Below are 112,275 nucleotides of genomic sequence, written 5' to 3'. Positions count from 1 at the left end.
GCGTTGCGGTGAACAGGCCGGCGAACGGCAGGACGCGTCCGTCTTGCAGCCTCACGTCTGCGTGGCCTTCGATCCCTGCGATCGGACTTGCCTCGATGGTGACGCCGCGTGCGGCAAGTTCGGCGCGGGCATCCGCGCCCGGCTCGAAAGCGCCGTTGAGCAGGAGCGTCACGTCTCCCCATTCCGTAAATAGGACTACGTGATGGAGCATGTCCGGGCTTGCGGCAATCAACCCGATCCGTCCCTCATTGAGCTCATATCCATGACAATAAGGGCAGTGAAACACGCTTTTCCCCCAGCGCTCGGCGAGCCCGTCGATAGCGGGAAGTGCATCGCTGACGCCGGTGGCAAGGAGGAGCCTCTTGCCGTGATGGGCTCCGCTATCGGCGGTTGCCACGGCGAAACTGTCTGCCTGCCGCCTGGCATCCGTTGCGGTCCCATCCAGCCATGTGAGCGTCGGATAAGCCTTAAGTTGTCCCCGCGAAGTGCGTGCGATCTGAGCCGGATCGACTCCATCCTGGCCAAGAAAGCCATGGGATTCCGAGGCGAACCGGTTGCGCCGGACACCGGCGTCAATGACGAGCACCTTGCGCCGCGCCCGCAACAACTGAAGGGCCGCGGCCATGCCGGCATAGCTGCCACCTATGACGATCACGTCATGAAGCATTCTTGTTCCTTTCCTTGAGGTGCGCCATATGACGCCGCGAGAATTCCGCGCTGAGATCGGCAAGGGTGATGGCGCCGAAGCGGTCGAGCAGCAGGGCCTCCGCCTCCGCGAAAGCTTCGTCCATGACGGCGTTCACCGATTGCTCGACCAGGCAATGGGGGTTTTCGTTGCGGTTGCCGATCGCGAACACCGCCGGCTCGCCGAGCGCCTCATGCAACTGGCGAAGGGTGACGGCTTTCAAGTCGATGGCAAGCGACCAGCCTCCCGCGTGGCCTCTTGCGGACTGCACCAGGCCAACGTTTCGCAAGAGACCCATTGTCCGGCGCACCACTACTGGATTGGTGCCGATGCAAGTGGCGAGGTGTTCGGAGGTAAGAGGTTCGCCTCGCTCAGCCATGTGCAAAAGAGCATGGAGGACGGACGACAGGCGGCTGTCTCGCTTCATGTAACTTCGTTTATTACGAAATAGTTTGAATTTCAAGGGTGCGCTGGACATTTACTGGCCGAGCGCGAGGCTCGAGATCAAGGTCCGATTGGACGGAATCGGATCATGATCTCATATCTCCGTTTGAACGGCTGTCGGGCGGTGCCGGCTCGCGGTCGCCGCTCACATCAACAGGAAGAGGCGGTGCGCGGTGCCGGTACAAGCTGTCGCGATTGTGATCCACGAGGGCGTCCAGGCGCTGGATGTTGCGGGGCCGGTGGACGTGTTCACGGAGGCGAACAGCTACCTCGATCGCGCGGATCGCTACGAAACGGCACTGGTCGCGGCCGACCGCAATCCGTTGCGCGCTTCAAACGGCATCCGAATGGTGGCGGACCTCACCTTCGAGGAAGCCACCGGCGGCTTCGATATCATTCTGGTGGCTGGCGGGCCCGCGCTACCGGAAGCGGAGCCGGATCCGTGCCTGGTTCGATGGGTCAAGGAGGCGCCGTGGCGCTCCAGCATCTACGGCTCGATCTGCACAGGTGCTTTTGTACTCGGCCACGCTGGCCTCCTGGACGATCGACGGGTCACAACCCACTGGCAGAACGCGCAGAGGCTCGCGGCAAAATTCCCAAGAGCGAAAGTCGAACCGGATTCGATCTACGTCCGCGATGGGCGGCTCATAACCTCGGCCGGGGTGACGGCAGGCATCGACCTTGCGCTGGCGCTCGTCGGACAACGGCATGGCGCGGAGGCCGCCCTCAAAGTCGCGAAGCGATTGGTGGTCGTTGCGCAGCGCCAAGGCGGACAGTCGCAGTTCAGCCCCTATCTCACTGCTCCCGCCGATCCGGCGTCGCCGATCGCCCGCATTCAAGACCATGTCATGGCGAATATCGGGGCTCGCCACACGATGGAGTCGCTGGCCGCTGTGGTTGGGATGAGTCCGCGGAATTTGGCACGACATTTCGTCCAGGAGACGGGGATCACGCCGCACGAATTCATCGAGCGGGCACGCGTCGATGCGGCGCGCATGATGCTCGAGGGAAGCGACCGGCCGCTAAAGGCGGTGGCCTACGACTGCGGCTTCGGCTCGGCAGATCGGATGAGAATCGTCTTCAGCACTCGTCTCGGCGTAACGCCCGCGCAGTATCGCGCGAACTTCCGGCGGTCAGCGGAAATCTAGAAGCGCACGCTGTTGCAAGTGGCGGGCTAGATCCTTGCGACGCCCTCCAAAGAGCTTGCTGTCAGGAAATGATGTGCCGTTGTCCCGATCCGCAGGGTCGTGTTCATTGTCCCCGACAGGCTCCATTGCGAAATAACGAGCAAGCTTCTTGCCCGATGAATCGCCGTGGAGAAATGACCCATGCATCCCTGGTTGCCCCCGTTCGCCGAGCCGAGCGCGATCTCCGCTTCTGACGGCGAGACGCACAGCTATCTCCTTCCATCCGCCTGACAGAATAGGAACCAAACGATGAGCGATTCTCGTCCTCCCATGACACACGCGACCGGCGCGCCGGTGGCGGACAATCTCAACATCATGACCGCAGGCCCGCGCGGGCCGGCGCTGCTGCAGGACATCTGGCTGATCGAGAAGATGGCGCACTTCGATCGCGAGGTGATCCCGGAGCGGCGGATGCACGCGAAGGGCTGGGGCGCCTACGGCACGTTCACGGTCACACGTGACATCACCCGCTACACCAAAGCCAAGATCTTTTCGGAGATCGGCAAGCAGACGCCTATGTTCGCGCGCTTTTCGACAGTCGCCGGGGAGCGCGGTGCCGCCGATGCGGAGCGCGACATCCGCGGCTTCGCCCTCAAGTTCTACACCGAGGAAGGAAATTGGGACATCGTCGGCAACAATACGCCGGTCTTCTTCTTCCGCGATCCGCTGCGCTTTCCTGATCTGAACCATGCGATCAAGCGCGATCCGCGCACCGGGCTGCGCTCGGCCGACAACAATTGGGATTTCTGGTCGCTGCTTCCTGAAGCGTTGCACCAGGTGACAATCGTGATGTCCGACCGCGGAATCCCGAAGACCTTTCGCCATATGCACGGCTTCGGCAGCCATACCTTCTCGATGCTCAATGCCGCCAATGAGCGGGTGTGGGTCAAATTCCACTTCCGCACCCAGCAGGGCATCGAAAACCTTACCGACGAAGATGCTGCTGCTGTGGTCGCAAATGATCGCGAGACGCACGGACGCGATCTGCTCAATGCCATCGAACGCGGTGACTTCCCGCGGTGGAAGCTATTCATCCAGGTGATGACGGACGAGCAGGCCAAGGCCCACAAGCACAATCCCTTCGATCTCACGAAGGTGTGGCCGAAGGCGGACTATCCGCTGATCGAGGTCGGCGTGATGGAGCTCAATCGCTATCCCGACAACTATTTCGCCGAGGTGGAGCAGGCTGCCTTCTCGCCGGCGAACATCGTGCCGGGAATCGGCTTCTCACCCGACAAGATGCTGCAGGCTCGTCTCTTTTCCTACGGTGACACGCAACGCTACCGGCTGGGCGTCAACTTCAACCACATCCCGGTGAACGCGCCGAAGTGCCCATTCCACAGCTACCATCGTGATGGTGCAATGCGTACCGACGGCAATCTCGGTGCGACGCCAAATTATTGGCCGAACAGCAAGGGGACATGGATCGACCACGATCCGCGGTTCGCTGAGCCGCCGCTCGAGCTGTCAGGGGCGGCTGCTCATTGGGACCATCGCGTCGATGACGATCACTATGAGCAGCCCGGCATACTCTTCCGCAAGATGACGCCGGCGCAGCAGCAAATTCTCTTCGAGAATACCGCCCGTGCGATGGGCGACGCGCGCCTCGAGGTGAAGCAGCGTCACATCGCCAACTGCGCGAAAGCCGACCCGGCCTATGGTGCAGGCGTGGCGAAGGCGCTTGGACTTACGCCTGCGAAAGCCGCCGCAGAATAATCTGCGGCGCCTCCCAAACCACCACAACCGCAACGCCTCTGCGCGACGATTCACGCCACTCCGGAGGTTTGCCCAACGATGGAGACTATCCCATGTCCGAGATAATTGCCGGCATTCGAGTGCCCGACAGCGCCATCGCCCGCGCTGCCACCCAGCTCGTCCGCGATACTGAGGATGACCTGCTTTACAACCACAGCCGCCGCGTCTTCTTCTGGGGGGCGCTCACTGCCGAGCGCCGCGGCTTGACGCACGATCCGGAGCTTCTGTATCTCGGCGCCATGTTCCACGACATGGGGCTGACGGAGCGCTACGCGAGCCGCGATCTGCGTTTCGAAGTTGACGGCGCCAATGCGGCCCGCGACTTCTTGAAGAGCTATGGCGTTCCGGAGCGCGACGTTGAGGACGTCTGGACCGCGATCGCGCTCCACACGACGCCCGGTATCCCCGAGCATATGCGTCCGACGATCGCACTGGTGACCGCAGGCGTGGAGATGGATGTGCTCGGCATCGCCTATCATGACTTCACGCATGAGCAACGTGACCATGTCTGTGCCCATCATCCGCGCGAGGTAAACTTCAAGGAAAACATCATTGACCATTTCGCCAACGGTATCATCAAGAAGCCGCTGACGACCTTTGGCAATGTGAAGGCCGATGTCCTGGCGTTGAAGGACATGAATTATGTCCGCCAGAATTTCTGCTCGATCATCCTTGGCTCCGCCTGGCCAATCTGAGGCTGGAGCGTATGGTCCGGCTGTCCCGTTAGCGTTCCTTTATACCGGGACAGCCCGTTGCCCAGCCCCGCGGGCTTTGTCGACCAGAGATTGTCTTGGATTCCTGCGCCTGGGAACTGCGGGACGCCGATCAGCAGGATGTTGAGCGCCTCGCGTACCGAAATGGCTCCCCGGGGTCGGCTAAGATGCGAACTACGAGTTTTCGATTTCCCTGCTCTCAACCACGCCAGAGCAGCCCAAAATACGCAAACGCGATGTTGGCCAAGCTTGGGCTAGGTCGTGAACTCGCTAATTGATGACCAGCGGTAATTGGGCAGTCGTAGTGTGTCGATGATATCCCCGCCCACCGCAAACCTTGCCAATCCCGGAATCGCGAAGGCTCTTATCACCTGATTGCGAAACCAGAGACCCTGTCGGGTCTTTGGTGCAAAGGCGCCAGTAAAGCGCTCCGCACCCTCCTGTTTCGTGTTGATGTAGGCACGCAAGAACGCTTCGTATCTAGCAAAGGCTTGGTCGTGCCGTCCGTCGGCATTGGCGAGCTCACCCGCCAGCACATAGGCGGAAATCATCGCAAGGGCTGAGCCTTGCCCGGCCAACAAGGACACACAAAAGGCGGCATCCCCGACGAGGGCAACGCGACCTTGCGACCAGCCTCCCATCCTGATCTGGCTGACGGGATCGAAATAAAGTTCGTCCGTGCGATCCAGCTCGGCCAGAATGCGCGGACATTCCCACTTCCCGTCGCCATAGCTCTCGCGAAGCAATACTTTCTGCTGGTCGAACGTCGTCGGCAGGGAACCGCGGTCGGCGACAAAAACGAACAAAAAAAGCATTCGATCATCATGCAATGTAAAGCGCCCGACCATCTGTCCGGGCTGTCCATACATCACATAGATATCCTCGTCGCGCGGCCTGTAACCGCGCAACTCGAACGCCGCGACCACGTAGCCAAGATATTTCTCAAACTGGGGCTGCGGCCCAAACGTGAGCCTGCGGACGTCCGAATGCAGACCATCTGCGCCAATCACCAGGTCGAATCGGCGCTCATCACCATGTTTGAACTGAACCCGCACATGATCTGCCGTCTCCTCGATGCCGACAATCTCGTTGTCGAAGATAACTTCCGTCGCGTCTTTGATTTTCTCGAATAGCAATCGTGAGAGGTCGCTGCGTCCGAGCGTCACATAACGCCCCCCAGTCAGCTCACGGAAGACATTGGTCCCAAAGCCGGTGACACGCTTGCCGCGATCGTCCACAATCCGGAGCTCACGCATGTGATAGCCGATGCGATTGATTTCCCGAAGCAGACCCATGCGCTCGGCAATGTCGTATCCAAGCCCCCAGAAGTCGATGACGTAGCCGCCAGTGCGAAGGGCAGGCGCCCGCTCAATCAAAGTCGGCTCAAACCCGGCTGCTCGTAGCCAATAGGCGAGCGTAGGTCCGGCGATCCCTGCACCCGAGATCAATGCAGTCTTACGGATCATAACCTGAAGACCTAGTACCCTTGGCAGTTGATGCAAGGTCATAGCCGCCCATTCGTGGCGATGGGCTGCCCCGGCGGAGATCGCATGGCGGTTGGTCTAGGGGGGAGCGCGCAGATCTAGGCGTAGGGAAAATAGTGCGCTGACGCGCAACGTCGCGCCACGGCGTAGAAAAGGCAGTGGCTCCCCGGGCTGGATTCGAACCAGCGACCATTCGATTAACAGTCGAATGCTCTACCGCTGAGCTACCGAGGAATGGGCGAAACGAGCGTTCGCGCGCGGAGCCGTATAACAAAGCCTTCTCGGCTTGCAAAGGACCAAATGGGCTCCTCATGCGCGACTTCAAGAATCTCGGAAAAGGCTGTGTACCCCAAGGGCTTGCGGCGGTCCCGTACCCGCCATCGCCTTGATTTCAGGCCGGTCGATCACAACTATAGGCCGCCGGTAAGCTGGGTCTCGGGTAGCCGCCAAATCGACTCATTCGCCGCCGATTCTTGGTCCAGGCAGGGTTCGCGAGGTGATTCCATGCCCATCTTCGAAACCGAGGTACCGAAATCCACACCCTCGATCGTTCCGAGCGATATCCCGACCATGAGCGACGACGAATGCGTCCGGCGGCTTGCTCAGATCGTCGAAGAGCACGATTTCGAGCATCTCGATGAGGCAGCCAGGCTGATGGGCCGGCTTGCCGTCGCGATCGAATAGGCGGCGGCGGTTCCCTGCACGAACCCGTATAGCCGGCAGTGCTCATCATTGGGCATGTTGCGTTTTGATCCTGCTTGTTCCAAAAGACGGCGGTCTTACTTCCTTCGCGGCCGCGCGCCGCGCGACTTGCAGGTTTCAGTCCATGTCCGGTTTCTCGACCGCGCGCCAGAAAATGGTCGATGGCCAGGTGCGCACCAGTGACGTCACCGACGCGCGAATCATCGATGCGATGCTTGCCGTGCCGCGCGAGGCTTTCGTCCCCGACAGCAAGCGTGCGCTGGCCTATCTTGACCTCGACCTCGACGTCAGTGAGGGTGGGGTTGTGAAGCGTTACCTGATCAAACCCGCTGTGATGGCCAAGATGCTGCAGGCGGCGGATATCTCGTCGACTGACCGCGTTCTGGTCGTCGGCTGCGCGACCGGCTATGCCGCTGCCGTGGTCGCACGTTTCGCGGGGGAGGTGTTTGCCACCGAAGGCGAGCCCGCGCTCGCCGATCGGGCCAAGGCCGCGCTGGCGGAGCTTGGTGTGGCCAACGTCACGGTCGGTGCCGCGCCGGCGGCCAAGGGCGACGCCGCGGACGCGCCGTTCGACGTCATTGTCCTCAATGGTGCCACCGAGATCCTGCCGCATGAACTGTATGAGCAGCTCCGCGAGGGCGGTCGGCTGGTCGGGGTGTTTGCCTTGTCGCAGCCGCAACGAGCCGCCATCGTGACACGTGCCCATGGGGACTGCGGGCATCGGCCGCTCTTCGATGCCGCGGCGCCGGTCCTGCCGGGCCTGGAGCGCCTCCCCGCGTTCGTGTTCTAGGGCGGATCCTCCGGCGCCCCTTGAGGGGGAGGGCGGCTTCGTCCCCGAGCGCTTCCGGCGAATGCCGATTCACACCAAGGGAGGGATCCCGGCTGCGCTTGAGCGCAGGAACTTGGATCGTGACGGCTTGGTGGCGATTTTAAGCGTTAAAATCCCGTTCTGAATCAGAAGTGTGGCCCGTTTGCCCCATGTGAAGAGTTTCCGCTCGGTTCCATCGCGAGGTAGTTCCGTCCGGCCTAGCTGCGGAATAAGGTGAGGCGGGACTCACTTCGATCGAAGCGACGCCCGGTTCATGTTTTCTTGAGCCGGGCGGTAAATGACAATGGATGGATTTTTGGGGATGCGTGGGGTGAAGGTTGTCACCGGAGCCGCGGCAGCGGTCCTTTTGTTGGCTTGCATGGGGCCGAAGCCGGCCCTTGCCGACACGATCCAGGCTGCACTGGTTCGCGCCTATCAGACCAACCCGCAGCTCAATTCGCAGCGCGCGTTCGTGCGTTCCACTGACGAAAACGTACCGCAGGCTTTGTCGGGATACCGCCCAAGGGTGTCGATCACGGCGAGCGGCGGCTATCAGTACACCGACGCCGTCACGAGTGGACAAGCCGCGCACGGAACACAGATCCCGCGCGCCGTCGGCGCGACGATTTCGCAGACCCTTTTCAATGGATTTCAGACCGGCAACCGAACACGGGCTGCGGAGAGCCAGGTTTCCGGCGCACGTGAAGCGCTGAGGAACATCGAGCAGACCGTGCTGTTCAGCGCCGCCTCGATCTACATGGATTACTTGCGCGATGCGGCGATCGTCGAGGTCCAGCGCAGCAACACGCGCGTGCTCGAGCAGACGCTCAAGCAGACCCAGGATCGATTTAATGTTGGTGAGGTCACCAGAACCGACGTCGCGCAATCGGAAGCTCAGCTTGCAGCCGGCCGCACGCAGCAGCTCACGGCCGAATCCAACCTGACCACGACGCGCTCCAACTTCCGGCGCATCATCGGCACCGAGCCGACAAATCTCGCGCCGGGATCGCCGGTCGATCGTTTCCTGCCGGCGACCCTCAATGCCGCCGTCGAACTCGCGCTGACGCAGAATCCGAACGTGACCGCGGCGATGTTCGGCGTCGACGTCAATTTTCTCAACGTCAAGGTCGCCGAAGGCGCACTCTTCCCGAGCGTGACGGTCCAAGCCACCGCGCAGCAGGCTTACGAACAGTCGCTGATCATCCAGCGCCAGTTCCAAGCGTCGGCGTTGGCACAGATTACGGTCCCGATCTACCAGGGCGGCGGCGAATATTCACTGATCCGCCAGAACAAGGAATCGCTGGCCCAGCAGCGCCTTGTGCTCGAACAGACGCGCGATCAGGCCCGCGCCAATGTCGTTACGGCGTGGGGCCAGTTGTTGGCCGGTAAGGCGCAGGTGTCTTCCGCACAGGCGCAGGTGACGGCATCCGAGATCGCGCTCAACGGTGTGCGCGAGGAAGCCAAGGCCGGACAGCGCACCACGCTCGACGTGCTGAACGCACAGCAAGCGCTGGTCAACGCGCGCAACGCGCTCGTGGTTGCGCAGCATGATCGTGTCGTCGCCTCCTACAGCGTGCTGCAGGCGGTGGGCCGGCTCTCACCTCAGGTGCTCAACCTGCCGACCTCGACCTACGATCCGAGCGTGCACTACCAGCAGGTGCGTGACAGCTGGGCCGGGGTTCGAACGCCCGACGGCCGCTGATCGTCGCTCCCACATCATTGCACTATGAGCAGATAATTGGGCCCGCTTGGCTGGACTAGCGGGCCCAATGCATTTCCGGGGCCCGGCGTTGCCCCGCCCGCGGATGTCGCGTTCATATGTCGCGTGGCGGTCATGAAGACGCCGCAAAACTTCGAAGCGCGCGTTGCTTGCAATCGATTATTGCCCTGACATACCGTTCCCATAGGCAACAGAACGATTCGCAACGCTGTTTTCGCGTCCATCGGTGTGACTCGGTTGCCATGAGGGGAACGGCCCCGTGCGACGCGCCGGGTAACCGTTGATCTGGGGACAAGTCCGGACTCGAGCGATGAAAAATTCCGGCCGCTTCATCCGGAACCGCCGAATCTCATGCGGCTTGGTGTAGGATTAATTTCGATGTGGAGTCGGAAATGACGCAACCTGCAAAGGTCCAAGAGCCCTCGATGGAGGAGATTCTGGCGTCGATCCGTCGCATCATCGCCGACGATGAGGCCAAGCCCGCTTCCACCGACAAGGCCGTAAACGACAGGCCGGCAAGTGTCGCGGCGCCGGAGAAACCGGCGGTCGCCGCCGCGCCGGTTGCCAAGCCGGTGGTGAAGGACATTCCGCCCTCGACGACGACTCCGGCCGCGCAAGCTGCCGCGGCGAAGCCGGCACCACCAGCGCCAAAACCCGCTCCGGCGGCGCCGCCAGCCAAGACCAACAGCCAGGATGACATCGACGCCATGCTGGCGAGCCTCGACGAGGCGACGGAGGAGGCCGAAGTCAGGCCGCCGCAACCTGATGGCGACGTATTCGAACTGACCGACGAAATGGCTTTGCCGGATCCCGCGCCGACGCCCAAGCCGCCGCCACCGACCTTTCAGAAAGTTGAACCGCAGGACGACATCGAGTTCACGGAAGCCACCAGGCCGCCGCCACCACCACCTCCGCGGCAGCCGGCCTATGAGCCGCCGGCGACCGAGAGTTCCTACGCACAGCAACCGATCCTGTCGCACTCGACCATGAACGCGGTCGAAAGCGCGTTCAATTCGCTGGCCAACACCGTGCTCAGCAACAATGCACGGACGCTGGAGGATCTGGTCAAGGAAATGCTGCGGCCGATGCTCAAATCCTGGCTGGACGACAACCTGCCGGGACTGGTCGAGCGGATCGTGAAAGCCGAGATCGAGCGGGTTTCGCGCGGTCGCTAGCCGTCCCGGCGCTGCCGACGCCCCTTAATTCAGCCATCCCGAATGGGTGTTATGGCGTTTTGGACATGCCAGTCCGGTTGACTCGGCGTGTCCCGGCGGCTTTCTAGCCCTCTCAAGCATCCCCATTTGTGTCGCCATGATCGAGAAAAACTACCAGCCCGCCGATATCGAAAGCCGGATGTCCCGCATCTGGGAGCAGAGCGGCGCCTTCAAGGCCGGCCGCCCCGGGCGGCGCGCCGCCGCCCCGTTTACCATTGTGATCCCGCCGCCGAACGTGACGGGCTCGCTGCACATGGGACATGCGCTGAACAACACGCTGCAGGACGTCCTGTGCCGCTTCGAGCGTATGCGTGGGCGCGACGTGCTCTGGCAGCCGGGGACCGACCATGCCGGCATCGCTACCCAGATGGTGGTCGAGCGGCAGTTGGTGGAGCGGCAGGAGCCAGGGCGGCGCGAGATGGGCCGCGCCAAATTCCTCGAGCGGGTCTGGCAATGGAAGGCCGAGAGCGGCGGCACCATCATCAACCAGCTGAAGCGGCTGGGCGCCTCCTGTGACTGGTCGCGCGAGCGCTTCACGATGGACGAGGGCCTCTCGCGCGCCGTTGTGAAGGTGTTCGTCGAACTCCACCGCGAAGGGCTGATCTACAAGGACAAGCGGCTGGTCAACTGGGACCCGAAGCTTTTGACCGCGATCTCCGATCTCGAGGTGCAGCAGGTCGAGGTCAAGGGCCATCTCTGGTACCTGCGCTATCCGATCGAGGGCAGGGCGTTCAGCCCCGACGATCCCGCAAGCTTCATCGTAGTCGCGACCACGCGCCCGGAAACCATGCTCGGCGATACCGCGGTGGCCGTGCATCCGGACGACGAGCGCTACAGCGCGCTGGTCGGCAGCCACGTGATCCTGCCGCTGGTCGGCCGCAGGATTCCGATCGTGGCCGACGATTATTCCGATCCGGAGAAGGGCTCTGGCGCCGTGAAGGTCACGCCGGCGCACGACTTCAACGACTTCGAGATCGGCAAGCGCCACGGGCTGCCGCAGATCAGCGTGCTCGATCAGGAAGGCAAGCTCTCGCTGGTCGGCAACGAGGACTATCTACGCGGCCTGCCCGAGGGCGCGCTGCAGTTCGCCGAGGAATTCCACGGCGTTGAACGCTTTGCCGCGCGAAAACGGATCGTCGCGCGGCTCGAGGATTTCGGCTTCCTCGAGAAGATCGAGCCGAACACGCATATGGTGCCGCATGGCGACCGCTCCGGCGTCGTCATCGAGCCGTTCCTTACCGACCAGTGGTATGTCGATGCCAACACGCTGGCGCAGCCCGCGATTGCGGCCGTGCGCGCGGGTGAAACGACCTTCGTGCCGAAGAACTGGGAAAAGACCTATTTCGAATGGATGGAGAACATCCAACCCTGGTGCATCTCGCGCCAGCTCTGGTGGGGCCACCAGATCCCGGCATGGTATGGACCCGACGGCAAGGTCTTCGTCGCCGAGACCGAAGAAGAGGCCGTCGGCAACGCGCTCGGCTATTACGTCGAGCAGGAAGTCATCACGCCGGAGCAGGGCCACGACATGGCGGAGGATCCCGCCAAGCGCGAGGGCTTCATCACGCGTGATGAAGACGTGCTCGACACCTGGTTCTCGTCCGCGCTGTGGCCGTTCTCGACGCTCGGCTGGCCGGACGAGGCGCCGGAGCTGCAGCGCTACTATCCAACCAACACCCTCGTCACCGGTTTCGACATCATCTTCTTCTGGGTCGCGCGGATGATGATGATGGGCCTTCACTTCATGAACGAGGTCCCGTTCTCGACCGTCTACATCCACGCCCTCGTCCGCGACGAGAAGGGGGCCAAGATGTCGAAATCGAAGGGCAACGTCATCGACCCGCTGCATCTTGTCGACGAATACGGCGCCGACGCGTTGCGCTTTACGCTGGCCGCGATGGCGGCGCAGGGGCGCGACATCAAGCTGTCGACGCAGCGCGTCGAGGGCTACCGGAACTTCGCCACCAAGTTCTGGAACGCCTGCCGCTTCGCCGAGATGAACGGCTGCGTGCTGCCTGAGGGTTTCGAGCCGGCACAGGCCAAGGAGACGCTCAATCGCTGGATCGCGCACGAGACATCCCGCGTCACGCGCGAGGTGACCGAGGGGATCGAGGCTTATCGCTTCAACGACGCGGCGAATGCGATCTACCGCTTCGTCTGGAACGTGTATTGCGATTGGTATCTCGAACTCGCAAAGCCCGTGCTGTTGGGCGAGGAGGGCGCGGCGAAGGCCGAGACCCGCGCCATGGTCGCCTGGGCGCGGGACGAGATCCTGAAGCTGCTGCACCCGTTCATGCCCTTCATCACCGAGGAGCTGTGGGCGGTGACAGCCAAGCGCGATGGCCTGCTGGTGCTCGCGCCATGGCCGCGCAAGACCGCCCCGCTGAGCGCGGAGCAACTGGCCACGATTTCGCTGGCAGGTCCGACCGAACCGATCATCGCGCCAGTCGTCGCCGCGATCGATGCGGACGAGTTCAGCGATCCCGAAGCGGAGGCCGAGATCGGCTGGGTGGTCGACCTTGTCACCGCGATCCGCTCGGTGCGCGCGGAGATGAACATCCCGCCGGCCACGCTGACGCCGCTGGTGCTCGCCGGCGTTTCCGACGAGACGAAACAGCGGGTGCAGCGCTGGAGCGATGTTGCAAAACGGCTGGCGCGGCTCGCGGACATCTCCTTTGCCGATGCCGCCCCCGAAGGCGCCGTGCAGCTATTGGTGCGCGGTGAGGTCGCGGCGTTGCCGCTGAAGGGCGTGATCGATCTTGCCGCCGAGCGCACGCGGCTCGAGAAGGAAATCGCCAAAGCCGACGCCGATATCAAGCGCGTCGACGCTAAGCTTTCCAACGAGAAGTTCGTCGCCAACGCGCCTGAAGAGATCGTCGAGGAAGAAAAGGAAAAGCGCGAGGCGGCGCTGGAGCGGAAGGCAAAGATCCTCGAGGCGCTGGAGCGGCTGAAGAAGGCGTCTTGAAGCCAGATGCCGTAGGGTGGGCAAAGCGCAGCGTGCCCACCGTTTCTTGCACCGGATCTGAATGGTGGCACGCTGCGCTTTGCCCACCCACCCTACAATTCGTTCCGCAACCTCGCTTACACGAAAATAAAATCAGTCGCGTGGAGCTGATCCACAGTCGTGTTCCTGATCTCGACCGAATTGTTGGCGTCGAAGGTGATCACGACGCTCGTGCCGTTCTGCGCCATGTGCGATTGCAGCGCGCTGAAATCGACGAAGACGGTGCGGTCGAACTGAAGCGCGTCGTGCGCGCCATCGGTGTTCTGGAAGTCGACAATCGCGTCCTTGCCGAAGCCGGGGGCGAACACGAAAGTGTCGTTGCCCGCGCCACCTGACAGCGTGTCGTTGCCGCCGCCATTGAGCCTGTCGTCACCGCTGCCGCCATACAGAACCTCGTGGCCGGTTCCGCCCATCAGCGTGTCGTTGCCGTCATCGCCCTGCATCTGGGTCGCACCCGGACCGCCCTTCAACGAGTCATTGCCGGCGCCTCCGTGCAAGGTGTCGGCTCCCCCGCCGCCGGACAGATAGTCGTTGTCGTCACCGCCATTGATGACGTTGGCTAGCCATCCGCCGTAGAGCTGATCCCGGCCGGCGCCGCCGTCGAGCAGGGCACCGGTGTCGCCCTTGCCGGCCTTGATGATGTCGTTGCCATCATCGCCGTAGAGCTGATCCGTCGCAGTGGCGATGCCGGGTCCGCTGTCGAGCGTATCGTCTCCGGCGCCGCCGTGGATCACGTCGGCACCGGCGCCGCCGTTGATCACATCCTTGCCCGGACCGCCATCGATGACATCGTTGTCGGTGGACGAGCCGAAGAACAGGTCCTGGCGACCGCTCATGTCATAGTGGATCGCCTTGTTCTGATAGAGATTCCAGGTTCCCGGCGAGCTCGGATTGACTGCATCGGAAACCGACAGGTGCTCGCCATTGACCGTGATGTCCTTGATGTAGAGGTTGCGGTCGCCACCCGCACCCGCGATGTCGTTGATGAAAGCGAGATCGAGACTGGAGATCGACGCGGGATTGGCGAATGTGAAGGTGAAGGTCTGGAAGCCCGATGCGTCGGTCGCATTGTGGAACTCGACCGTGCTGCCGATCTGCTGGCCATTGACCAGAAGCTGCATCTGGGCGCCGATGCCGCCGACCACGGAGCTGTAGCCGGTCACGGTGACGGTGGTCTCCGTCAGTTTCGGAATCGTGTCGGGACCGCCGGTGATGGCGTCATTGCCGTCGCCGGCCTTGATCGTATCGTTGCCGACCCCGCCCGACAGCACATCATTGCCGCCGCCGGTATCCATCAGATCGGCGGCCGGAGAGCCCGTCAGCGTCTGGCCGGGTGGCTGGTGCTGGCCGCCATACCACTCTGTAATCAGCTGCTGCGCCGGCTTGCCTTGGGGCGAGTAGCCGAGTTCTGAATATTTGTTGTTCGCGTCCCAGTTCCAGATCGATGCGCCCCTGAACCAGCTGCCGCCTTCCGACCCCCACACCTGAAAGAAGGCGTTGAACGCATCGTATTGTTCTTGGACGTCCTCCGTCGTGCTGCCGGCCCAGCCGCCCGGGCTGATATTGGTGCCGTCGACGCTGCGATAGCCGGTCTCGGTGAAGACCACCTGCTTGTCGTACTGAAGGGCGAGGGAATGGAAGAATTCGACCGGCGACTTATGATCCATCACCTTAGCCCAGTAGTCGTCGGTGGACATCGTGTTCCACGCATTGACCATTTCCTGGACGGTCGGATCACGTTCGGTTGTCAGCGGCGGATAGGCGTTGATGCCGATGACATCGACCTTGTCCCAGAAGCTGACATTGATGGCTTCATCGGTGGCCGCCGCGTAAGTGATTTCGCCGTGGTACACCGCGCGCACGGAATCAATGATGTCGGCCCAGTAGTTTCGATATTCGGGACCTGAGAGCTTGCCGAGTTCATTGCCGACCACGAACATGCTGACGCCGGCTTGCTGGGCGAGCTCCGCCAGATGGACGATCTCGGCCTTGTAGGACGCGAAGAAGGCGGAGGGATCGTCCGGAGTTAGCGCGTATGCGAGTGCGCCGTCGAGAGCCGAGACCATTGGTTTCAGCGAGACCGAAAGCCCGAGCGCCTGCGCATTCGCAATGGCCTGAAGGATGTTGGCGTCACTCTCGGTCTTGCCGGGATCGGCGAATACGTCGTCCGAATGCCTCGTGTTCATAAAGAGCCGGGGCGCGAGCTCGATCGAATTTGCATTGGTGTCTGCGATTGCCTGCATGGCATCGCGCGCCGCGCTCGTGACGAATGCACCATTGTAGTTGGATAGAAATCCGAATCCTTCGACCGTAAACGCGCCAGCCATCGGCACAGCTCCTCAGTTTCTATGTTTTCTATTTTCGCTGTTTCGGTGGCCCAGCGTCTTGCGCAGAACTCTTTCGCCTGCGTTGTGTTCCGTCTTTCAGCAGAGCACAATTCATTGAGCAACTCACACGCGTGCAGCGAAGCGACGCGAGCTTAAATCTGCACGCGCAACGTGGGCGTGTCATGACAGGATTGCGTCGATGTTGCGATTGTTGATGCGTACCGCGTTACGATGGCAATGCAAGTTCGAGTCAAACTGGAAACGGCTTGCTCAGGAATTTCGAACCCTTCACACCGTAACGCCAAGGCAGATCGATTGCCTTGGTGATTCCGATTCGAATCCCTGTGACAATATCGACGCTGCCGATGCGGGCGTGCACCGAGAACGGTGCCTGATCGAGCGGCAGCGCGTTGTGCTCAATCGTTATGCCGAGTGCTTCGGTCAGCTTGCCGGGACCGGAACATAATGCGGGCGCTTCCTTGAGATGCCGCCGCCGCCGCATTGTCGCGATGCCGTGCGTGGGCTCCAGCGCGCGGATCAGCACGGCGCTGGCTGAGCCTTCTTCTTCACAGACGAAATTCACGCACCAATGGATGCCATAGGAGCGATAGACATAGGCAAAACCGGGCGGCCCGAACATCACCCGGTTGCGCGCCGTCGGCCCACGGTAGGAATGAGCGGCCGGATCGGTGTGGTGATAGGCCTCCACCTCCACGATGAGGCCGCCGACGCCATTGAAGAGCAGGGTCGCGCCGATCAGGTCGGGCGCGACCTCGTGCACGCTGCGGCCAAAGAATGAGCGCTTCAGCGGCTTACCGAGGCGGGTCGCTGTTTCGCCCGGCAGTCTGGGATTTTGAACCATTTCGGTGGGAATCGGAGGGAAACGCTCGAGATTGCTGCGCATATGTTGCACGTTCTGCTAGCGTGGGCGAGCCGGGTTGCGGGTTCGGGCAATACGGATTAGCTAACAGTCTCGAATATCCGCAGATTTTCCCATGGTCACCCTGATCGATACCATTTCGTCCAATCCGGTGCGTCCGCGCCATCCCGAAAAGGCGAATCGGCCCGACGCGCTGTCGCCGCCGAAGCCGGACTGGATCCGGGTGCGGGCGCCGAATACGCGCGGCTATGCCGATACCCGCAAGATCGTGAAGGAGAACGGCCTCGTCACGGTCTGCGAGGAGGCGGGCTGCCCGAACATCGGCGAGTGCTGGGACAAGAAGCACGCCACCTTCATGATCATGGGGGACACCTGCACCCGGGCGTGCGCGTTCTGCAACGTCAAGACCGGGATGCCCGGGGCACTCGATGCCGCTGAGCCGGAGCACGTGGCGGAGGCGACGTTCAAGCTCGGGCTGTCCCATGTCGTCATCACCTCGGTCGACCGCGACGACCTTGCCGACGGTGGCGCCGAGCATTTTGCCCAGACCGTCCGCGCCATCCGCGCGCGCTGCCCGAATACCACGATCGAACTTCTCACCCCCGACTTCCTGCGCAAGGACGGCGCGCTTGAGGTCGTGGTGGCGGCAAAGCCCGACGTGTTCAACCACAATCTTGAGACGGTGCCCTCGCGCTATCTGTCCGTGCGGCCCGGCGCGCGTTATTTCCACTCGATCCGCCTGCTGCAGCAGGTGAAAGAGATCGACCCGACGATCTTCACCAAGTCCGGCATCATGGTGGGCCTTGGCGAGGAGCGACACGAAGTGCTGCAGGTGATGGACGACCTGCGCTCGGCCGATGTCGATTTCCTCACCATTGGCCAATATCTGCAACCGACACGGAAGCATCACGCCGTGATGAGCTATGTCACGCCGGACGAGTTCGCAGGCTACGAGAAGGTCGCCTATACCAAGGGCTTCCTGATGGTGTCGGCAAGCCCGTTGACGCGCTCGTCCCATCATGCGGGCGACGATTTCGCCAAACTGCAAGCGGCGCGGGCCGCGTTGTCCCGCTGAGCCAGACATGCCGAGATTTTCCAGCAAGCGGCGGGTCCGTCACTCCGCGTCGCAGATGTTCGATCTGGTCGCTGATGTCGAGCGCTATCCCGAATTCGTGCCGCTATGCCAGGCGCTGAAGATCCGGCAACGCACACCGAACGAGGACGGCACCGAGGTCCTTGTGGCTGACATGACGGTTTCGTTCAAGGTGGTGCGCGAGAGCTTTACCAGCCGGGTCACGCTTGACCGGCCCAACCTGAAGATCATGGTCGAATATCTGCGCGGCCCCTTCAGCAATCTCGAGAACCGCTGGAGCTTTGAGGCGAAATCCGAGACCGAATGCGACGTCGGCTTCTTCATCTCGTACGAGTTCAGAAGCCGGATGCTGGCGATGCTGATGGGATCGATGTTCGATGCCGCATTCCAACGCTTCGCCGCCGCGTTCGAGAAACGCGCGGACAGAGTTTACGGCAAGCCGGCCACGACTATTTAAGTGCGCGGCGGCCGCCGGCGTTTGACGGCGCTGCGGCGCGGGGACCGCGCGACGCGGGGGCGCAGGCGGCTGGCGGCTTCGCGGCGTGGCTTGACCGCGGCCTGCGGGCCGCGCGCCAGTTCCATCAGCATGCGCAGGGCTTCCACCACGGAGCGTTGCCGCACCGCGCTGCGTCCGATCGCGCCGAAGCGGTGCTCACGATGCATGATCCGACCATCGCGAGCCGCAACCGCGAAGTGCACCAGGCCCACCGGCTTGCCTGGCGTGGCGCCACCGGGGCCGGCGATACCCGTGATCGCGACCGCGAGATCGACGCCTGCGCGCTCCAGGGCACCGACCGCCATGGCGGTTGCGGTCTCCTTGCTGACCGCGCCGAATGTCGAAAGCGTCAGCGCATTGACGCCAAGCATCGCTCGCTTGGCCTCGTTGGAATAGGTGACGAAGCCGCGATCGATGACGTCCGATGAGCCGGGGATATCGGTGAGGGCGCCGGCGACCAATCCACCGGTACAGGACTCCGCCGTCGCGATGGTCAATTTCCGCATCCGGCACAGGTCGAGCAGCGAGCGGGAGAGGGCGCGCGCGTCGCTGCCGCTCATGTTACTCGCTCCAACCTTTGTCGTTCCAAGGCAGGCGAATGGTGGCGCTCGCGGTGGCCGCGATGCCCTCCTCACGACCGGTGAAGCCCAGTTTCTCGCTGGTGGTCGCTTTCACGGCGATGCGCGAGATGTTCACGCCCGATATTTCGGCGATCTTCGCACGCATGGTGTCTCGCAGCGGGCCGATCTTCGGCCGCTCGCAGATCAGCGTCACCTCGAGATTGGCGATGCGGCCGCCGCGCGCGGTGACGCGATCGACCGCATATTTCAGGAACCGGTCGGACGAGGCGCCTTTCCACTGCGGATCGCTCGGCGGAAAATGCGAGCCGATGTCGCCGTCCGCGAGCGCGCCGAGGATGGCGTCGACCAGCGCATGCAGGCCGACATCGCCGTCGGAATGAGCGAGAAAACCCTTCGTGTGCGGCACCCGCACGCCGCAGATCATCACATGGTCGCCTTCACCGAAGGCATGAACGTCATAGCCGGTGCCCGTCCTGATGTCGCCGAGCAGGCTTGCGAGGCGGGCTTCCTCGCGGACGAAATCTTCGGGTGTGGTGAGCTTCATGTTCGCAGGATCGCCTTCAAAGGTCGCCACCGTCAATTCCGCCCATTCGGCAATCGCGGCATCGTCGGTGAAGTCGCTCAAGCCCTCGCGCGCGGCGCGGCGGTGTGCCTCCAGGATCGCGTCAAAACGAAAGACTTGTGGCGTCTGTGCGATTCGCAGCCGCGCGCGATCCGGCGTCGCTTCGACATCGCCGTTCGCATCGGTCAGCTTGATGGTGTCGGTGACCGCGGCAACGGGAATGGCGGCGCCAGTACGGCCGGCCGCGTCGATCGCGCGCGAGATCAGCGCCTGCGTCACGAAGGGCCGCGCCGCATCGTGGATCAGCACGATGTCGGGCTTCTCGCTGGCAAGCGCCTCAAGCCCCGCATGGACGGACGCCTGCCTGGTCGCACCACCACTTGCCGGCGACCGGTGGCGAAGGCCCACAACTGCTTCGTTGAAGAGGACGGCATCATCAGGATTGACGACAGGCTGCACCGCGAAAACATCGGGATGGCGGCTGAACGGCTCCATCGCCCGGAAGATCACCGTCTGCCCGCCGATCGCCCGGTATTGCTTCGGCCCACCCGCGCCGGCGCGAAGCCCGCGGCCGGCTGCGACAAGGATGGCGGCGGTACGCTCAGGTCTGGGCATTGGACGAAACTGTATACGAGTCCGGTTGAGGAGGGGGGCCGGCCTTTTCGCCAGCGCACAGCCCTTACCACGCTGGATGCGCAATGACAGGGCTATTCCCATTCCCTGTGGGAAAAGCGGTTGTTGTTGCAGTGCACTTGCGCAAATGGTAGGAATGTCTAAACCGTAGGCATAAGGCTTGACTGCACAAGAATTGTGCTCACAATATAAGGCAGCGGCGCGATGAGGCTGCCGCCAGCAACACGAGAAGTCCGTGACCGGCCTCACAGGAACACGTTGTAAACCGTTGAAAATAGGCGACATTGCCGTCGCCAACCCGGTGCTTCTCGCCCCCATGTCCGGCGTCACCGATGCGCCGTTTCGGCGTCTGGCGGCGAGTCTCGGCGCGGGGCTTGTGATCTCCGAGATGACAGCCAGCGATGATCTTGCGCGAGGCAGGCCCATCTCGCTTTTGCGCTGCGAGGCGGCCGGGATCGGACCGCATGTAGTCCAACTGGCAGGCTGCGAGACCCGCTGGATGGCCGAGGGCGCGAGGATCGCGGAAGCGGCGGGCGCCAACATCATCGATATCAATATGGGCTGCCCTGCGCGCCAGGTGACCGGCGGCCAGTCCGGCTCCGCTTTGATGCGCGACCTCGACCATGCCACAAGCCTGATCGAGGCGACGATCGCGGCGGTCAAGGTGCCGGTGACGCTGAAGATGCGGCTGGGCTGGGACGACCGCTCGCGCAACGCGCCGGAACTGGCGCGCCGTGCGCAAGCGGCCGGCGTGCGGATGGTGACGGTGCATGGCCGCACCCGCTGTCAGTTCTACAAGGGCGAGGCGGATTGGGCGGCCGTGCGCGAAGTCAGCGACGCCGTCTCCATCCCGCTCGTCGTCAATGGCGACATCACTTCTTTCGAGACGGCGGTGACCGCGCTCGAGCAGTCCGGCGCCGCCGCGGTCATGATCGGACGCGGCGCGCAGGGCCAGCCCTGGCTGCCGGGGCAGATCGCCCGCCGGCTCGAGACCGGCATTGTGGAAAATACGCCGCCGCTGGCCGAGCAACTCAACCATATCCGTGAACTCTACGATGCCGTCCTGGGCCATTACGGGGTCCGTGTCGGGCTCAAGCACGCGCGAAAGCATGTCGGGTGGGCGCTGGAGATCGCCGCCCACTATAGCCGCGCTCCGGCAGCGACGCTAAAGGGCTGGCGGCAAAGGATCCTGACCTCCGACGAACCCTTAAGCGTGCATCAATCGCTTCAGAATGCTTACGACGATTTTGCATGGAGTGCTGCTGCATGACATCACTCGCAGACACTCGCCGGCGCATGCCCTCCGACAGCGAGGCCATCCTCAACGCGCTGCCGAACCCGGTGCTGCTGGTTGCGCCGGATGGCCGCATCGTCGACGCCAATATCGCCGCTGAATCATTCTTCGAAATCTCCACACAGTTCCTGCAGCGGCAGTCGCTGAAGGAGCTGGTGCCGTTCGGCAGTCCGCTGCTCGCGCTGATCGACCAGGTGCGTGCCAGCGGCTCGCCGGTCAACGAATACAAGGTTGATCTCGGCACGCCACGGATCGGCGGCGACCGCCAGGTCGACCTGCATGTGGCGCCGGTCACGGAGCGGGCTGGGCATATCGTCGTGATGCTGCAGGAGCGCACCATCGCCGACAAGATGGACCGGCAGCTCACCCACCGCAGCGCCGCGCGCTCGGTGATTGCGCTGGCGGCGATGCTGGCGCATGAAATCAAGAATCCGCTGTCGGGCATCCGCGGCGCGGCGCAACTCTTGGAGCAGCAGGCCTCCTCGGACGACCGCATGCTGACCCGGCTGATCTGCGACGAGGCCGACCGCATCGTCACTTTGGTCGACCGCATGGAAGTGTTCGGCGACGACCGTCCGGTTGCCCGCGGCCCGGTCAACATCCATTCGGTGCTCGACCACGTCAAACGGCTGGCGCAGTCGGGCTTCGCGCGCAACGTCCGCTTCATCGAGGACTACGACCCGTCGCTGCCGCCGGTGCTCGCCAACCAGGATCAGCTGATCCAGGTGTTCCTCAATCTCGTGAAGAACGCCGCCGAGGCGGTGGCCGATCTCGGCACTGATGCCGAAATCCAGCTCACCACCGCGTTCCGTCCGGGCGTCCGCCTGTCGGTGCCCGGCATGAAATCGCGGGTGTCGCTGCCGCTGGAATTCTGCGTCAAGGACAACGGCTCCGGCGTGCCGGAAGACCTGTTGCCCAATCTGTTCGACCCCTTCGTCACCACAAAACAGACTGGCAGTGGCCTCGGGCTTGCGCTTGTGGCCAAAATCGTCGGCGATCATGGTGGCATCATCGAATGCGAATCCCAGCCGCGGAAGACCACCTTCCGCGTGCTGATGCCGATGTACAACCCCGCCAAACAAATCGACCAAAGCAGCCGCGAGGACGTTCCGGGTACGCCATCGCATGCCTCACAGGACTCAAGATGAGGAAAGACAATGCCCGCAGGTAGCATTCTCGTTGCTGATGACGACACCGCCATCCGCACCGTTCTCAACCAGGCCCTGTCACGCGCCGGGTACGAGGTGCGGTTGACCGGCAACGCCGCGACGCTGTGGCGCTGGGTCAGCCAGGGCGAGGGCGATCTCGTGATCACCGACGTGGTGATGCCCGACGAGAACGCGTTCGACCTGTTGCCGCGCATCAAGAAGATGCGGCCGAACCTGCCCGTCATCGTCATGAGCGCGCAAAACACCTTCATGACGGCCATCAGGGCCTCCGAGCGCGGCGCCTACGAATATCTGCCGAAGCCCTTCGACCTGAAGGAATTGATCACCATCGTCGGTCGTGCGCTCGCTGAGCCGAAGGAGAGGGTGACGAGCGCCGCCGACGACTCCGAGTTCGACTCGATCCCGCTCGTCGGCCGCTCGCCGGCGATGCAGGAAATCTACCGCGTGCTGGCGCGGTTGATGCAGACCGACCTCACCGTGATGATCTCGGGTGAATCCGGCACCGGCAAGGAACTGGTCGCCCGCGCGCTGCACGACTACGGCAAGCGGCGGAACGGCCCCTTCGTTGCCGTCAACATGGCGGCGATCCCGCGCGACCTGATCGAGTCGGAATTGTTCGGTCATGAGCGCGGCGCGTTCACCGGCGCCAATACCCGCGCTTCCGGCCGGTTCGAGCAGGCGGAAGGCGGTACGCTCTTCCTCGACGAGATCGGCGACATGCCGATGGAGGCGCAGACCCGGCTGCTGCGCGTGCTGCAGCAGGGCGAATACACCACCGTCGGCGGACGCACCCCGATCAAGACCGACGTGCGCATCGTCGCCGCCAGCAACAAGGATCTGCGGATCCTGATCCAGCAAGGTTTGTTCCGCGAAGACCTGTTCTTCCGCCTGAACGTTGTGCCGCTGCGGCTGCCGCCGCTGCGCGAGCGGATCGAGGATCTGCCCGACCTCATCAGGCACTTCTTCGCGCTCGCCGAGAAGGACGGCCTGCCGCCAAAGAAGCTCGACGCACAGGCCTTGGAGCGACTGAAGCAGCACCGCTGGCCCGGCAACGTTCGTGAGCTGGAAAACCTCGCACGCCGGCTGGCGGCCCTTTATCCACAGGACGTGATCACCTCGTCCGTGATCGACGGCGAGCTGGCTCCGCCGGCCGTCAACTCCGGCGGCAACACGCAGCACGGCGTCGACAATCTCGGCGGCGCGGTCGAGGCCTATCTATCGTCGCACTTCTCCGGCTTCCCGAACGGCGTGCCGCCGCCGGGGCTCTACCACCGGATCCTCAAGGAGATCGAGGTACCGCTACTGACGGCCGCGCTTGCGGCGACCCGCGGCAACCAGATCCGCGCCGCCGACCTGCTCGGTCTCAACCGCAATACGCTGCGCAAAAAGATCAGGGACCTCGATATTCAGGTTTACCGGAGCGGCGGCTAGCTGCGCATGTCTCATTGGGCTTCGGTGCACTGCACCAGCCCCGAAAGGCAGGCCTTCCGAGAGCGCCTGTGGACCCTGTTCATTCTTAAGCCGGCGCCGTGGAAATGTCGCAATTCGGCAACATTGTGATATGATTGCATCAGTTCGCTCAACCGGCGGACGTTGAGGCCTTCAGTTCATCCTTGCCGGGAATGACCAGCCCAGAGACCACGGCTCAGCCGTACGAACCTTCGCGTACCGAAAAAAGGGGGCTGCCGCTCGCGAAGTGGCTGGCGTCCTTCGCCGTGGCCATTGCGCTGCTGTCGGCACTCCTGACATTCGTGGTGCTCGCCGGGCTGACCCCGATCGAGCCGACTAAGAACGTTGTCTATTCGTTCCTGCTGATCAATGCAGCCACCATCCTGCTGCTCGTGGGTATCATCCTCCGCGAGGTCTGGCAGGTCGTGCAGGCGAGGCGCCGCGGCCGCGCCGCCGCTCGGCTGCATGTCCAGATCGTCAGCCTGTTCTCGATCATCGCGGTGCTCCCGGCGGTCCTGGTGGCGATTGTCGCCAATGTCACCATCGACCGCGGCCTCGACCGCCTGTTCTCGGGGCCGACCCGGGAGGTGATCCAGAATTCGTTGATCATCGCCCGCGCCTACACCTACGAGCACGCCCAGCTGATCAATAGCGACATCCTGGGGATGGCGAACGACATAGCGAGCGCGCGGCCGCTGTTCGATCAAGATCGGCGGACGTTCAAGGAATTGCTGTCGTCGAGCGCCGCCGCGCGCAATCTGCCGGGCGCCATGTTGATAGACAAGGAAGGCAACATTCTCGAGAGCGCAGAGACCGGCCTTCAGCTGGTCTTTACCACTCCACCTGCGGAGCTGCTCAACAGCGTGGGCGAAAACAAGCCGGAGATTTCCGTCTTCCCGGAAGAGAATTATGTCGCCGCGGTCGTCCGCCTGCGCGCCTTCAACGATACCTTCCTTTACGTCGCGCGTCTGCTCGATCCGCGGGTGGTCGGCCAGCTAAAGCAAACCCAGGCCAGTGTCGCCGAATATGCCGAGATCGAGTCCCGCAGGCTCGGTATCCAGGTCGCGTTCGCGCTGATGTTTGCCGTGATCGCGCTGACGATCCTGATGGCATCGGTGCTGCTTGGGCTGAATTTCGCCAACTGGCTGGTCGAGCCGGTCCGCCACTTGATGAGTGCCGCCAATCAGGTCTCCACAGGCGATCTCAGCATCCAGGTTCCCGTCCACAAGTCCGAGGGCGATCTCGCCCAGCTCGGGCAAACCTTCAACAAGATGACGCAGGAGTTGCGGACCCAGCGCGACGAACTCGTCAATGCCAGCGAACTGATCGACAGCCGCCGCCGCTTCATCGAGGCGGTGTTGTCGTCGGCGAGCGCCGGCATCATAGGTGTCGATGCGTCCGGCAGCGTCGGCATCCTCAATCGCTCGGCGGAGAAGCTGATCGGCCATGCCGAGTCGGAGACCCTGGGCCATCCGCTTTCGGACGTGCTTCCCGAGCTCGACGAAATGATGAAAACGGCGCGGGAGGGCAGCCAGCGCCTGGTCCAGGGCCAGATCACCATCACCCGCGACGGCCACGAGCGCAATCTGTCGGTCCGCATCTCCGCCGAGAAGACCAGCCATTCGTGGGACAATTACATCATCACCCTCGACGACATCACCGAGCTGGTCTCGGCCCAGCGCACCTCCGCCTGGGGCGACGTCGCGCGTCGTATCGCGCACGAGATCAAAAATCCGCTGACGCCGATCCAGCTTTCGGCCGAACGCATCCGCCGCAAATTCGGCAAGACCATCACCGAGCCGAAGGACAAGTCCATCTTCGACCAATGCACCGACACCATCGTGCGCCAGGTCGACGACATCAGGCGCATGGTCGACGAATTCTCGCGCTTTGCCCGCATGCCGAAGCCGGTGATGGAAGGTGAGGATGTCGCCGACACCGTGCGGCAGGCGGTGTTCCTGATGAAGGTCGCGCACCCCGAGCTCGATATCGAGGCCGACATCAAGCAGGACCCGATGCGGGCGCAGTTCGATCGCCGGCTGATCTCGCAGGCGTTGACCAACATCATCAAGAACGCGACCGAAGCGATCGAGCAGGTGCCGGCGGAAGAACTAGGCAAGGGGCGGATCGACGTCATCGCGCAGCGCGAAGGCGAGGAGATCATCATCGACGTGGTCGACAATGGCATCGGCCTGCCGAAGGTCGCACGCGCACGGCTGCTCGAGCCCTACGTCACGACGCGCCAGAAGGGCACCGGGCTCGGGCTCGCGATCGTCGGCCGCGTGCTCGAGGACCATGGCGGCCGCATCGAGCTGAAGGATGCCTCCGACTTCCGTCCCGGGCAGCGCGGTGCCTGGATGCGGCTTCGATTCGCCGTCTCCGGCCAGCCGCCAAAGGCAGAGGCGAAGGAGCCGCCTCCGACGACCGGCCCGGAGTCGCAGCAGTCAGGCGCGCCCGACCAAGAAAAAAATCCGCCGGAGTCCGCGACCAGCGACCCGGCATCCACGACCAATATCCAACCAATAATCAAAGCCGCGACAGGCGACTGACAGGCAGGTGTAACCCATGGCCAGTGACATTCTGATTGTCGACGATGAAGCAGACATTCGCGACCTCGTTGCGGGAATTCTGGAAGACGAAGGTTTTTCCACGCGCACCGCGCGCGACAGCGATTCGGCGCTGGCGGAGATCGCCAGCCGCCGCCCGCATCTGGTCTTCCTCGACATCTGGCTGCAGGGCTCCAAGCTCGACGGATTGCAGCTTCTGGAGCAGATCAAGAAGGAAAATGCCGACCTGCCGGTGGTGATGATCTCCGGCCACGGCAACATCGAAACCGCGGTCGCCGCGATCAAGCGCGGCGCGTACGACTTCATCGAAAAGCCGTTCAAGTCGGATCGGCTGATCCTGGTTGCCAACCGCGCGCTGGAGAATTCACGCCTCAAGCGCGAAGTGAAAGAACTCAAACAACAGGCTCCAACTGCAAGTATTTTGACCGGCCGCTCTGCCTGCATGAACCAGCTTCGTCAGACCATCGAGCGCGCCGCCAAGGCCAACAGCCGCATCCTGATCGTGGGGCCGGCAGGCTCGGGCAAGGAGCTGGTGGCCCGTACGCTGCACCAGGCGTCAAGCCGTGTCGACGGCCCGTTCGTCGTCATCAATGCGGCCGCCATCACGCCGGAGCGGATGGAGGTCGAGCTGTTCGGCATCGAGGCATCCAATGGCGAGCAGCCGCGGAAGCCGGGCGCCCTGGAAGAGGCCCATGGCGGCACGCTGTTCATCGACGAGATCGCCGATATGCCGCGCGAAACCCAGAACAAGATCCTGCGCGTGCTGGTCGACCAGACCTTTCAGCGCTCCGGCGGCACCGCAAAGATCCATGTCGACGTCCGCATCATCTCCTCCACGGCCCGCAACCTGGAGGAGGAGATCGCGGCCGGCCACTTCCGCGAGGATCTCTACCATCGCCTGTCGGTGGTGCCGATCCGGGTGCCACCGCTGTCCGAGCGGCGTGAGGATATCCCTGAATTGATCGACTATTTCATGGAGCAGATCTCTGCGGCGACTGGCCTGCCGAAGCGGCAGATCGGCCAGGACGCGATGGCGGTGCTGCAGTCCCATGTGTGGCCCGGCAACGTCCGCCAGCTCCGCAACAATGTCGAGCGGGTGATGATTCTGGCTGGCGGCGGCCCGGAGGCGATCATCACGGCGGACATGTTGCCGCAGGACGTCGGCTCGATGGTGCCGGCGATGCCGACCAGCAGCAATGGGGAGCACATCATGGGACTGCCGCTGCGCGAGGCGCGCGAGGTGTTCGAGCGCGACTATCTGATTGCCCAGATCAGTCGGTTTTCTGGCAATATCTCGCGCACGGCGGAGTTCGTGGGCATGGAGCGTTCGGCGCTCCATCGCAAACTCAAGGCGCTGGGGGTAGGCTGAGCCATCCGGTCGCACATCCATGCAATCGACTGGGAACGATCGCTTTTTTCCCCATGCTTTTGCGGCAATTGCCGATTCTTGTTCATCGGCGGCGCGTCAACTGGCTTGCCTAATGGGCGGGCCTGCCCTCTAATCCTACCGCCGAGCCTGTCAGAGGGGGAACTCAGGGCGGGCCGGCGACCGGGGAGGGGCTCCGTCAGAGGGCTCCAACCGGTTCCAACAATCCAATAAGAAGAACCACAAGACGGCGGGACAACAAAAATGGCGGCAGACCGCGCTCAAAATCTACAAGACACCTTCCTAAATCACGTTCGTAAGACCAAGACGCCACTGACGATCTTTCTGGTGAATGGCGTGAAACTGCAGGGTATTGTCACATGGTTTGACAATTTCTGCCTTTTACTCCGGCGCGACGGTCATTCGCAGCTTGTCTACAAGCACGCGATCTCGACCATCATGCCGGGCGCACCGATCCAGTTGTTTGAAGGCGGTGAGGATACACAGGGTTGAGAGTGAACTGATTGGAGCCCCGTAATCGTGAAGGGGCCGCCGACCGGCCACGGTCGGCGGAGGGAGTTAAGACGGGCCGGGTCGTTGTCATCGGCCCCTATATGCGGATGCGCCGCGGCGACGCCGCGGCGCAAACGGAAGCGTCTGTGCGCGACTTCGAGGGGCGGATCGAGGAAGCGACGGGCCTCGCGCGCGCCATCGACCTCACGGTGATCGACAGCGTGATCGCGCCGGTCGGCCAGATCAGGCCGGCGACCTATCTCGGCAAGGGCAAGGTCGAGGAGATCTCCGGCCTCGTCGGCGGCCACAACATCGAGCTCGTGGTGATGGATTGCGCGCTGTCGCCGATCCAGCAACGCAACCTGGAAAAGGCCTGGAACACGAAGGTGCTCGATCGCACCGGCCTGATCCTGGAGATCTTCGGCCGGCGCGCCAAGACTAGGGAAGGTGCGCTGCAGGTCGAGCTCGCGCATCTCAATTACCAGCGCAGCCGGCTGGTGCGGTCGTGGACCCATCTTGAGCGCCAGCGCGGCGGCTTCGGCTTCATGGGCGGTCCCGGCGAAACCCAGATCGAGGCTGACCGCCGGCTGATCAGCGAGCGCATCACCAGGCTCGAAAGCGACCTGAAGAAGGTGCAGGCGACGCGGCGATTGCACCGCGCCGGGCGCCAGCGCGTGCCATACCGTGTGGTGGCGCTGGTCGGCTACACCAACGCGGGCAAGTCGACGCTGTTCAACCGCCTGACCCGTGCCGATGTCCAGGCCGCCGACATGTTGTTCGCGACGCTCGATCCGACGCTCCGCGCGCTGCATCTGCCGCATGGTGGCAAGGCGATGCTGTCGGACACCGTCGGCTTCATCTCCAACCTGCCGACACAGCTTGTCGCAGCATTCCGCGCCACTCTGGAAGAGGTGCTGGAAGCCGACCTCATCCTCCACGTCCGCGACATCTCGCACGAGGATGCGGACGCTCAGGAGCGCGACGTCGAGGCTGTGCTGCGCCAGCTCGGCATCGATCCGGATGTCGACGGTGGCCAGCGGATCATCGAAGTCTGGAACAAGATCGACTGCTTCGATCCCGAGGAGCGTGCGAATTTGCGCAACATCGCCGCCCGCCGTCCGCCGGAGCGGCCGGCCTTCCTGGTCTCTGCCTGGAACGGGGAGGGCGTCGACGAACTCTTGGCCGCCATCGAGAACCGGCTGGCAACCAAGCGGATGACGCTGGATCTGTCGATCGATGCCGCTGACGGCGCCGGCATCAGCTGGCTGCACCGCAATTCCGAGGTGCTCGACAAGAAGCTGCACGACGGCCGCTTCGACATGACGGTCCGCGTCGACGAGACCAAGCGCGATATCGTCGTGTCACGCTTCGACGCCGTGCCGCATGTGATGTAGGCGGGAAGCGGCCGTAGCCCGGATGGAGCGCAGCGCAATCCAAGACTGCTGGAGCCAAACGCAAGAATCCCGGATTTCGCTTACGCTCCATCCCGGCTAGGAGCTCCCTTCGCCTCGTTCCACAGCGCGTCCATCTCTTCGAGCGAGGCGTCCTGCAGCGAACGTCCCTTCGCCTCTAGCGCGCGCTCGATATAGGCAAAGCGGCGCTCGAATTTGGCGTTGGTGCCACGGAGGACGGTTTCCGGATCGGCGCCGACGTGCCGCGCTAGGTTGACCACCGCGAACAGGAGGTCGCCGGTTTCTTCCGCCAGCTCATCGGCATCGGCGCCGTCGAGCGCCGCCTCGATCTCGTCGGCCTCCTCGCGGATCTTCTTCAACACGGCGCGCGGATCGTTCCAGTCGAAGCCGACCGTCGACGCCTTGCGCTGCAATTCCATGGCGCGCGTCAACGCGGGCTGGCCGGCCTTGACGCCAGACAGCAGCGATTTGTGCCCCGCTTCTTCCGGCGGCCGGCGCGCCGCACGCTCGGCCTTCTCCTCAGCCTTGATGCGGTCCCAGACTTCCTTGACGTGGGAGGGGGCGAGATTGCCGTCCTTGTCCGCGAACACATGCGGATGCCGCCGGATCATCTTCCTGGTGATCGCCTCCACGACATCGCCGAACGCAAAGGCGTTCTCTTCCTCCGCCATGCGAGCGTGGAACACGACCTGGAGCAGGAGATCGCCGAGTTCTTCCCGGAGATCGTCGAGGTCACCGCGGGTGATGGCGTCCACCACCTCATAGGCTTCCTCGATCGTGTAAGGGGCAATGGTCGCAAAATTCTGCTCGAGATCCCAGGGGCAGCCGGTCACCGGCGTGCGCAGCGCCGCCATGATCTCAAGAAGGCGTGAAATGTCGCGGGAAGGGGTCATGCGGGCACCAGAAATTCTGCTTGTCTTGCTTTATGCCGCAAGCGACGGCCCGATCCCAGCGGAACGCGCCAAAATGTGCCGCTTTCCACCGGTTGGTCGCCATGTCAGGCGGTGCTAAAGCGCGCGCCATGAGCGAAGATTTCTCATCCGAAACGGCGCTGGTGCTGTTCTCCGGCGGACAGGATTCCACCACCTGTCTTGCCTGGGCGCTCAAGCATTTCGCGCGCGTCGAGATGCTTGGCTTTGCCTATGGCCAGCGCCACGCAATCGAGCTCGAATGCCGGGACCGGCTGGTTTCTGGCATCAAGGCGCTGCGGCCGGACTGGGCCTCAAAGCTGGGTGAGGGCCACACGCTGGAAATCCCGACGCTGGCCGAAATCTCCGACACCGCGCTGACGCGTGACGTCACGATCGCAATGGGCGCGGACGGCCTGCCCAATACCTTCGTGCCCGGACGCAACCTGGTGTTCCTCACCTTCGCGGCCGCGCTGGCCTATCGCCGCGGCATCCGCCACATCGTCGGCGGCATGTGCGAGACCGATTATTCCGGTTATCCCGATTGCCGCAACGACACCATCAAGGCGCTGCAGTCCGCGCTCAGCCTCGGCATGGCCAAGGATTTCGAATTGCACACGCCGCTGATGTGGCTCAACAAGGCTGAAACTTGGGAGCTCGCTCATGAACTTGGCGGCACAGGTCTGGTCGACCTGATCCGCGAGCACTCCCATACCTGCTATCTCGGCGAACGCGGCGCGTCCCACGATTGGGGCTACGGCTGCGGCGAATGCCCGGCATGCACGCTGCGGGAGAGGGGATGGCGGGAATATGCGGAGCGTCGCTAGCCAGAAAAATCCTCCGGTCGCAGTTCGATCGGTTTGCCGTGCGGGGTGCGGTCGGCGGCGTGGTCCCAGGCGTCGCGGTAGCGGTGCAGGTTCTCGGTGGTGGCGACGCCTTTTTCGGCGATGAGGCGTTCCAGTGTTGCGAGCCAATGGCGATAGTAGGTCTCGCCGGTGTCGGGATCACCTTCTGCCTGGGCGCGCTTGATCTGGTCGGCGAGGGCTGCGGCCCATTCGCTCCAGGTGAACAGGCCGCGCTCGTGCAGCGTCAACGCCATCGCGAAGGCCTGCGCTTCCCAGGGTTCGCGGAACACCGGGCCCTCATCATCGCGCGGGATGCTCGGCACGGCGGCCGTGGCGCGCGCGGCTGCACCGGTATCCATCAGGCGGGCTCCAGATATGGCTCGAAGGCGTCGACCGAGATCTTGATGGTCGGATCGGAATCCGGCCCCCACAGTTCGGTCCCGTCGAACACCACGGTGTAGAGCCACTGCGGATTCTCGCCGGCCTCCATCGCGGCCGAGTCCGGGAACACGTGACAGCCATGGTCGCGCTCGACCACGCCGACATGGCCGCGCACGTAGCGGGGCAGCCGCGTGTGCGTGAGGGGATGAATGTTCTTCGCGCGCACCTTGTCGCCGGGCTTGAACTTTGCGGGCGCGGGCGCCGTACGGCCGAACTTGCCGCGCACCATCACACGCTCGACGTCATCGAGCTCGAATTTGCCATGCTTGAGCGGCTTCGGCGGCTGCACCGCATGGCCCGTCGCGACTTCTTCCTTTCCGATGAATCCCTTGTCCAGCAACAGGTCCTCGAGCCCGAGCAGCCATTTCTTGTAGTAGGAGCTCGCGAGATAGACGGGCGGCGGCAAGGTTTCGCGGTAATAGCGCGAGGTGTCGATGTTGAAGGCACCAGTGGCGCCCATCGCGCGCACCATCGCCATCACCCGCGCTTCCCACGCAGCGTGGAACATCGGCTCGTTCGGCTCGGGCTCGACCTTGCCGAACCCGTCCATGCCGCCCATGTCGTGCACGCCATTCATGACGGCGCTCCCGGCCGCTTCGGAAATCCGGTGCCGATCATGGAATCGCGCGTCACGAGCTCGGCAAGCTGCGCCTCGCTCCAGCCTTCGGTGCCGTCGGGCCGCATCGGTAGCACCAGGAAGCGGGTCTCGGCGGTCGAGTCCCAGACGCGGATTTCGGTCTCCTTCGGCAGCGTCACGCCGAAATCGGCGAGCACACCACGCGGGTCCTTCACCGCGCGGGAGCGATAGGGTGCGGCCTTGTACCAGACCGGCGGCAGGCCGAGCATTTCCCAGGGGTAGCAGGAGCACAAGGTGCAAACGACCATGTTGTGGCGATCAGGCGTGTTCTCGACCACGACGAGGTGGTCGCCGACGCGGCTGACATGACCGAGCGTGCCGACGGCCTGCGTGCCGTCTTCGAGCAGGGCCTGCTTGAACGCGGGATTCGTCCACGCCTTGGCGACGACCCGCGCGCCGTTATGCGGGCCGATCCGGGTCTCATAGGCCTGTATGATGGCGTCGAGCGCGGCCGGCTCGACATAACCCTTCTCGGTCAGGATCGTCTCGAGCGCGCGCACGCGCAGCTCGGTCTCGGACAGTTCCGAATGGTCGTGGTCGTGATGATGTTCGCTCATGGCGGCGAAGATAGGCGAAAAATCCAGGGTATGTCGAGGCGTCGAGTCTGCTAGCATTTCCGCCATGACAGGGAGGCAATCGTGGCGGAATACATAAGAATCGAAAAAGGCCTGGGTCCGGAAGGCCGGATCGCGGTCGTGCGCTTTGACCGCGGCGACGGCATCAATGCGCTGTCGCCGGAGGCGCTTCGCCAGCTCACCGATGCCGCGCGCAGTTTCGAGGATGATGGCGCGACCTCCGTGGTCGTGCTGACCGGCGGCGCCAAATCCTTCAGCGCCGGATTCGACCTCAAGGACGCCGAAGGCCGTTCGCGCCGCACCATGGACATCGGCACGCTGCGCCGCCACCTGAAACTGGGGCCGCGGCTGTCGCGGGCCTGGCAGGACATGGAACAGGTCACGATCGGCGCGATCGAGGGGTTCTGCATTGGCGGCGGCGTGGCGCTGGCGGTCGCGCTCGACTTCCGCGTGATGGCGCGCGATGCCCATATGCGCGTGCCCGAGATCGGGCTTGGCATGAACATGAGCTGGCAGAGCGTGCCACGCATGCTGCACCTGATAGGGCCGGCACGGACCAAGCAGGCCGTGATCCTCGCCGACGACCGCATCTCCGCCGCGGACGCCTACGAATGGGGATTGGTGGAGCAGGTGGCCGAGCCGGGCAAGGCGTTTGACGCCGCCATGGCACTCGCGACAAAAGTCGCAGCGCAGCCGCCGATCTCGGTTGCCATGACAAAGCTCACGGTCAACCGCCTGGCACATGCGCTCGATGATCTGGCTGCCCATATGGATGTCGACCAGTTCGCGCTGGCAAGCATGACCGAAGACCACAAGGAAGGCGTCGCGGCATTCCTGGAACGGCGGAAGCCGCGGTTCAAGGGACGATAGTGCGATCCGTCGATGCTGGACTCGCTGGTGCAAACCGCTTTGCGTCCGCCGCGAACTTGCTTCATTGCCCGGCCAGTTGCGTTCTGGCTCGTTCGATGTTGACGAAGATCAAGCGGCCGGCAGAGCACGCGAACGTGATTGTCCGCAGTCGCTAATTCGACGCCGAACTGAGTGTGGACCGGAAGCGCAGGATCGACAGGAAAAGAAACAGCGAGGCGATGCCGGCGACGGCGAGGAATTGCGGCCACACGACATCAAGACCGGCGCCGCGATAAAGGATCGCCTGCGCGAAGGAGACGAAGTGGGTCGAGGGCGAAGCCTGCATCACGGTCGCGAGCCAGGGCGGCATGCTCTCCAGCGGCGTGGCGCCGCCGGACAGGACGTTCATGGGAACGGCGACGAGCATGTAGAGGAGGCCAAGCTGCGGCATGGATCGCGCGACCGTGCCCAGGAACAGCCCGATCGCGGTCGCGAAGAAAAGGTAGAGGATGGTCCCAAGCGTGAACAGTGGGATCGAGCCGGCGATCGGGATCTTCAGGAGCAGGCGGACCACCAGATAGAGCGACAGGCCGACTGCGACCGCGATGACGAACCCATTGGCCCAGATCTTCGACATCGCGATCTCGAACGGGCTCAGCGGCATTACCAGCAGATGATCCATCGTGCCGTGCTCGCGCTCGCGCACCAGCGCGGCGCCGGCGAGGATGATCGCAAGCATGGTGACGCTCGAGATGATGCCCATGACACTGGAGAACCAGGCGGTTGTCACGTTGGGATTGAATGCGATCCGGACCGCCAGATTGACGGGCGATTCCGGCACACGTTCCACCTGCGAGACAAACTGGGCGATTTCGGTATTGATGATCTGTTGCGCGTAGCCCGATCCGAGGCCGGCCTGAATCATCGCAGTGGCGTCGACATTGATCTGCAGTCCGGGCTGGCGGCCCGCCAGAACGTCGCGCTGGAAGTTGGGCGGAATATCGATGACGAAGGTGTATTTGCCGGTATCCATTAGATGCTCGATATCGGCCTGCGCGATTGCCACCGGCTCCTTGAAATAGGGCATCAGGAATGCATGCGTGATCCGGCGGGACAATTCCGAGTGATCTTCATCGACCACCCCAATTGAGGCATGGAACACCTCCTGGGCATTGCTTTGCGCCTGGCTGATGACGGCAAGCGAGAACGAGTAGATCACGAACCCAAGCAGCACCCAGTCGCTGAAGAAGCTGCGCAGTTCCTTGGTGCCGAGCCAGAAGATGTTGGAGAGAGAGCGCATCGTCTCAGCGCTCCTGCTTTGGAAGCAGCATCATGCTGAGCGACGTCAGCACGGGGACGAACACCAGGAGCATGAGAATGCTCGAACCGAGATCGGTAAGCCCCAGTCCCTTGGTGAAGGTGCCGACGCTGATCGGGCGATAATAACTCATCGGGAAGCAAAGGCCGATGAGTTGCGCCGAGCCGGAAAGCGAAGAGACCGGCGTCATCATGCCCGAAAACTGCTGCGCCGGCAGGATGGTGAGGATCGCGGTGCCGAACAGCGCCGCGATCTGGGTCGTGCAGAAGGTCGAGATCAGCATGCCGTAGCCGGTCGTCGTGAAGACGTAGATGATCGTGCCGGCAAGCAGCGCCACGAAGCTGCCCTTCAGCGGCACGTTGAAAATGAACACCGCCATCGCGAACATGATGATGAAATTGATCAGCGCGACCGCAACGTAGGGGAGCTGCTTGCCGACGAGAAATTCCAGCCGCGTCACCGGGGTGACGTAGAGGTTGGTGATCGAGCCAAGCTCCTTCTCGCGAACGACCGCGAGCGCCATCAGGATGGCCGGAAACAGCGCGAGCATCATCGCAAGGGTCGATGGCACCATGGCGTAGATGCTGTCAAAGTCCTGGTTATATTTGAACCGGACTTCGATATTGGCCGGCAGGGGCGCTGCCGCCTTCGTCGTGTCCAGCACGGGATCGCTCAGATAGAGCTGGTGCATGCCCTGCAGGTAGCCCCGAATGGTCGAGGCGCGGAACGGCATGGCGCCGTCGATCCATGCGGAGACATAGGCGGGTCGTCCGCGCTTGATATCGAGGCCGAAGTTCGGCGGAATCTCGATGCTGACCGAGATGTCGCCGTTCTTCAGGCGGCGATCGAGCTCCGCATAGTCCGTCAGCGGAGGCTTTTCGAGAAAGTAGGGCGATCCTCTCAGCTCCGACAGATAGGCGCGGCTTTCGGGCGTCTGATCGCGGTCCAGCACGGCAAAGCTGAGATTGTTGACGTCGGCTGAAATGCCGAAGCCGAACACGATCATCAGCAGCGCGGTTCCGAACAGAGCGAACATCAGCCGGATGCGATCGCGCACCAGCTCAAGGCCCTCGCGGATCGTATAGGCGAACAGCCGCCGAAAGCTGAAAAAGCTGCGCCTGCTGTCGCGGCTGGTTGTCTTGTCGGGCTCGGAGGCAATTGCTTCGGGCTGTTCGAGGGTTAGAACGGATGGCGCGCTTGGCTTTTCCTGCTCGAGAAAACCGATGAACGCGTCTTCGAGGCTGTTGGCGTTCCTCGCCTTGACCAGTCCGGCCGGCGTGTCGGTGGCCAGCACGCGCCCTTCGTGCATCAGCGACAGCCGATCGCAGCGCGCCGCCTCGTTCATGAAATGCGTCGAGACGAAAATGGTCATTCCCTGATTGCGCGACAGGTCGATCAGAAGCTGCCAGAACTGGTCGCGCGCCAGCGGGTCGACGCCGGAGGTCGGTTCGTCCAGGATCAAGAGGTCCGGCGTGTGGACGACGGCGACCGCAAGCGACAGCCGCTGCCTGATCCCGAGCGGGAGCGAGGAGGCGAGATCGTCGAGATAGTCGGCGAGGCCGCACTTCTCGATCAGCTCCGCGATGCGCGCCTCGGCAAACGTCGGAGGCAGGTGAAACAGGCGCGCGTGCAGGACCAAGTTTTGCCGGACCGTGAGTTCCCCGTAAAGGGAAAAGGATTGCGACATATAGCCGACACGGCGGCGCGCTTCGAGATCGCCGGCGCGCAGCACTTCGCCGAAGATCAGCGCCTCGCCCTCGGACGGCGGCAACAGCCCGGTGAGCATCTTCATCGTCGTCGTCTTGCCTGATCCGTTCGAGCCGACGAAGCCAAAGATCTCGCCGCGGCGGATCGTGAAATTCACGCGGTCAACGGCGGTGAAGTCGCCGAACCGGCAGGTCAGGTCCTTGGCGAGAATGACGGGCTCGGCATGACCGTCGAGCGGTGGACCGATCGGCTTTTCGTTGCCGGTAAGTTGTCGATGCGGGAGCAGGGTGACGAAGGCGTCCTCGATCGATTGGGTGCCGGTTTGCTGTTTGAGATCGGAGGGCGATCCGGTCGCGAGAATCTTTCCCTCGTTCATCGCGAACAGCCAATCGAAACGCTCGGCCTCCTCCATGTAGGCGGTGGCGACCACCACGCTCATTTTCGCCGTGCGACCTCGTATGCGGTCGATAAGATCCCAGAATTGGCGGCGCGACAGCGGATCGACGCCCGTCGTCGGCTCGTCGAGGATCAGGAGATCCGGATCATGGATCAGCGAGCAGCAGAGCCCGAGCTTCTGCCGCATTCCGCCCGACAGCTTGCTGGCCGGCCGGTCGGCGAATGGCGCAAGCCCGGTGCTTTCCAGGAGTTCCTTGATGCGCCACTCACGCTCCCTGCGCGACTGCTCGAACAGCCGGCCGAAAAATTCGACATTCTCCCTGACGCTCAGGTCGGGATAGAGATTCTTGCCGAGTCCCTGCGGCATGTAGGCGATGCGCGGACAGATCAAGGCGCGCTCGGCGGCCTTGGAGATGTCGGTGCCGAGAACGGCGACCGCGCCCTCCTGGATCTTCCGCGCGCCCGCCAGGATCGCGAGCAGGGAGGATTTGCCGACGCCGTCAGGTCCGATCAGGCCGACCAGGCGTCCGGCGGGAATGTCGGCCGAGATGCAATCGAGCGCCGTCACCGAGCGGTAGCGATGAGAGAAGGCTCGAACGATTGCGACCGGTTCGTCGCTGCCGTTCATGGAGCACCCTGCAGCTTCGCCGGCCATGCAATCGCGGGATCCCAGCGGACATAGCCGACACCGGGCAGGCCACTTCTGACCGCATCCGCGCGCGCAAGCAGACGTTCCGGGTCGATGCGCACCCGGATGCGAAACATCAGCTTGTCCCGCTCGGTCTTGGTCTCGACGGTCTTGGGCGTGAACTGCGCCTGGCTCGCGACAAAGGTGACCTTCGCCGGGATCGGGTGATCGGGGTAGGCGTCCAGAACGATCCGCGCATCAGCGCCGACCTTCACCTTGCCGGCCTCGGTCGTCGGCAGGTAGATGTCCATGTAGACATAGGTCAGATCCAACATCGTGAAGACCTTGCCGCCCGCCGCAAGGACCTCGCCGATATTGGTGAGACGGTACTGAATCCGGCCCTGCTTCGGCGCCACCAGCGTATTGTCCGCGATCTGCACCTTGTAGAGCCCTGCGTCATGCTGAGCGGCTTCCAGCGCGTGCTGAGTTTCGAGCACCCTGGCCTGCGCCGCGGCAAGCGCACCATTGGCGGCGTCGAGCTGTTGCTTGCGCTGGTCCATCAATTCCTTGGTCGCCCAGCCATTCTTGTGGAGGTAGTCTGTCCGCTGGTTTTCCTGCTCGGCCAGGGTCTTCTGTGCCTGCTGCTGGCTGAGCACGGCCTCGGCTTCCTCGATCGCGCGCTGTGCCTGCCGGCCTTGAGCCAACGATTTAGAAAGCGACTGCTCGAGATCGCGCGCATCCATTCGCGCCGCGACCTGTCCGGGCGCAACCATGTCGCCGATATCGGCGAGCAGTTCGTACACGCGTCCGGCATATTTCGTGCTGATGTCGATTTCGTCGGCTTCGATGCGGCCGTTGCCGACGCTGATACCGACAGGCAGCGGCGGATGCGCTTGCTTCCAGATGTAATAGCCGCCGCCACCGGCGCCGAGCGCAATGAGGAGGAGCGCTGCCGTGATCCGCAAACCGCGCCGTTTACCGTTTCGACGGACCGGCACGGGCAGATGCTGGGGGACGGGGGCAGGCGAAGGCGACTGAGACGCATCGGCGGCTGGCGCGCCTCCTTTGATCTCTTCGATTTGATCTTGCATCGGTCGGTGCCTTGAGTTGCAGAACCACTTTGCAATCTTGCACCGCCGCATCCGCAGCCTGTTGACGTAACGCAAGTTCCGGCGCCGAGGGTCTCATTGATCGCGTTCCGGCGCTGGTTCGACGCAATCGACTTGCTGACGCGCGCCACGAAGTTGATTTCGCTCAACCCGCGCCGCGTCAAATGCTTCATTCTTTGTTGAGTTGCGCAGCGAGACGGCGCGTCTTTCAATCACCGAGGACAAGTCATGGTCGACAGGAAAAACGTGGTGGTTGCCACCGAACGCGGGACAGGCACCGACGATGGCCTCCAGGCCAAAGACAGGCAGGCAAAGGAAGAGGGCTGGGTCCTCGATTGTCTGGAAGATGACGAAGTTCGAGAAGCCCTACACCGTCTCCATGCACGCGACACGACCACCGCCGCCTCGCAAGGTTGAGACGGAATGAGCGTCGAACCGCCAGCTTGTGGGGTGAGGGGCTGGCAAGCCGCGATTGATCCACGTCAACCGCTGTTGTCTTGTCGCGCGCTACGTGTTTTCATCAATTCGCTGGGGAGTGTTTCGTGCCGCTGAGAACGATAGCCGTGTTCTTCGATTCGTCGCCTGCCGGCGAGGCGCGTGCCGACTATGCCGTCAAACTCGCATTCCGTCACCGTGCGCATCTGGTCGGAATCTTCGTGGTACCGTTCGGCTGGGACGGCAATCCTTCCGAGTCGTTCGTTCGAGGGCAGGCCGCGGTTCGCGAACTCATTCAACGCCATACGGCGAGCGAACTGGCCGCGACGAAAGCCGCCAATCAAAGCTTTGCGACCGTCTCCACCCGCGAGGACATCAGTTGCGAGTTTCGTTGCATCCGGCCCGGTGAAGCCAATGAAGGGGCGGCGCTGAATGCGCTGCATTCCGATCTCGTGATCGTCGGCAGTCCGCGGGCAGACGGCCTGCCGCAAGAATGGTCGGCGGAGTCGCTGCTGCTTGCGACTGGTGTACCGGTCCTCCTGTTGCCCGAGCATTGGAGTGGGTCCGCGGCCGAACATATCGTGGTCGCCTGGAATGCCAGCCGTGAGGCGCGCCGCGCCATCACTGATGCGCTTCCGCTGCTTGCGGCCGCGCAGTCGGTGACCGTCCTCCTGGTGGACCCCCATAAGAATGACCGCCATGGCGAGGAACCCGGCGCCGATGTGGGGCTGTATCTGTCCCGCCATGGCGTAAACGTGGCGGTCGAGCGGATTTGGTCCAATGGCGCTTCGGTCGCCGACGCCATCCTTGGTTTTGCTGGGCGACACACTGGCGATCTGATCGTGGTCGGCGCTTACAGCCATGCGCGAACGAGCCAGATGATCTTTGGCGGCGTGACCCGAGCCTTGCTGCGCGACGCGATCGTTCCATTGCTGATCGCACATTGAGAGGGCACGAACAGGGTCGTCGGTCAGGACCGAATTAGGTCGGGCGCAGCAGGCCCGCGACAGCCCGCCGGGCGATCGCGTTTTCCTCGGGCAGGCCAATCGAAATGCGCACCCAGGTATCGAGCGGCGGATAGCTGCGGCCGATGTCGATGCCTTGTGCCGCCAACGCGGTCGCAATGGCTTGTTGTGGCTGACTGGCGTCGAAGAACACGAAGTTGCCCTGCGAGTCCGTGAAGCGAACCTTCCGTTTCCGGAACAGCTCGTGCCACGCATCGCGCTCGGCCGCGACCTTCGCGCGAACAGACGGAATATAGTCCGTATCTTTCAGACTTGCGTTTGCCGCGATCAGGCTGAGCCGATTGAGTCCGAAGAACGCACCGATGCCGAGCTGCTTTACCGATTTGGCCAGTTCGGCGGGCGCCAGCGTGCAGCCGATGGCCAGGCTCGCAAGCCCGTAGATTTTTGCGAATGTCCTGAAGACAGCGACGTGGTCACCGGCGCGGACGAGGCCGGCGACGGTTCGCTTCTCGAAATCCGGCGTGAATTCAAGATAGGCCTCGTCGACGATCACGAGGGTGCGTTTGGAGAGCTCGTGCACGAATTCGATGAACTGCGCTGCCTCGCTCACCGTGCCGCTTGGGTTGTGCGGATTGACAAGATAGACCGCGCGCGTCCGTCCGTTGACCTTGGCGGCGATGGCGGGAAGATCGTTCTGAAGCTGATCGTTGAGGGGAACACCGACGACGATGCCGCCGGCGGGCGAGACGGCATCCACCAGCGCAGTGTAGCCTGGCTCGGAATAGACGAACTCGCCGCCTGGACCGCCGCGGGCGGACAGATACAGGCCGAGCACGTCGAGGACCTCGCCAAGCACGACCTGCTCGGCAGCAACTTTTTCGCGCGCGGCAATCGTCTGCGTCAGCTCGGTGAGTTCGTCGCCGGTATAGCGGCTGAGGCCGGCGAGGTGCGCCTTGATCGCCTGCAACGCCCGAGGCGAGGGACCGAATGGATTTTCATTCAAGGAGAGACGAATTCGGTCGTGTTTCGATGCATCGGCCATGGCTGGATACAAAAGACTGCTGGCTGCGGCGGTACTGATCAACAGCCAATTGCGTCGAGAAAGCTCCGTCAGGGTGCTGCTCCTTCCGATCGATAGCAATTGCAGGAGTTGCGCCGGTCACCCCAACTATAAGCGACCATTGGCACGATCGGGAACGCATCAGGCGGCATCGTCGCGCGATTGTTACGCTCGGTGAAGAGAGTCGGCGGCTGGGCGCAAGTCTGGTGTCATGCCAGGTTGCCGTCATCACCAGCGCCGGAGCGAGGGCGGAGGCGCAGGAGGCGAGAGCCGCGCCTCCTATGCGTCGAGCCCATGGAGCACTGCGGCGCGTTGAGTTTCTCCAGCCAGCGACGCGGAGATGCATCCAAGCGCGAACGGAACAGCGACGATCAACGAAAAGAGAGATGTGAAACATCTCACATCGCAGCTTTGAGTCGCGGATTAATCAGGGGTCTTCGACTGTCGCAGAACCAATGGAGGTTCGCATGAAGATCCTGGTGATCTCTGGGCTGGCAGCCCTCGCAGCCTTAACGGTCGCAACCAGCACCGGCGTGCTACGACCACACCGATCAACAGAAAGTAGCGCTGCAGGAACGCAGATGCCTGTAACGCAGCTTCAACACGCGGTGCGGCCAAACGAACTACCCGTTCAGGAGTTCGAGGACCGGTCCTTGGTCTTTCCAAAGGAACCGCAACGCTAATCAGAATGCTGGCAGCGCAGCCTTAGCTGATTGAACTTCGGCTGCGCGCCGGCATCTGTCGGAACAGCTTGATGCGTCAATCGCCTCGAGCTGACCTCCGTGTCCGCGACGTCTCAAGGGCCCATGAAAATGGGATTGATCTGAGGATCGCCCAGCAGGCCCAAGGATTGGAGTTGTCCGCTGTGTAGGTCGACTTCCAAGGTAATTAATAGCAGCGCGAGCACGGTGGCGATGTAGATGAGCAGGGGTGATGCCTCTTGGGCTGTCGCATCGTCACTCTGCCGAAGGCGAACGCGGAGGGCTCGCAACCGCGCAATTACCTGCAGATACGCTCTGGATCGTATTTGCATGGCTGTCGTCCTTGTCGCCACCCACAGTTTAGAACGGAGTGTTCAGCGACTCAATTGCCGCTAACAGCACCGTGGAACCGAACAGCGCTCCCTTCGTTGAGCTGGATCAAACGAATGGAGGGTTCGAGTGCGGACGCTTGTGCCCGTTCTATGCTTGACCGCCTGTATCAGTTGCGGCCATGCCGTCGCCCAGACGGATCAAGGCAAAACAAGCTCGCCCACCATCGGCGCCGGGCGAACCCCTCCAGAGGAGAAAGGCCAGTTGCAGCCACAGGGCTGGACGGGGCCAATCAACACAGAAACAGGCGGCGCGCCTCCCGAAAGTCCGCAAGGCCAGAGCCCGCCAGGAATGCAAGCGGCCCCGGAAGGATCAAACAAGAGGACCGTGGCTCCGGAAAAGTAGCTTACTGAGAGCGCGGAAGAGCTTTCGTCTCGCTTGAGAAAAACGGGCAGAATGGGGAGGGGTGTTGTCCCATCGCCCGGGAAGACTGGATGAGTGTGACCGTGCGTCTCATTGCCGCGCTTCTCGCCATTTCGCTGCTTCTGGTTCCGCAAGCTGTATCCGCCCAATTGATAGGACACGGCGGACCTGTACGAGCGATTGCTGTTTCGAGCGACGGTGAGACAGTCCTGTCGGGAAGCTTTGACACCGCCGCGATCCGCTGGTCGCTCCCGACCGAATCCGCAGAGCAGGTGCTTCGGTTTCATTCGGACGCGGTGAACGCCGCTACCTTTCTCAAGGACGCGAGAATGGCGACGGCCGGCGCGGATGGACGCATCGCGATTTGGACGCAAGGCCGGCAGCAACCTGACAAAGTCTTTGAAGGCCATGCGGGACCGATCGTTGCCATGGCCGTGTCGCCGGATGGCTCAACAATCGCATCCGCCTCCTGGGACCGTACGGTGCGGCTTTGGTCGCTGTCGGACGGCATATCGCGCGTGCTCGAGGGGCATTCGCAGAACGTCAACGGCGTTGCCTTCACGCCTGACGGACAGTCGCTCGTCAGTGTAGGCTACGACCTGACGGCGCGGGTCTGGCGCCTTGCGGATGGTACGTCCAGGATTGTTACGTCGCCGGCGCCGCTGAACGCGGTTGCGATCGCGCCAGATGGCGAAATCGTCACAGGCGCGGCGGACGGTAGGCTGCGCATGCTGACCTCCGGTGGCAAGGAGAGCGGCGACGTCGCGGCGAGCACCACGCCGATCGTGGCCTTGGCGATTTCGCGTGACGGCGCCTTGATCGCCGCGGCCGGCGTTGGTGGCACCGTGGCGATCGTCGATCGCAAGGCGCGCAGCACGCTGCGTACGCTCGTCGGTCCCAACATGCCGGTCTGGTCGGTCGCGTTCCTGCCTGATGGCGCGACACTCCTGACCGGTGGCGCTGACGGCAAGATCAGGCGATGGAATGCACTAAGCGGCGATGCCGTCGGCTCGAACCTGCTCGGCACGCCGGCCGATCCGCTCGCCGCCTATGCCGGCGATCACGGCGCCGAAATCTTCAGGGCCTGCGTCGCCTGCCACACGCTGTCGGAAACCGAAGTCCAGCGTGCCGGGCCAACGCTTGCCGGGCTTTACGGCCGAAAAATCGCTTCGCTGCCCGGCTACCGCTTCTCCGATGCGCTCAAGACGATGGACATCGTCTGGACGCCGGAGACCGTCTCAAAGCTGTTCGAGATCGGACCGAATGCCTATACGCCCGGCACGAAGATGCCGGAGCAGCATATCGGCTCAGCCGAGGATCGCCGCGCGCTCACGGACTTTCTGGCGCGTGCGACATCGAAGTAGCAAGTTCCCGCCGGCTCAGATCGAAGTCGTCGGATGATCCTCGATGCGCGCGGCTAACCCTTGCTCTCCCGTTGACGCAAATAATCATCCGTCGTTCGTGGCGGCGCGCGTTCCGGGATGCCTCGGAACGGATCGAATTGCTGTTCACTCATGACGATGACGCGGCAATCGGCGCACATCCGCACGGCGTCGAGGCGCTTGTCGCCGGCGGGATACATCCAATGCCGGCCCTCGAGCTTTGCCGCGATCCGCTCGATCGTGCTCTTGACGCCGAAGGGCGTGCCGCAGCGGACACAAAGAGCAGGTTCTTCCTCCTTGATGACTTGCGCCGGTGCGCGGCTGGCGCTGAAGTCGATCTGCGGTCTGAGCGTGATGACTTTTTCCGGGCAGGTGCTCTGGCACAAGCCGCATTGCACACACGCATCTTCAACGAATTTGAGCATTGGGCGGTCGGGATCATCGCGAAGGGCGCCGGTCGGGCAGACTGACACGCAAGACAGGCACAGCGTGCATCCATCCGTGTTGACGCTGATCGCGCCGATCGGTGCGCCTTGGGGCAGAGCAATGACGTCCACTGGCTTGGGGGCCAGTCGATGCAATTCGCTCAGGCCGAAGCGAAGCACGTCGCGTCGCTTGCCGACTGCCTTGAACGTCGCGGGCTGCGCGACGCAGGTGAGCGTCTCGATCCCGCTCAACTGCTCACCGAGGCTGTCGGGATCGTCCGTTTCGATGGTCGCAACACGGCATCCGTCAAACCCGAGGCCAGCCAGAACGGCGTCGGCCATGGCGATCGTCTGCGATAGTCCGGTCGTAGCGTGTCGCGGCTTGGCGCGCAGCAGAAACCGCACCGCGGACGCCCCATAGGCGAATGCGCCGATGACCGCTTCCAGCCCGACCTGCGTCAGCTCGTTGACGGCAAGGGGCAGCACGTTGGCCGGCAGCCCGTCCCCATGACGCGCGAGTGCATCGATCAGCGGCGTGCCGTGCTGGCGGTCATGGAGCAGCAGCACCGGACGCGCGCCGCCGGCGTCATGATAGGCGAGCAGCATGGCGCGAATAGTTTGCAACTGGGTGTCGGCGGGTGGCAGCGCATAGGACGCAGCTCCCGTGGGGCAAGCGGCCGCGCACTGCCCGCAACCGGCGCAGATTTCCGCGTTGACTGCGACATGGTCGCCAGCGGGCGTGATCGCGCCGGTCGGGCACAGATCGAGGCAGCGATGGCATCCGGTGAGCTTCGAGCGCGAATGGGCGCAGAGGCTGGGCGTGAAGTCGACATATTTCGGCTTGTCAAAGCTGCCGACGAGATCGCGCGCGGAAAGCACCGCCCGTAGCACAGCCGCGGGATCCCTGGGATCCGCGCGCAGATAGCCGTCGCGCAGGTCGTGCGCGGGAAACAGCGGCATCTCGCCGGAGAGGTCGAGCACAAGATTGCAGCGCGAGGTCGCGCCGTTGCGCGGCGCTTCGAACTCCAGGCGCTCGCGCGAAGATGGGCGTGGGCGGGCGCAGTCGTCGATCGTGAGCTCGAAGGCGCCAAAATGCCCCCGTGCGTTGCGGATCGTTCCTTTCACGATCGGGAAGACCGCCGCGGCCGGCGGCGTGACGTCTCCCGGTTGCTTGAGCATGACCGTGACGTCGAGGTGCTGCGCGAGCAGGCAGCCCGCTTCGATCGCAGCCTCGTCGCGCCCATAGATCAGGATGACGCCCTCGCTCGACAGCGTGACCAGCGGATAGTCGGGTGAGGGAATTGCAGCTGCCGCAAGCAGGGCCGCCATTTTCGCGCCGGCAGTCGCGCCGTCGCGCGACCAGCCTGCCGTCTCGCGGATATTGGTGAAGGTGATCCGGTCAGAGCGTTCGCCGGCCTCGTCGGTGAACTGCGCCGCCTGCTGCGTGCAGGCAACGGTCAGCGCGCCGTCCGCCTTTGCGGCGCTGCGGAAATGATCAAGCTCCGCGCCGCAGAGGTGACGAAAGGTCCTGATCTCGCTGTTCGCGCATCCACGCCGGATCGCGGCCGTGTCGAGCCGCATCGTGTCTTCACACGAGCAAATCAGGATGGTCTTCGCTGGCTGCTCCAGATTCATCCCTCCCGAGAAGGCGGCATACGACGGACTCGCGCCGATCCCTCGCCTCGTATAGATATTCTAAATCGGGAAGAAAAGGAAAGGAAGGACGGCCTGCGGTCGACCCCAACCAGCCATGTTTCCCTGGCGGAACCGATCCTTCTGCCGCCGCCGTTCGCGCTGGTGCGGTTGCGCGAAAGCGGAGACGCTTTTGCCCATGCCTGCCGCGTCGCACCCGACAGCGGCGCTGGCACGCTGGTCTATGTCGGGCGGTTCGATCTTGCCGAGTTCGCCGTGGTGCTCGAGCCAAGCGAGCCCTTGAGCACGGCACGGCGCGCCTTCTATGTCGCCATGGTCGCGCTCACTGATGCTCTTCGCGCCTATGCGCCGCCGAACAAGACGGTCGCGATCGAGTGGCCCGATGCGGTCAGGATCGATGGCGGGCTGGTCGGCGGGGGGCGGATGGGATGGCCGCCGCCCGCGAGCGAGGACGAGCCGCCGCCGTGGCTTGTGTTTGGCGCCATGATCCGGACCGTTGCAATGACCGACCCGGGGCCCGGTGCCCATCCGCTGGCCTCTGCGCTGGACGAAGAGGGGTTTGGCGAAGCGGGGGCCGTGCAGGTGACCGAGAGCTTTGCACGGCACCTGATGCGGGCGATCGATGGTTGGCAGGTCGATGGATTTGGCCGCGTCGCGCAGGACTATCTCAGCCGAATGCCGCGCGAGCGGCAAGCGCTGCAGCGGATCGACGATCGCGGCGATCTCCTCACGCGCCGTATCGGTAGCGACCGAACGAAGCGGAAGGAACTCGTGAAGGCGCTCGCTGCGCCATCCTGGCTCGATCCGAAGCTCGGGGGACCGCGGCTGTGAAATTGCTGCGCACCATCGCGCTTGATCCCTCCGACACCTTCGTGTTCGAGGTGCCGGCCGAACCCGGCGAATGGGCCGTCTCCGGCGCTTTCCGTTTCTGTGATCAGGATCCGGCGCAGCTCAGCAGAAAGGAACGTGCAGCCTTCCGTAGCGGCTTCCTCGGCGTGCAATCCTGGGGATGGTCAACGCTGGCGCAGATTGTTCCGGCGACGGAGGACGATTGCCAGGCGCTGATCGAACGCCTTGCCCGGCAACTGGTCGATCGGTTCGGCGCCCCAGACATTGTGGCGGCGAGGGCCGCGGCGGAAGAGGAAGTCGCCTTTGCGCAATCGCTTTGCACGCATCCGATCAGCTCGCTCATTGCAGTCCACCGCTCGTTGAGTGGCGATGCTGTCCACGAGTCGTTCCGCAGACTGCAACTGCGGGAAGGGCAAAGACCAGGGCACGGGCACGGCAAGGCATTCTCGTTCATGGCGGTAGAGGATGATGTCGAACCCGACAGCGATCTCAGGATTGCCGATATGGGCCGGGAGCCGCGCCTTCGATGAATGATTTCTGGATCGCGTGCGGCCACCATCTGCTTGACCGGGACGAGGGCGGTGGGCTTTGCGTCACCGGTGAGTTCCTGAAAGCCTATTTTGCCCGTCCCGAGCTGTTGCCGCCGGACGATGCCTGCCTGGTCGAACGAAGATTGTACCGCTCGCTGCTCGCCGATCCGCGCCAGCCGGTCAGCGCTGAGGAGATCGCCGTAATCGCAGATCACGACGCCCGGGAGAACTGGCGGTTCGTGCTCGTCTTTCGCGATCTCCTGCTGCGGCATCCGACGCTGGAGGCTGCCTACCTCGCAACCGTGCGGTCGCGGGCCAACAATCTGCCACCGCTGTTCGTCAATCACCTCGTGCACGTGATCCTGCGCAACGCTCTCGACGGCTGCGACGACCCGTTCGTGCTGCGCGCCGCCGAACTGTTCTTCCGCCCGCAGTGCATCCTGCCGCACGAGCAGGCGCTGCTGCTCGGCGATGAAGAGGTCGTCGGCGGCCGCAGCCCGACCCCGGTGCTGTCGCTGATGTCGATGCTGGGAGCAACGACCGATGCAGTCGTCGATGTGTTGAGCGACGAGAACGCCAACGCATATTGGCAGCGGAGCGACCATTTCGATATGGCGTTCGACCTCACTGCAGGTGGCCGCGGTCCGCATGCGCTGGCACAGGCGATGGGACGCTGGATCTCCCATCTGCTTGGGATCGAGGTCGTCATCGAGCCGTTGCGCGAGCTGCGTGATGCGCGGCTCACCTGGTATGTTGGGCTCGACGCCGACGCCACTGGAATCGGCGACCGTCTTTGGCATGGCGAGCCGCTGGACGAACGCGACGCCGGACGCGTGCTCGCGTTGTTTCGCCTGACATTTGCGGATGCGAGCCAGGCGATAGAAGATATGCAGGGCGAGCCGGCCTATCTCATTCTGGCGATGACGCCGGACCACAAGCTCCGGATGAAGCCACAAAATCTGCTGACGGGGCTGCCGGTCAAACGCCTGGAGATGGTGACATGAGCCCCGCCGCGCTGCCACTCCTGCGCATCCCCGTTGGCGTCGTGGTCGAGCGGCGCAAGGCGGACTCGCCATGGGCTGACTTCGTCTGGCGCAGCGTCGCCGTGCTGCCGGACGAGCCGGAGACAAAGCCTTGGACCGTGCTTCGCGAAGAGGAGGGGGCGGCTCTCTTCTATGCCGGCAGCGCCACGGTCGATCTTTATCCCTCCGAGACGGCGCGCTATCGCGACAATCTCGCCTCGGGGAGTCCAAGCATCTGGACCGTGTTGTCGCCTGCGGAAGACGCCTGGCCCTATTCGGTGGCTGCCGCGACCGCCGATCCCGCGGAAGGCGAGGCCTTCACCGAGGCCGGTGCCAATCTCGTCGAGGCGGTGCCAATGCCCGAGATGCTGCGCGAGACGATTGAAGGTTTCATCGCCGAGCACCACGTCGAACGGGAGTTCTTCAAGCGCAGGCGGCGGCAGGTCGACTCGGAGGCGCTCGCGCGCCGTCACCATGAAGGCGGACACGAATGAGTGAGGACAAGTTCCTGGCACGCTGGTCCCGCCGCAAGCAGGAGGCCAAGCAGGAGGGAAGGGCGAATGCCACGCTGCCCGACGCGGCAAGGCATCACGCGGTGCAGCCCGCGTCGCCGCCAGCGGTCAAAGACAGCGAGGTGGAATTCGATTTGTCGAGTCTGCCTCCAATCGACTCGATCACAAGCGTAACCGACGTCACTGCATTCCTGCGCAAAGGGATTCCGCCGGAGTTGACACGTGCGGCCCTTCGTCGCGCCTGGAGCGCCGATCCCACCATTCGCGACTTCGTGGGGTTGGCGGAGAACGCCTGGGACTTCAACGATCCGACCGCGATGCCGGGCTTCGGACCGCTAGACTGTCCCGAGGGAGAGCTGGCCGCGCTGGTTGACCGGATCGTCGGTGGCCTGCGCAAGTCGGCCGAGGCGCGGCCTGAGACGTCGGTTGAAATCGCGGATTCTTCGCAGGACCTGCATCAAGCGGAGACCGCGAGCGCTGTGGTCGCTGCCGAAGATGCGGCTACCACCCAAGTCATTTCCGCTCCTGCTGCAGCGCAACCGACGGTGACCGAAAATGCCGAGAGCGAACGCGAGCCCATTCGGCGCCATACGCATGGCGGCGCGCTGCCGCGCTAGAGGCTCGACGAAAGACTATAGCCGAAGGCTATGGGCAGGCGATTGACCCCTTGCGGAACGGGGACTACGATTCCCTACTGCTTTGTAAGAAAAGCAATAATCAAGCAGACGGGACTTGGATGGGAGGTCCACGTGCGTGATGATGGGCTCGATCGCGCCATTGCCGCCGCCGGCGGAGTTGCCGAGCTTGCGCGTAAAATTGGCGTCAGCCAGCCCTCTATTTCGAACGGGAACACGCTGCCCGCACAGCGGGTGATGGCAGTCGAAGCCGCAACCGGCGTACCACGCAAAGAATTGCGACCTGATCTTTACGGCGAGCCGCCGTTGTCCGCGCAGCCGATCGATCCTATCGATGCCGCGCGTGCGCAGGAATATCTGCTGCTCGCAACGCTTCTGTCCGCAGCGCCGTCAAGAAGGCTGCTCGATCAACTGGCTGCATTGAGCGGCGATGCGACGCCGCTTGGGCGCGCACATGCTGCGCTCGCCGAAGCTGCGGCCGGCGCGGTCGCAGCGAAGGTCGAGCGCGAATATTTCGATCTGTTCGTCGGTCTCGGACGCGGCGAGTTCTTGCCCTATGCATCCTATTACCTGACGGGGTTTCTCAACGAGCGGCCGCTGTCGCGCCTGCGTGCCGACCTCGCAGCGCTTGGCATCGAGCGCGTTGCGAGCAATTCCGAGCCGGAGGATCACGCGGCCATCCTGTGCGAGATCATGGCGGGCTTTGCGGGAGGGCGCTTCGAGGCGTCCTCCGACGCGCAGCGCACCTTCTTCGAGAAACACATCGCGTCCTGGATGGGGCGCCTGTTCGCCGACATCGAGCGCGCGGAGAACGCCACCTTCTATCGTGCGGTCGGCGCGCTCGGTCGTGCCTTTATCGAGATTGAGACGGAAGCATTCACATTCGCCAACTGACCGGCATACGCCGGTCCGGGGAGACATGCGATGAGTGAAGAGAAGAAAGCCACAGTCGGACGCCGCGACTTCCTGCGCAAGGTCGGCATCGGCACGGTCGGCGCCGGCGCGACGCTCGCGACGCCACTGGTCGGATCCGCGCAGGCCGACAGCGAAACCAACGATGAGAAGCGAAAGGCGCGCTACAAGGAATCCGATCACGTGAAGGCCTTTTACCGCGTCAATCGTTATCCGGCTTGAAGGAGGCTGACCGTGCTGATCAAGCGAACACACGGGCGTTCCGAGCGCCACGGCTCGATCGCCGAGTCCCTTGCAGGTCAGGCCGGCGGTCTCGACCGCCGCACCTTCCTGCGCAAATCCGGTCTGGCCGGCGGCGCGCTCGCCGCGCTCGGCACCATGCCGATCGGAAGCGTGCGCAAGGCGGAAGCAGCGACGACGGGTCCGCTCACTGCGGGCGCGACCGTCCGCAAGAGCATCTGCACGCACTGCTCGGTCGGATGCACGGTGACGGCGGAGGTCTTGAACGGGGTATGGATCGGTCAGGAGCCAAGCTGGGAATCCCCGATCAATCGCGGCTCGCATTGCGCCAAGGGCGCTTCCGTGCGCGAACTCGTGCACAGCGAGCGACGGTTGCGCTATCCGATGAAGCTGGTGGACGGGCAGTGGACCCGCGTCTCCTGGGACGCCGCAATCAACGAGATCGGCGACAAGCTCCTGGGCGTGCGCGAGAAGTCCGGTCCCGAGTCCGTCTATTGGCTCGGTTCGGCCAAGATGACCAATGAAGGAGCCTATCTGTTCCGCAAGCTCGGCGCATTCTGGGGAACCAACAACACCGATCACCAGGCGCGCATCTGCCATTCCACGACCGTCACCGGCGTCGCCAACACCTGGGGCTATGGTGCGATGACCAACAGCTACAATGACATCCGCAACGCGAAGACGCAGGTCGTGTTGGGCGGCAATCCGGCCGAGGCGCATCCGGTCTCATTGCAGCATTTGCTTGAGGGCAAGGAGCTGCAAAAGGCCAACTTCATCGTCATCGACCCGCGCCTGACGCGCACGGCCGCACACGCGACCGAATATGTGCGCATGCGGCCGGGCACCGATATCCCGGTGCTCTACGGCATGATGTGGCACATCCTCCAGAACGGTTGGGAGGACAAGGAGTTCATCCGGCAGCGCGTCTACGGGTTCGACGATCTGCGGAAGGAAGTGGAGAAGTGGACCCCGGACGAAGTCGAGCGTGTCACCGGCATTCCCGGCGAGCAGCTCAAGCGCGTCGCCAAGATGTTTGCTACCGAGAAGCCGGCAACACTGATCTGGGCGATGGGCCAAACCCAGAAGACCGTCGGCACCGCCAACGTGCGGGCAAGCTGCATCGCGCTGCTGATGACCGGCAACGTCGGCAAGGCCGGCGCCGGCGCCAACATCTTCCGCGGCCATGACAACGTGCAGGGCGCGACCGATGTCGGACTCGATATCGTCACGCTGCCGTTCTACTACGGACTCGCCGAGGGCGCCTGGAAGCACTGGTCGCGGGTTTGGGAGGTCGATTACGAGTACCTGAAGTCGCGCTTCGACTCCAAGCAGATGATGGAAACTCCCGGCATTCCGCTGACCCGCTGGTTCGAAGCGGTGACGCTGCCGAAAGACCAGGTCGCGCAGAAAGACAATGTGCGGGCGGTGTTCGTGCAGGGGCACGCCTCCAACAGCATCACCCGCATTCCCGAATCCCTGAATGGCCTGAAGGCGCTCGAGCTCCTCGTCATCGCCGACCCGCATCCGACGACCTGGGCCTCGCTCGCCGTCGAGGCGGGACGCAAGGACGGCGTCTACATTCTCCCAGTCGCCACCCAGTTCGAGTGCAAGGGGTCGCGCGTTGCCTCGAACCGCTCGCTGCAATGGGGCGAGCAGATCGTGAAACCGATCTTCGAATCGAAGGACGATCTCGAGGTGATCTATCTAATGGCGAAGAAATTCGGTTTCGCCGACCAGATGTTCAAGAATATCAAGGTCGAGAACAATCTGCCTGAAGCAGAGGATGTGCTGCGCGAGATGAACCGCGGCAGTTGGTCGACCGGCTATTGCGGCCAATCGCCCGAACGCCTCAAGGCGCACATGAAGAACCAGGCGAAGTTCGACATGCTGACGATGCGGGCGCCCAAGGACGACCCCGAGGTTGGCGGCGACTATTACGGTCTGCCCTGGCCGTGCTGGGGATCACCGGAGGTCAAGCATCCGGGCACGCCGCTGCTCTACAACACCAATCTGCACGTGATGGATGGCGGCGGCACCTTCCGGCCGCGTTTCGGCCTCGAGCGCGAGGAGAAACTACCGGACGGCACGACGCGGAAGGTGAGCCTGCTCGCCGACGGCTCGTACTCGCTGGGGTCGGCTATCCAGGACGGCTATCCGGAGTTCACGCTGGCGAGCCTGAAGAAGCTTGGCTGGAATACGGAACTCACCGAAGCGGAAATGGCAACGATCAACAAGATCAACCCGGCCAATCCGGACGCGGTGTCATGGTCGCTCGATCTGTCCGGCGGCATCCAGCGCGTGGCGCTGGCGCATGGCTGCGTGCCCTACGGCAACGGCAAGGCGCGCATGAATGCCTTCGGCTTGCCCGATCCCATTCCGGTTCACCGCGAGCCGATCTACACGCCGCGCGTCGACCTCATCGCCAAATATCCGACGCTGCCCGACGCCAAGCAGTTCCGCGTGCCCAATATCGGCTTCTCCGTGCAAAAGACGGCGGTGGAGAAGGGGATCGCCAAACAATTTCCGCTCATCCTGTCGTCCGGCCGTCTGGTCGAATATGAGGGCGGAGGCGAGGAGACCCGCACCAACCCGTGGCTCGCCGAATTGCAGCAGGACATGTTCATCGAGATCAACCCGGCCGATGCCGCCGAGCGTGGTGTCAAAGACGGCGGCTGGGTCTGGGTCACGGGCGCCGAGAACAATTCCAGGGCAAGGATGAAGGCGCTCGTCACCGAGCGTATCGGCAAGGGCGTTGCCTGGATGCCCTTCCACTTCGGCGGTTGGTTCGCAGGCAAGGACCTTCGCGGCAATTACCCGAAGGGTACCGATCCGATCGTGCTCGGCGAAAGCGCGAACACGATCACCAGTTACGGATACGATCCCGCGACGGGCATGCAGGAGGCCAAAGTCACTCTCTGCCAGATCGCGGCGGCCTAAGGAGCAACGACGATGGCACGTATGAAATTTCTCTGCGACGCCGACCGCTGCATCGAGTGCAACGCCTGCGTGACAGCCTGCAAGAACGAGCACGAGGTGCCTTGGGGCATCAACCGGCGCCGTGTCGTCACCATCAACGACGGCAAGCCGGGCGAACGCTCGGTGTCGATGGCCTGCATGCACTGCACCGATGCGCCCTGTGCGGCGGTCTGCCCGGTGAACTGCTTCTACACCACCGCCGACGGCGTGGTGCTGCACTCCAAGGATCTCTGCATCGGTTGCGGCTATTGCTTCTACGCCTGCCCGTTCGGCGCGCCGCAATATCCGAAAGTCGGCAATTTCGGCTCCCGCGGCAAGATGGACAAGTGCACCTATTGCGCGGGCGGCCCCGAGGCCGATGGCAGCAAGGAGGAATACGAGAAGTACGGCGCGAACCGGCTCGCCGAAGGCAAGCTGCCGCTCTGCGCCGAGATGTGCTCGACGAAATCGCTGCTCGCGGGCGATGGCGAGATCATCGCCCAGATCTACAAGGAGCGCGTCATGAAGCGCGGTTACGGCTCTGGCGCCTGGGGCTGGAAGACGGCCTATCGCGAGACGATCGAGTCCTGACGCGGCCAAGATTTACGGCGGGCGAACATCGAGGAGGAGTTCATGGCGTCGTTTGCAAGGTTCGTTCGGCTGGCCGTCGGCGCCTGGGCACTGCTCCTGCTTATCGGGGCTGCGCCGGTTCCGGTGAGCGCGCAGCAGGTCAACCCGACCGCGAGTTCAGTGCATGAACAGCAGCTCTTGCAGGAGCTCGACCGGATCCAGGGCCGCGTGAGCATCCCCGATCAAAGATCCAGTGTTCTGGTCCAGCCGCAGGGCCGCGAATGGCGCGAATTCCACAATGTGACGCTGCGCTGGATCGGCGGCGTTGCCATCATCGGCATGCTCGCGGTGATCGTGATCTACTATCTGGCGCGCGGCATGGTTCGCCTCGAAAGCGGACGGTCGGGCCGCACCATCGTGCGCTTTAACGTCTTTGAGCGTTTCGTGCACTGGATGACCGCCGTCTGTTTCATCATTCTGGCGCTCTCCGGGCTGAACATCACCTTCGGTCGGCCGCTGCTCTTGCCGCTGATCGGCCTCGAAGCGTTCTCCGAATGGTCGCAGTGGGCGAAGTATGCCCACAATTATCTGAGCTTCCCGTTCACCATCGGCGTCGTGCTGATCTTCCTGATGTGGATCGCCGGCAATATCCCGAACAAGGCGGATGTCGAGTGGGCGAGACGGGGAGGCGGCCTGATCGGCCATGACCATCCGCCGGCCTATCGGTTCAACGCTGGGCAGAAGGCGATCTACTGGATCGTCGTGATCGGCGGCGGGCTGGTCGCCGCGAGCGGCTATGTCCTCATGTTCCCATTCTACACCACGGGCATCGAGGGCATGCAAATCGCCCAGATCGTTCACGCCATCGTTGCCGTGCTCTTTATCGCGGTGATGCTGGCGCACATCTATATTGGCACGATCGGGATGGAGGGAGCCTTCGAGGCGATGGGCTCCGGGGAGGTGGACGTCAATTGGGCGCGCGAGCACCACAGTTTGTGGCTGGACGAGGAGATGGCGCGAACCGGCCCGAATGACACACAACCGCAGCCTCGCCACGCGGCGTCCGCGGCGCAGTAGGGCCATCGAAACCTGTTCTGCAAGTCGGTTAGAGCCGTACACCCGTCGTTGCAAAGGCCTGCTCGACGGGCTCCTGGACATGGCTAAGCCCCACAACTGCGGCAGCCGCGATCACCAGGGTTGCCGCGCACGCAAGTAAAAACGCTTTCATCGCGATCCCTCCAGCCGAATAGACGCGCGGAAAATCATACAAATGTCCGGCCGCGAAGCAAAATGCGTCTTGCGGCAGCAGTACCTGGCGCTTCGGGTGCGCCCGGAATCGCGATGGGCATGTAGGCGTTGGTCCGAGGCGACCGGGATGTTGCCTGCAGCAAGCGGTGCGCTCCAGGGATGTCAGAGAAGGGCACGACTGACTCAGATGCAAACGCAGACGACAACACGCCCAATGCTTTTGATACAGAATTCGCATAAGGTATATTATGGAATATTTTTATCTACAATCAGATCAAAGATTTAGGCGAAATTCCTCACAGAAATGCCGATCCGAAGCGTCAACGCAAAGCCTGAGGTCACGCAATCCAGCGCGACCGCATCGGCCCGTCTGCATGTGGGCATCCAGCCGTATGCAGCCCTGTCTGAAAGCCCATATTGCCGCGGGCGCCAGACGCTGCAATAAGCGCCGGCGAGATCGCTTGCCGACCCCTCGGCATGGACAACAACAAGCCTCATAAAGGGAGCAAACCAGATGAGCTTTTCACGACGCGCGCTACTGAAGGTATCGGCTGCCTCGGCCGTCCTGGGCGGCCTTGGCGCGCCATTGGTGGCCCGCGCGCAGACGGCCGAGTTCACTTACAAATACGCCAACAATCTCCCGGACAGCCATCCCATGAACGTCCGCGCCCGCGAGATGGCGGCGGCGATCAAGACCGAGACCAATGGCCGGTTCGACCTGCAGGTTTTCCCCAACAACCAGCTCGGTTCCGACACCGACATGCTCAGCCAGATCCGGTCCGGCGGCGTCGAGTTCTTCACGCTGTCCGGCCTGATCCTGTCGACGCTGGTGCCGGCGGCCTCCATCAACGGCATTGGATTTGCGTTTCCGGACTACGACACGGTCTGGAAGGCCATGGACGGCGGGCTCGGCGCCCATGTCCGCGGCGAGATCAAGAAGGCCGGCCTCGAGGTGATGGAAAAGATCTGGGACAACGGGTTCCGGCAGACCACGTCCTCGACCAAGTCGATCAATGGTCCGGAGGATTATAAAGGCTTCAAGATCCGTGTGCCGGTCTCGCCATTGTGGACCTCGATGTTCAAGGCGTTCGACGCCGCCCCCGCCTCGATCAATTTCAGCGAGGTCTATTCGGCGCTGCAGACCAAGATCGTCGAGGGCCAGGAGAACCCGCTGGCGATCATCTCGACCGCCAAGCTCTACGAGGTGCAGAAGTTCTGCTCGCTGACCAACCACATGTGGGACGGCTTCTGGTTCCTGGCCAACCGCCGGGCTTGGTCGCAGCTGCCGGAGGACGTCCAGACCATCGTCGCCAAGAACGTCAACGCGGCCGCCGTCAACGAGCGCGCCGACGTCGCCAAGCTCAACGCCAACCTGCAACAGGAACTGGCCGGCAAGGGCCTCGCCTTCAACCAGCCGAGCATCACGCCGTTCCGCGAGAAGCTGCGCGCGGCGGGCTTCTATGCCGAATGGAAGGGCAAGTATGGCGACCAGGCCTGGGAGCTCCTGGAGAAATCCGTCGGGAAGCTGTCGTAAGCGGACGGCGCGCCGTCTCAATAATCTCTAGTGCAGGGGGCCGTCATGGCTCATGCCGAACTGAGCGAGATCATGGCCGGCGAGGCGGATCACTCCCCTCGCCGCCGTTCGTTCACGGAGTCGGTCGAGCACGCGCTCGGATGGTTGGTCGAGATCCCGGCGGCGCTGCTGGTCGTTGCCGAGATCGTGATCCTGTTCGCCGGCGTGGTCGCGCGGTACGGGCTGCACAGCCCGCTGATCTGGTCCGACGAACTGGCCTCGATCCTGTTCCTGTGGCTGGCGATGCTGGGCGCCGCCGTTGCGTTCCGCCGCGCCGAGCACATGCGCATGACGGCAGTGGTCGCCAATGCGCGTCCGGCGCTGCGGGCCTATCTCGATCTGGTCGCGACTGCCGCTGCGCTGGCGTTCCTGCTTCTGATCGCCTGGCCGGCCTACGAATATGCCTACGAGGAAAGCTACATCACGACACCGGCGCTGCAGATCCTCAATAGCTGGCGGGCGGCGGCGCTGCCGACCGGGATCGGCCTGATGGCGCTGTTCGCGCTGCTGCGGCTCGCCCGCGCGGCCAATGCGCGGACAGTGCTGGCCGCAATCGCATCGGTGGCGGTGGCGATCGCCGTGTTCTGGCTGCTCAAGGGCGCCCTGCGGCCACTCGGCAATCTCAATCTCATCATCTTCTTTGTCGGCGTCACCGGCTTCTCGGTCTTCGCCGGCGTGCCGATCGCGTTTGCGTTCGGGCTCGCGACCTACGGCTACCTGGCGCTGACCACCTCTACGCCGCTGATGGTGCTGGTCGGCCGCATGGACGAGGGTATGAGCCACCTGATCCTCTTGTCGGTGCCGCTGTTCGTCTTCCTGGGGCTTCTCATTGAGATGACCGGCATGGCGCGGGCGATGGTCGCCTTCCTCGCAAGCCTGCTCGGCCACGTCCGCGGCGGCCTGCATTACGTGCTGGTCGGCGCGATGTACCTGGTCTCAGGCATTTCCGGCTCCAAGGCCGCCGACATGGCCGCCGTCGCGCCGGTGCTGTTTCCGGAGATGAAGGCGCGCGGCGCCCGCCCCGGCGATCTCGTCGCCCTGCTCGCGGCGACCGGCGCCCAGACCGAGACCATCCCGCCGAGCCTGGTGCTGATCACCATCGGATCGGTCACCGGCGTCTCGATCGCCGCGCTGTTCACCGGCGGCCTGCTGCCCGGCGTGGTGCTGGCGATCACGCTGTCCGCGCTGGTCTGGTGGCGCTACCGCAAGGAAGACTTGCAGCATGTGAAGCGGGCAAGCGGCGCGGAGATTGGGCGGGCGCTCGTCATCGCCCTGCCCGCGCTGGCGCTGCCGTTCGTGATCCGCTACGCCGTGGTCGAGGGTATCGCGACGGCGACGGAAGTCTCCACGATCGGCATCGTCTATGCCTTCATCGTCGGTTTCTTCATCTACGGCCTCTTGATCTACCGCAATTTCGACTGGCGGCGACTCGTGCCAATGCTGGTCGAGACGGCGTGCCTGTCCGGCGCGATCCTCCTGATCATCGGCACGGCGACCGGGATGGCGTGGGGGCTCACCCAGTCCGGCTTCTCCCGGGCGCTCGCCGCGGCTATGACCGGCCTGCCCGGCGGCTCGGCGAGCTTCATCGCGGTGTCGATCCTGGCGTTCGTGATCCTCGGCAGCGTGCTCGAGGGCATACCGGCGATTGTGCTGTTCGGGCCGTTGTTGTTTCCGATCGCGCGCGCCGTCGGCGTGCACGAGGTGCACTATGCCATGATCATCATCCTTGCGATGGGCGTCGGATTGTTCGCACCGCCCTTCGGCGTCGGCTATTATGCGGCCTGCGCCATAGGGCGCGTCGATCCGGCGCAAGGCGTCAGGCCGATCTGGGGTTATCTTCTGGCGCTGATGGTCGGCCTGATCATCGTCGCGATCTTCCCGTGGATTTCCATCGGGTTCCTGTGAGACTTTAATCTTTAATGGGATCGAGCCATGAGCGCAGCCCAGAACCAGTACGATATCGGATTGGACAAGACGCCGGCCAACTACGTGCCGCTGACGCCGCTCAGCTTCCTCGGGCGTTCGGCTGCGATTTATCCGGACCATGTCAGCACGGTCTATGAAGGCCGCAGCTTCACCTGGGCCGAGACCTATGAGCGCTGCCGGCGGTTTGCGTCCTATCTCGCCGGCCGCGGCATCGGGGTCGGCGATACCGTTGCGGCGATGCTGCCCAACATCCCGGCAATGAACGAGCTGCATTTCGCCGTGCCCATGACCGGCGCCGTGCTGAACACGTTGAACATCCGGCTCGACGCGCCGTCGATCGCGTTCCAGCTCGATCATGGCGGCGCCAGGATCATCCTGGTCGACCCCGAATTCGTCGGCGTCATTGCCGACGCGCTCGTGCAGATGAAAGGGCCAAAACCCTTTGTCATCGACGTCGATGATGCGTCATTCGGCAGCGGCCGGCGCATCGGCGAGATCGAATATGAAGCGGCGCTCGCGCTGGGCGATCCCGATTTTGTCGAACGTCGGCCCGACGACGAATGGGAAGCCATCGCGCTCAGCTATACGTCGGGCACCACGGGCAATCCCAAAGGCGTGGTGACGCATCACCGCGGCGCCTATCTGAACGCGGTCAGCAACATCCTGGCCGGCAATCTCAGCCAGCATCCGGTCTATCTGTGGACGCTGCCGATGTTCCACTGCAACGGCTGGTGCTTCCCCTGGACCATGGCGGCCGCGGCCGGCGTCAACGTCTGTCTCCGCAAAGTCGAGCCCACCAAGATCTTCGAGCTGATCGCCAGGCATGGCGTCACCCATATGTGCGGCGCGCCGATCGTCTACAACGTGCTGATCAATGCGCCCGACGCGCCGAAGGGTGGGCGCGCAAAGCCCGTGATTGGATTGATCGCCGGCGCCGCGCCGCCGGTTGCCGTGCTCGAAGGCGCCGAGCGGATCGGCATCAAGCTCACCCATGTCTATGGCCTGACCGAGGTCTATGGCCCGGCCTCCGTCTGCGCCGAGCAGCCTGGCTGGGACGAGTTGCCGCCCGCGCAGCGCGCGCAGATGAAGCGGCGGCAGGGCGTGTCCTACCCGCTCGAAGAGGCCGTCACCGTGCTCGATCCCAAGACGATGCAGCCCGTGCCGCGCGACGGCCAGACCATCGGCGAAGTGATGTTCCGCGGCAACATCGTGATGAAGGGTTATCTGAAGAACGAGAAGGCGACCCAGGAAGCTTTCGCCGGGGGCTGGTTCCACACCGGCGATCTCGGCGTGCTCGACGAGCACGGCTACGTCATCATCAAGGACCGCTCCAAGGACATCATTATCTCAGGCGGCGAGAACGTCTCCTCGGTCGAGGTCGAGGATATCCTCTACAAGCATCCCGCCGTGCTGTTTGCGGCCGTGGTCGCAAAGCCCGATCCGAAATGGGGCGAGGTGCCCTGCGCGTTCATCGAATTGAAGGAAGGCGCGCAGGCGACGGAGGCAGAGATTATCGCCTTCTGCCGCGAGCACATGTCCGGCTTCAAGGCGCCGAAGGCGGTCGTGTTCGGACCGATTCCGAAGACCTCGACCGGCAAGATCCAGAAATTCATGCTGCGCGACCAGGTCGGATCGGCAAAGGCGATTTCGGCGTAGTCCGTTGTCGTCCCGGCCCTGAGTCGGGTGGGCAAAGCGAAGCGTGCCCACCATCCGCACTCCGCAAGAAGTGGTGGGCACGCTTCGCTTTGCCCACCCTACGGCAGCTTATCCAACACCAGCCGCATGCCGTCATATCCCGGCACCACGCCGGCGGGCAGGCTCTGGCGGAGCACCTCGTAGTCGAGATCGGCGTGCATGTTGGTGATGACGGCGCGCTTCGGCTTGAAGCGGTCAATCCAGGATAGCGCATCGGCCACGCTGAAATGGCTGGAATGCGTCGTATAGCGCAGGCCGTCAACGATCCAGAGATCGAGATTCTCCAGCGCCGGCCAGCTTGCCTCGGGAATGTCGTGCAGATCGGGCGTGTAGGCGGCGCTGCCGACGCGAAAACCGAGCGCGGGAATCTTGCCGTGCAGGACCAGAAAGGCGGAAAGTTTGACCGGACCGCCCTTCCCTTCGGTGGTGTGGTGCTCGCCCGCCTCGATCGAATGACGCGTCAGGATCGGCGGATAGTCGCTGCCCTCCGGCGAGATGAAGCAATAGGAGAACCGCGCCATGATGTCTTTGGCGGTCGACTGGTTGAAGTAGACCGGAATGCGGCGGCGCTGATGCATCACGACCGAGCGGAGATCGTCGATGCCATGGGTCTGGTCGGCATGCTCATGCGTCAGGAACACCGCGTCGATATGATCGACATTGGCATCGATCAGTTGCTCGCGCAGGTCGGGCGACGTGTCGATCACGATCCGCGTGGTGCCGTGCGCGCCGTTGCGCTCGACCAGCAGCGAGCAGCGGCGGCGGCGGTTCTTCGGATTATTCGGATCGCAGGCGCCCCAGCCGAGCGCCGGGCGCGGCACGCCGGCGGAAGAGCCGCAGCCCAGAATCGTCAGGGTTATCGCCATGCCGCCTCTTTCGGAGCCGGCACTTTCGAGAACAGCCGGAAGAAGTTTTCGGTGGTCTGCCGCGAGATCTCTTCCAGCGAAACGCCGCGCGTTTCGGCGAGGACCTTGGCGACCTCGACGACGTAGGAAGGCTCGTTGCGCTTGCCGCGGAACTTGCCGGGCGCGAGATACGGCGAGTCGGTCTCGACCATGATGCGATCGCCCGGCAACTCGGCGGCCAGCTCCCGCAACGCTTCAGATTTCTTGAAGGTCAGGATGCCCGTGAACGAGATCGACAGCCCAAGCGAGATCGCCTTCATCGCCAGTTCGCGGCCACCGGTGTAACAATGCAGCACCGCCTTGAACGGCCCCTTTGCCACCTCGTCTTCCAGGATCCGGCCGCAATCCTCGTCCGCCTCGCGGGTATGGATCACGAGCGGCAAGCCGGTCGAGCGCGCAGCGGCGATATGCGTGCGGAAGCCCCGCTTCTGCGCCTCGCGCGAACCATGCTGGTAGAAATAATCGAGCCCGGCTTCGCCGAGCGCCACCACCTTTGGGTGCCTGGTCAGCTCGATCAGTTCATCCGGCGCAATGCCGTCTTCCTTGTCAGCCTCATGCGGATGGGTGCCGACCGAGCAATAGACGTTTGGAAAGCGCTCGGCGATCTTAAGCAGCGCATCCAGCCGCCGAACCCGGGTCGAGATCGTGACCATGCGCCCGACGCCCGCGCTCTCGGCGCGCGCGACGATGGCGTCGAGATCCTCGGCGAAATCCGGAAAATCCAGGTGGCAATGGCTGTCGACCAGCATGTCCTTGCAACCGCTCAATCGGCCTTTGGTTCTACGTAGCGCGGGAACACGCCGACCGGCGGCGGCAGCGAAGTACCGGGCGCCATGCGAGTCGTGCCGCCGAGCGCCGCGAAATTTCGTGCGTCCGCCGGGATGCTCAGACTGTCGAGCAGCTTGGCCGAGGCTTCCGGCATTACCGGCTGCGTCAGGATCGCGATCTGGCGCACGATTTCCGCGGTCACATAGAGCACCGTCTTCTGCCTGGCAGGATCGGTCTTGGCCAGCGCCCACGGCGCCTCGCCCGCGAAGTAGCGGTTGGCCTCGGCAACCACGGCCCACACCATGTTGAGCCATTGATGGATCTGCTGGGTCGCCATCGCATTTCGCGACGCTTCCAGCATGGCGTCGGCCTGCGCCAGGATCGCGTTGTCGTTGTCCGAGAACTCGCCGGGCTCCGGCAGCACACCGTCGAGCTGCTTTGCGATCATCGACAGCGAACGCTGCGCCAGATTGCCGAGATCGTTGGCGAGGTCGGCGTTGGTGCGCGCGACGATGGCCTCGTGGCTGTAGTTGCCGTCCTGCCCGAACGGCACCTCGCGCAGGAAGAAATAGCGCATCTGATCGACGCCATACTGATCCGCGAGGTTGAAGGGATCGACGACATTGCCGACCGACTTCGACATCTTCTCGCCCCTGCTGAACAGGAAGCCGTGGGCATAGACGCGCTTCTGCACGGGGATGCCGGCCGACATCAGGAAGGCCGGCCAGTACACCGCGTGGAAGCGGATGATGTCCTTGCCGATGATGTGCACATCGGCCGGCCAGTAGCGCCAGTTCGGATCGTTGTCGTCGGGATAGCCGACACCGGTGATGTAGTTGGTGAGTGCATCGACCCAGACATACATCACGTGCTCGGGATCGTTGGGAACCTTGACGCCCCAATCGAAGGTGGTGCGCGAGATCGAGAGATCCTTCAGCCCGCTCCGGACGAAACTCATGACTTCATTGCGGCGCGAGTCCGGCCCGATGAAATCGGGCTGGCCCGGAATAGCTGTCGAGATAGATGTCGCCATTCGCCTGCATGCGATCCCAGATCGCCTGCACCGAGCGGTGATGCGCTGGTTCGGAGGTGCGGATGAAGCGGTCGAACGAGATGTTCAGCCGCTCGTCCATTTCCTTGAACCGCGCGGCGTTGCGGGTAGCGAGTTCGTGCGGCGTCAGCCCCTCGCCTTGCGCGGTCTGGATCATCTTCTGGCCGTGCTCGTCGGTGCCGGTCAGGAAGAACACGTCCCTGCCGTCGAGCCGCTGAAAGCGCGCCAGTGCATCGGTCGCGATCGCCTCATAGGCATGGCCGATATGCGGCTGCCCGTTTGGATAGGCGATCGCGGTCGTGATGTAGAACAGGTTGCCGCGAGCGGTCGTCGTTGCAGGCGCGGGATTGGCGACGGAAACGGGTTGCGCCGGTTTTGGCTTTGGCTTTGTAGCCACCTTCTTCGCCACCGGTGCGGCGACGGACGCGGGTATGCTGGCCTCCTCCGAAGGAGAGACCGGCTTTTTCAGCGCAGCCTTTTTCGCGGCTTTCTCCGTCGATTTTTTCGCGATCTTCTTGGTCTTCGCAGTCGTCTTCTTGACCGTCTTGCCCGCAGCTTTCTTAGCAGCCGATTTCTTCCTGGCAGCTTTCTTCACGGACTTCTTGACCGTCTTTTTCGTCTTCTTTGCAGCAGCCTTCTTCTTTTTCGCACGCGTCTTCACCGCGGTCTTGGCGGCGCGGCGTGCTACCTTCTTCGTCTTTTTCTTCTTCGAAGCTTTCCGGGCCACAACGAATTCCTTAGATACATTCTAGCGAAGATGATCGGGATTGGTGAAACGGCGGATTATCGCACGGCGTCCGCGAGCATCGAAAACACTGAGAACACCAGTGGCTTGCGTTCCAGATTGTACGATTCGGTATCGCGCGCGGCGAGGACGATCTTTTCCCATACCTCCGCCAGCCGTGCAAGGCGCGGCAGGTTGGCGTTGGGATCGCCGGTGCGCAGCTTTTCGCTGATCCAGCGCTCGACGCCCTCGATGAAAGCCGCAAGCGCGACGCGATCGCTAAGGCCCAGCGCATCGCCGAGCGCATGCAGTTCGCGCGGATCGACCTGCGGCAGTGTCGCGAGCAGCGCCGCGGTCTTCTGCTGCAGCTTCAGCGCGTCGCCGCCAAGCAGGTTCAGCGCCCGCGCCACGCTGCCCTCCGCCGCCGCAGCGGCCTCGAGCAGCGCCGGATCGTCGGACGTCATTTCGGCGGCGGCGGAAGCGGCGCGGATCACATCGTCGGTATCGAGCGGCCTGAGCAGCAATTTGCGACAGCGGGACAGGATCGTCGGCAGCGCCCGCGACGGCGCGTGGCTCACCAGCAGGAACAGCGATTGTTGCGGCGGCTCTTCGAGAATTTTCAGAAGCGCGTTGGCCGCGTTCGGATTGAGCTCGTCGACGGTATCGACGATGCAAACGCGCCAGCCCTCGACCGCCGCGGTCGAGCCGAAGAACGAGATGGTCTCGCGGGTTTCATCGACGGTGATCACCGTCCGCAGCACGCCACGGTCATTGAGCCCGCGCTCCAGCACAAGCAACCCGCCATGGGCGCCAGTCGCGACCTGCCTTGCTACCGGGTCTTGCGGATCGATCGCCAGCGTCTGTGCCTGCTGCACGGAAGGCGCGAGCGGATCGCGGTGCGCCAGCACGAAACGCGCCATGCGATAGGCCAGCGTCGCCTTGCCGATGCCACCAGCGCCGCCGATCAGCCAGGCATGCGGAATCCGGCCCGAGCGATAGGCGGCAAGCAGCGCCGCCTCCGCCTCGCGATGTCCGAACAGATCAGGCGTCTCCCGCGGATGCCGGACCGCTATCTCCTGTTCGACCTTGCGCGCGCTCATGCGGTACTCGCGACGGCAAAGGCGGCGTGGAGGTGCTTGCGCAGCGCCGTCCAGATGCGTTTGGCCACCCTGTCGGCATCGGCATTGGCGTCGATCAGCACGCAGCGCTCCGGGTCTTCGGCCGCGAGCTGCCTGTAGGCTTCGCGCAAATCCTGATGAAACTGGATGTCTTCCGACTCGAAACGGTCGGGCGCCGCGCTGCCGCGGCGCGCCGCGGCCCGCTTCAAGCCCACTTCCACGGGCACGTCGAGGATGAAAGTGAGATCCGGCTTGAGCTCGCCGATGGTGACGCGCTGCATGGCGCTGACGAGGCCGGGCGGCACCTGCCCGAGCCGGCCCTGATAGACCCGCGTGGAATCGAAGAAGCGATCACAGAGCACCCAGGTGCCCTGGTCCAGCGCCGGCAGGATCACGGTGCGGACATGGTCGTCGCGCGCGGCCGCAAACAGCAGCGTCTCGGCATCGGGGCCAAGCAGCTTACCCATGCCCGACAACAGGAGATGGCGGATGATCTCGGCGCCCGGCGAGCCGCCGGGTTCGCGGGTGACGATGGCGCGCAGCTTGGCCGCGTCCAGTCGCTCGGCGAGCCTTCGGATCTGGGTGGATTTTCCGGACCCCTCGCCGCCTTCGAACGTGATGAAGCGTCCGCGCAAGGATGGTCGCTTGACCGCAGCCTTAGCCATGTCAGAGCTTCTCGATGCCCGCGCGGAACATGCCGATGACCAGCTCCTGGGCGCCATCGAGCGCCCGCCGCATGGTCGATCCCGTGCCGATCGCTTCCGCAGCGTAGACCGGCGTTTCCACGGCAAGATTGCCGCTCCGCCAGACCCTGACGACGCCGATCTGCTGCCCCGCCTCGATCGGCGCCTGCACCGGCCCGTTGTAGACCACGCGCGCGAGCAGCCGCTCGTTACCGTTCTTCGACACCATCACTTTGATCGGTTCGGGGCTCGTCAGCTTCAACGAGCGGCTTTCCCCGCCGAACACCCTGGCGTAGCCGATGGTCTGGTTGGCGGCGATCAGCGTGCGGGTCTCGAAATTGCGGAAACCCCATTCCAGCATTTTCTTGGCCTCACTCGCGCGGTCGTCGGCGTCCTCAAGCCCGTTGATCGCTACGATCAGCCGCGTGTCGTTCTGCACGGCGGAGCCGACCATGCCGTAGCCGCCTTCCTTGGTGTAACCGGTCTTCAGGCCATCGGCGCCGCTCAGCGAGTTCAGCAGCGGATTCCGGTTGAGCTGGCGGATCTTGTTCCAGGTGAACTCCTTCTCGCCGAACAGTTTATACATGTCGGGATAGGTCAGGATGATGTGGCGCGAGAGTTTCGCCAGTTCGCGAACCGTCATCTTGTTGCCGGGGTCGGGCAGGCCGTTGGAATTGGCGAAGGTCGATTTGGTCAGCCCGAGCTCGCGGGCGCGCTTGGTCATGACGTTGGCCGCAAACTCGCGCTCGTTGCCGGCGATGCCTTCGGCGAGCGCGATGCAGGAGTCGTTGCCGCTCTGGATGATCGCCCCGTGCAGGAGGTCGTCGACCGAGACCTTGCTGTTGATGGCGGCGAACATCGTCGAGCTGCCGGAGGGCGCCCCGCCCCGTCGCCACGCATACTCGCTGATCTTGTATTCGTCGGTCAGCTTGATCTCGCCCTTCCTAAGGGCGTTGAAGACGACTTCCACCGTCATCAGCTTCATCATGCTGGAGGGCGCGCGGAGTTCGTCGGCATTTTTCTCGAACAATACGCTGCCCGAGGACGCCTCGATCAGGATCGCGGTCGGCGCGTCGCCGTCAAAGCCGCCCTCCTCTTTCTTGGCGCCCTGCACGCTGTTGTTGGCGGCATAGACGGCGGTGCCAAAGCCGATCGCAAGGGCGACCGCAGCCACCGTCAGCGCGCGCCAAGGCAAGCACGAAGGCGAACACCAAGGCCAGCGCGCCAGGAAAGCGGATCGAGAAACAGCGATCATCGGCGATGTCCTGAAACGGGGCCTTCTACCAGTTGGAAGTATCGCAAACAACTGAGGTTTTGGCCGCAAGGCCTGAGCCGGCGCGCCCCTTCCGCAGTGAAAATGATCCTATCGCGGAACCGTGCCGGTTTCTTGGAGCAAATCCGGCAAAGACGGCATAAACGCGTACGCGTTAAGGGCTCGAAGCTGCAGCCCGGCGCTGATCAGGCTTCTTAAGATCAGCGCGTGAAGTCGTTGATTCAGTACAGCCCGCGGCCGCTCAGCACTTCCGCGGGGCCGCGCGGATCGATTGGAACGTAGGCCGAGCTGCCACCAGTCGCGGTGCCGCCGTCGGCATCATACGACACCTGCCGCAAATTCTCGCTGCCTCGCCTTCGCCCGCGGCCGGAGGCCGACATCTCCGAGGTGGCATTGGTCGAGGCGTAATCGGCTGACGTATTGCCCAGCGAATAAGGCCGCCCCTCCGGCATTGGAACTTCGCCTCGGATCCGGCCCGACGAGGACGACATATCGGGCACGAACGGCCTGGCTGAGGCGATCCGGACCGCGGAAGGCGATGGCGCGGGAACGCCGGTCCGCAGCGTCGCCATCAACTGGCGGTCGTCGGAGCCTTCGAGCGGTGCCCGCCCGACATATTCGACACGGACGCGGGCGACGCCATTGCCTTTGAATTCAAGCAGTTCGGCCGCCTTGTTCGAGACGTCGATGAGGCGGTTGGCGTGATAGGGGCCGCGGTCGTTGACGCGCACGATCAGCGACTTGCCGTTCCGCAAATTCGTCACCCGTGCATAGCAGGGCATGGGCAGCGTCGGATGAGCGGCGGTCAGCGAAGCCATGTCGAATACTTCGCCATTGGCGGTCAGCCGGCCATGGAAGTCGTCGCCATACCAGGAGGCGAGCCCCTCCGCGCGGTAGTTGGCGTCCTCCTCGGGCACATACATGCGCCCGGCCACCATGTAGGGTTTGCCGACCCGGTAGGTCCCGCCGCCCTTCGGCACCGGTTCGCCGAAGGCGACCATGCGCGGACTTGCGGAAACGCCGTATTTCGGATCAACGCGGCTCGCGAACTTGTTCGAGGCGGCGCAGTTGGCGAGCACCAGACAGGTTGCGACCGCAGCCGCGCTCCGCGCCATCGCCCGAATCGGATATTGCCGCCGCTTCCCCATCGACCCCAACTACCATGCTGCCGGACGCGTGCCCACTTACGAGGCCATCTTCGCGTCACTGATCCCCACGATGCGGCCCACCTCCGCATCAGAACGTGAAGATATCGCAACTGGAACACGGCGGAAATGGGGAGAGCCGCGCCGTGGTGAACGATCGGTTGCGATCTCCCCGTCGTTCTACGGGCGAAAGCTGTCCCGCTTTCAAACATCTGTTGCAGCAAATCATCACTTCACGGCCGATCGCAACTCTGGGGGCAGGATTCTTTTGACTGTGCAAGGCCGCAGTCGTTCTCTCCTCGTGCGCAGGGGGCGCAAAGGAAGTTCTGCAATGATCGAGACGGTTACGGCGGTGATGGGCCTGGTGAGCGCGGGGATCTTTCTGGCCCATGCCTATGAGGGTTTTCGCACCCGGGCGTAAGCCCAACACGGAACGGAAAGACGCATCACCTCTTTCCCGAAAGGCGTGTTCGTAAAGCTTTAATAGATTCGGACGAGCATCGGAGTGTAGCAGGTGCATCATGCGCAAACACGACTTGGTCTCCGACGGATTCCTGACGCTCACAGCAGCAAGCTTCGTGCTGCTGTGCTCAAGCTTGCTGGCCTTCGCGCTGAGCTAGGCTGAGCCAGCCGGCCCCTGCGGGGCCCTCCCTCCGCGCGCCGAGGCCACTATTTCGGGCCTCGACATTCCGACGGCTCGCGTCACGCCTTGCGCGATTGTGGCGAAACGTTCGGCCGATATCTCCATCACCTTCGCCAAGCCGGGCTTCGAGACGGAGGTGGTCACCCTCACGAAGGAGATCCCAACAACCGGCGCTGCAGGGTTCGCGGGCAACGTTTTGCTGGGCGGCCTGATCGGCATGGGCGTCGACGCCGCCACCGGTGCCGCACAGGACCACAAGCCGAATCCGGTCATCGTGACACTGAAGCCGATCGCGCCTGGGAGGCCCGGCCCTACCCGTCGGCCGCGGGCAAGGCCGGCAGGGCCCTACCCGTCGGCCGCGGGCAAGGCCGGCAGGGCCCGCGCCCGCGCTGGGACGTGATCTGCGCGCCGATGCTTTGCTCGTCCGGCAGGTTTCGGCCTTTCGCGATCTCGCCCGCTTTGCTAAGCCGTGGCGCGTAGAGGAAGGGTGGCCGAGTGGTTTAAGGCACCGGTCTTGAAAACCGGCGTGCCCGCAAGGGTACCGTGGGTTCGAATCCCACCCCTTCCGCCAGCGGCCCTTCCCAGCCAATCCCAAACCATCCAAAAACCCTTGTAAATCACCCGCTTATCGGATTTTATCTTCCCGATCGGTCCCAGCCACTCCCATGCAATCCAGCGATTTTCGGGGTATGATCTGGGGTATCGGATTCGAGAAACGGGGTATTTTCGATGCTGACTGACACCGCCATCAGGAAGGCCAAGGCCGGCGACAAGCCGTACAAGCTGGCCGATTCAGGCGGCCTCCACCTGTTCGTCACGCCCGCGGGCGGCAAGCTCTGGCGGTTCCGCTACGCATTCGGCGGCAAAGAGAAACTACTCAGCATAGGTCCGTATGACGCCGTCAGCCTTGTGGATGCCCGCACGGCCCGTGATGCTGCCAAGGCAACCCTGCGGGAGGGTCGCGATCCTGGCATCCAGAAAAAGCTCCTCAAGCTGGCCCGCACTACCAGTAACGCCAACACCTTCGAGGCGATTGCGCGCGAGTGGCACGAGCTGAACAAGTCTCAATGGGTCAAGCGCCATGCCGATGACGTGCTCAACAGCCTGGAGCGCGAGGTTTTCCCTGTGCTCGGCAACGTGCCCACTGCTGATATCAAACCGCCCGAGGTGATCGCCCTACTCCGCGGCGTCGAGAAGCACGCCAAGGAAACCGCCCGCCGCATCCGGCAACGTATGTCGGCCGTATTCGTCTACGCCATCAGCACGGGCCGCGCTGAGGCCGACCCGGCCGCCGTTGTGCAGGAGGCAATGGCACCGATCAAGCGCGGCAAATTCCCCGCGATCACTGATCTGGCCAAGGCCCGCGAAATGCTGGCAAAGGCCGAGGCCGAGAAGGCGCACCCGGTCACCAAACTTGCAAACCGGATTCTCGCACTAACCGCCGTCCGTCCCGGTGTGCTGATCACAGCGCCGTGGTCAGAGTGGACCGACCTGGAGGACGACGTCTGGCGCATTCCCGCCGAACGCATGAAGCTGCTGCTGCAGCACAAGGATGACGAAGCACGCGACCACTGGGCGCCGCTATCAAGGCAAGCCCTAGAGGCGATCGAAGTGCTCCGAACCGTAACTGGACGCGGCCCTATCGCGTTTCCAAACACGCGTCACGCCCACAAGACCATGTCCGAGAATGCAATAGGCTACCTGCTCAACCGCGCCGGATATCATGGCCACCATGTGCCGCACGGGTGGCGCTCTACGTTCTCAACAGTGATGAACGAAACCCATCCGCTGGAATTCCGCATCATCGATCTGATGCTGGCGCACAAGAATAAGAACAAGGGCAAGACAGAGGGCGCTTACAACCGCGCTGAGTTCTTAGATCGACGGCGCGAACTGGCTCAGGAATGGGCCGATCTGATTCTAGAAGGTGCGCGGCCTGTAAGGGATCTGCTCGTCGGGCCGAGAAGGTAACAGCCCGCCCCATCGCTGAGGCGGGCCATGGTGACGCGCGATAAGCCGCGACGTCATGCCCCCAGCGGCACAAGCTGACATTCACTAGCCGGACGATTGTCCCAAACGGAGAAGGCGTAGGCCTTCCTGATGGACCAATCCGGATCTGCCGTCATAGCCCAGCGCGCAAGCTTGGACACATCGCCGACCTCGTGGCCCACCGCGCTAAATTCGGCAAAGCCGCCGTCTGACTTCTGACGAATGCATGGATTGACGTTGAGGGCTCGAAGGCCGGCGTAATACGTCCGCGCGCAAAAAGGCGTGGACGGGTCGATAGAGATGTTGGCGTTGATGGTGAGATTGTCCATTGATTATACCCCTGCCCCTTGTTCTGCGACCGTTCACAGAATGTGATTTCGTGGTATCATGATTCCATGAACAAAACAACGATCGATCACGCGAATTCACAGAAGCGGTCTGCCGTTACCGGGGAGCCGGTCATGGTCCGCATTCAGCCCGATATGGCGAAGGCGCTCGACGACTGGCGTCGTAAGCAAGACGACCTACCGGGCCGGCCTGAAGCTATTCGCAGGCTGGTTGAGATCGGGCTGAATGCGAAGAAATAGGAAACGAGACCGATGGCTGCCCGTTTAGGCGATGTTCTTTATTGGCTTGGGAGCATCCTGGCCGTTCTGGCAATTCTCGGCGGTGCGACGGTCACCGTAATCATGATCAGGACTGGCAATCCAAACGATATCAACGCCGCCCCCTATGTAGGAGCCGGAATAGCCATCACTGGCTTCATCCCCTACCTTCTGGGACGTGCCCTTCGATACGTTCTCGCCGGCCGCTTCTAGGCACCCCCCTTGCGCCCGCCCACCAGTTGCGCGAAACCCCCCTTCGGCGCGTCCACACCTTTGCGCTTCTCGCGCCGAGCATCCATCTCAGCTCTCAGCGCATCGAGCTTGGACGTGGCCGCCTCCTCTGCCGCCCCCGCATCTACGGTCCAAGAGGCGCCCGACCGCTTCACCGAGAACGCGCCGTAGGGAAAACCAGGTGTTTCCTTACGCTCGACGCGACATGCCTTCCGCATCTCGGCAATCGCCTGAAATGACGTGAAGTCCTTCCCGGCAATGCGCTCGATGACTAATCGGCCGCGCTCAGCTTCTCGACGCAAGCTGCTTGCCGTCATACCGCCCTCAGGGAAAGCGAGTTCGGCAATCACCGATAGGCGGCGTGGCGTATCGTCTGTCCAATCGATCGAATCAGCCATGGGGCTAGGTTAGCGCAACAGGAGCGACTCCATCACCGTCCCCCCCCCGTGAATTGCGTGGGTAAGGCGCGGCCGGCAATTGCGACCCGTGCGGCCTGGCCTAGTCTGACGCGATGAGCAACACGGCTGACCGACCCGGCATAAAGAAGCGTCGTCCTAACGCGCTGAAGCCAGGCGAACCCATCGGCGTCGCCGAAATCGAATGGTGCCTTGACCGGCTGGCGCTAGAGATGGAGCGCGTGGGCAAGAGGGGGATAGCGTACCTGCCGATTTATGAGCGCCTGGAGACAGAGCTTGCTGCGGCTAAGGCGAAGGAAGACAGGCTGGTCCGAGCCCGCGTTCGGGCCGCACGCTTTATGCAAGAGCACTCGATTGAGGAGTAGTCGGCCTAAAGTCCAAGCCCAAGTAGGTTGCCACTCCCGATTGTCGCCGTTAGAAGTTGCGGCGGGTCTTGGTATGAAAAAACGTTTGCACAATAACGGCGAATACATCTGCGATTTTGAATGCACCGGAGATTATATCCAGGACGCTATTCTGGTTGATCGGCTGCTCACCGAGCGCGGTTTGAAGCAAGTTGTGACACCGCAGCAAACGATATTTCGTCAGGCGAATTCTTTCATGACGACATCGGCTTTGCTCTACGAAAAAATCATCGCACGTCCGCCGGATGCCGGGGCCGTGGCCCCCTTCGTTGTGAACGCTGCCTTCGCTCTTGAGCTCTATCTTAAGACACTCGCGCTCCAACACGGCAAAACTCTGCGCGGGCATGAGCTGGAGAAACTATTTAAAAAGCTGCCCGCCAATGCAAAGCAGATCTTGGAACAGGAGTTATCCGTCCTGACTAAGAAGAGCGATTGGGCAGACGGTCAGAGCACGTTGGACGACCTTCGACGAACGGCGGTTCATCTGAATTCAGCATTCATTGACTGGCGCTACTTGCACGAGAAGCCTCAGATTGGCCTCAAGATCGATTTTAGGCCTACCATCTTTCTTGGTGAAGTTCTGCACGCAGCTTGTCAGCCAAAGACTGCCGTACACACATGAAAAAGACCAAACTTCAGTTGGTCAAAGCGACCCGGCATTGCCGGGCCGAAAGACCAGACCAGCCTTTTCCGCCTTCAGTCATCGCTCCTCCTCCGGCCGCACCCATTTGTAAGGCGTGTTCCTCTGCGTCTCGGTCAGCTTGATCATGCGGACCGGCGGCGCGTAGCGGCCCTTCCGGCAGGAGCGGCATTTCAGCCAGGCCTCGATCGCGCTTGATTGAAAGGACGTGATGAAAAGGTTCGCGCCAGGCGGTCGATGACTCCCCACATCTCGTGTGAAGTACAACTAAAAGGAGACATCCATGAAACTCGCCACAATCGTATTGGCAACTACACTCGCTCTACCGAGCACGGCCGCGCTGGCGGCGCAACCAGCCGGAACCGGTGGATACGGTTCAGTCGTCGGCCCGTCGGTGGGATCGTACTATTGGCCTTCGGTAGGCTCGACAAACGCAGTCCCAACGTGGCGGAACACTACAAACGCCGGACCTCTACCTGGTGCATCTAGTGTCGGTAGCGCACCGTTCGGTGTGCATTCCACGATTCGCAGGTAGGCCAATCCAGGTCGTGTTGATTGTTGGGACGCTACCCATCGCGACCCTATGATCCTGCAGCGGCCCAAACCACCTCACGCGATTTCGTGCCCATAGCCGGGCGATTACAGCGCCACCGCGGCCGGTTCGCAATCCACGAGGGTTAGGGCGCGTTGGCGTTCCGTCACCATCTCTCGGTCAAGCAGGAAGTTTGTCGAACTCTTGCGCCCCCAGCGCCCCGTCCCTGATCGTACCATCATTGCCCGCCGACCACTTGCGCCCTCGCGGTCGCGGGATATTGTTTTGCTCAGAGGTGAAGAGGATGAGCGCGAACGCGCGAGAGTTTATCGACTTTTGGGTGCAGAATAGCGTTCACGCTGCCGAGCAATTCGGTGAGCCCGGCGCCTCGCAAGACGTGGCCGAGCTAACGCGACGCTGCATCGAAATGGCCAAAAACGAAGGAATTACTGAGAAGGCCATGCGTGACGAGGTCGGAGACATGGCTGAATATATTCGGGACAAACTGAAGGCCGCGAACAAAGCCGAGTCGGATCGACAGAAGTAGGACTGTTGGTCAAACGCATTTCAGGCTGGAGCTGCAAGTTCGACGAGCCGATCATACTGCCCGACGGTCGGCGCCTGGTCGTTCTCCGCGACGCCGCGAACTACATCACCAAGCTACGGAAGAAGGAAGCCACCGCCCCCGAATGGCAGGCAGCCAGCATCGTAGGCTCGGGGTCGAAATGACGGAAAGAAGCGAGCGGCTCCGACGGGACGCGGCAACCGAAGGGCTACTATTGACCACTGGAATGTTGACCGTCAACGGCGCATACACAGTGGATGGCAAAATCACTTAGGACGCGCCTGCTGGAAGTGAAACTAATCGCCCTGCTCCCAACGAAATGGGAGTGGCAGGTCTGCGAAGGCGCGGTACCCGTAATGTCAGGTTATGAGACTTCGCGGGAAACGGCTCAGATCGAAGGGAATAGCGCCTTATTTTACTTGCTTCGGTGTCCGACCTGACCATTCGAAGCGCCCGGCTCGAATTATGTCGACTCCCGGATAAAAAGGGCGTCTAGTCGTTTGCATCATCGCGCTGCCCCCCGGCTCACATCGGTGACTGAGAGTTCGGTAACGCTCCCGCCAAATCGAATAGGGAGTACCGGTATGTCGCATCGTCGACCTTCCAAGCTATCATCATGCACATTCGAATTCCGCTTAGCGCAAGAGGCGATCAGCCTGCGCAAACAAGCCGGAGGCATGCCCCACGGCATTCGTCGCGACGAGCTTCTGCGGAAGGCCAGCCAGATAGATGATGCCTCTCGAGTCAATAAGTGGCTGACTTCGCCAGGAATGCGGGCTCCGACATAATTTTCCAGGGCTCAACAGCATCCGCGATCTTCATCAGGCGGCGCACGGCTTTCTCGGGATCGGCATAGAGGCTGTCAGCGACGTACTTTATCGCATGTCGCCACGCCTTCGGCGATGTGGGCATCGGCGCCAGCCGACCCAGGGAAATTGTCAGCGGATAGCACTAGGCCATTCGTGCACGCGCTGCCATGAATGCGCCCCAGGAGAATCGACATGAAATGGAACAGCACTGTTCTCCGTTCCTACAACCACAAACTCGAATATGCTTTGCTTGGTATGGTGCTGGTTGCGATGGCTCTATGGCTCGCCCTCTGATCCAATGCCGATGCCGCGCTGCCACTCGGGAGATTTTGCTCATTCTGTCCGGAGAGTGCCCTGTGAAGCTCATCTGTGCTTGCTTACTGCTGGCAGCAGCATTCTGCCTATCAGGCAATGGCTGCCGCGCCCAGCAACCCTCATTGGACACCACCGATTTGGACGGCCTCTATCAGCTTCCAACCGAAGCCGCTCCTTCTGTGCAGAAGCATCAGAGGGTCCACAAGCGAGCCAAGACCGAAGCGGCCGAGCAAAGACCAGCCTCGGAATCCAAACCGACTAGCTGGCAGGAAGAAGAGGCTCGGCAGCAGGCGGATGAGATTCGGTTGAGGCGAAAGCTGAATATATGTCAGAACTGTACTGCTCCGGAAAGGTCATCGGATCAAGCGCCTAAGCGGTAAAAAAGAGCCTGAGCACCGCTGCCTTTAGCTGGAGGCGTACAACTATGGTTGGGCTCAGCTCGAAAGGCTCTCTTGCGAGAGTTTTATTTTCAATCGTCGTAACAGCGTTTATGGTAATCAGCACGATCGCAGTTATCAGATACCTCGCCGGAAACTGATGGGGTGGTGTCGCCGCCCCCGCGACAAGCACGGAGCAGAAGCGGCGCAACGCCACCGCACCAGCTCGGTGATCACCCCATAATCTCCACCTGAAGCTCGGTTCGCCCTTCCCACGATGCCGTGGACACCGCGCGACCGAGCATGGTGGCAACCTAGAACCAACGCCCGATTGCCATCAACCCCGCACTAACGTTACCTGCGGCGCGCTGAATATAACTCCACACAACTATCTGAGTTGACGCTGGACCTGCACCGATCGTTAACCAGCGGCCGAGACCAACCACGCCATTTATGCCACCGCTTACAGCTGGTTGAGCCACGAAGGTTGCAGGATATGTCCAATTTCCTGAAGCACCACTAAAAACATTCAGGGCGCTATCTGTTGCGTCGGATGCTGAAGCGTTTGGGTTCCAACAGATCATTGTGCCATCAGCGTACTTCACATACTGACCGTTGGTGTTCGAACCACGCTCGATAATCGCGCCGGTTGGGACGCCGCCGCTCTGGCTGACCGTACCGACAATATCGGCCTTTTTTACATAGCGCGCATCGGCGCCTAGATTCACGAGCGCGGTTGCAGCGTTCGCCACATCAGAGAGGTTGTTGGTCGAGAGCAAATCACCGCTGCCCGGTGCTCCGGAGATCGCGAAATTCCAATCCGCGACAGTGCCAGAGCCGCCCGCCTTGGTAACGTTGATCGTGATGTTGCCGCCGCTATAGGCAGTAACTGTTCCCTCCATGAAATTCGCGCCGTTCGCCGCCGAGCTGGCGCGAATGTAGTTGCCGACCTGATAGGCGTAGCCTGTGCCGATGGCGAACGTCTTTGAGCCCGTCCCAATCGCAAGTGACGTTGACGACGAGCCGCCGTAGCCTTTTCCGGCGGGAATGGTGAAATCGAAGACCGCATCCGACGATGTCCCTGAATTGGTGACGGATGCACCCGAACCGGGCGCGCCGGTCGTGGTAGTGCCAACAGAGACCGTAGCGCCATCCCCCTTCGCCGCCAGCACTTGCCAATAGGTGGCGTTGGGCGGCGCGTGGCCAGATCCGGGCTCATCATGGAGCCAGACATAGGACGTGCCGCCAGAGCTGGCGACGTCGCCAATGCTGTACGTGCGATCGTTGTCGTACGGGCCGGTTGGGTTGAACCCTCTATAGACACCCTGAAACACCCACACGCCGCCGGTCTTGAGCCAGAACTTATAGGCGCCCGGCTGGATCGCATACTGATCCTCTTCGCCAAGCGAGGGGTCCGGCTCGGTCTCGGTCGGAGGAACGATGACCGGAATGCCGTTGGTGTTCAGCGCGGCGACCATCTTGTTGACCGACTCCATCGCCGTAGCACCGGCAAAACGCAGGGCCGACTCGTCGCGATACCTGACATCGTAAGGTAAGATGCGGATTTCACTCATCTCGATCCGTTGTTAACTTCTTTGGTCAACGTCTGCATTGTTTTGGAAAGTTGCCATTTGTGTCCCGAAAAGCCCGAAATCCGCGATAGTCGCAGAAATAGGGATTTTCGCGACGGATTGCACCCGCTAGATTCGAGCGGGTGAGCACCTCGCAGCTGGGAATACCGACCTTGAGGCGGCTGCAAGCATGGCACGATCAGTATTCGCCGGCTGCATCGTGAATTCGCGACGATGTAGCTGCTAGTTCTGCTGCACAAAGGTATCGCGCCCGAGAGGGCTATGACGTGTAAACGTAGTGATTATCGCTATCGGTCGCGGTCCGCCATCAAAGTCTAGCGTAGTATAGCGTGCCGAGGGTAGCAGTAGCGCAGAATCGGCGTTCTCTGTGCTGCATGTCCGGGCTTCAGCAGCGTTACGCTCGCGGGCGCTATTCGGTCTGGCGGAATTGTTCTTCCAGAGCGGACATCCCGCCAATCAACCCCAAACGGGGCACGACTGGTGAATGGCTGCCTGACAGTCTTCGCTTGTGTTCCGCCAAAACGGACAGCATTGCCGATCCTGCTTTCGATTACCGACGTAAATGGATACTATGCTGCCGCCATGATCAACCTTGTCGCGGTGAACCCATGGGCCTCAGCCGATGTTATCAAGAGTCCTTTCACGATGACGGTGTCAACGCGTGGAGCATGGCCCGCATCGCACCCCCTTCCGATCTTGTCGGCTTAATTCATGGCTATAGCGATTATCGGGAGCGCACGGCGGGATTTGCGACCCGTCGCGAATTGCCCCACGCGGAAGGCGTGTTCATCGTCAATCTCGGCGATCCCATATCGATCACCGGTGGCAATGGGGAGTGGCTGACGCTGAAGGCCGGCGAAGCCTTCGTGGCCGGAGCGCATCTGAAGCCGGCCTTGTCGCACTCGTCCGGGGCGCAGGCGGGCGTGCATATATTCCTGCCGCTTGCCACGCTTCGCCTGCTGCTCGGGACGCCGATGCACGAGCTGGCCGATCGCGTCGTCTCGCTTGATGCCCTGCTCGGGCGCGCAGCTCGCGAATTGGGCAGCTCGCTTCAGGCGGCGAACGGTCGCGATCATCGCGTGCTCCTGCTGGACCAGGCCCTTCGCCGGCACCTTCTGGGGGTCGAGCCTCTGAACAGGCAGCAACGCCACGCGCTCTACCTGCTGCGAACCCGGTCGGACCTGGATATTTCAGCCATCGCCGCAGAGATCGGGTGGAGCCGCAAACACATGGCCGAACGGGTGCGTGATGCGGTTGGCGTCGGCCCCCGCTCGTTCCGTCGACTGTTGCGCTTCCAGACGCTGACACGCCTGATCGCAAGAGAGGCGGATCGGCCGGATTGGGCCGGTCTGGCCGCAGAGGCGGGCTATTATGACCAATCCCACATGATAAAGGAATTTGGCGAATTCAGCGGCCTTACCCCGACCGCGTTTCTTGCGCGCTCGTTGCCCGATGGCGGCGGACTCGTGGAAGCCTGAGGTGCGTTTTGTCCAATCCAGGGCTGGGCATTTCGTCTATCCCTGTGTCGGACAGCAACGAGGTATCCCATGCGACACGAGATCATCCCCAATCTGCGCTATGCCGATGCGCCGCGTGCCATCGAGTTTCTGTGCGCCGCCTTCGGCTTCGAGCGCCGCGCGGTCTATCTAAGCGAATCCGATCCCAATATCGTTCAGCATGCGCAACTCGTCTGGTCCGATCGCATGGTGATGATCTCCACCGCCATCGACTCGCCCCATGTGCGGGCCGCTCGGATGAAGACGGTTGCCGAGGCCGGCGGCCCGACCATGGGCCTCTATCTGATCGTCGAGGACGTGGACGCTCATGCGGAGCGCGCACGCGTCGCCGGCGCGGAGATTATCCGCGATCCAAGGGATGAAGACTATGGAGGGCGGGGCTATTCCGCGCGGGATCCGGAAGGCAATGTCTGGAGCTTTGGGAGCTACGATCCTTGGGCGGACCAATGATGTCCGGCCTTCGGGTGCAAGGCAGCCCGCCGACAGCGGAGAGCCTAGCGTGCCTATGGCGTAGACATAGTTCCCATCTTCATTGTTCTCGGCCCGCCACGAATGTGCCCCTGTATCAGAGGCAGATGCTCAGAATTTTCAAACGACAAGCTTCCACAGCGTGAGATTTGCGCTTGGCAACCGTTGCCTGCTTTGAGCTTTTCGACGCGGTCTTCGACGGCTTGCGACGCTCATAGTCGCCTGCGATCACCATGGCCCAATAGGTGCGCCCGGTCGTCGAACTTTTGACGCTGGCGATGCCGACACGCGAGGCGTTGTGCAGCAGGAGGTTTCGTCGGTGTCCCGATGAATTGACCCACTGGTCAAGTGTCTTGGGGAAGCTGTCGTAGCCGTACGCGATGTTTTCCGCCGCTCGGCCGGCTCCCGCCGGGCTGACGCGCGCGTTGAATCCACCGATGACGTCGTGGTCGAGCCGGTCCTTTGCTGCCATCCCCGCAGCTTGCGCGTGCGCAATTCGCGTGAGTGTCGCATCCAGGACGACGCGCCCCTCCCTATGCTGAGCGCGATAGCGCGAGATCATATCCGCAGGAGATTCGGCGCGAGCAAGCACTGGATAGCAGCAAGCGGCGACCCAAAGGCAGAGGGAGACCAGCGATTTCATCCGTGTTTCCAAATCAGCTTTCCGGGGCGGTAAAGAGACCAGATAAACCCGGAAGTCATTGGTTTTGTTATGCCAGGCTGCGCGATGTCCGGACCGACCATGGCACCGCCGCGACGTCGAATAAATCGCAGTTTCAATCCTGTCGATACCCCCTTCGCCGGTAATAAATCAACGCATTATTAGGAAGATTATCCTGAAACCTTACGGATAATTCTCCGCCGGTACATTTGCGGCAGGATGCCCCGCGCAAACAACTCATTAACAAAAATGGAACCATATTTTGCTCAATTGTGTTGGGCTGCATTAACCACTTCCGGAGGCGACTAGAATGACGGATGAGCAGCTAGCTCTTCAGGCCGTTCGTGAAGCCCAAGGCATACTTGAAGAATACTTGCAGCCGCGACCGCGCAACAACGAGCGGGTCATCCTTGACAGGTTGGTGGAAGTGTTGGAGCGGCCCGAGCTCCTTGTGGCCATCAACCGGATGCAGCGCGGCCTGTAGGTGCGTCGTCGCGGGCCTTTTTAGCGATACACCGGACAATCCCGGGCCTATTTCCGCGCCGGGATAAATGAGTCCCATGGCGTCACACTGTTGTGGCATGCGTGTTGCACTTCAGTGCCTGCTGGGGATTTCGAGGGCCCAGTATGACACAGGGCGCCGCCGGGACAGCGTATTTTGAGCCCGGCGGCGTATCTTTCCGAGGCACGTTGGACGCGGTCGCGTATCGACTTACGGTCCACCGGAGCCGGCCGATTCAAGCACACGCGCCGGCCAGGGATTGCGGCCGGGAAAGTAGCCGCAGAGTGCGGTCATGATGGGCATGGCGACATGCCATTTGACGAACAGGCCGGCCCGCCGGCGCGGCGCATAGTCGCCCCACCAGGCATATTGCGCACCGACCGTCAGCATCCGCTCGATCAAACCAGCGCTTGCGGCCAGGCCCGGCAGGAAACCGCCGATGCTGTGGCCGACAACGATGAGCCGCGCCGACGGCGAACGCACGCGCATGAAGCAAAGTGCCGCCTCGAAATCGAGTTCTCCCCAGAGCCTGAAAGCGTCGACCGCTGGCGGACAATCACTTCCGTGGCTTGGTCGGCCTTTGGACCAATCCTATCCTCGGTTGGGATAGCCGATTTCGGAGGAGATCCGATGCGATTTGTTGTTGGCTTCAGCGTACTGATCGTGTTGTGCGCCTCAGCCGAATCTGCGCCGATCCGTCGTGCCAGGCATCCCGAGCGACACTTCCGTCTCGAACGGCCCGTTGTCCCGCCCTCCGCTATCCCACCCAAGGGAATTGCCGTTCCCGGCTGGACCGACGAAGAGACGCGGCAATGGCTCAACAGTGCCTCAGGGCCCAAAGGTTAGTGAACGCGCACCTGGCGCGCCGCAGTAGCCAAGCCGGGGGCGGAATGTTACGCGACAATGATGGCGGCAGTCCCGGATGCGCAGGTAGGCAAAGGCAAGGCAGGAAAACTCGGCTTCCTGCCTCGCCTTGAATCGCTGCGCGGCATCGCGGCCGTCTCGGTCGTCGGCTATCACATCACCGGCCAATTCACCGACACCTACGTCACCGGCATGGCGCCGGTCGTGATGTTCTTCGTGCTCAGCGGCTTCGTGCTGGCGCGCTCGCTGCAGAACAATCCGAACCCGATCACGTTTCTGCGACATCGCCTGTTCCGGCTCTTCCCCGCGGCAATCGCGGTGGTGGCGCTGCTGACCTTGCTGCACCAGCAATACGGCTTCTATGTCGGCTACGAAGCGAAATTCGATCCGCTCAACGTCGTGCTCAATGCAATCATGGTCCGCCATGACATCAACGGCGTGATGTGGTCGATGACCGTCGAGTGCTTTGCGACGCCACTGATCCTGCTGTCGGTCTACATCTTCCAGCGCGTTGGCCCGCAGCCGCTGATCATGTCGATCGCAGTCCTGTTTGGCCTCTCCTTCTGGGGCGCCTATGTGCATCTGCTCGGCGGCGTTGCGAACCTCGCGCCGCTCTACGCCTTCGTCGCCGGCGTGCTTCTGCAGATGCAGGGCGAGCGGACCGCCGAGCGGCTGCGCACGGCTGCCGCCTGGATCTTCTCGATCGCGGCCATCGCCCTGCTCTGCTTCTGCGGATCGCAGAAACAGACCGCGCCGATCATCGCGCTGGAAACATTGAGTTCCTCGCTGCTCGTACTGCTGGTCGCCTTTCGAAGCTCGATCGGCCTCTTTGCCGCTTTCGATCTCCGCCCGGTCCGCTTCTACGGCCGCATCTCCTACAGCTTCTATCTGCTTCACCCGATCGGCATGTCGCTTGCCGTCCGGCTGCTCGACGCGAGGGGACTGCCGGTCCTGCTCGCGATATCAGTGACGACGATCGCGGCGGTGGCGTTGACGACGCCGATGGCCTGGCTCTCCTGGCGCTATATCGAGAAGCCCTTCATGGCTATGGGCCGGCGGCTGACTGCGAAATAGCCCTCGCCGGTGAGCGCGCTCGAAGCTGGGCAGCAGCAATTGCTGTCCATCGCTCCGACCGCAGGGAATGATCGCCACTAGATACCGTTTGAGATGAATGAAGAGATCTGGACTGCCCGCAGCAGAACACCCCAATTGTTCGGATGCACTCCGTCGTGAGTGAGAGCTCGATAGTTGGCCTTGTTGACGCCGCTTGAATTGAAAAGATCAAGGCATGGCACGCGGTTTATTTCGGCTACGCGCAGCATGGCGGTGACGTAGTCGCGGAGAAAAAATCCCAGCTCGTTCGGATATACGTCGCTGTCACGATCGTCGCTCCATTAGTCGGGCTCTCTATCATCGCCGACCGGTTCCGAGCAACCACACTGCTCACTCTTCGTCATTCCGGGGCGCGCCTCTTGGCGCGAGCCCGGAATCCATTGGGCCGCATGTCCTGGTGGTGAAATGGATTCCGGGCTCGATGCTTCGCATCGCCCCGGAATGACGGAGAGAAAATTCGCCAGTGCTTCCAAAGTGATTTGGTCTGTCCACCCCCCGCGCAAAAAACATTCCGCTTCCGCCGTCGGGCAAATCACCGCTATGACTCCGCGCGTCTCACCCGAAATGAGGGGCGGGTCGCGATCGTCACGAACGTTGCGGTGAGATGCGGTGGACGCGGGTGTTGCGACTGACGAGCGTGACTATCCGTGGACGGCGAAGTCGTGTGGTTCTGGCGCCCCGACGCTGGCGCTAAGTTCGCGAGTAGCAAGAGCTGCCGCGGGCGACGGTGGCAAGAAAGCCCGGTCACCGGGAAGAGCACGAAGTAAGCCGTAAACCACTGCGCAGGGAAAGCCGGTGTTGCTCCGGTTGACCTGTGGTCCTACCCCCGTGCTTTTTGTTGCACGGGGCCCACGGGTGCGACCGGCACCCGGCTTTCCCTGCGCCCTCACTTCAATGAGAGGGCGGAAAGTGACGCAAAGCTCGGGCGAAAGCTGCCGCGAGAACGCGGACGCACATCCTGTCCCCAGACTGCACCGTCATGCCCGCGAAGGCGGGCATCCAGTATCCGGCAGCCTCTCGGCTTAAGCTCAGCCGTCTCTGGAATACTGGATCGCCCGGTCAAGCCGGACGATGACAGCGGAGAGCTGTTTGACAATTGAATCACCCATCCCCGTCATAGCAATGAGCGTCGTCCCGGACCTGCGTTTGCAGGAGCGACGGAATCGCAGGGGCATCCCTACCCCGCCAGCCGTTCCGCATATTCGATCGCTTCGACCAGGCTGCGTTCAGTGGGCCGAGCACGCCTACAAATTCAGCAGATTTATCGAGCGCATCGGTGAGATTGTCGGCCAGAAGCCTTAATTGCTGCATGATGCTGTGCCGGAAATGGTGTGCACGTCCTAGGCGTCTGCCTCGCCGGATGCAATCCGATAATGGCGCTGCGCCTTGGCTTTACGCTAGAATGGGCCTTGCTCCAATGTGGGAGGTGTGGCGATGCCGAGAAAGGGAATCACCGGCCACGACGAATGGGTCATCACCGAAGCGCTGGCGACGGCGCTTGTCGCCCTCGAGCAGCTTCCCCCAAAACATCAGCCGCGTCCGCACATGGAGGACATCCGAAAGCTGCTTGCCGCCGGCTGCGATTCCGGAACCGTCGCCCTGCATCTGGCGCAGGCGAAGTGCCGGCTATTTCCTGACGCCGATCCGCTGGCGATCTACGAGGAATACGGCCTCAGCGACGGACAAGGCTGATGTCCTAGCGGCTGATCCGCCAGATCGTGCCGTTGCCATCCTCGGAGATCAGCAGCGCGCCGTCGCGGGCGACGGTGACGCCGACCGGGCGTCCCCACACTTCGGAATCGCTGATCACGAAGCCGGTCGCAAAGTCCTCATATTCGCCGGTCGGCACGCCATCCTTCAGCCGGATGCGGACCACCTTGTAGCCCGTGCGCCTCGACCGATTCCACGAGCCGTGCAAGGCCGCGAATATGTCGCCGCGATACTCGGCGGGAAAGTTTTGGCCGTCATAGAACGCCAGGCCGAGCGAAGCGGAATGCGCCTGCAGCAGCACGTCGGGAACCGTGACCTTGTCTTTCAGCTCAGGCCGTACCCCGACATGCCGCGGATCCTCGTTGGCACCGATGTAGAACCAGGGCCAGCCATAGAACGCATTCTCGCGGATCCGGGTCACGTAATCGGGCACGAGGTTATCGCCGAGACCATCGCGCTCATTGGTCGAGCACCAGGGCACGCCCGTTTGTGGCTGGATCGCAAGCCCGACGCAATTCCGGAGGCCGGTGGCAAAAATGCGCTGGTTCTTGCCGTCTGGATCGAAGGCAAGCACCGCGCCGCGGTTGGCCTCATTGCCCCAGGCGGCACCGAGCGGGCGCTCGCGGCTCCAGGCTTGCAGGCCGCCCGGCGGAGTGCCCATGCCCTCCCCCGAATTTCCGGCCGACCCGACCGAGACCAGCATCCGTGCATTGTCCAGCGTGAAGACGATGTCGCGGGTCGAGTGGCCCCAGCCGTGCGGCAGATTCGCGACGATTGTTTCCGGCTTGCCGGAAGCCTTGAGATCGCCATTGCGATAGGCAAAGCGCACCACGCTCCCGGTGTTGGCGACATAGAGCCATTGCGGGTTGTCGCCATTCGGAAAGAAGGCGATGCCGAACGGACGATCGAGGCCAGTGGCGTAAACTTCGTTGATCGTGGGTTTGGCCGCTCCATCGGCGGCGCGCAGCACCCGGATGCGCCCGGCACGCGTCTCGGCGACGAAGATGTCGCCGTTCGGCGCGGTCTTGATGATGCGCGGCCCGTTCAAGCCGTCGGCGAACAGTTCGGCCTTGAACCCCGATCGCACTTGCGGAATTGTGGAGGCCGATCGCGGCGCGACGCGCGACATGTTCGCGGTCGATGGCGTCGCGCCGGGTTTGGGCAGGTCCTGTGGCGTGATCAGGCGCAAGGTGCCGGGCTTGTCGCGCCGCCAATCGCCATAGGCCTCCTGTCCCTTCAGGACAGTCGGCTCCGCGCTTCCATCAGCCGGGATCATCAACACAAGCAAGGTCGCAACCGTGGCGCTTGCTGCAATTGGCTTCCAGGGCATTGCATATCCTCACGCGAGACGACGATCTCGCGAACACGCATCCATAGCGCAGAACCTGGGCAGGCTCATTTCACAATCTCGTCTGTGGTTGCGACGATTTGGGCGTCAGTGCCCCCGTGCTGGTGCGTTGAGATCGATCGAGCGCATGCTCAGCGCGAGCGGGATCATCAGGGCGCCGATGACGGCGAGCGTCCAGAACACATCGATATAGGCCAGGAAATCAATCTGGCGCTGCAATGTCTGGCCGACCCAGGCGATCGCCTGCGAGGCCGCATCGGAAGCATTGGAGCCCTGCGCCTGGAAATAGCGCGTCATCGCATCGATGGTCTGCTGGTAACCGATGTCGGACGGCGCGACATGCTCGACCAGCCGGCTCTGATGGAATTGCTGGCGCTGCGCCAGCACGGTCTGCGCCAACGCGACTCCCATCGAGCCGCCGACGTTGCGGGCGACATTGATCAGCGCCGAGGCCTGGTTGGTCTTCTCTGGCGGCACACCGTCATAGGACGCGGTTGTCACCGGCAGGAACAGGAACGGCAGGCCAATGCCGAGGAAGATGCGCGACCACGCCGCGTAGCCATAGGTGATGTCCTGGTTCAGCCCGGTGAGATGCCACATCGTGATCATCACGATCGTCGCGCCAACCATGATCAGATATTTCGGCTGCACGATGCTCACGAGCCTGCCCACGATTGGCATCATCACCATCGTGAAGAGGCCGCCCGGCGACAGCGCAAGGCCTGCGAGCATTGCGGTGTAGCCCAGCTCGGCCTGCAGCAGCTGCGGGAGTATCTGGGTGGTCGAGATCAAGACCGCGCCGGTGCCGAGCATGACCAGGAAGCAGGCCGCGAACTGCCGCTGGCCGAGCAGGCGAAGCTCGATGATCGGGTCCTTGCGCGTCAATTCCCAGGGGATCAGCGCCAGCAGGCAGAAGGCGGACATCAGCGCAAAGCCCAGGATCATGCTCGATCCGAACCAGTCGTTGCGCTGGCCTTCGTCGAGCACGAATTCGAGCGAGCCCAGCCCGATCGCGACCAGGATGAAGCCGATATAGTCGATGCGGAGTCCATTGCGGAGCAATTCCCTTCGCTCCTCCTCCGCACCCGAGGGTTCGCTGACCAGCGTCCCCACCAGGACCAGCGACAGCAGTCCCATCGGCACGTTGATCAGAAACACCCAGTGCCACGAATAGGTGTCCGTGATCCAGCCGCCGAGCGTCGGCCCGATCACCGGCGCCACCACGACCGCGATGCCGTAGATCGCGAAGGCCTGGCCGCGCTTGGCCGGCGGAAAGGAGTCGGCCAGGATGGCCTGCTCGGAGGTCGCCATCCCTCCGCCGCCAAGCCCCTGCAGGATGCGGAACAGCACCAGCGCTTCCAGGCTCCAGGCAAATCCGCACAGCAGCGACGCCACGCTGAAGATGCCGACGCAGATCATGTAGAAGCGCTTGCGGCCGAGCACGGTCGCGAGCCAGCCGGAGATCGACAGCACGATCGCGTTGGCGACGAGATAGCTGGTGATGACGTAAGTGCTCTCGTCGATTCCGACCGCCAGCCCACCCGCGATGTGGCGCAGCGAGACATTGGCGATGGTCGTATCGAGCACCTCCATGAAGGTCGCGATCGAAACGACGAAGGCGATGAGGTAGGGATTGTGTCCGCCGGCTGCCGAGCGCTCCGGCGACCAGCCGCCGGCCTGCGTGGTATCAGTCATCGCACCTTCGTCCAGGGCACGACCGACATGCCGGGGCCGACGGGCACGTCGGGCGGCCAATGATCGACCACGATCTTGACCGGCATACGCTGCACCACCTTCACGTAGTTGCCGGTGGCGTTCTCTGCCGGCAGCAGGCTGAACGCCGTGCCCGAGCCGGGCTGCACCGAGTCCACGCGTCCGATCAGTTTGCGGTCCGGATAGGCGTCGATCGTGAACTCGACGGGCTGGCCCGGACGCATGTCGCGAAGCTGGGTCTCCTTGTAGTTCGCCACGATCCAGACCTCGTCAGGCACGAACATCATGATGCTCTGCCCGGCCATCGCATACGTCCCCTTGGCGCCGGTCAGCTTGACGACGCGCCCGGACTGCGCCGCTGTGACCTTGGTGTATTCGAGATTGAGCTTGGCCTGATCGCGCTGCGCCTCTGCCTGCTGCAGCGAGGCCTTGGCGCTCTCACGCTGGGCCTGCAGCGGCTTGATCCCAAGCTCGGCCACGGTTACCGCCGTCCTCGCGCGAGTGGTGTTGGCCTGCTGCGCTTCGAGATCGGACTTGGTCTGTTGCTGACGTTGCAGCGTGCCGGCCCCCTTCTGCAGGAGATCGTCGGCGCGCGCGGCCTCCTGCTGCGCGAATTGCAGTTGCGCTTCGGCTTGCGAGAGCTGTGCTCTGGCCTGGTCGATCTGCGCCTGCTGGCTATCGATCTGGGCCTCGATGTTGGCGATGTTGGCCCGTGCCGCGGCAACCTGCCCTTCGGCCTGGTCCACCGCGATCTTGTAGTCGCGATCATCGATACGGGCGAGCAGATCGCCCGCATTGACATGCTGGTTATCCGTGACGCGTACCTCGACCAGGTAGCCGCCGACCTTCGGAGCAACCGAGAAGCTGCGCGCTGCGATGAAGGCGTCGTCGGTAGATTCGTAATCACGGACAGCGAGCCAATAGATGACGCCGCCAGCGATCGCAGCCAGGAGAACGCAAGCGCCCATGATCGCCAAGACCCAGTGCTCGCGGAGCCGATCGAGCATCGATGGCTTCTTGGGCGCGGTTGGCGGACTGTCCGGCGTTTCGCTGACGTCCCTGAATTCAGGCTTCTGCTCGGGAGCGCGTTCCGGAGGCCGTTTTTCTTCCGCGGACGGCCCACGCTCTCGGGTCGTGGCATCCACGGCAGCACCTCAAGCGAAGGAGATCATTTGCAATCGATTTGGCTAACCGCGCAATCAGAGCATGGTTCCCACGGACCATTGATCGGGGCGCCGATTGGAACCCTCACGCGGAGTACCGGTTCTCAGTGCTTGATTGCACTCCAACGTACCGCGGAGTTCACGATGTCTCAGACCGTCGGCGATTTCGTCGTTCAACGGCTTCACGATTGGGGCGTGGAGCACATCTTTGGTTATCCGGGCGACGGTATCAACGGCGTCTTCGGTGCGCTCAATCGCGCGGATGGAAAGATCAAGTTCATCCAGGCGCGGCATGAGGAGATGGCGGCATTCATGGCCTCGGCCTACGCGAAATTCTCCGGCCGACTCGGCGTCTGCATCGCAACGTCTGGTCCGGGAGCCTCGCATCTCGTCACTGGGCTTTACGACGCGCTATTGGACCATCAGCCCGTGCTCGCGATCGTCGGGCAGCAGGCGCGCAACGCACTCGGCGGACAGTACCAGCAGGAACTCGATCTGGTTTCGATGTTCAAGGATGTCGCCGGCGCCTATGTTGCGCAGGCTTCCTCACCGGCGCAGGTACGACACCTGGTTGATCGCGCTGCGCGCATCGCACTCGCACGCCGAACCGTGACCGCGATCATCCTGCCGAACGATCTGCAGGATCTGTCCTATGAAGATCCGCCGCGCGCCCATGGCACCTTGCATTCCGGAATCGGCTATCGCGCGCCGAAGACATTGCCGCACGATACCGATCTCGATCGCGCTGCCGAAGTGCTCAATGCTGGAAGCAAAGTTGCAATGCTGATCGGCGCCGGCGCCCTTGGCGCTGCGGATGAGGTGATCGCAGTCGCCAACAGATTATCCGCCGGTTGTGCCAAGGCTCTGCTCGGCAAGGCCGCCCTTCCCGACGACCTGCCCTGGGTTACGGGCTCGACCGGACTATTGGGGACCGAGCCGAGCTATCGGCTGATGACGGACTGCGACACGTTGTTGATGGTCGGGTCCGCGTTTCCCTATTCCGAATTCCTGCCAAAGGAAGGCGGCGCGCGCGGCGTCCAGATCGACATCGATGCGAGCATGCTGTCGATCCGCTTCCCCATGGAGGTCGGCCTCGTAGGCGATGCCGCGGAAACATTGCGGGCGCTGCTGCCGCGGCTCCACCAGAAGCCGGCCGATGGCTGGCGCAGCGAGGTCGAGGAGAATGTCAGGAACTGGTGGAAGACGCTCGAGGAGCGGGCGAAACAACCCGCCAATCCCATCAACCCGCAGCGGGTGACCTGGGAATTGTCACCGCGGCTGCCGGAGCGCGCGATCATCACCAGCGATTCCGGCTCCTGCGCCAACTGGTATGCGCGTGACCTGAAGATGCGCCAGGGTATGAAGGCGTCATTGTCAGGCGGGCTGGCATCGATGGGTGCTGCCGTCCCCTATGCGATCGCCGCCAAATATGCGCATCCGGACCGCCCGGTGATCGCGCTGGTCGGCGACGGCGCGATGCAGATGAACAACATGGCCGAACTGATCACCGTCGCCAAATACTGGCGCGAGTGGAAGGATCCGCGCTGGATCGTCTGCGTGTTCAACAACGAGGACCTGAACCAGGTGACGTGGGAGCAGCGGATCATCAACGGTGATCCGAAGTTCGAGGCGTCGCAGCGGATTCCCAACGTCTCCTATTCCAGTTTTGCCGATCTGATCGGGCTGTACGGTATCTACGCCGACCATCCCGACCAGGTTGGATCAGCCTGGGACCAGGCGCTGGCGAGCAAAATTCCGGTCGTGCTGGAAGTGAAGACGGATCCCGAAGTGCCGCCGCTGCCGCCGCACATCACGTTCGAGCAGGCGAAGAACTTCTCGATCGCTCTCGCCAAGGGAGATCCCGACGAGGTCGGCGTAATCAGAGGCACGGCAAGGCAGGTGCTGGAGAGCGTCCTGCCTGGAAAGAAGTAACGTCCGGGAGACAATGGCGCGTATTCTGATTGGGACATCAGGTTGGCACTATGATTCCTGGCGCGGGCCTTTCTTCCCGAAGGGCCTGCCCCTCAAGAATCAGCTCCGCTACTACGCCGGCCGGTTTCCGACCACGGAATTGAATGGCGTGTTCTATCGCACGCCGACACCGGAAGCGGTGAAAGGCTGGCGCGAGCAGACGGACAACGATTTTATCTTTGCCTGGAAGGCATCCAAGTTCATCACGCATTGGAAACGCCTGTCGGAGAACTCGGTGAACAGCCTCGAGCTGCTCGAGAACCGCCTGTCGCTGCTGGGCAACAAGGCCGGCCCCATCCTGTTTCAGCTGCCGCCGCAGTTCGAGGTCAACCCGGATCGCCTCGCCTCCTTCCTCAAGCTGCTGTCGAGGAAGCGCCGTTACTGTTTCGAATTCCGGCACCCGAGCTGGTATGCCCCAAAGATTACGCGGCTGCTGTCGGATGCGAACATTTCGCTGTGCATTTCGGATCATCACGACGCGCCAGCACCGTGGAGGCGCACCGCCGATTTCGTCTATGTCAGGGGCCACGGTCCTGGCGGCCGCTACAAAGGTCATTATCGTAGCGCGACACTGACCGAGTGGGCCAAGCGCATCCGCTCCTGGAAGAAGCAAGGCTGCGATGTCTACGTCTATTTCGACAACGACCAGAAGAGCGCCGCGCCTGCCGATGCGGCAAAGCTGCGACAATTGATCGAACGGAGAAAGTAGGAACCACGCGAACCGCGTGATGTTGATTGCCGGGAGACGCGTGTGCGGCTTCGGATAATTTGAGGAGGCTAAAGTGGGATTGCTTTCGAAAGACATCAAGACGATGGACGACCTGCTCCTGCATGGCTTGCAGGATATCTATTATGCCGAACAACAAATCACCAAGGCGCTGCCGAAGATGATCGAGCTCGCTACCAACCGGGATCTGACGCAGGGCCTCAAGAATCATCTTGAAGAGACCAACAAGCAGATCGAGCGCCTTGATCAGGTATTCAAGAAGCTCGGCAAACAGCCGTCCGGCACCGACTGTCCGGCGATCGACGGGCTGATCAAGGAAGCCAATGAGATTGCCGGTGAGATCGAGGACAAGTCCGTGCTCGACGCCGCGATCGTGGCGAGCGCGCAGGCGGTCGAGCACTACGAGATTTCCCGCTACGGCACGCTGATTGCCTGGGCGGAAGAGCTTGGCCACGACGACATCGTTCGCTTCCTCACCACCAACCTGAATGAGGAAAAGGCGGCCAACACCAAGCTCAACACGATTGCTCTACGCAAGGGCGTCAATCGAAAAGCGGCCAGCTGATCGTCTGAAGGCTAAGCCAAAAAATGCCGGCTCATGGCCGGCATTTTTCTTGATCGCATCGGTCGGTTATCGGCCGCCGGGCTGCTTGCCCATGTTGTTATTGGTGCCGGGGCCGACATTGCCTTCGCTGGAAGGATTTGCCGCGCGGCCCGAGCCGCTGCCAGCGCCGGTCGTCATGCCCTTCTTGCTCGGGTGCGTATTCGTATGCGGCGTCGCGCCAGGCCCGACATTGCCCTGACTCGACGCACCCGGCGCGGGCTGCGCCTGCTGAGCAAGCGCGCCGCCGGCCGACAATGCCAGAACGCATGCCGAGGCCAGAATGATCTTCTTCATCGGTATCTCCTTGGGTTGAGGTAACGTCTCAACCCAGCGCCGCCCGAACCGGTTCCTATCGCGACGAAGGCAAGTTCGCGCGCTTCAGCATCCATGCTCAATAAATAAAAGTACCCCGCCAGTTATTTTCATAACTGACGGGGTACTTTTCAGAGCTTTCCCTTCTTCCAGATCTCTCTTTCCGAAGTGACTTGCTCCATCCCACCAACGTGCGTGTGCTGCGGTCGTTCCTAAATTTCTTTTAGGACCGTTCGTCTAGTGAACGATGTCGAGCGGCAATCTGCAGATCTCGTCGCCGTCTTCGTTGGTAACGAGAATCGAGTAGTGTCGATTCTTCAGGTCCGGGTGCTCGCCGAGCAGCCGCCGTGCAATGTCGTCGGCTGAATCCATGGCGGCGATGTCATCAGCGAGCTCTGCACCGCCCTGATCGGCGACCGTTTTGGTATTAACGAGATCGAAATGGTAGAGCGGCATTTTTCTTCGCTCCGGCCTGCATCGTCTGCTCCCAGAATACGCACGACAGCCCGATTTGGTTCCAGCTCGCCGCCCTCTGTCCCGTCCGCTCAAAAAACCCTGTGGCCCGAAGGAACGCCGGTCCGCAACGTCGGTTAGGCGCTAAACAACGACAGTGAGGTCTGCCATGAGAGTTTGCGATGCGATGACCCCCGACGTTCAGCTCTGTACCCCCGAAGACAGCTTGAAGGATGCGGCAGAGGCCATGGGCGCGCTTGGCGTCGGACTGCTGCCGGTCGCCGAGAATGACCGCCTGGTCGGCATGGTATCCGATCGCGATATTGCAATTCGCGGCATCGGTATGGGCCGCGGACCGGAAGCGCGGATCAGGGACGTCATGACCGCCGAGGTGAAGTACTGTTTCGAAGACCAGGATCTCGACGAGGTCACGGCAAATATGGGCGAGATCCAGGTCCGCCGCCTGCCCGTGCTCAGTCGCGAAAAGCGGCTAGTCGGCATCATTGCGCTCGGCGATATTGCGCAGGCCAAGAGCGGTGACGGTGCGGGCGTGGCGCTAAGCGAGATTTCTCGTCCCAGCGCCCAGCATGCGCAGCTATAGCGATGCGCGAGCACCAACATCACAAGGTCGGCCTGAACCTTGATCTGCTTTGCGCGACATTGGCAATTGTCAGCGCAGCGCTGCTCACGGGGATGCTGAGATATATGTTGGGATGAACCGCCGAATGGTGCGCGGCGGACCGCTGGCCCGCTGCCGACGTCCCCCTAAATGCCGGCTTCCTGGGAGCCTTCGCCTGTTCGCGGTGGCTTGCGTGGACTCCGACGAGGTCGCGTCGGTTTCGGATCATGCTCTGGAACGCCAGACTTCACGGCCCCGAAGACACGGTCGGGGGGATAGCACCGTCTGCCGCGAGCTGCTGCTCGTCCTTCGTCTCGAAAGTCACCGATAGGCCGCCGGTTGGATCGATGGCGCGCTCAAGCCATTTGATTGATTCTTCGATCCAGTAACCGCTATTCGCGGGATCGGCTTGCGCCCTCGCCCGGCAGGCATCGGCCTGCACCAGGCAGGCAGTCTTGCGATCCATCGTCATCTCAGCGCGGCGATTGCAGGCCGGGTGACGTCAACCACTCGTTCAGATGAGCGGCGGTCTCCGCTTGTCTTGCCTTCTTCAGCAATGCGTCGCGCGCTTCACCTTGCGGCAACTGCTCGGCTGCCGCGCGCGCTTCATCTGCCGCCCTCTGGAGCCGCTCGTCGAACGGCACGCTGTTCCTTGTTCGATTGCGTTTTGCCGTCATGGAAGTCTCCTGCTTCGCAAGTACAGATACAGAATCGCGCTTCCAACAACCTATCGTCGCTAACTCAGGTTACTTCGCGCGAACAAAATAAAATGGCCGTGCAGGAACGAACCATCTCCAAAAACACCGCAACATGCCTACGCTGACCACCGTGATTTCCTCCCCTGACTAAGGTTTGGCCTGCATGGCGGCCTCACCCTGCTCTCGCGCCGGCACGCTTACATGCACCTCATGGCCCTGCCGGATTGCCAGCGATGCGGCAGCAACGGCCGACTCGAATGCTGACTCCTTCGTCGCATATTCACCGTTCACAACGCCGTCGTGCAGCACTCCCCATTGATCGCGAATTGGAACGATGGCGTATTGCGCAAGTCCCATCTTCCTCTCCGTTGCAAACGTACTCGATCACTTCTTGTCGGGATTGTTCGGGCGAACGATCATGTTGTTCTGGGGCATCTTGTCCCTGCCCTGGTCGTCATTGTAGTCCCGCCCACCCGAAGTCGATGTTCCGCTACCGCTCCGGCTCGGTCTCGTTGCGCTGCCTGTTGTCGGCGCAGAGCCAGGCGTGGCTGAGCTCGCGGCCGGGTCTCCCGTAGTCGATCCGCGTCCGCTCGGGCCGCCACCGGTTTGCGCCAGTGCAAGCGCGGAGCACAGCGTGAATCCGAAAACCAATGCAGTTCGTGTCAGTTTCATCGCAATCATCCCTAGGACGTACACGAAACCAATCAGGCAGGGACGAGAACGTTCCTACCCGGTTCCCGATTCCTGGTCTGTCGCGGCTATGCGGTGCGTGAGCTGAGCGCCGGCTCCGGCGCATTTATATCCCGATAGAGAGTCGCCTCCGTGCGCAGCTTTCCCTGCAGCGGCACTGTGAGCAGGCATAACAAGCCTTCGGGACGCCAGTCGAAATCGGCCTTGCCGCCGAGCTGGGTCTCGATGCTGGCGATCACGCTTCTCGTACCGAATCCCTTGGAGGTCGGCTTCGTCACCCGCGGGCCGCCAGTTTCGACCCACGCCAGGATCAGCTTGTCGCTCTGCACCTCCCAGGTAATGGCGAGCCGTCCCGACAACGAGGAGAGGCTGCCATATTTCGCGGAGTTGGTGACGAGCTCATGCAGCGCCAGCGCCAGTGTTTGCGCCGTAGCTGGCTCGAGTTGGACTTCCGCGCCCTCGTACTGGATCTGTCCGGCCTCTGAATAGGGCGCAACCTCCTCGGCGACGAGTCGGCGGATTTCGGCGCCCTGCCAGCTCGACAGCGACAGCACGGTGTGAACCCGCGCCAGCGCGGTGATGCGCCCCTCGACCGCCTGCACATAGGCGTTGACATTCTGCGCGCGCGTCAACCGCACGATCGATTGCGCCAGCGCGAGAGCATTCTTGGCACGATGATCGACTTCCCGCGTAAGCAGACTCTGTCGTTCTTCGGCGCGCTTGCGGTCCGTAATATCGACGGTAACGCCGCTGACCCGAACCACGCGGCCGTTCTTGTCGGTGGTTGCTGCCGCCGTGCCGACGCACCAGCGCACTTCCCCATCAGGGCGGATGATGCGGAATTCAGCCTCGTATGATTTCACGCCCTTCGCGAATTCGGTCCAGGCCTCGCGCAAGCCATCGAAATCCTCGGGATGAAACAGCGCTTGAATGTTCGCGGACGTCAGCTCGAAGGTCTTGGAATCGACGCCGAAGATCTTGTACTGGCCCTCGTCCCACATCCAATCGCCGTTGACCCAATCCCAGTCCCAGGAACCCATCTTGCCGGCGGCAATCGCCATGCTGCGGCGCTGTTCGCTTTCGACCAGCTGTGCCGTTGATTGCTCGAGCTCCGCGGTGCGCGCGCGGACGCGGTCCTCAAGCTCGGCATTGAGTCGTTCCAACTGCCGGGTCTTGCGGTAGAGCTCGGCGAACACGCGGATCTTGGCGCGCAGCACCTCCGGCACCACCGGCACCGGAACGTAGTCGACCGCGCCCATCTCATAGCCACGCAGCCGGTCGATATCGCTGACCTGGATCGCCGAGATGAAGATCATCGCGGTCTTCTGGAAACGTGGATGTTCGCGGATCATGGCCGCGAGCTCGAAACCATCGAGCTCGGGCATACAGACGTCGACCAGGATGATCGCGACCTCGTTCTTGAGCAGAAACTCTAGCGCTTCCCGCCCCGAGGCAGCCACCACCAAGTTCTCGCCGAGCTCCTTCAGGATCACTTCATAGGCCAGCAGCTTCGCCGGCTGATCGTCGACCAGAAGGATGTTTACCTTTTCGTGGTCTATCATCTTCATGCCGCTTCAGCGATGCAGCCACATGCGGATGGCCAGCAGCAATTGCTCGGTATTCACCGGCTTGGCCAGATAATCCGACGCGCCCGCTTCCAGGCATTTTTCGCGGTCGCCCTTCATCGCCTTCGCGGTCAACGCGATGATGGGAAGACGCACGAGCGCCGCATTCTGCCTGATTACGCCGATGGTCTGGTAGCCGTCCATCTGCGGCATCATGATGTCCATCAGGACGATGGCAATCTTGGGATTGGATTCGACCAGCGCGATTGCCTCGTGGCCGGTCGTCGCGGTGAGTACCTTCATACCACGTCGTTCGAGCACGCTGGAAAGCGCGAAGATATTTCGCGCGTCGTCGTCGACGAGAAGCGCCGTCTTGCCAACCAGATCCTCATCGGAACTGTTAAGTTTCTCAAGCATCCTCTGCTTTTCAATCGGCAATTCCGTGATTACACGGTGCAAGAACAGTGACGTTTCGTCGAGCAGACGCTCCGGCGATTCGACGCCTTTTACGACAATGCTGCGCGCCATCGTGTGAAGTTCGGCATCCTCCTCAGCAGAGAGTTCCCGGCCGGTGAAGACCACGATCGGAACATTGGACAGCCGTTCGTCGCTGCGAATCTCGTCGAGCACCTCAAAGCCACTCATGTCCGGCAGCCGCAAATCGAGCACGACGCAATCGCAAGGATTGCTCCGCAAGGTCGAGAGGGCCCCGGCTCCAGTGCTGGCGGTGATGATCTCGACATCGTTGTGATCCAGCAGTTCCTTGATGCTGCGCTGTTCGGCGGGATTGTCTTCCACGATCAGAAGCCGCTTGCGTCGGGGCTTTGCGTATTCCTTGATCTGCGCGAGCGCCGCGCTGACGCCCTCGGTCGTGGTGGGCTTGTTGACGAAGGAGAAGGCGCCACGCGCCAGCGCATGCTGCCGGTCTTCATCGAGCGTTAGGACCTGCACTGGAATGTGCCGGGTCAGCGGATTGTGCTTTAGCTGATTCAGCACGGTCCAGCCGAGCATGTCGGGCAGGAACACGTCGAGCGAAACCGCAGTCGGCTGGAACTGTTTGGCAAGTTCCAATGCCGCGGCGCCGCGGTCCGCGACCAGGACCTTGAATCCCTTGCCTCGGGCGAGATCAACGAGCACCCGTGCGTAATGCGGGTCGTCTTCGACGATCAGGAGGATCATGTCTCCGGGCTCGAGATTGAGCCGGTCGTCCGGAACCTCCGCCACACGCTCCTGCGTTGCGGGCGCTTGTGCCACCGGCGCCCCGCCTTGCGATAAGGGCAGCGCGGGCGGCACGCGAAGCGCAACGCGCGGTCCGGAATATTTCAGCGGGAGATAGAGCGTGAACGTACTGCCTTTGCCGGGCGCACTTCGCAGATGGATCTCGCCGCCAAGCAGGTTCGCCAGTTCGCGGCTGATGGCGAGGCCAAGGCCGGTGCCGCCATATTTGCGGCTCGTGCCCGCGTCCGCCTGCTGGAACGCTTCAAAGATCAGCTTCTGCTTGTCCAGGGGGATGCCAATGCCGGTATCGCTCACCTCGAAGGCGACGACTACGGGCGCGGTGTTGAGGATCGGATGCTCGGCGCCCCAGCCGCCGACTGCGGCCGAGACGATCAGCTTGACGCCGCCTTCGGCCGTGAACTTGAACGCGTTGGACAACAGGTTCTTTAGCACCTGCTGCAGGCGCTTGGAATCGGTGACCATGCTGCGAGAAAGCGTCTCGTCGACTTCGATGCTGAACGACAGATGTCGGTTTTCAGCCTCATGCCGGAACGGCCGGCCGACGGTTTCGAGCAGGCTCGACGTCAGGATTTCCTCGGGTTCCACCGTCACGGTGCCGGATTCGATCTTCGAGAGGTCGAGGATGTCGCTGATCAGGTTGAGCAGGTCAGTGCCGGCGCCGTGGATGGTACGGGCGAATTCGACCTGCTTCGGCGACAGATTGCCTTCCGGATTATCCGAAAGCTGCTGGCCGAGGATCAGGATGCTGTTCAGCGGCGTGCGCAGCTCGTGCGACATGTTGGCGAGAAATTCGGACTTGTATTTCGAGGTCAGCGCAAGCTCGCTCGCCTTTTCTTCCAGCGCGCGGCGGGCCTGCTCGATTTCCTGGTTCTTGCGCTCGACCTCGACGTTGCGTTCGGCGAGCTGCTGTGCCTTCAGTTCGAGCTGCTCGTTGGTCTGCTGCAATTCCCGCTGCTGCGCTTGAAGCTCGCCGGCAAGCTGCTGCGACTGCTTCAGCAGACCTTCGGTCTGCATCGTCGCCTCGATGCTGTTGAGCAGGATGCCGACGCTGTCGGTCAGTTGCTCCACAAAGGCGATCTGCGAAGCAGTAAACGACGCGAGCGAGGATAACTCGATCACCGCCTTGACCTGGTTTTCGAACAGGACCGGGAATACGACCACATTTTTCGGGAGCACGCGCATCAGCGCGGAATTGACCGGCACCACATCCCCCGGAATATCCGAGAGCAGCCGCTGGCGCTTGTCTAGTGCGCACTGGCCAATCAGTCCCTCGCCCATTCGTACAACTGACGGATGCGGATTGACGCCATCATCGGCATAAGCGGACAACAGACGTAGCTGCGGGTTGTCCGCGCTCTCGACCTGGTAGATCACGCCCATATGCACGTTGATCACGGGTGCCAATTCCGTGAGCAGCAGCCGCCCTACAGTCGACAGATCGCGCTGGCCCTGCAGCATGTTGGTGAACCTGGCGAGATTGGTCTTCAGCCAGTCCTGTTCGGTGTTCCGCTCGGTCGTCAGACGGAGGTTGCCGATCATGGTGTTGATGTTGTCCTTGAGCTCAGCCACCTCGCCACGGACATCGACCTGGATGGTGCGGGTCAGGTCGCCTTTTGTCACCGCGGTCGCGACTTCGGCGATGGCGCGGACCTGGGAAGTCAAGTTGGCGGCGAGCAGGTTGACGTTGCCCGTCAGATCCTTCCAGGTGCCGGCGGCGCCAGGCACATTGGCCTGGCCGCCGAGCCGCCCCTCGACACCGACTTCGCGCGCCACGGTCGTGACCTGATCGGCAAACGTCGCCAGGGTCTCCGTCATGTTGTTGATGGTGTCGGCGAGTGCGGCCACCTCGCCTTTTGATTTCACGGTCAGGTTCTGCTTCAGGTCGCCATTGGCCACCGCCGTCACGACCTTGACGATCCCGCGCACCTGTTCGGTCAGGTTGGCAGCCATCACGTTCACGGTATCGGTCAGGTCCTTCCAGGTGCCGGCGACACCGGGCACCTCGGCCTGGCCACCGAGCTTGCCTTCAGTGCCGACTTCACGCGCCACGCGCGTCACCTCGCCCGCAAAGGCATTGAGCTGGTCCACCATGGTATTAATGGTGTTTTTCAGCTCGAGGATTTCGCCCTTCACGTCGACGGTGATCTTGCGCGAGAGATCGCCGCGCGCCACGGCGGTTGTGACTTCGGCGATGTTGCGCACCTGCGTGGTGAGGTTCGCCGCCAGCAGGTTGACGTTGTCGGTCAAGTCCTTCCAGGTGCCGGCGACGCCGGGCACTACCGCCTGGCCCCCCAGCCTGCCCTCGGTACCGACCTCGCGCGCCACACGCGTCACTTCCGCCGCGAAGGAGCGCAGCTGCTCCACCATCGTGTTCAGCGTCTCCTTCAGCAGCAAGATCTCGCCGCGGACGTCGACGGTGATCTTCTTCGAGAGATCGCCGCCGGCGATGGCGGTCGCGACCTCGGCGATGTTGCGCACCTGGGCCGTCAGGTTCGACGCCATGAAGTTGACGTTGTCAGTCAGGTCCTTCCAGGTGCCGGCAACACCGGGCACCTCGGCTTGGCCGCCGAGCTTGCCTTCGGTGCCGACTTCACGCGCCACGCGCGTCACTTCGCCGGCGAAGGCATTGAGCTGATCCACCATGGTATTGATGGTGTTCTTCAGCTCGAGGATCTCACCTTTCACATCCACAGTGATCTTGCGCGAGAGGTCGCCACGCGCCACGGCGGTCGTGACTTCCGCGATGTTGCGCACCTGGGCGGTCAGATTGCCGGCCATCGAGTTCACGCTGTCGGTGAGATCCTTCCAGGTGCCGGCAACGCCGGGCACGTTGGCCTGACCAGCCAGACGGCCCTCGGTGCCGACCTCGCGTGCCACGCGCGTCACCTCGCCCGCAAAGCGGTTGAGCTGGTCGACCATCGTGTTCAACGTTTCCTTGAGCTGCAGGATCTCACCGCGCACGTCGACGGTAATCTTCCGCGACAGGTCACCGCCGGCGATCGCGGTCGCCACCTCCGCAATGTTGCGGACCTGGGCGGTCAGATTGCCGGCCATCGAGTTCACGCTGTCGGTGAGATCCTTCCAGGTGCCGGCGACGCCGGGCACCTCGGCCTGGCCGCCGAGCTTGCCGTCGGTCCCCACCTCGCGCGCGACGCGCGTGACTTCGCCTGCGAACGCGTTGAGCTGGTCGACCATCGTATTCAGCGTCTCCTTCAACTGAAGGATCTCGCCCGACACGTTCACGGTGATCTTCTTCGACAGGTCGCCCTCTGCCACGGCGGTTGCGACTTCCGCGATGTTGCGGACCTGACCGGTCAGGTTCGATGCCATCGAGTTGACGCTGTCGGTGAGGTCCTTCCAGGTGCCAGCAACGCCGCGCACCAACGCTTGTCCGCCGAGCTTGCCTTCGGTGCCGACCTCGCGCGCCACGCGGGTCACTTCACCGGCGAAAGCGTTGAGCTGGTCGACCATCGTGTTGATGGTGTCCTTCAGCTCCAGGATTTCACCGCGCACGTCCACCGTGATCTTCTTCGAGAGGTCGCCGTTGGCGACGGCCGTCGTCACTTCCGCGATGTTGCGGACCTGCGCCGTCAGGTTGGACGCCATGAAGTTGACGTTGTCGGTCAGGTCCTTCCAGGTGCCGGCAACACCGAGCACGTTGGCCTGGCCGCCGAGCTTGCCTTCGGTGCCGACCTCGCGCGCAACGCGTGTCACTTCGGACGCGAAAGCGTTGAGCTGGTCGACCATGGTGTTCAGCGTCTCCTTCAACTGAAGGATCTCGCCCGACACATTCACCGTGATCTTCTTGGAGAGGTCGCCGCCGGCGATCGCGGTGGCGACGTCGGCGATGTTGCGCACCTGGGCGGTCAGGTTGGACGCCATGAAGTTGACGTTGTCGGTCAGGTCCTTCCAGATACCGCCGACGCCGGGCACCTGGGCCTGGCCGCCGAGCTTGCCTTCGGTGCCGACCTCACGCGCCACGCGCGTCACTTCGGACGCGAAAGCGTTGAGCTGGTCCACCATCGTGTTGATGGTGTCCTTCAGCTCCAGGATTTCTCCGCGGACGTCGACGGTGATTTTCCGTGACAGGTCGCCCCGCGCCACCGCGGTCGTCACGTTGGCGATGTTGCGCACCTGTGCGGTCAGATTGCCGCACATCGCGTTGACGGAATCGGTCAGGTCCTTCCAGGTGCCGGCCACACCAGGCACGATCGCCTGGCCGCCGAGCTTGCCGTCGGTCCCCACCTCGCGGGCGACGCGCGTCACTTCGGACGCAAACGAGCGCAACTGGTCGACCATGGTGTTGATCGCTTCCTTCAGTTGCAGGATCTCGCCGCGGACGTCGACCGTGATCTTTTTCGACAGATCGCCATTGGCGACGGCGATTGTCACCTCCGCGATGTTGCGAACCTGACCGGTCAGGTTGTTGGCCATCGAGTTGACGCTCTCGGTCAGGTCTTTCCAGACACCGGTCACCTCCGGCACCTGAGCCTGCCCGCCGAGCCGACCCTCGACGCCGACTTCACGGGCCACGCGCGTCACTTCCGACGTGAATACGCCGAGCTGCTTGATCATCGTGTTGACGATGTTCGCTGACTGCAGGAATTCGCCGCGCAGCGGCCGCCCCTCAACGTCAAGCTGCACGGTCTGCAACAGGTCGCCTTGTGCGACTGCAGCGACCGCGCGCGTAACTTCCCGCGTCGGCCACAAGAGGTCATCGATCAGCATGTTGATCGAGCCTTCCATATCGGCCCAGGAGCCGCTTGACAGGCCGAGATTCACACGTTGGCGGGTTTGTCCCTCGCGGCCTACGACCTGGCCAACGCGCTCGAGCTGCTGGGCCATACGCTCGTTCGCCGCGGCGATCTCATTGAAGGCGTCCGCGATCTTGCCTTCTATCCCGAGATAGTCGCCGCGCATGCGCACGGTGAAATCGCCGGACCGCATCGCCTGGAGGGACTGCAACAGGTCTTGGGCGGGATCGATCTTGCCGTCTTGTCTGTTACGACGAGGTTCGCCACGACTACGAGGAGCGGGACCAAAATCGGTCATAAAATTCCCCCTGCACGCTGGCCGGTTTTCGATTTTCGAAGTTCCGAACCATCGGACGCATAAGAAGGGTAGCTCGCGATCTAATCAAGCCAGAAAAATGAACGGGTACTCTTGGGGAAAGGCCGAACGGTATCAATGAGAGATCTGACGAAAGGTTCCCGACCCATCCGGAACTTTTTTTGCGACCGATCAGCGACTTGGTACGCTCAAGCGTAATGGGAACGAAAGTCTCGCCTTGGTGTTGCCGTTTGCCGGGCAGGATCTCAGATGACCAAGAAGACCAAACAGCTCGAAGGGGACTACTTCGAGAGTGAGCGAAATTTCCGCCTTCTGGTCAAGGCTGTCACGGACTACGCGCTCTACATGATGAGCCCACAGGGCATCGTCGCGAACTGGAATGCCGGCGGCGAGCGAATCAAGGGCTACGCGTCCGAAGAGATCATCGGCCAACACTTCTCGCGCTTTTACACTCCGGCGGATCAGGCGGCGGGCAAGCCGGCGCGGGCGTTGAAGATCGCCGAGGAGACCGGCCACTACGAGGAAGAAGGCTGGCGCGTCCGCAAGGATGGCTCGTTGTTCTGGGCGAGCGTTGTGATCGACCCGATTCGCGACCTCTCCGGCCGCCTGATCGGCTTTGCCAAGATCACCCGCGACATCACGGAGCGACGCGAAGCGCAGCTTAAGCTGGAGCAGGTGCAGCGGCAGCTTGCCGAATCCCAGAAGATGGATGCGCTGGGGCAACTGACCGGCGGTGTCGCGCACGACTTCAACAATCTCTTGATGATCGTCTCGGGCAATTTGCACAAGATCGAGAAGGAGCTGACAAGCCCGCGGGCGCTGCGCGCGCTGAACGCGATCGAGACCGCTACTCAGCGCGCGGCGTCGCTGACCAGCCAGCTCCTCAGCTTCGCCCGACGACAGAGCGTCAATCCGCGAACCATCGACGTCGATCGCCAGATCACGTCGGTGCGGGAGGTGTTGGCTAGCGCGCTTGGCAGCATGATGGCGTTGCAGATCGACGTTCAGCCCAACGTTTGGCCGGTCTTCATCGATCCAACCGAGTTTGAAACCGCCCTCCTCAACCTTGTCATTAACGCCCGGGACGCGATGCCGGACGGCGGCACCATAACCGTCGCGGCACGCAATGATCCGGACAAGGGCCAGGTTCTGATTTCAGTCGAGGACACCGGCACGGGCATTCCACAAGATGTGCTCAGCAGGGTGTTCGATCCCTTCTTCACCACCAAACCCATCGGCAAGGGAACCGGCCTCGGCCTCTCCCAAGTGCATGGCTTCGTCCATCAGGCCGGCGGGACGATTGAGATCGACAGCGAGCTTGGCAAGGGCACGGCGGTCTGCCTCCACCTGCCGCGGAGCGGCGCGATCGAACATCAGGAACAGGAGAGCTTGAACAAGCAAGCCTTCGCAACCATCCTGCTGGTCGAGGACAATCCCGCCGTGGCCGACGCGAGTGCCGGACTGCTCGAGCAACTCGGCTACACGGTTCGCTGGGTGCCGAACGCGGAAACGGCGCTGCAAGAGATTGAGGCTGATGATGTCGACCTCGTGTTCAGCGACATCATCATGCCCGGCAAGATGGACGGACTGAAGCTGGCCCGCGCGATCAGGGAACGAAACCCGAGACTGCCGGTCCTGCTCACGACCGGATATTCCGATACCGCCAAGCACGCCAGGGCGGATTTTCCCGTCCTTCGCAAACCCTACCAGCTTCACGAGCTCAGCCGTGAGCTATCCAAGCTGACCGGGCACAACTGATCCCGCCATGGGTGGGCCATTTCTTCCAGCTCGCAGGAACCTGGCCGCCGCCGGATCTGTTGTTGTGACAGCCACGGGAAATGCCGCGGGAGCATCGATGGCCAATGACGACCCGCAGGAGACCGCCGAAACGCAGCAAGCTCGCGGATAGGAGGGATCTGACGCCGTGTCGTCCGCTCGTGCTCGACGATTGCGGCTACGATGAATTGCTGGACGATTGGATGTTCGCCTATCCGGCCCCTGAGCTGGCGCTGCCGGCCTAAGAGCCATCGTCCTACCTCCTGCGAATTGCAGGGATCGAGGAACGACCATGGTCAAGCTCAAAGACAAAGTGGCAGGCAAGCTGAAGCAGGTCGTGGCGGAGGTCATCGGCGACGGCAAGCTGCAGCAAGAAGGCAAGGCGCAGGAAGAGAAAGCCAAGGAGAAGCCTAGCGAACTGAACCCGCTCGGCGACCTCAATCAATTGACCTAGTCTGCGGACGGCCAATTTCCCCGCACGAGCCGGACCCGCTCGATGCGCCCGCATTGCTCGCAGCGGTATTGAATGACGTCCTTGCCGTCTTCGCCCGGGGTGCTCCTCTCGAGCCGCATCGTCTTCCTGCAGATAACGCAGGAGATCAGTGTGAGCAGCGGGTTGCGATCGTCATTCATCGTTCCCGTCCGACACAAAACTCCCTGAAGTTAACCTATGTGACGGCTGCAGCGGCTGAAATGAGCCATGTTGTCGGTATTCCATGTCGTTAGGTATTGATGGCCGCGGGGGCCGGACCTATGGAGCGTGAGCGATCTCGATTGGAGCAACAGGCGGCTGATGCGCTGCGCCGCGCACGCCGGCTTCCCGTCGGCGCAAACCGCAACGATCTTCGCCAGCTTGCAGTCGGGCTGCTATGGTTGCACCGCCGTGGCATGGACGCCCTGCTGGAACGTCGCCTCCAAGGGTTTTCCGCGCTGAACCGCCCTCTTTCCGAAACGATCGTCGATTGACGCTCCATCGACGGAACTATCGGACGACATGGCGCAAGATCTCGCGCTGTATCATCCCGGTTGCCAGAGATCGGTCAACTGCTCGGCCTTGACGAGGTCAATCTGCTCGGTGAAGCGCAATCGGTACATCGTCATCAGGGCGTCATGACCGGTGTCAGAGGAGCTGCACAGCGCATCCTCGACAATGATCACGCGGAAGCCGAGGTTAACAGCATCCAGCACTGTCGAGAGCACGCAGACGTCGGTCTCGGCTCCCGTGACGATCACGGTATGGACCTGCTTGTCGAGCAGGAGGCTGGCGAGCGGCGAACGAAACAACGCCGAATAGGTCGATTTGTCGACGACCATTGCAGGCGGCACGTAGCGCGCGAGTTCAGGTACGACGTCTAGCTGCGTTCCGCCCAGCGATTGCCGCGTCGCGATCTTCCAGCGCTCGAAATAGGGCCGCCACTGGCCCCGCGCCTCCTCCGGCGAGTTCGGCGTGATGAAGCGGGTGAAGATCGTCCAGGCTGCGTAGCGTGCCGAGATGTCGGAGATGGTTGGCAGCACTCGCTCCATCCACGGCGTTTCCCAGATGCCGCCCTTGGCGAAGATCGCCTGCATATCGACGCAGAGATGGATGGCGCCTTCGATCGGCCTCATCGCGAAATGCTCCGCCGACGGCTCGGCGCCGGGAGACAGGCGACCGACAAAAAAGTCCGGCTGAAGCTGGCTCCGCCGGACAGTTCTAGGGAGGAGCCCTCACGGGGCGTTGGTATACCCTTGGTCATGGAGCTGGTTGCATCGTGTAGCAGGCGCCGGTCGCTTATGTTTCGTTGTGCTCGTAGCGCCGCCGCACGACCTCCTCGCCGGAGCGCGTCGCCTGCCGATTGCGGAAGTGATATTGCAGCGTGCCATAGATCAGGGCCGTGAGAAGAACCAGCGCCCCGATGCCGTAAGTAATTTCAAGGCCCATGCGAACCTCCAGATTTCACCAAAAGCAGAGTCGTTAGCGTTCAAGTCAAAGCGTGAACGCTACGTAGACAAGGAGCGCGATCAAGAGTGCGAAGCCAATGCTGATCGTCGTGAGCATTGCCTTCGCCATTGCGCTCTCCTGCGGCTTCGCGGGCGTCTCCCGCCGACGATCATCGTCTGACGCTCGCAGCAAACGCATAGAAGTGGCGAAGGTTGCCTGGAAAACTTCAGCCGCTCTTCTCGGCGCTGTCGATGCTTTCACGATGGATTTCGGTTCCGGCATCATTGAGCACCGCAACCGCATAACCCTTGCCGAGAAACTCCTGCCTGCTCTCAGCAATATCGATCGCAAGTCGCTTGGCGAGCGCGAACGCCTGGTCGCGGTCGTCCACCGGTCGCCCGGTGACACTGAGCGCCCGATCATGATCCACAAGCCTGAAGTGATAGTGGCTCATCGGCATGCTCGCGGTTGCTACCGGCTTCAACTGGTATTGCTCTCGTGCCACTTTTCCAGGTCAGGTTTCGGGCCGCCAGATCGCTGCTCCTTTTCCGGATTCCCCTTCCACGGCTTATCGGTCTGCTTGTGCGAACCCCAGTCGGTCTGCTGCCGGGGATCATCGCGTGGTGTTTCCTTGCTCATGCCACACCTCCTCACGAGGCAAGCGCGAGAGCCAGATCGGTTCCTAGCGCGGACGTTCCGTCGCAGTCCCGCCTGGCCCTACGGACCTCCTGCCACCGAACCTGCGATGACCATCACAAGCGCGTCGAGGTCGATCTTGCCTTTGACGACGAGATCGGAGGACCGTTCAATGTGCAGCGCCTGCGGGTTGTTATCCGCCTGACGCTGCAGCTCGCCTACGATTGCTTCCTTCAGCTTCTCTTCGAGCATCCTGGCTTCCCCGCAACCATGTACTCACGTCGCAGGCTCAAGCTCCCGCGCATCCAGCATCGCGAGCTTGCGCTTGAAGCGCCGGTAATCGTCGATCGCCTTGTTCGACAGCAGAAGGCGCCGCCGCTCTCCCCGTTGCACCATCAACTCGATATCATCGACGAGAAAGCGGCTCGCGACTGCGGCATCATCGAGTTCGCCGGTGCGCTCCAGGAAATCCCAGGCGATCTGCAGCGAATGTTCGATCAATATGGGCAAGGACTCGGTCATGTTCTCCTCGCGATGCAAACGCGTGGAGACACCGTCCGTTCCTGGTTAGATTCGAAACGGACGGAAGCACAATGGTCCGGTCGCGCAACCCTTGCCCACGGGATTCCGCAAACGCGATCCGCTGGCGAGGGTTGTCGCGCTCAGTCCTTCTTCGGTCGCGCAACCGGCTGGCGTTTCAGGTGCTCTCTGACATCGGGCAGCCGTTCGCTGCCGCCGGCAGCTTTCCACTGACCGATCAGTACAGTCATCTCCGAACGCATCGCAAGCAGCCGGCGCGCCGCCTCCGTGCAATCGTGATCGTGATTAATCTGATCGCGGATCACGCCCTCGACGACAATCATCTCGTCCCGTAACGCACTGATTTTACGACGGATTTCGTTAACTCTGTTGTCCATGTCTTCTTAGAACAAAAATAGAACATAAAGTCAAGTCACGGATTTGAGATTGTAAGGCAGACCGGAAGGGCATCGGTGGTGCCGATATGGCGGTGTGCATGAGGCGCGCCGGCGCTCAAATGACCCGCGCCCCAGCCAGGCATTACGATCTTGCGGAGGAGGCCGACCAGCCCAAGCAATACCCGCGAGATCTGAGCTTCGAAGAAGCCAACCCGAGCACGCTGCACTCGAGACGGAAATCGCGCCAGCTCTATTAACTGACAGTGCCCTCGTTTGTGCCCTCGCCACCCCCTTAACAAATGATATAGCCGGGGTAACTGAATTCGGTTGGTCAATCAGTCGTTGCCCGGAGCGCCTCTTGCTTGATCTCGAAAGGAATTCGCTGCTTCCTTTCCCGCTTCCGTTGAAGGACGGGCGGACGATCGAGACCGTTAGCGACGTAGCGGACTTCCTTTCATTGCTCACCGAGGATCAGCGCGAACGCGTTCACTGGAGAACGGCGATCCTGATGCTCAACAATGCCATGAGGGAATCGCGCTATCTGAAGATCGCTATTATCAATCTGCGCTCCGCACTCGCTTATGACGACTTGCTGGCTCAGGACGCGCCGTGACCGTGTTCGTACGGGCATGGTCGAATCAGAACATTTTGCCTAAGCAAAGCCTGTTATGGCCGCAAACAAGGTAACGGCGGTACAACACGGCGGTTCGGGCTGAATTCGCTACGGCTGCAATCTGGGGCCGCCCTTGGGGGACCGGGCGGCCGTTTTCTTTCAGAGCAGTTTTGCGCGCACGAACAGCGAGCGGAGGGCATTGGTCGCGGGGATGGCCAGCATCGCGTTGTCGGCGGCTTCCTCCAGCGCGGTGACCGCCTCGTCGTGCAGCTGACGGAATTCCATCCACTCCACCGAATTCAGATTAGTGATGAACCGGTAGGCCTGCCCGATGGTGGCAATAGTCAGCGTCTCGCCGTTCAATTTGATCTTGAACGTCGCCTTCAGCGGTGTGTCGGAACTCGATACGTCACCCATGATGCGGTTGTGCGCCGGAAGCAGCCAAAGTCAATCTAATTCTACGCCTACCGCCTCGGAGGTTCATCCCAACAGCCGCAATGTCTGTTAGTTTTCCCCGGGGTGATTCGTGCTCGCGGACAGCAAAGACACATATCTGGAAGCGCTCAATCCTGCGCAACGGCGTGCCGTCGAGCACGGCGTCGGGCCGGACGGAACCGTTGGTGCGCCGCTTCTGGTGATCGCCGGCGCCGGATCGGGCAAGACCAACACGCTGGCCCACCGCGTCGCGCATCTGATCGTCAGCGGCGCCGACCCACGCCGTATCCTTCTGATGACCTTCTCGCGGCGCGCGGCGGCGGAAATGACCAAGCGCGTCGAACGGATCGCTCGCCGCGTGCTCGGCGATAACGCCTGCGTCATGACCGATGCCCTCACCTGGTCCGGCACCTTTCACGGCATCGGCGCGCGGCTATTGCGGGAATATTCCGAGCGGATCGGACTCGATCCGGCCTTCACCATCCATGATCGCGAGGATTCCGCCGACCTCATCAACCTTGTCAGGCACGACCTCGGCTTCTCCAGGACCGAGAGCCGCTTCCCGACCAAGGGCACGTGCCTTGCGATCTATTCCCGCTGCGTGAATTCGGAGACCCCGATCGAGAGCGTGCTCGGCGCGTTCTATCCCTGGTGCTCGGGCTGGGCGAACGAACTGAAGCGCCTGTTCGCCGCTTACGTCGACGCCAAGCAGCAGCAGAACGTGCTCGATTACGACGACCTCCTGCTCTATTGGTCGCAGATGGTCACCGACGCTGCGCTTGCGGCGGAGATCGGCGGCCGCTTTGACCATGTCATGGTCGACGAATACCAGGACACCAACCGCCTGCAATCATCGATCCTGCTCGCGCTGAAACCTGGAGGAAACGGCCTTACGGTCGTAGGCGACGACGCGCAGTCGATCTATTCGTTCCGCGCCGCTACGGTCCGCAATATCCTGGATTTTCCGGACCAGTTTACGCCGAGGGCGGAGATCATCACGCTCGATCGCAACTATCGTTCGACCGAGCCGATCCTGTCGGCTGCGAATGGCGTGATCGCGCTGGCCAAGGAGCGCTTCACCAAGAATCTCTGGACCGAGCGGACATCGTCGCGCAAGCCATTTCTCGTCGCAGTCCGCGACGAGGCCGATCAGGCCCGTTACATCGTCGAGCAGGTGCTGGCGAACCGAGAGGAAGGCGCGCTGCTCAAACACCAGGCCGTACTGTTTCGCACCTCCTCGCACAGCGGTCCGCTGGAAATCGAACTCACCCGCCGCAACATTCCCTTCGTGAAGTTCGGCGGGCTGAAATTCCTCGATGCCGCCCATGTCAAGGACATGCTGGCGCTGCTGCGCTTCGTGGAGAACCCGCGCGACCGCGTCGCCGGTTTTCGCATCCTGCATCTGTTGCCGGGCGTTGGGCCGAGTTCGGCGCAGCGGGTGCTCGACCGCATGGCCGAGGCTGCCGATCCGATTGCCGCACTCTGCACCCTGCCCTCGCCGCCGCGCGCCGGCGAGGACTGGAAGGGCTTTGTCCGCGCGGTCGAAAACCTCCGCTATTCCGAATGGCCCGTCGACATCGAGCGGGCACGGCTGTGGTACGAGCCGCATCTCGACCGCATCCATGAGGACGCCGAGGTCCGTCGCGCGGATTTGATCCAGCTCGAGCAGATCGCAAGCGGCTATCCGTCGCGCGAGCGCTTCCTGACCGAGCTCACGCTCGACCCGCCGGATGCGACCAGCGATCAGGCCGGACCGCCCCTGCTTGACGAGGATTATCTGATCCTGTCGACGATCCATTCCGCCAAGGGACAGGAATGGAAGTCGGTCTTCGTGCTCAACGTCGTCGACGGCTGCATGCCGTCGGATCTCGGCGCGGGGACCAGCGCCGAACTTGAAGAGGAACGCCGCCTGCTCTACGTCGCCATGACCCGCGCCAAGGACGATCTGCACCTGATGGTGCCGCAGCGCTTCTTCGTGCACGGCCAGAGCGCCAAAGGCGACCGGCACATGTACGCCTCGCGCACGCGTTTCATCCCGGAAAAGCTGGTGCCGCTGTTCGAGCGCACCACTTGGCCGATCGCTCGCGCGTCGGCCGCCGCGCCGGCAGATCGTGCGGCACCGGTCGACATCCGCGCCAAGATGCGAGGGATGTGGCGCTAGAGCTTGATGAGATTAGATCGAGTTGCCTCCCGGATGCATGCTGCGCTCCCTCTCCCGCTTGCGGCGCTTGCGGGGGAAGGTTGGGTGGGGGTGTTTCCACGATGGGACCATCCGTGGGAGAGAGCCCCACCCGGCGCTTCGCACCGACCTCCCCGCAGGCGGGAGAGGTGAAGCGAGCTCGCGGACAAGCCGATTCAACCGAGTGACATCATGCGCTAGGGTCTGTTGGGATTCAGGATTCTCATCCGGGCTCGGTTGTGATTCAAGCTATGGATGGACCGATTCGTTTTGACTGATGCCCAATGGGCGAAGATGGAGCCGCTTTGTCTTGGCAAGCCAAGCGATCCCGGCCGCAGTGGCAAGGACAACCGACGGTTTGTCGAGGCCGTGCTGTGGATCGCGCGAACCGGCAGTCCCTGGCGGGATCTGCCGCCCTCGTTCGGCCACTGGAACAGTGTCTTCACGCGCTTCCGCGACTGGGTGAAGGCGGATATCTGGAAGCGGCTGTTCGA

General features: G+C 62.6%; 107 protein-coding genes, 2 tRNA genes and 2 pseudogenes (1 of these 111 only partly in view). 61 read left to right on the top strand and 50 right to left on the bottom strand.

The features are described 5' to 3' along the window. Window positions 1–667 carry the 5' portion of an NAD(P)/FAD-dependent oxidoreductase gene (locus J6497_RS11060; RefSeq protein ID WP_225704296.1) on the bottom strand. The gene continues 215 nt to the left of window position 1, outside the view, so the window shows 667 of its 882 coding nt (coding positions 1–667); its start codon is at window positions 665–667; its stop codon lies off the left edge, out of view. Then, window positions 657–1,112, bottom strand: a complete 456-nt coding sequence (locus tag J6497_RS11055; RefSeq protein WP_225704425.1) for an Rrf2 family transcriptional regulator — start codon at window positions 1,110–1,112, stop codon at window positions 657–659. The genes J6497_RS11060 and J6497_RS11055 overlap by 11 nt, the downstream gene beginning before the upstream one ends. Before the next feature lie 190 nt (window positions 1,113–1,302). Here J6497_RS11055 and J6497_RS11050 point away from each other — a divergent pair, with 190 nt between their 5' ends. The 3 genes from J6497_RS11050 (at window position 1,303) to J6497_RS11040 (ending at window position 4,766) form a co-directional block, all read left to right on the top strand. Continuing rightward, entirely contained in the window at window positions 1,303–2,277 is a 975-nt protein-coding gene (locus J6497_RS11050) for a GlxA family transcriptional regulator (RefSeq protein WP_225704295.1), read from the top strand. A 288-nt stretch (window positions 2,278–2,565) separates the two neighbouring features. Further along, window positions 2,566–4,032, top strand: a complete 1,467-nt coding sequence (locus J6497_RS11045) for a catalase (RefSeq protein ID WP_225704294.1) — start codon at window positions 2,566–2,568, stop codon at window positions 4,030–4,032. A gap of 92 nt (window positions 4,033–4,124) precedes the next feature. After that, window positions 4,125–4,766 (top strand): HD domain-containing protein, encoded by a 642-nt coding sequence (locus J6497_RS11040; RefSeq protein ID WP_225704293.1) that lies wholly within the window; start codon window positions 4,125–4,127, stop codon window positions 4,764–4,766. Window positions 4,767–5,038: 272 nt separating this feature from the next. Here the strand turns inward: J6497_RS11040 and J6497_RS11035 are convergent, their stop codons facing one another. Both J6497_RS11035 and J6497_RS11030 read right to left on the bottom strand, forming a co-directional pair. After that, the gene (locus J6497_RS11035; protein WP_225704292.1) at window positions 5,039–6,250 is read right to left on the bottom strand and encodes an FAD-binding domain; all 1,212 of its coding nucleotides are present in this window, start codon (window positions 6,248–6,250) and stop codon (window positions 5,039–5,041) included. A gap of 177 nt (window positions 6,251–6,427) precedes the next feature. After that, a tRNA-Asn gene (locus J6497_RS11030) sits at window positions 6,428–6,502 on the bottom strand. Between the two features lie 270 nt (window positions 6,503–6,772). Here J6497_RS11030 and J6497_RS11025 point away from each other — a divergent pair. The 5 genes from J6497_RS11025 (at window position 6,773) to J6497_RS11005 (ending at window position 13,677) form a co-directional block, all read left to right on the top strand. Next, on the top strand, window positions 6,773–6,952 hold the full coding sequence (locus J6497_RS11025; protein ID WP_225704291.1) for a hypothetical protein: 180 nt from the start codon (window positions 6,773–6,775) through the stop codon (window positions 6,950–6,952). 142 nt (window positions 6,953–7,094) lie between these two features. After that, window positions 7,095–7,760, top strand: a complete 666-nt coding sequence (locus J6497_RS11020) for a protein-L-isoaspartate O-methyltransferase family protein (protein ID WP_225704290.1) — start codon at window positions 7,095–7,097, stop codon at window positions 7,758–7,760. A gap of 340 nt (window positions 7,761–8,100) precedes the next feature. Then, a complete protein-coding gene (locus tag J6497_RS11015; protein ID WP_225704289.1) occupies window positions 8,101–9,480 on the top strand; it encodes a TolC family outer membrane protein in 1,380 nt (459 codons plus the stop codon). 410 nt (window positions 9,481–9,890) lie between these two features. After that, window positions 9,891–10,673, top strand: a complete 783-nt coding sequence (locus J6497_RS11010) for a PopZ family protein (protein ID WP_225704288.1) — start codon at window positions 9,891–9,893, stop codon at window positions 10,671–10,673. Window positions 10,674–10,809: 136 nt separating this feature from the next. Further along, on the top strand, window positions 10,810–13,677 hold the full coding sequence (locus J6497_RS11005; protein ID WP_225704287.1) for a valine--tRNA ligase: 2,868 nt from the start codon (window positions 10,810–10,812) through the stop codon (window positions 13,675–13,677). 116 nt (window positions 13,678–13,793) lie between these two features. Here J6497_RS11005 and J6497_RS11000 read toward each other — a convergent pair whose 3' ends face one another. Then, on the bottom strand, window positions 13,794–16,043 hold the full coding sequence (locus J6497_RS11000; RefSeq protein WP_225704286.1) for a glycoside hydrolase family 113: 2,250 nt from the start codon (window positions 16,041–16,043) through the stop codon (window positions 13,794–13,796). Window positions 16,044–16,293: 250 nt separating this feature from the next. Then, window positions 16,294–16,905, bottom strand: coding sequence for a DNA-3-methyladenine glycosylase (locus J6497_RS10995; protein ID WP_225704285.1), 612 nt, complete (start codon window positions 16,903–16,905; stop codon window positions 16,294–16,296). A 133-nt stretch (window positions 16,906–17,038) separates the two neighbouring features. On the opposite strand from J6497_RS10995, the gene lipA reads away from it, so the two are divergent. Together lipA and J6497_RS10985 are read left to right on the top strand one after the other, a co-directional pair. After that, window positions 17,039–17,998, top strand: coding sequence for a lipoyl synthase (gene lipA, locus J6497_RS10990; RefSeq protein WP_225704284.1), 960 nt, complete (start codon window positions 17,039–17,041; stop codon window positions 17,996–17,998). Between the two features lie 7 nt (window positions 17,999–18,005). Further along, the gene (locus tag J6497_RS10985) at window positions 18,006–18,473 is read left to right on the top strand and encodes a type II toxin-antitoxin system RatA family toxin (RefSeq protein ID WP_225704283.1); all 468 of its coding nucleotides are present in this window, start codon (window positions 18,006–18,008) and stop codon (window positions 18,471–18,473) included. Here the strand turns inward: J6497_RS10985 and J6497_RS10980 are convergent. Both J6497_RS10980 and J6497_RS10975 read right to left on the bottom strand, forming a co-directional pair. Beyond that, window positions 18,470–19,072 (bottom strand): CinA family protein, encoded by a 603-nt coding sequence (locus J6497_RS10980; protein WP_225704282.1) that lies wholly within the window; start codon window positions 19,070–19,072, stop codon window positions 18,470–18,472. The genes J6497_RS10985 and J6497_RS10980 overlap by 4 nt on opposite strands. A gap of 1 nt (window position 19,073) precedes the next feature. Beyond that, complete coding sequence (locus J6497_RS10975; RefSeq protein WP_225704281.1) at window positions 19,074–20,270, bottom strand: bifunctional 2-C-methyl-D-erythritol 4-phosphate cytidylyltransferase/2-C-methyl-D-erythritol 2,4-cyclodiphosphate synthase; 1,197 nt, start codon at window positions 20,268–20,270, stop codon at window positions 19,074–19,076. Between the two features lie 286 nt (window positions 20,271–20,556). Between J6497_RS10975 and dusB the strand changes: the two genes are divergently transcribed. The 7 genes from dusB to hflX all read left to right on the top strand — a co-directional run bounded on the left by dusB (window position 20,557) and on the right by hflX (window position 30,040). Then, window positions 20,557–21,558 carry a tRNA dihydrouridine synthase DusB gene (dusB, locus tag J6497_RS10970; protein ID WP_225704424.1) on the top strand — a complete coding sequence of 334 codons (1,002 nt, stop codon included), beginning with the start codon at window positions 20,557–20,559 and terminating at the stop codon, window positions 21,556–21,558. Next, window positions 21,555–22,730, top strand: a complete 1,176-nt coding sequence (locus J6497_RS10965) for a two-component system sensor histidine kinase NtrB (protein ID WP_225704280.1) — start codon at window positions 21,555–21,557, stop codon at window positions 22,728–22,730. The genes dusB and J6497_RS10965 overlap by 4 nt, the downstream gene beginning before the upstream one ends. Before the next feature lie 9 nt (window positions 22,731–22,739). After that, entirely contained in the window at window positions 22,740–24,182 is a 1,443-nt protein-coding gene (gene ntrC / locus J6497_RS10960; protein WP_225704279.1) for a nitrogen regulation protein NR(I), read from the top strand. Window positions 24,183–24,373: 191 nt separating this feature from the next. Continuing rightward, window positions 24,374–26,749, top strand: a complete 2,376-nt coding sequence (locus J6497_RS10955; RefSeq protein WP_225704278.1) for a sensor histidine kinase NtrY-like — start codon at window positions 24,374–24,376, stop codon at window positions 26,747–26,749. A 16-nt stretch (window positions 26,750–26,765) separates the two neighbouring features. After that, window positions 26,766–28,136 (top strand): nitrogen assimilation response regulator NtrX, encoded by a 1,371-nt coding sequence (gene ntrX, locus J6497_RS10950; protein ID WP_225704277.1) that lies wholly within the window; start codon window positions 26,766–26,768, stop codon window positions 28,134–28,136. 261 nt (window positions 28,137–28,397) lie between these two features. Further along, window positions 28,398–28,646 carry an RNA chaperone Hfq gene (gene hfq / locus J6497_RS10945; RefSeq protein WP_027578348.1) on the top strand — a complete coding sequence of 83 codons (249 nt, stop codon included), beginning with the start codon at window positions 28,398–28,400 and terminating at the stop codon, window positions 28,644–28,646. A gap of 11 nt (window positions 28,647–28,657) precedes the next feature. Next, a complete protein-coding gene (gene hflX / locus J6497_RS10940; protein ID WP_225704276.1) occupies window positions 28,658–30,040 on the top strand; it encodes a GTPase HflX in 1,383 nt (460 codons plus the stop codon). An 80-nt stretch (window positions 30,041–30,120) separates the two neighbouring features. Here the strand turns inward: hflX and mazG are convergent, their stop codons facing one another. Next, window positions 30,121–30,951 carry a nucleoside triphosphate pyrophosphohydrolase gene (gene mazG / locus J6497_RS10935; RefSeq protein WP_225704275.1) on the bottom strand — a complete coding sequence of 277 codons (831 nt, stop codon included), beginning with the start codon at window positions 30,949–30,951 and terminating at the stop codon, window positions 30,121–30,123. Window positions 30,952–31,079: 128 nt separating this feature from the next. Between mazG and queC the strand changes: the two genes are divergently transcribed. Beyond that, window positions 31,080–31,793, top strand: coding sequence for a 7-cyano-7-deazaguanine synthase QueC (gene queC, locus J6497_RS10930; protein WP_225704274.1), 714 nt, complete (start codon window positions 31,080–31,082; stop codon window positions 31,791–31,793). Here the strand turns inward: queC and J6497_RS10925 are convergent. Genes J6497_RS10925 through nthA form a run of 3 tightly spaced genes read right to left on the bottom strand, consistent with a single transcriptional unit; the run spans window position 31,790 to window position 33,446 of the window. Next, window positions 31,790–32,170: a nitrile hydratase accessory protein gene (locus J6497_RS10925; protein WP_225704273.1), complete on the bottom strand. Its 381-nt coding sequence runs from the start codon at window positions 32,168–32,170 to the stop codon at window positions 31,790–31,792. The two genes, queC and J6497_RS10925, sit on opposite strands and share 4 nt — an antisense overlap. Beyond that, the gene (gene nthB / locus J6497_RS10920) at window positions 32,170–32,829 is read right to left on the bottom strand and encodes a nitrile hydratase subunit beta (RefSeq protein WP_225704272.1); all 660 of its coding nucleotides are present in this window, start codon (window positions 32,827–32,829) and stop codon (window positions 32,170–32,172) included. Before nthB ends, J6497_RS10925 begins: the two co-directional genes overlap by 1 nt. Beyond that, on the bottom strand, window positions 32,826–33,446 hold the full coding sequence (nthA, locus tag J6497_RS10915; RefSeq protein WP_225704271.1) for a nitrile hydratase subunit alpha: 621 nt from the start codon (window positions 33,444–33,446) through the stop codon (window positions 32,826–32,828). The genes nthB and nthA overlap by 4 nt, the downstream gene beginning before the upstream one ends. An 81-nt stretch (window positions 33,447–33,527) precedes the next feature. Between nthA and J6497_RS10910 the strand changes: the two genes are divergently transcribed. Continuing rightward, window positions 33,528–34,334, top strand: a complete 807-nt coding sequence (locus J6497_RS10910) for an enoyl-CoA hydratase/isomerase family protein (RefSeq protein WP_225704270.1) — start codon at window positions 33,528–33,530, stop codon at window positions 34,332–34,334. A gap of 151 nt (window positions 34,335–34,485) precedes the next feature. Here the strand turns inward: J6497_RS10910 and J6497_RS10905 are convergent, their stop codons facing one another. Genes J6497_RS10905 through J6497_RS10895 form a run of 3 tightly spaced genes read right to left on the bottom strand, consistent with a single transcriptional unit; the run spans window position 34,486 to window position 39,453 of the window. After that, window positions 34,486–35,613: an ABC transporter permease gene (locus J6497_RS10905; RefSeq protein WP_225704269.1), complete on the bottom strand. Its 1,128-nt coding sequence runs from the start codon at window positions 35,611–35,613 to the stop codon at window positions 34,486–34,488. A gap of 4 nt (window positions 35,614–35,617) precedes the next feature. After that, a complete protein-coding gene (gene rbbA / locus J6497_RS10900) occupies window positions 35,618–38,362 on the bottom strand; it encodes a ribosome-associated ATPase/putative transporter RbbA (protein WP_225704268.1) in 2,745 nt (914 codons plus the stop codon). Beyond that, window positions 38,359–39,453 carry an HlyD family secretion protein gene (locus tag J6497_RS10895; RefSeq protein WP_225704267.1) on the bottom strand — a complete coding sequence of 365 codons (1,095 nt, stop codon included), beginning with the start codon at window positions 39,451–39,453 and terminating at the stop codon, window positions 38,359–38,361. Before J6497_RS10895 ends, rbbA begins: the two co-directional genes overlap by 4 nt. Before the next feature lie 246 nt (window positions 39,454–39,699). Here J6497_RS10895 and J6497_RS10890 point away from each other — a divergent pair, with 246 nt between their 5' ends. Beyond that, entirely contained in the window at window positions 39,700–39,888 is a 189-nt protein-coding gene (locus tag J6497_RS10890; RefSeq protein WP_225704266.1) for a hypothetical protein, read from the top strand. A 125-nt stretch (window positions 39,889–40,013) separates the two neighbouring features. Further along, entirely contained in the window at window positions 40,014–40,853 is an 840-nt protein-coding gene (locus J6497_RS10885) for a universal stress protein (protein WP_225704265.1), read from the top strand. Window positions 40,854–40,887: 34 nt separating this feature from the next. On the opposite strand, the gene J6497_RS10880 is transcribed toward J6497_RS10885, so the two are convergent. Beyond that, the gene (locus J6497_RS10880; RefSeq protein WP_225704264.1) at window positions 40,888–41,913 is read right to left on the bottom strand and encodes a pyridoxal phosphate-dependent aminotransferase; all 1,026 of its coding nucleotides are present in this window, start codon (window positions 41,911–41,913) and stop codon (window positions 40,888–40,890) included. Between the two features lie 1,543 nt (window positions 41,914–43,456). Between J6497_RS10880 and J6497_RS10875 the strand changes: the two genes are divergently transcribed. Next, entirely contained in the window at window positions 43,457–44,749 is a 1,293-nt protein-coding gene (locus J6497_RS10875) for a c-type cytochrome (RefSeq protein ID WP_225704263.1), read from the top strand. 53 nt (window positions 44,750–44,802) lie between these two features. Here J6497_RS10875 and J6497_RS10870 read toward each other — a convergent pair whose 3' ends face one another. Further along, window positions 44,803–46,773, bottom strand: coding sequence for a 4Fe-4S binding protein (locus J6497_RS10870; protein ID WP_225704262.1), 1,971 nt, complete (start codon window positions 46,771–46,773; stop codon window positions 44,803–44,805). Between the two features lie 216 nt (window positions 46,774–46,989). On the opposite strand from J6497_RS10870, the gene J6497_RS10865 reads away from it, so the two are divergent. The 10 genes from J6497_RS10865 to J6497_RS10820 all read left to right on the top strand — a co-directional run bounded on the left by J6497_RS10865 (window position 46,990) and on the right by J6497_RS10820 (window position 56,147). Beyond that, on the top strand, window positions 46,990–47,676 hold the full coding sequence (locus tag J6497_RS10865; protein WP_312010265.1) for a biotin/lipoate--protein ligase family protein: 687 nt from the start codon (window positions 46,990–46,992) through the stop codon (window positions 47,674–47,676). Continuing rightward, window positions 47,673–48,224 carry a DUF6505 family protein gene (locus J6497_RS10860; RefSeq protein ID WP_225704261.1) on the top strand — a complete coding sequence of 184 codons (552 nt, stop codon included), beginning with the start codon at window positions 47,673–47,675 and terminating at the stop codon, window positions 48,222–48,224. Before J6497_RS10865 ends, J6497_RS10860 begins: the two co-directional genes overlap by 4 nt. Then, window positions 48,221–49,228: a DUF6352 family protein gene (locus J6497_RS10855; RefSeq protein ID WP_225704260.1), complete on the top strand. Its 1,008-nt coding sequence runs from the start codon at window positions 48,221–48,223 to the stop codon at window positions 49,226–49,228. Before J6497_RS10860 ends, J6497_RS10855 begins: the two co-directional genes overlap by 4 nt. Then, the gene (locus tag J6497_RS10850; protein WP_225704259.1) at window positions 49,225–49,740 is read left to right on the top strand and encodes a DUF3305 domain-containing protein; all 516 of its coding nucleotides are present in this window, start codon (window positions 49,225–49,227) and stop codon (window positions 49,738–49,740) included. Before J6497_RS10855 ends, J6497_RS10850 begins: the two co-directional genes overlap by 4 nt. Next, window positions 49,737–50,375, top strand: a complete 639-nt coding sequence (locus tag J6497_RS10845; RefSeq protein ID WP_225704258.1) for a DUF3306 domain-containing protein — start codon at window positions 49,737–49,739, stop codon at window positions 50,373–50,375. Before J6497_RS10850 ends, J6497_RS10845 begins: the two co-directional genes overlap by 4 nt. Window positions 50,376–50,507: 132 nt before the next feature. Continuing rightward, window positions 50,508–51,287 carry a molecular chaperone TorD family protein gene (locus J6497_RS10840; protein ID WP_225704257.1) on the top strand — a complete coding sequence of 260 codons (780 nt, stop codon included), beginning with the start codon at window positions 50,508–50,510 and terminating at the stop codon, window positions 51,285–51,287. A 30-nt stretch (window positions 51,288–51,317) separates the two neighbouring features. Then, window positions 51,318–51,527, top strand: coding sequence for a twin-arginine translocation signal domain-containing protein (locus J6497_RS10835; protein WP_225704256.1), 210 nt, complete (start codon window positions 51,318–51,320; stop codon window positions 51,525–51,527). 12 nt (window positions 51,528–51,539) lie between these two features. After that, entirely contained in the window at window positions 51,540–54,482 is a 2,943-nt protein-coding gene (locus J6497_RS10830; RefSeq protein WP_225704255.1) for a formate dehydrogenase subunit alpha, read from the top strand. A gap of 12 nt (window positions 54,483–54,494) precedes the next feature. Continuing rightward, window positions 54,495–55,091, top strand: coding sequence for a formate dehydrogenase FDH3 subunit beta (fdh3B, locus tag J6497_RS10825; RefSeq protein WP_225704254.1), 597 nt, complete (start codon window positions 54,495–54,497; stop codon window positions 55,089–55,091). A gap of 42 nt (window positions 55,092–55,133) precedes the next feature. Then, window positions 55,134–56,147: a formate dehydrogenase subunit gamma gene (locus J6497_RS10820; protein WP_225704253.1), complete on the top strand. Its 1,014-nt coding sequence runs from the start codon at window positions 55,134–55,136 to the stop codon at window positions 56,145–56,147. 28 nt (window positions 56,148–56,175) lie between these two features. Here the strand turns inward: J6497_RS10820 and J6497_RS41215 are convergent, their stop codons facing one another. Beyond that, window positions 56,176–56,298 carry a hypothetical protein gene (locus tag J6497_RS41215; RefSeq protein ID WP_283844412.1) on the bottom strand — a complete coding sequence of 41 codons (123 nt, stop codon included), beginning with the start codon at window positions 56,296–56,298 and terminating at the stop codon, window positions 56,176–56,178. Window positions 56,299–56,832: 534 nt separating this feature from the next. Between J6497_RS41215 and J6497_RS10815 the strand changes: the two genes are divergently transcribed. Genes J6497_RS10815 through J6497_RS10805 form a run of 3 tightly spaced genes read left to right on the top strand, consistent with a single transcriptional unit; the run spans window position 56,833 to window position 61,473 of the window. Further along, on the top strand, window positions 56,833–57,852 hold the full coding sequence (locus tag J6497_RS10815; RefSeq protein ID WP_225704252.1) for a TRAP transporter substrate-binding protein: 1,020 nt from the start codon (window positions 56,833–56,835) through the stop codon (window positions 57,850–57,852). Window positions 57,853–57,897: 45 nt separating this feature from the next. Further along, the gene (locus J6497_RS10810; RefSeq protein ID WP_225704251.1) at window positions 57,898–59,796 is read left to right on the top strand and encodes a TRAP transporter large permease; all 1,899 of its coding nucleotides are present in this window, start codon (window positions 57,898–57,900) and stop codon (window positions 59,794–59,796) included. 27 nt (window positions 59,797–59,823) lie between these two features. Next, a complete protein-coding gene (locus J6497_RS10805) occupies window positions 59,824–61,473 on the top strand; it encodes an acyl-CoA synthetase (RefSeq protein ID WP_225704250.1) in 1,650 nt (549 codons plus the stop codon). A gap of 98 nt (window positions 61,474–61,571) precedes the next feature. Here the strand turns inward: J6497_RS10805 and J6497_RS10800 are convergent, their stop codons facing one another. The 7 genes and pseudogenes from J6497_RS10800 to J6497_RS10770 all read right to left on the bottom strand — a co-directional run bounded on the left by J6497_RS10800 (window position 61,572) and on the right by J6497_RS10770 (window position 69,182). Then, window positions 61,572–62,378 carry an MBL fold metallo-hydrolase gene (locus tag J6497_RS10800; RefSeq protein ID WP_225704249.1) on the bottom strand — a complete coding sequence of 269 codons (807 nt, stop codon included), beginning with the start codon at window positions 62,376–62,378 and terminating at the stop codon, window positions 61,572–61,574. Next, window positions 62,369–63,166 (bottom strand): TatD family hydrolase, encoded by a 798-nt coding sequence (locus J6497_RS10795; protein WP_225704248.1) that lies wholly within the window; start codon window positions 63,164–63,166, stop codon window positions 62,369–62,371. The genes J6497_RS10800 and J6497_RS10795 overlap by 10 nt, the downstream gene beginning before the upstream one ends. A gap of 14 nt (window positions 63,167–63,180) precedes the next feature. After that, window positions 63,181–64,963 (bottom strand): annotated as a pseudogene (locus tag J6497_RS10790) (methionine--tRNA ligase). Window positions 64,964–65,019: 56 nt separating this feature from the next. Next, window positions 65,020–66,060, bottom strand: coding sequence for a DNA polymerase III subunit delta' (locus J6497_RS10785; protein WP_225704247.1), 1,041 nt, complete (start codon window positions 66,058–66,060; stop codon window positions 65,020–65,022). Continuing rightward, complete coding sequence (gene tmk / locus J6497_RS10780; RefSeq protein WP_225704246.1) at window positions 66,057–66,743, bottom strand: dTMP kinase; 687 nt, start codon at window positions 66,741–66,743, stop codon at window positions 66,057–66,059. Before tmk ends, J6497_RS10785 begins: the two co-directional genes overlap by 4 nt. A gap of 1 nt (window position 66,744) precedes the next feature. Further along, window positions 66,745–68,016, bottom strand: a complete 1,272-nt coding sequence (locus J6497_RS10775) for a D-alanyl-D-alanine carboxypeptidase family protein (RefSeq protein ID WP_225704245.1) — start codon at window positions 68,014–68,016, stop codon at window positions 66,745–66,747. Window positions 68,017–68,255: 239 nt separating this feature from the next. Further along, window positions 68,256–69,182 (bottom strand): septal ring lytic transglycosylase RlpA family protein, encoded by a 927-nt coding sequence (locus J6497_RS10770; protein ID WP_376708194.1) that lies wholly within the window; start codon window positions 69,180–69,182, stop codon window positions 68,256–68,258. Between the two features lie 716 nt (window positions 69,183–69,898). On the opposite strand from J6497_RS10770, the gene J6497_RS10765 reads away from it, so the two are divergent. The 3 genes from J6497_RS10765 (at window position 69,899) to J6497_RS10755 (ending at window position 71,793) form a co-directional block, all read left to right on the top strand. Next, the gene (locus J6497_RS10765) at window positions 69,899–70,222 is read left to right on the top strand and encodes a hypothetical protein (RefSeq protein ID WP_225704243.1); all 324 of its coding nucleotides are present in this window, start codon (window positions 69,899–69,901) and stop codon (window positions 70,220–70,222) included. An 81-nt stretch (window positions 70,223–70,303) separates the two neighbouring features. Then, a tRNA-Ser gene (locus J6497_RS10760) sits at window positions 70,304–70,393 on the top strand. Between the two features lie 158 nt (window positions 70,394–70,551). After that, complete coding sequence (locus J6497_RS10755) at window positions 70,552–71,793, top strand: tyrosine-type recombinase/integrase (protein WP_225704242.1); 1,242 nt, start codon at window positions 70,552–70,554, stop codon at window positions 71,791–71,793. Window positions 71,794–71,846: 53 nt separating this feature from the next. Here the strand turns inward: J6497_RS10755 and J6497_RS10750 are convergent, their stop codons facing one another. Beyond that, window positions 71,847–72,140: a hypothetical protein gene (locus tag J6497_RS10750; protein WP_225704241.1), complete on the bottom strand. Its 294-nt coding sequence runs from the start codon at window positions 72,138–72,140 to the stop codon at window positions 71,847–71,849. 132 nt (window positions 72,141–72,272) lie between these two features. On the opposite strand from J6497_RS10750, the gene J6497_RS41210 reads away from it, so the two are divergent. Further along, window positions 72,273–72,398: a hypothetical protein gene (locus J6497_RS41210; protein ID WP_283844411.1), complete on the top strand. Its 126-nt coding sequence runs from the start codon at window positions 72,273–72,275 to the stop codon at window positions 72,396–72,398. A gap of 12 nt (window positions 72,399–72,410) precedes the next feature. Further along, the gene (locus J6497_RS10745) at window positions 72,411–72,629 is read left to right on the top strand and encodes a hypothetical protein (RefSeq protein ID WP_225704240.1); all 219 of its coding nucleotides are present in this window, start codon (window positions 72,411–72,413) and stop codon (window positions 72,627–72,629) included. Here J6497_RS10745 and J6497_RS10740 read toward each other — a convergent pair. After that, window positions 72,626–73,045 (bottom strand): excisionase, encoded by a 420-nt coding sequence (locus J6497_RS10740; protein WP_225704239.1) that lies wholly within the window; start codon window positions 73,043–73,045, stop codon window positions 72,626–72,628. The two genes, J6497_RS10745 and J6497_RS10740, sit on opposite strands and share 4 nt — an antisense overlap. Window positions 73,046–73,158: 113 nt before the next feature. Between J6497_RS10740 and J6497_RS10735 the strand changes: the two genes are divergently transcribed. From J6497_RS10735 to J6497_RS10720, 4 genes are all read left to right on the top strand, one after another. Continuing rightward, window positions 73,159–73,428: a hypothetical protein gene (locus J6497_RS10735; RefSeq protein ID WP_225704238.1), complete on the top strand. Its 270-nt coding sequence runs from the start codon at window positions 73,159–73,161 to the stop codon at window positions 73,426–73,428. Window positions 73,429–73,501: 73 nt separating this feature from the next. Next, on the top strand, window positions 73,502–74,089 hold the full coding sequence (locus tag J6497_RS10730) for a hypothetical protein (RefSeq protein WP_225704237.1): 588 nt from the start codon (window positions 73,502–73,504) through the stop codon (window positions 74,087–74,089). Window positions 74,090–74,943: 854 nt separating this feature from the next. Continuing rightward, window positions 74,944–75,186 carry a hypothetical protein gene (locus J6497_RS10725; protein WP_225704236.1) on the top strand — a complete coding sequence of 81 codons (243 nt, stop codon included), beginning with the start codon at window positions 74,944–74,946 and terminating at the stop codon, window positions 75,184–75,186. A gap of 5 nt (window positions 75,187–75,191) precedes the next feature. Further along, window positions 75,192–75,368, top strand: a complete 177-nt coding sequence (locus J6497_RS10720) for a hypothetical protein (protein ID WP_225704235.1) — start codon at window positions 75,192–75,194, stop codon at window positions 75,366–75,368. A gap of 580 nt (window positions 75,369–75,948) precedes the next feature. On the opposite strand, the gene J6497_RS10715 is transcribed toward J6497_RS10720, so the two are convergent. Together J6497_RS10715 and J6497_RS10710 are read right to left on the bottom strand one after the other, a co-directional pair. Then, entirely contained in the window at window positions 75,949–76,116 is a 168-nt protein-coding gene (locus J6497_RS10715) for a hypothetical protein (RefSeq protein ID WP_225704234.1), read from the bottom strand. A 903-nt stretch (window positions 76,117–77,019) separates the two neighbouring features. Next, the gene (locus tag J6497_RS10710) at window positions 77,020–78,279 is read right to left on the bottom strand and encodes a hypothetical protein (RefSeq protein ID WP_225704233.1); all 1,260 of its coding nucleotides are present in this window, start codon (window positions 78,277–78,279) and stop codon (window positions 77,020–77,022) included. A gap of 686 nt (window positions 78,280–78,965) precedes the next feature. On the opposite strand from J6497_RS10710, the gene J6497_RS10705 reads away from it, so the two are divergent. Both J6497_RS10705 and J6497_RS10700 read left to right on the top strand, forming a co-directional pair. After that, window positions 78,966–79,775 (top strand): helix-turn-helix domain-containing protein, encoded by an 810-nt coding sequence (locus J6497_RS10705; RefSeq protein ID WP_225704232.1) that lies wholly within the window; start codon window positions 78,966–78,968, stop codon window positions 79,773–79,775. A 69-nt stretch (window positions 79,776–79,844) separates the two neighbouring features. Beyond that, window positions 79,845–80,264: a VOC family protein gene (locus J6497_RS10700; protein WP_225704231.1), complete on the top strand. Its 420-nt coding sequence runs from the start codon at window positions 79,845–79,847 to the stop codon at window positions 80,262–80,264. Window positions 80,265–80,379: 115 nt separating this feature from the next. Here J6497_RS10700 and J6497_RS10695 read toward each other — a convergent pair whose 3' ends face one another. Next, entirely contained in the window at window positions 80,380–80,925 is a 546-nt protein-coding gene (locus J6497_RS10695; RefSeq protein ID WP_225704230.1) for a CAP domain-containing protein, read from the bottom strand. A gap of 328 nt (window positions 80,926–81,253) precedes the next feature. Between J6497_RS10695 and J6497_RS10690 the strand changes: the two genes are divergently transcribed. Next, complete coding sequence (locus J6497_RS10690; protein ID WP_225704229.1) at window positions 81,254–81,427, top strand: hypothetical protein; 174 nt, start codon at window positions 81,254–81,256, stop codon at window positions 81,425–81,427. Between the two features lie 279 nt (window positions 81,428–81,706). Here the strand turns inward: J6497_RS10690 and J6497_RS10685 are convergent. Beyond that, window positions 81,707–81,979, bottom strand: a pseudogene (locus J6497_RS10685) (alpha/beta hydrolase family protein); the annotation flags it as partial. 372 nt (window positions 81,980–82,351) lie between these two features. Here J6497_RS10685 and J6497_RS10680 point away from each other — a divergent pair. After that, on the top strand, window positions 82,352–83,383 hold the full coding sequence (locus J6497_RS10680; protein ID WP_225704228.1) for an acyltransferase family protein: 1,032 nt from the start codon (window positions 82,352–82,354) through the stop codon (window positions 83,381–83,383). A 1,473-nt stretch (window positions 83,384–84,856) separates the two neighbouring features. After that, entirely contained in the window at window positions 84,857–85,114 is a 258-nt protein-coding gene (locus tag J6497_RS10675; protein ID WP_225704227.1) for a hypothetical protein, read from the top strand. Between the two features lie 4 nt (window positions 85,115–85,118). On the opposite strand, the gene J6497_RS10670 is transcribed toward J6497_RS10675, so the two are convergent. From J6497_RS10670 to J6497_RS10660, 3 genes are all read right to left on the bottom strand, one after another. Next, window positions 85,119–86,408, bottom strand: a complete 1,290-nt coding sequence (locus J6497_RS10670) for a PQQ-dependent sugar dehydrogenase (RefSeq protein ID WP_225704422.1) — start codon at window positions 86,406–86,408, stop codon at window positions 85,119–85,121. 159 nt (window positions 86,409–86,567) lie between these two features. Further along, the gene (locus J6497_RS10665) at window positions 86,568–88,175 is read right to left on the bottom strand and encodes a DHA2 family efflux MFS transporter permease subunit (RefSeq protein ID WP_225704226.1); all 1,608 of its coding nucleotides are present in this window, start codon (window positions 88,173–88,175) and stop codon (window positions 86,568–86,570) included. Next, window positions 88,172–89,200, bottom strand: a complete 1,029-nt coding sequence (locus tag J6497_RS10660; RefSeq protein ID WP_249793493.1) for an HlyD family secretion protein — start codon at window positions 89,198–89,200, stop codon at window positions 88,172–88,174. Before J6497_RS10660 ends, J6497_RS10665 begins: the two co-directional genes overlap by 4 nt. Before the next feature lie 300 nt (window positions 89,201–89,500). Here J6497_RS10660 and J6497_RS10655 point away from each other — a divergent pair, with 300 nt between their 5' ends. The 3 genes from J6497_RS10655 to J6497_RS10645 all read left to right on the top strand — a co-directional run bounded on the left by J6497_RS10655 (window position 89,501) and on the right by J6497_RS10645 (window position 92,619). Then, a complete protein-coding gene (locus J6497_RS10655) occupies window positions 89,501–91,288 on the top strand; it encodes a thiamine pyrophosphate-requiring protein (RefSeq protein WP_225704224.1) in 1,788 nt (595 codons plus the stop codon). A 13-nt stretch (window positions 91,289–91,301) separates the two neighbouring features. Continuing rightward, on the top strand, window positions 91,302–92,036 hold the full coding sequence (locus J6497_RS10650) for a DUF72 domain-containing protein (protein ID WP_225704223.1): 735 nt from the start codon (window positions 91,302–91,304) through the stop codon (window positions 92,034–92,036). 73 nt (window positions 92,037–92,109) lie between these two features. Continuing rightward, complete coding sequence (locus tag J6497_RS10645) at window positions 92,110–92,619, top strand: YciE/YciF ferroxidase family protein (protein ID WP_225704222.1); 510 nt, start codon at window positions 92,110–92,112, stop codon at window positions 92,617–92,619. A gap of 66 nt (window positions 92,620–92,685) precedes the next feature. On the opposite strand, the gene J6497_RS10640 is transcribed toward J6497_RS10645, so the two are convergent. Further along, the gene (locus J6497_RS10640; RefSeq protein WP_225704221.1) at window positions 92,686–92,952 is read right to left on the bottom strand and encodes a hypothetical protein; all 267 of its coding nucleotides are present in this window, start codon (window positions 92,950–92,952) and stop codon (window positions 92,686–92,688) included. 255 nt (window positions 92,953–93,207) lie between these two features. Then, window positions 93,208–93,426 carry a DUF6894 family protein gene (locus tag J6497_RS10635; protein ID WP_225704220.1) on the bottom strand — a complete coding sequence of 73 codons (219 nt, stop codon included), beginning with the start codon at window positions 93,424–93,426 and terminating at the stop codon, window positions 93,208–93,210. A 166-nt stretch (window positions 93,427–93,592) separates the two neighbouring features. Here J6497_RS10635 and J6497_RS10630 point away from each other — a divergent pair, with 166 nt between their 5' ends. Then, entirely contained in the window at window positions 93,593–94,024 is a 432-nt protein-coding gene (locus tag J6497_RS10630) for a CBS domain-containing protein (RefSeq protein WP_225704219.1), read from the top strand. Between the two features lie 265 nt (window positions 94,025–94,289). On the opposite strand, the gene J6497_RS10625 is transcribed toward J6497_RS10630, so the two are convergent. The 5 genes from J6497_RS10625 to J6497_RS10605 form a co-directional block, all read right to left on the bottom strand. Next, window positions 94,290–94,508, bottom strand: coding sequence for a hypothetical protein (locus J6497_RS10625; protein ID WP_225704218.1), 219 nt, complete (start codon window positions 94,506–94,508; stop codon window positions 94,290–94,292). 7 nt (window positions 94,509–94,515) lie between these two features. Then, a complete protein-coding gene (locus tag J6497_RS10620; protein ID WP_225704217.1) occupies window positions 94,516–94,719 on the bottom strand; it encodes a hypothetical protein in 204 nt (67 codons plus the stop codon). Between the two features lie 168 nt (window positions 94,720–94,887). After that, window positions 94,888–95,097, bottom strand: coding sequence for a hypothetical protein (locus tag J6497_RS10615; RefSeq protein WP_225704216.1), 210 nt, complete (start codon window positions 95,095–95,097; stop codon window positions 94,888–94,890). A gap of 401 nt (window positions 95,098–95,498) precedes the next feature. Next, entirely contained in the window at window positions 95,499–96,989 is a 1,491-nt protein-coding gene (locus J6497_RS10610; RefSeq protein WP_225704421.1) for a sensor histidine kinase, read from the bottom strand. Window positions 96,990–97,004: 15 nt separating this feature from the next. Further along, window positions 97,005–103,286, bottom strand: a complete 6,282-nt coding sequence (locus J6497_RS10605; protein ID WP_376708193.1) for a HAMP domain-containing protein — start codon at window positions 103,284–103,286, stop codon at window positions 97,005–97,007. Between the two features lie 267 nt (window positions 103,287–103,553). Here J6497_RS10605 and J6497_RS10600 point away from each other — a divergent pair, with 267 nt between their 5' ends. The 3 genes from J6497_RS10600 (at window position 103,554) to J6497_RS10590 (ending at window position 105,534) form a co-directional block, all read left to right on the top strand. Further along, window positions 103,554–105,062 carry an ATP-binding protein gene (locus tag J6497_RS10600; protein ID WP_225704215.1) on the top strand — a complete coding sequence of 503 codons (1,509 nt, stop codon included), beginning with the start codon at window positions 103,554–103,556 and terminating at the stop codon, window positions 105,060–105,062. Window positions 105,063–105,166: 104 nt separating this feature from the next. Then, window positions 105,167–105,325: a hypothetical protein gene (locus tag J6497_RS10595; protein ID WP_225704214.1), complete on the top strand. Its 159-nt coding sequence runs from the start codon at window positions 105,167–105,169 to the stop codon at window positions 105,323–105,325. Window positions 105,326–105,372: 47 nt separating this feature from the next. Beyond that, a complete protein-coding gene (locus J6497_RS10590) occupies window positions 105,373–105,534 on the top strand; it encodes a CsbD family protein (RefSeq protein WP_225704213.1) in 162 nt (53 codons plus the stop codon). Here J6497_RS10590 and J6497_RS10585 read toward each other — a convergent pair. Further along, the gene (locus J6497_RS10585) at window positions 105,531–105,713 is read right to left on the bottom strand and encodes a hypothetical protein (protein WP_225704212.1); all 183 of its coding nucleotides are present in this window, start codon (window positions 105,711–105,713) and stop codon (window positions 105,531–105,533) included. The two genes, J6497_RS10590 and J6497_RS10585, sit on opposite strands and share 4 nt — an antisense overlap. Window positions 105,714–105,854: 141 nt before the next feature. Between J6497_RS10585 and J6497_RS10580 the strand changes: the two genes are divergently transcribed. Continuing rightward, on the top strand, window positions 105,855–106,046 hold the full coding sequence (locus J6497_RS10580; protein WP_225704211.1) for a hypothetical protein: 192 nt from the start codon (window positions 105,855–105,857) through the stop codon (window positions 106,044–106,046). Window positions 106,047–106,097: 51 nt separating this feature from the next. Here J6497_RS10580 and J6497_RS10575 read toward each other — a convergent pair whose 3' ends face one another. The 7 genes from J6497_RS10575 to J6497_RS10545 form a co-directional block, all read right to left on the bottom strand. Further along, window positions 106,098–106,688, bottom strand: coding sequence for a cysteine hydrolase family protein (locus tag J6497_RS10575; protein ID WP_225704210.1), 591 nt, complete (start codon window positions 106,686–106,688; stop codon window positions 106,098–106,100). A gap of 163 nt (window positions 106,689–106,851) precedes the next feature. Beyond that, window positions 106,852–107,001: a hypothetical protein gene (locus J6497_RS10570; RefSeq protein WP_225704209.1), complete on the bottom strand. Its 150-nt coding sequence runs from the start codon at window positions 106,999–107,001 to the stop codon at window positions 106,852–106,854. A gap of 226 nt (window positions 107,002–107,227) precedes the next feature. Beyond that, a complete protein-coding gene (locus tag J6497_RS10565; RefSeq protein ID WP_225704208.1) occupies window positions 107,228–107,455 on the bottom strand; it encodes a DUF6894 family protein in 228 nt (75 codons plus the stop codon). 26 nt (window positions 107,456–107,481) lie between these two features. Next, the gene (locus J6497_RS10560; RefSeq protein ID WP_225704207.1) at window positions 107,482–107,640 is read right to left on the bottom strand and encodes a hypothetical protein; all 159 of its coding nucleotides are present in this window, start codon (window positions 107,638–107,640) and stop codon (window positions 107,482–107,484) included. Window positions 107,641–107,718: 78 nt separating this feature from the next. Continuing rightward, window positions 107,719–107,889, bottom strand: coding sequence for a hypothetical protein (locus tag J6497_RS10555; protein ID WP_225704206.1), 171 nt, complete (start codon window positions 107,887–107,889; stop codon window positions 107,719–107,721). A gap of 24 nt (window positions 107,890–107,913) precedes the next feature. Continuing rightward, window positions 107,914–108,159 (bottom strand): hypothetical protein, encoded by a 246-nt coding sequence (locus tag J6497_RS10550; protein WP_225704205.1) that lies wholly within the window; start codon window positions 108,157–108,159, stop codon window positions 107,914–107,916. A gap of 140 nt (window positions 108,160–108,299) precedes the next feature. After that, on the bottom strand, window positions 108,300–108,500 hold the full coding sequence (locus J6497_RS10545; protein ID WP_225704204.1) for a hypothetical protein: 201 nt from the start codon (window positions 108,498–108,500) through the stop codon (window positions 108,300–108,302). A gap of 173 nt (window positions 108,501–108,673) precedes the next feature. Here J6497_RS10545 and J6497_RS10540 point away from each other — a divergent pair, with 173 nt between their 5' ends. Next, a complete protein-coding gene (locus J6497_RS10540) occupies window positions 108,674–108,811 on the top strand; it encodes a hypothetical protein (protein ID WP_225704203.1) in 138 nt (45 codons plus the stop codon). Window positions 108,812–108,912: 101 nt separating this feature from the next. Further along, window positions 108,913–109,167, top strand: a complete 255-nt coding sequence (locus J6497_RS10535) for a hypothetical protein (RefSeq protein WP_225704202.1) — start codon at window positions 108,913–108,915, stop codon at window positions 109,165–109,167. A 159-nt stretch (window positions 109,168–109,326) separates the two neighbouring features. Here J6497_RS10535 and J6497_RS10530 read toward each other — a convergent pair whose 3' ends face one another. Then, the gene (locus tag J6497_RS10530) at window positions 109,327–109,584 is read right to left on the bottom strand and encodes a hypothetical protein (protein ID WP_225704201.1); all 258 of its coding nucleotides are present in this window, start codon (window positions 109,582–109,584) and stop codon (window positions 109,327–109,329) included. A gap of 109 nt (window positions 109,585–109,693) precedes the next feature. Here J6497_RS10530 and J6497_RS10525 point away from each other — a divergent pair, with 109 nt between their 5' ends. Then, complete coding sequence (locus tag J6497_RS10525; RefSeq protein ID WP_225704200.1) at window positions 109,694–111,763, top strand: ATP-dependent helicase; 2,070 nt, start codon at window positions 109,694–109,696, stop codon at window positions 111,761–111,763. A gap of 273 nt (window positions 111,764–112,036) precedes the next feature. Next, the coding region (locus tag J6497_RS10520; protein ID WP_225704199.1) for a transposase at window positions 112,037–112,275 on the top strand (239 nt) is incomplete at its 3' end.

It is taken from the genome of Bradyrhizobium cenepequi (assembly GCF_020329485.1).
In the GTDB taxonomy this organism is placed as follows: Bacteria; Pseudomonadota; Alphaproteobacteria; order Rhizobiales; family Xanthobacteraceae; genus Bradyrhizobium; species Bradyrhizobium cenepequi.
Note: the sequence above shows the minus strand (reverse complement) of the source record. Positions and strands in the feature narration are given on the sequence as shown.

What these genes read in the sequence shown, in the direction of transcription:
- J6497_RS11055 (WP_225704425.1), bottom strand. Translation starts at nt 1,112, where the DNA reads ATGAAGCGAGACAGCCGCCTGTCGTCCGTCCTCCATGCTCTTTTGCAC.
- J6497_RS11045 (WP_225704294.1), top strand. Translation starts at nt 2,566, where the DNA reads ATGAGCGATTCTCGTCCTCCCATGACACACGCGACCGGCGCGCCGGTG.
- J6497_RS11040 (WP_225704293.1), top strand. Translation starts at nt 4,125, where the DNA reads ATGTCCGAGATAATTGCCGGCATTCGAGTGCCCGACAGCGCCATCGCC.
- J6497_RS11035 (WP_225704292.1), bottom strand. Translation starts at nt 6,250, where the DNA reads ATGATCCGTAAGACTGCATTGATCTCGGGTGCAGGGATCGCCGGACCT.
- J6497_RS11025 (WP_225704291.1), top strand. Translation starts at nt 6,773, where the DNA reads ATGCCCATCTTCGAAACCGAGGTACCGAAATCCACACCCTCGATCGTT.
- J6497_RS11020 (WP_225704290.1), top strand. Translation starts at nt 7,095, where the DNA reads ATGTCCGGTTTCTCGACCGCGCGCCAGAAAATGGTCGATGGCCAGGTG.
- J6497_RS11015 (WP_225704289.1), top strand. Translation starts at nt 8,101, where the DNA reads ATGCGTGGGGTGAAGGTTGTCACCGGAGCCGCGGCAGCGGTCCTTTTG.
- J6497_RS11010 (WP_225704288.1), top strand. Translation starts at nt 9,891, where the DNA reads ATGACGCAACCTGCAAAGGTCCAAGAGCCCTCGATGGAGGAGATTCTG.
- J6497_RS11005 (WP_225704287.1), top strand. Translation starts at nt 10,810, where the DNA reads ATGATCGAGAAAAACTACCAGCCCGCCGATATCGAAAGCCGGATGTCC.
- J6497_RS11000 (WP_225704286.1), bottom strand. Translation starts at nt 16,043, where the DNA reads ATGGCTGGCGCGTTTACGGTCGAAGGATTCGGATTTCTATCCAACTAC.
- J6497_RS10995 (WP_225704285.1), bottom strand. Translation starts at nt 16,905, where the DNA reads ATGGTTCAAAATCCCAGACTGCCGGGCGAAACAGCGACCCGCCTCGGT.
- lipA (WP_225704284.1), top strand. Translation starts at nt 17,039, where the DNA reads ATGGTCACCCTGATCGATACCATTTCGTCCAATCCGGTGCGTCCGCGC.
- J6497_RS10985 (WP_225704283.1), top strand. Translation starts at nt 18,006, where the DNA reads ATGCCGAGATTTTCCAGCAAGCGGCGGGTCCGTCACTCCGCGTCGCAG.
- J6497_RS10980 (WP_225704282.1), bottom strand. Translation starts at nt 19,072, where the DNA reads ATGAGCGGCAGCGACGCGCGCGCCCTCTCCCGCTCGCTGCTCGACCTG.
- J6497_RS10975 (WP_225704281.1), bottom strand. Translation starts at nt 20,270, where the DNA reads ATGCCCAGACCTGAGCGTACCGCCGCCATCCTTGTCGCAGCCGGCCGC.
- J6497_RS10965 (WP_225704280.1), top strand. Translation starts at nt 21,555, where the DNA reads ATGACATCACTCGCAGACACTCGCCGGCGCATGCCCTCCGACAGCGAG.
- ntrC (WP_225704279.1), top strand. Translation starts at nt 22,740, where the DNA reads ATGCCCGCAGGTAGCATTCTCGTTGCTGATGACGACACCGCCATCCGC.
- J6497_RS10955 (WP_225704278.1), top strand. Translation starts at nt 24,374, where the DNA reads ATGACCAGCCCAGAGACCACGGCTCAGCCGTACGAACCTTCGCGTACC.
- ntrX (WP_225704277.1), top strand. Translation starts at nt 26,766, where the DNA reads ATGGCCAGTGACATTCTGATTGTCGACGATGAAGCAGACATTCGCGAC.
- hfq (WP_027578348.1), top strand. Translation starts at nt 28,398, where the DNA reads ATGGCGGCAGACCGCGCTCAAAATCTACAAGACACCTTCCTAAATCAC.
- mazG (WP_225704275.1), bottom strand. Translation starts at nt 30,951, where the DNA reads ATGACCCCTTCCCGCGACATTTCACGCCTTCTTGAGATCATGGCGGCG.
- queC (WP_225704274.1), top strand. Translation starts at nt 31,080, where the DNA reads ATGAGCGAAGATTTCTCATCCGAAACGGCGCTGGTGCTGTTCTCCGGC.
- J6497_RS10925 (WP_225704273.1), bottom strand. Translation starts at nt 32,170, where the DNA reads ATGGATACCGGTGCAGCCGCGCGCGCCACGGCCGCCGTGCCGAGCATC.
- nthB (WP_225704272.1), bottom strand. Translation starts at nt 32,829, where the DNA reads ATGAATGGCGTGCACGACATGGGCGGCATGGACGGGTTCGGCAAGGTC.
- nthA (WP_225704271.1), bottom strand. Translation starts at nt 33,446, where the DNA reads ATGAGCGAACATCATCACGACCACGACCATTCGGAACTGTCCGAGACC.
- J6497_RS10905 (WP_225704269.1), bottom strand. Translation starts at nt 35,613, where the DNA reads ATGCGCTCTCTCTCCAACATCTTCTGGCTCGGCACCAAGGAACTGCGC.
- rbbA (WP_225704268.1), bottom strand. Translation starts at nt 38,362, where the DNA reads ATGAACGGCAGCGACGAACCGGTCGCAATCGTTCGAGCCTTCTCTCAT.
- J6497_RS10895 (WP_225704267.1), bottom strand. Translation starts at nt 39,453, where the DNA reads ATGCAAGATCAAATCGAAGAGATCAAAGGAGGCGCGCCAGCCGCCGAT.
- J6497_RS10890 (WP_225704266.1), top strand. Translation starts at nt 39,700, where the DNA reads ATGGTCGACAGGAAAAACGTGGTGGTTGCCACCGAACGCGGGACAGGC.
- J6497_RS10880 (WP_225704264.1), bottom strand. Translation starts at nt 41,913, where the DNA reads ATGGCCGATGCATCGAAACACGACCGAATTCGTCTCTCCTTGAATGAA.
- J6497_RS10875 (WP_225704263.1), top strand. Translation starts at nt 43,457, where the DNA reads ATGAGTGTGACCGTGCGTCTCATTGCCGCGCTTCTCGCCATTTCGCTG.
- J6497_RS10870 (WP_225704262.1), bottom strand. Translation starts at nt 46,773, where the DNA reads ATGCGGCTCGACACGGCCGCGATCCGGCGTGGATGCGCGAACAGCGAG.
- J6497_RS10855 (WP_225704260.1), top strand. Translation starts at nt 48,221, where the DNA reads ATGAATGATTTCTGGATCGCGTGCGGCCACCATCTGCTTGACCGGGAC.
- J6497_RS10850 (WP_225704259.1), top strand. Translation starts at nt 49,225, where the DNA reads ATGAGCCCCGCCGCGCTGCCACTCCTGCGCATCCCCGTTGGCGTCGTG.
- J6497_RS10845 (WP_225704258.1), top strand. Translation starts at nt 49,737, where the DNA reads ATGAGTGAGGACAAGTTCCTGGCACGCTGGTCCCGCCGCAAGCAGGAG.
- J6497_RS10835 (WP_225704256.1), top strand. Translation starts at nt 51,318, where the DNA reads ATGAGTGAAGAGAAGAAAGCCACAGTCGGACGCCGCGACTTCCTGCGC.
- fdh3B (WP_225704254.1), top strand. Translation starts at nt 54,495, where the DNA reads ATGGCACGTATGAAATTTCTCTGCGACGCCGACCGCTGCATCGAGTGC.
- J6497_RS10820 (WP_225704253.1), top strand. Translation starts at nt 55,134, where the DNA reads ATGGCGTCGTTTGCAAGGTTCGTTCGGCTGGCCGTCGGCGCCTGGGCA.
- J6497_RS41215 (WP_283844412.1), bottom strand. Translation starts at nt 56,298, where the DNA reads ATGAAAGCGTTTTTACTTGCGTGCGCGGCAACCCTGGTGATCGCGGCT.
- J6497_RS10815 (WP_225704252.1), top strand. Translation starts at nt 56,833, where the DNA reads ATGAGCTTTTCACGACGCGCGCTACTGAAGGTATCGGCTGCCTCGGCC.
- J6497_RS10810 (WP_225704251.1), top strand. Translation starts at nt 57,898, where the DNA reads ATGGCTCATGCCGAACTGAGCGAGATCATGGCCGGCGAGGCGGATCAC.
- J6497_RS10805 (WP_225704250.1), top strand. Translation starts at nt 59,824, where the DNA reads ATGAGCGCAGCCCAGAACCAGTACGATATCGGATTGGACAAGACGCCG.
- J6497_RS10800 (WP_225704249.1), bottom strand. Translation starts at nt 62,378, where the DNA reads ATGGCGATAACCCTGACGATTCTGGGCTGCGGCTCTTCCGCCGGCGTG.
- J6497_RS10795 (WP_225704248.1), bottom strand. Translation starts at nt 63,166, where the DNA reads ATGCTGGTCGACAGCCATTGCCACCTGGATTTTCCGGATTTCGCCGAG.
- J6497_RS10785 (WP_225704247.1), bottom strand. Translation starts at nt 66,060, where the DNA reads ATGAGCGCGCGCAAGGTCGAACAGGAGATAGCGGTCCGGCATCCGCGG.
- tmk (WP_225704246.1), bottom strand. Translation starts at nt 66,743, where the DNA reads ATGGCTAAGGCTGCGGTCAAGCGACCATCCTTGCGCGGACGCTTCATC.
- J6497_RS10775 (WP_225704245.1), bottom strand. Translation starts at nt 68,016, where the DNA reads ATGATCGCTGTTTCTCGATCCGCTTTCCTGGCGCGCTGGCCTTGGTGT.
- J6497_RS10770 (WP_376708194.1), bottom strand. Translation starts at nt 69,182, where the DNA reads ATGGGGAAGCGGCGGCAATATCCGATTCGGGCGATGGCGCGGAGCGCG.
- J6497_RS10755 (WP_225704242.1), top strand. Translation starts at nt 70,552, where the DNA reads ATGCTGACTGACACCGCCATCAGGAAGGCCAAGGCCGGCGACAAGCCG.
- J6497_RS10750 (WP_225704241.1), bottom strand. Translation starts at nt 72,140, where the DNA reads ATGGACAATCTCACCATCAACGCCAACATCTCTATCGACCCGTCCACG.
- J6497_RS41210 (WP_283844411.1), top strand. Translation starts at nt 72,273, where the DNA reads ATGGTCCGCATTCAGCCCGATATGGCGAAGGCGCTCGACGACTGGCGT.
- J6497_RS10745 (WP_225704240.1), top strand. Translation starts at nt 72,411, where the DNA reads ATGGCTGCCCGTTTAGGCGATGTTCTTTATTGGCTTGGGAGCATCCTG.
- J6497_RS10740 (WP_225704239.1), bottom strand. Translation starts at nt 73,045, where the DNA reads ATGGCTGATTCGATCGATTGGACAGACGATACGCCACGCCGCCTATCG.
- J6497_RS10735 (WP_225704238.1), top strand. Translation starts at nt 73,159, where the DNA reads ATGAGCAACACGGCTGACCGACCCGGCATAAAGAAGCGTCGTCCTAAC.
- J6497_RS10730 (WP_225704237.1), top strand. Translation starts at nt 73,502, where the DNA reads ATGAAAAAACGTTTGCACAATAACGGCGAATACATCTGCGATTTTGAA.
- J6497_RS10725 (WP_225704236.1), top strand. Translation starts at nt 74,944, where the DNA reads ATGAGCGCGAACGCGCGAGAGTTTATCGACTTTTGGGTGCAGAATAGC.
- J6497_RS10715 (WP_225704234.1), bottom strand. Translation starts at nt 76,116, where the DNA reads ATGCCCACATCGCCGAAGGCGTGGCGACATGCGATAAAGTACGTCGCT.
- J6497_RS10710 (WP_225704233.1), bottom strand. Translation starts at nt 78,279, where the DNA reads ATGAGTGAAATCCGCATCTTACCTTACGATGTCAGGTATCGCGACGAG.
- J6497_RS10705 (WP_225704232.1), top strand. Translation starts at nt 78,966, where the DNA reads ATGGCCCGCATCGCACCCCCTTCCGATCTTGTCGGCTTAATTCATGGC.
- J6497_RS10700 (WP_225704231.1), top strand. Translation starts at nt 79,845, where the DNA reads ATGCGACACGAGATCATCCCCAATCTGCGCTATGCCGATGCGCCGCGT.
- J6497_RS10695 (WP_225704230.1), bottom strand. Translation starts at nt 80,925, where the DNA reads ATGAAATCGCTGGTCTCCCTCTGCCTTTGGGTCGCCGCTTGCTGCTAT.
- J6497_RS10690 (WP_225704229.1), top strand. Translation starts at nt 81,254, where the DNA reads ATGACGGATGAGCAGCTAGCTCTTCAGGCCGTTCGTGAAGCCCAAGGC.
- J6497_RS10680 (WP_225704228.1), top strand. Translation starts at nt 82,352, where the DNA reads ATGGCGGCAGTCCCGGATGCGCAGGTAGGCAAAGGCAAGGCAGGAAAA.
- J6497_RS10675 (WP_225704227.1), top strand. Translation starts at nt 84,857, where the DNA reads ATGCCGAGAAAGGGAATCACCGGCCACGACGAATGGGTCATCACCGAA.
- J6497_RS10670 (WP_225704422.1), bottom strand. Translation starts at nt 86,408, where the DNA reads ATGATCCCGGCTGATGGAAGCGCGGAGCCGACTGTCCTGAAGGGACAG.
- J6497_RS10665 (WP_225704226.1), bottom strand. Translation starts at nt 88,175, where the DNA reads ATGACTGATACCACGCAGGCCGGCGGCTGGTCGCCGGAGCGCTCGGCA.
- J6497_RS10660 (WP_249793493.1), bottom strand. Translation starts at nt 89,200, where the DNA reads ATGCTCGATCGGCTCCGCGAGCACTGGGTCTTGGCGATCATGGGCGCT.
- J6497_RS10655 (WP_225704224.1), top strand. Translation starts at nt 89,501, where the DNA reads ATGTCTCAGACCGTCGGCGATTTCGTCGTTCAACGGCTTCACGATTGG.
- J6497_RS10650 (WP_225704223.1), top strand. Translation starts at nt 91,302, where the DNA reads ATGGCGCGTATTCTGATTGGGACATCAGGTTGGCACTATGATTCCTGG.
- J6497_RS10640 (WP_225704221.1), bottom strand. Translation starts at nt 92,952, where the DNA reads ATGAAGAAGATCATTCTGGCCTCGGCATGCGTTCTGGCATTGTCGGCC.
- J6497_RS10635 (WP_225704220.1), bottom strand. Translation starts at nt 93,426, where the DNA reads ATGCCGCTCTACCATTTCGATCTCGTTAATACCAAAACGGTCGCCGAT.
- J6497_RS10630 (WP_225704219.1), top strand. Translation starts at nt 93,593, where the DNA reads ATGAGAGTTTGCGATGCGATGACCCCCGACGTTCAGCTCTGTACCCCC.
- J6497_RS10625 (WP_225704218.1), bottom strand. Translation starts at nt 94,508, where the DNA reads ATGGATCGCAAGACTGCCTGCCTGGTGCAGGCCGATGCCTGCCGGGCG.
- J6497_RS10620 (WP_225704217.1), bottom strand. Translation starts at nt 94,719, where the DNA reads ATGACGGCAAAACGCAATCGAACAAGGAACAGCGTGCCGTTCGACGAG.
- J6497_RS10615 (WP_225704216.1), bottom strand. Translation starts at nt 95,097, where the DNA reads ATGGGACTTGCGCAATACGCCATCGTTCCAATTCGCGATCAATGGGGA.
- J6497_RS10605 (WP_376708193.1), bottom strand. Translation starts at nt 103,286, where the DNA reads ATGACCGATTTTGGTCCCGCTCCTCGTAGTCGTGGCGAACCTCGTCGT.
- J6497_RS10600 (WP_225704215.1), top strand. Translation starts at nt 103,554, where the DNA reads ATGACCAAGAAGACCAAACAGCTCGAAGGGGACTACTTCGAGAGTGAG.
- J6497_RS10595 (WP_225704214.1), top strand. Translation starts at nt 105,167, where the DNA reads ATGACGACCCGCAGGAGACCGCCGAAACGCAGCAAGCTCGCGGATAGG.
- J6497_RS10590 (WP_225704213.1), top strand. Translation starts at nt 105,373, where the DNA reads ATGGTCAAGCTCAAAGACAAAGTGGCAGGCAAGCTGAAGCAGGTCGTG.
- J6497_RS10585 (WP_225704212.1), bottom strand. Translation starts at nt 105,713, where the DNA reads ATGAATGACGATCGCAACCCGCTGCTCACACTGATCTCCTGCGTTATC.
- J6497_RS10575 (WP_225704210.1), bottom strand. Translation starts at nt 106,688, where the DNA reads ATGAGGCCGATCGAAGGCGCCATCCATCTCTGCGTCGATATGCAGGCG.
- J6497_RS10570 (WP_225704209.1), bottom strand. Translation starts at nt 107,001, where the DNA reads ATGGGCCTTGAAATTACTTACGGCATCGGGGCGCTGGTTCTTCTCACG.
- J6497_RS10565 (WP_225704208.1), bottom strand. Translation starts at nt 107,455, where the DNA reads ATGAGCCACTATCACTTCAGGCTTGTGGATCATGATCGGGCGCTCAGT.
- J6497_RS10560 (WP_225704207.1), bottom strand. Translation starts at nt 107,640, where the DNA reads ATGAGCAAGGAAACACCACGCGATGATCCCCGGCAGCAGACCGACTGG.
- J6497_RS10555 (WP_225704206.1), bottom strand. Translation starts at nt 107,889, where the DNA reads ATGCTCGAAGAGAAGCTGAAGGAAGCAATCGTAGGCGAGCTGCAGCGT.
- J6497_RS10550 (WP_225704205.1), bottom strand. Translation starts at nt 108,159, where the DNA reads ATGACCGAGTCCTTGCCCATATTGATCGAACATTCGCTGCAGATCGCC.
- J6497_RS10545 (WP_225704204.1), bottom strand. Translation starts at nt 108,500, where the DNA reads ATGATTGTCGTCGAGGGCGTGATCCGCGATCAGATTAATCACGATCAC.
- J6497_RS10540 (WP_225704203.1), top strand. Translation starts at nt 108,674, where the DNA reads ATGACCCGCGCCCCAGCCAGGCATTACGATCTTGCGGAGGAGGCCGAC.
- J6497_RS10530 (WP_225704201.1), bottom strand. Translation starts at nt 109,584, where the DNA reads ATGGGTGACGTATCGAGTTCCGACACACCGCTGAAGGCGACGTTCAAG.